General features: G+C 38.0%; 106 protein-coding genes, 2 tRNA genes, 2 rRNA genes and 1 pseudogene. 75 read left to right on the forward strand and 36 right to left on the reverse strand.

Features of this window, described 5'->3' with window-relative positions; genetic code table 11:
- Positions 1-22: 22 nt before the first annotated feature.
- The 7 genes from AC5YDM_RS10725 (at position 23) to AC5YDM_RS10755 (ending at position 9,194) form a co-directional block, all read left to right on the forward strand.
- Positions 23-2,919, forward strand: a 23S ribosomal RNA gene (locus AC5YDM_RS10725).
- Positions 2,920-3,095: 176 nt separating this feature from the next.
- Positions 3,096-3,210, forward strand: a 5S ribosomal RNA gene (gene rrf, locus AC5YDM_RS10730).
- A gap of 230 nt (positions 3,211-3,440) precedes the next feature.
- Positions 3,441-4,676: an esterase-like activity of phytase family protein gene (locus tag AC5YDM_RS10735; protein ID WP_496152105.1), complete on the forward strand. Its 1,236-nt coding sequence runs from the start codon at positions 3,441-3,443 to the stop codon at positions 4,674-4,676.
- A 452-nt stretch (positions 4,677-5,128) separates the two neighbouring features.
- Entirely contained in the window at positions 5,129-6,577 is a 1,449-nt protein-coding gene (locus tag AC5YDM_RS10740; RefSeq protein ID WP_496152106.1) for an aldehyde dehydrogenase family protein, read from the forward strand.
- A 117-nt stretch (positions 6,578-6,694) separates the two neighbouring features.
- Entirely contained in the window at positions 6,695-7,237 is a 543-nt protein-coding gene (locus AC5YDM_RS10745; RefSeq protein WP_496152107.1) for a DUF1287 domain-containing protein, read from the forward strand.
- A gap of 324 nt (positions 7,238-7,561) precedes the next feature.
- Positions 7,562-9,049 (forward strand): sodium-dependent transporter, encoded by a 1,488-nt coding sequence (locus tag AC5YDM_RS10750; RefSeq protein ID WP_496152108.1) that lies wholly within the window; start codon positions 7,562-7,564, stop codon positions 9,047-9,049.
- Between the two features lies 1 nt (position 9,050).
- Positions 9,051-9,194: a methionine/alanine import family NSS transporter small subunit gene (locus AC5YDM_RS10755; protein ID WP_496152109.1), complete on the forward strand. Its 144-nt coding sequence runs from the start codon at positions 9,051-9,053 to the stop codon at positions 9,192-9,194.
- A gap of 53 nt (positions 9,195-9,247) precedes the next feature.
- Here the strand turns inward: AC5YDM_RS10755 and rsmB are convergent, their stop codons facing one another.
- Positions 9,248-10,555, reverse strand: coding sequence for a 16S rRNA (cytosine(967)-C(5))-methyltransferase RsmB (gene rsmB / locus AC5YDM_RS10760; protein ID WP_496152110.1), 1,308 nt, complete (start codon positions 10,553-10,555; stop codon positions 9,248-9,250).
- Positions 10,552-11,514, reverse strand: coding sequence for a methionyl-tRNA formyltransferase (gene fmt, locus AC5YDM_RS10765; protein WP_496152111.1), 963 nt, complete (start codon positions 11,512-11,514; stop codon positions 10,552-10,554). The genes rsmB and fmt overlap by 4 nt, the downstream gene beginning before the upstream one ends.
- A 407-nt stretch (positions 11,515-11,921) precedes the next feature.
- Between fmt and ilvD the strand changes: the two genes are divergently transcribed.
- The 4 genes from ilvD (at position 11,922) to AC5YDM_RS10785 (ending at position 16,574) form a co-directional block, all read left to right on the forward strand.
- Positions 11,922-13,751: a dihydroxy-acid dehydratase gene (gene ilvD, locus AC5YDM_RS10770; RefSeq protein WP_496152112.1), complete on the forward strand. Its 1,830-nt coding sequence runs from the start codon at positions 11,922-11,924 to the stop codon at positions 13,749-13,751.
- A gap of 245 nt (positions 13,752-13,996) precedes the next feature.
- Positions 13,997-15,331, forward strand: coding sequence for a hypothetical protein (locus AC5YDM_RS10775; RefSeq protein WP_496152113.1), 1,335 nt, complete (start codon positions 13,997-13,999; stop codon positions 15,329-15,331).
- On the forward strand, positions 15,312-15,599 hold the full coding sequence (locus AC5YDM_RS10780; protein ID WP_496152212.1) for a chorismate mutase: 288 nt from the start codon (positions 15,312-15,314) through the stop codon (positions 15,597-15,599). Before AC5YDM_RS10775 ends, AC5YDM_RS10780 begins: the two co-directional genes overlap by 20 nt.
- A 243-nt stretch (positions 15,600-15,842) precedes the next feature.
- Complete coding sequence (locus AC5YDM_RS10785; protein ID WP_496152114.1) at positions 15,843-16,574, forward strand: sulfite exporter TauE/SafE family protein; 732 nt, start codon at positions 15,843-15,845, stop codon at positions 16,572-16,574.
- A 99-nt stretch (positions 16,575-16,673) separates the two neighbouring features.
- Here AC5YDM_RS10785 and AC5YDM_RS10790 read toward each other — a convergent pair whose 3' ends face one another.
- From AC5YDM_RS10790 to AC5YDM_RS10810, 5 genes are all read right to left on the reverse strand, one after another.
- Positions 16,674-17,579 (reverse strand): LysR family transcriptional regulator, encoded by a 906-nt coding sequence (locus AC5YDM_RS10790; RefSeq protein WP_496152115.1) that lies wholly within the window; start codon positions 17,577-17,579, stop codon positions 16,674-16,676.
- 246 nt (positions 17,580-17,825) lie between these two features.
- Complete coding sequence (locus AC5YDM_RS10795; RefSeq protein ID WP_496152116.1) at positions 17,826-19,127, reverse strand: solute carrier family 23 protein; 1,302 nt, start codon at positions 19,125-19,127, stop codon at positions 17,826-17,828.
- 266 nt (positions 19,128-19,393) lie between these two features.
- Complete coding sequence (locus AC5YDM_RS10800; protein ID WP_496152117.1) at positions 19,394-20,560, reverse strand: GGDEF domain-containing protein; 1,167 nt, start codon at positions 20,558-20,560, stop codon at positions 19,394-19,396.
- Between the two features lie 138 nt (positions 20,561-20,698).
- Complete coding sequence (ppc, locus tag AC5YDM_RS10805; protein WP_496152118.1) at positions 20,699-23,389, reverse strand: phosphoenolpyruvate carboxylase; 2,691 nt, start codon at positions 23,387-23,389, stop codon at positions 20,699-20,701.
- A gap of 155 nt (positions 23,390-23,544) precedes the next feature.
- Positions 23,545-24,165, reverse strand: a complete 621-nt coding sequence (locus AC5YDM_RS10810) for a TetR/AcrR family transcriptional regulator (protein WP_496152119.1) — start codon at positions 24,163-24,165, stop codon at positions 23,545-23,547.
- Between the two features lie 154 nt (positions 24,166-24,319).
- On the opposite strand from AC5YDM_RS10810, the gene AC5YDM_RS10815 reads away from it, so the two are divergent.
- The 4 genes from AC5YDM_RS10815 (at position 24,320) to dnaJ (ending at position 30,294) form a co-directional block, all read left to right on the forward strand.
- Positions 24,320-25,423: an efflux RND transporter periplasmic adaptor subunit gene (locus AC5YDM_RS10815; RefSeq protein WP_496152120.1), complete on the forward strand. Its 1,104-nt coding sequence runs from the start codon at positions 24,320-24,322 to the stop codon at positions 25,421-25,423.
- Positions 25,424-25,434: 11 nt separating this feature from the next.
- Positions 25,435-28,578 carry an efflux RND transporter permease subunit gene (locus AC5YDM_RS10820; RefSeq protein WP_496152213.1) on the forward strand — a complete coding sequence of 1,048 codons (3,144 nt, stop codon included), beginning with the start codon at positions 25,435-25,437 and terminating at the stop codon, positions 28,576-28,578.
- Positions 28,579-28,704: 126 nt separating this feature from the next.
- A complete protein-coding gene (locus tag AC5YDM_RS10825; RefSeq protein WP_496152121.1) occupies positions 28,705-29,082 on the forward strand; it encodes a hypothetical protein in 378 nt (125 codons plus the stop codon).
- 93 nt (positions 29,083-29,175) lie between these two features.
- Entirely contained in the window at positions 29,176-30,294 is a 1,119-nt protein-coding gene (gene dnaJ, locus AC5YDM_RS10830) for a molecular chaperone DnaJ (RefSeq protein WP_496152122.1), read from the forward strand.
- Positions 30,295-30,386: 92 nt separating this feature from the next.
- Here the strand turns inward: dnaJ and AC5YDM_RS10835 are convergent, their stop codons facing one another.
- From AC5YDM_RS10835 to ubiG, 4 genes are all read right to left on the reverse strand, one after another.
- Positions 30,387-31,298: a polysaccharide deacetylase family protein gene (locus AC5YDM_RS10835; RefSeq protein WP_496152123.1), complete on the reverse strand. Its 912-nt coding sequence runs from the start codon at positions 31,296-31,298 to the stop codon at positions 30,387-30,389.
- A gap of 125 nt (positions 31,299-31,423) precedes the next feature.
- Complete coding sequence (locus AC5YDM_RS10840; protein ID WP_496152124.1) at positions 31,424-32,170, reverse strand: YciK family oxidoreductase; 747 nt, start codon at positions 32,168-32,170, stop codon at positions 31,424-31,426.
- Between the two features lie 90 nt (positions 32,171-32,260).
- The gene (locus tag AC5YDM_RS10845; protein WP_496152125.1) at positions 32,261-32,947 is read right to left on the reverse strand and encodes an HAD family hydrolase; all 687 of its coding nucleotides are present in this window, start codon (positions 32,945-32,947) and stop codon (positions 32,261-32,263) included.
- The gene (ubiG, locus tag AC5YDM_RS10850; protein WP_496152126.1) at positions 32,947-33,672 is read right to left on the reverse strand and encodes a bifunctional 2-polyprenyl-6-hydroxyphenol methylase/3-demethylubiquinol 3-O-methyltransferase UbiG; all 726 of its coding nucleotides are present in this window, start codon (positions 33,670-33,672) and stop codon (positions 32,947-32,949) included. The genes AC5YDM_RS10845 and ubiG overlap by 1 nt, the downstream gene beginning before the upstream one ends.
- Before the next feature lie 186 nt (positions 33,673-33,858).
- Between ubiG and AC5YDM_RS10855 the strand changes: the two genes are divergently transcribed.
- A complete protein-coding gene (locus AC5YDM_RS10855) occupies positions 33,859-34,476 on the forward strand; it encodes a thiol:disulfide interchange protein DsbA/DsbL (protein ID WP_496152127.1) in 618 nt (205 codons plus the stop codon).
- Positions 34,477-34,618: 142 nt separating this feature from the next.
- On the opposite strand, the gene AC5YDM_RS10860 is transcribed toward AC5YDM_RS10855, so the two are convergent.
- Entirely contained in the window at positions 34,619-35,248 is a 630-nt protein-coding gene (locus AC5YDM_RS10860; protein WP_496152128.1) for a TetR family transcriptional regulator, read from the reverse strand.
- A 172-nt stretch (positions 35,249-35,420) separates the two neighbouring features.
- Between AC5YDM_RS10860 and AC5YDM_RS10865 the strand changes: the two genes are divergently transcribed.
- From AC5YDM_RS10865 to AC5YDM_RS10895, 7 genes are all read left to right on the forward strand, one after another.
- Positions 35,421-36,443, forward strand: a complete 1,023-nt coding sequence (locus tag AC5YDM_RS10865; RefSeq protein ID WP_496152129.1) for a flavin reductase family protein — start codon at positions 35,421-35,423, stop codon at positions 36,441-36,443.
- Between the two features lie 39 nt (positions 36,444-36,482).
- A complete protein-coding gene (locus AC5YDM_RS10870) occupies positions 36,483-37,625 on the forward strand; it encodes a fatty acid desaturase family protein (protein WP_496152130.1) in 1,143 nt (380 codons plus the stop codon).
- 515 nt (positions 37,626-38,140) lie between these two features.
- The gene (locus AC5YDM_RS10875) at positions 38,141-38,521 is read left to right on the forward strand and encodes a hypothetical protein (RefSeq protein WP_496152131.1); all 381 of its coding nucleotides are present in this window, start codon (positions 38,141-38,143) and stop codon (positions 38,519-38,521) included.
- 244 nt (positions 38,522-38,765) lie between these two features.
- Positions 38,766-39,482, forward strand: a complete 717-nt coding sequence (rph, locus tag AC5YDM_RS10880; RefSeq protein ID WP_496152132.1) for a ribonuclease PH — start codon at positions 38,766-38,768, stop codon at positions 39,480-39,482.
- A gap of 148 nt (positions 39,483-39,630) precedes the next feature.
- Positions 39,631-39,765, forward strand: a complete 135-nt coding sequence (locus AC5YDM_RS10885; RefSeq protein WP_496152133.1) for a hypothetical protein — start codon at positions 39,631-39,633, stop codon at positions 39,763-39,765.
- A gap of 28 nt (positions 39,766-39,793) precedes the next feature.
- Positions 39,794-42,007, forward strand: a complete 2,214-nt coding sequence (locus tag AC5YDM_RS10890) for a phosphocholine-specific phospholipase C (protein WP_496152134.1) — start codon at positions 39,794-39,796, stop codon at positions 42,005-42,007.
- Positions 42,008-42,115: 108 nt separating this feature from the next.
- Positions 42,116-42,337: a hypothetical protein gene (locus AC5YDM_RS10895; protein ID WP_496152135.1), complete on the forward strand. Its 222-nt coding sequence runs from the start codon at positions 42,116-42,118 to the stop codon at positions 42,335-42,337.
- Positions 42,338-42,393: 56 nt separating this feature from the next.
- Here AC5YDM_RS10895 and AC5YDM_RS10900 read toward each other — a convergent pair whose 3' ends face one another.
- The gene (locus tag AC5YDM_RS10900; protein WP_496152136.1) at positions 42,394-44,292 is read right to left on the reverse strand and encodes an LTA synthase family protein; all 1,899 of its coding nucleotides are present in this window, start codon (positions 44,290-44,292) and stop codon (positions 42,394-42,396) included.
- 150 nt (positions 44,293-44,442) lie between these two features.
- Complete coding sequence (nadC, locus tag AC5YDM_RS10905; protein ID WP_496152137.1) at positions 44,443-45,291, reverse strand: carboxylating nicotinate-nucleotide diphosphorylase; 849 nt, start codon at positions 45,289-45,291, stop codon at positions 44,443-44,445.
- 139 nt (positions 45,292-45,430) lie between these two features.
- Between nadC and ampD the strand changes: the two genes are divergently transcribed.
- Both ampD and murJ read left to right on the forward strand, forming a co-directional pair.
- Positions 45,431-46,003, forward strand: a complete 573-nt coding sequence (gene ampD, locus AC5YDM_RS10910) for a 1,6-anhydro-N-acetylmuramyl-L-alanine amidase AmpD (protein WP_496152138.1) — start codon at positions 45,431-45,433, stop codon at positions 46,001-46,003.
- Between the two features lie 64 nt (positions 46,004-46,067).
- The gene (gene murJ, locus AC5YDM_RS10915) at positions 46,068-47,618 is read left to right on the forward strand and encodes a murein biosynthesis integral membrane protein MurJ (RefSeq protein WP_496152214.1); all 1,551 of its coding nucleotides are present in this window, start codon (positions 46,068-46,070) and stop codon (positions 47,616-47,618) included.
- Between the two features lie 72 nt (positions 47,619-47,690).
- Here murJ and bamJ (AC5YDM_RS10920) read toward each other — a convergent pair whose 3' ends face one another.
- From bamJ (AC5YDM_RS10920) to AC5YDM_RS10940, 5 genes are all read right to left on the reverse strand, one after another.
- On the reverse strand, positions 47,691-48,380 hold the full coding sequence (gene bamJ / locus AC5YDM_RS10920) for a BamJ family beta-barrel-assembly machinery protein (RefSeq protein WP_496152139.1): 690 nt from the start codon (positions 48,378-48,380) through the stop codon (positions 47,691-47,693).
- A gap of 43 nt (positions 48,381-48,423) precedes the next feature.
- Complete coding sequence (bamJ, locus tag AC5YDM_RS10925) at positions 48,424-49,197, reverse strand: BamJ family beta-barrel-assembly machinery protein (RefSeq protein ID WP_496152140.1); 774 nt, start codon at positions 49,195-49,197, stop codon at positions 48,424-48,426.
- Positions 49,198-49,404: 207 nt separating this feature from the next.
- On the reverse strand, positions 49,405-51,606 hold the full coding sequence (locus tag AC5YDM_RS10930; RefSeq protein WP_496152141.1) for a polysaccharide biosynthesis tyrosine autokinase: 2,202 nt from the start codon (positions 51,604-51,606) through the stop codon (positions 49,405-49,407).
- 20 nt (positions 51,607-51,626) lie between these two features.
- Entirely contained in the window at positions 51,627-52,055 is a 429-nt protein-coding gene (locus AC5YDM_RS10935) for a low molecular weight protein-tyrosine-phosphatase (RefSeq protein WP_496152142.1), read from the reverse strand.
- A gap of 5 nt (positions 52,056-52,060) precedes the next feature.
- Entirely contained in the window at positions 52,061-53,161 is a 1,101-nt protein-coding gene (locus tag AC5YDM_RS10940; protein WP_496152143.1) for a polysaccharide biosynthesis/export family protein, read from the reverse strand.
- 325 nt (positions 53,162-53,486) lie between these two features.
- Between AC5YDM_RS10940 and rfbB the strand changes: the two genes are divergently transcribed.
- From rfbB to galE, 18 genes are all read left to right on the forward strand, one after another.
- Positions 53,487-54,542: a dTDP-glucose 4,6-dehydratase gene (gene rfbB, locus AC5YDM_RS10945; protein WP_496152144.1), complete on the forward strand. Its 1,056-nt coding sequence runs from the start codon at positions 53,487-53,489 to the stop codon at positions 54,540-54,542.
- Positions 54,543-54,550: 8 nt separating this feature from the next.
- Positions 54,551-55,459 (forward strand): dTDP-4-dehydrorhamnose reductase, encoded by a 909-nt coding sequence (rfbD, locus tag AC5YDM_RS10950; protein ID WP_496152145.1) that lies wholly within the window; start codon positions 54,551-54,553, stop codon positions 55,457-55,459.
- Positions 55,456-56,352 (forward strand): glucose-1-phosphate thymidylyltransferase RfbA, encoded by an 897-nt coding sequence (gene rfbA, locus AC5YDM_RS10955; RefSeq protein WP_496152146.1) that lies wholly within the window; start codon positions 55,456-55,458, stop codon positions 56,350-56,352. The genes rfbD and rfbA overlap by 4 nt, the downstream gene beginning before the upstream one ends.
- Positions 56,353-56,457: 105 nt before the next feature.
- Positions 56,458-57,024 carry a dTDP-4-dehydrorhamnose 3,5-epimerase gene (rfbC, locus tag AC5YDM_RS10960; protein ID WP_496152147.1) on the forward strand — a complete coding sequence of 189 codons (567 nt, stop codon included), beginning with the start codon at positions 56,458-56,460 and terminating at the stop codon, positions 57,022-57,024.
- On the forward strand, positions 57,024-58,283 hold the full coding sequence (locus AC5YDM_RS10965; RefSeq protein WP_496152148.1) for an oligosaccharide flippase family protein: 1,260 nt from the start codon (positions 57,024-57,026) through the stop codon (positions 58,281-58,283). Before rfbC ends, AC5YDM_RS10965 begins: the two co-directional genes overlap by 1 nt.
- 46 nt (positions 58,284-58,329) lie before the next feature.
- Entirely contained in the window at positions 58,330-59,391 is a 1,062-nt protein-coding gene (locus AC5YDM_RS10970) for a glycosyltransferase WbsX family protein (RefSeq protein ID WP_496152149.1), read from the forward strand.
- A 38-nt stretch (positions 59,392-59,429) separates the two neighbouring features.
- Complete coding sequence (locus tag AC5YDM_RS10975) at positions 59,430-60,320, forward strand: glycosyltransferase family 2 protein (protein ID WP_496152150.1); 891 nt, start codon at positions 59,430-59,432, stop codon at positions 60,318-60,320.
- 20 nt (positions 60,321-60,340) lie between these two features.
- The gene (locus AC5YDM_RS10980) at positions 60,341-61,318 is read left to right on the forward strand and encodes an EpsG family protein (RefSeq protein WP_496152151.1); all 978 of its coding nucleotides are present in this window, start codon (positions 60,341-60,343) and stop codon (positions 61,316-61,318) included.
- Positions 61,315-62,202, forward strand: a complete 888-nt coding sequence (locus tag AC5YDM_RS10985; protein WP_496152152.1) for a glycosyltransferase family 2 protein — start codon at positions 61,315-61,317, stop codon at positions 62,200-62,202. Before AC5YDM_RS10980 ends, AC5YDM_RS10985 begins: the two co-directional genes overlap by 4 nt.
- Positions 62,203-62,599: 397 nt before the next feature.
- The gene (locus AC5YDM_RS10990) at positions 62,600-63,322 is read left to right on the forward strand and encodes a glycosyltransferase family 2 protein (RefSeq protein WP_496152153.1); all 723 of its coding nucleotides are present in this window, start codon (positions 62,600-62,602) and stop codon (positions 63,320-63,322) included.
- Positions 63,322-63,876: a DapH/DapD/GlmU-related protein gene (locus tag AC5YDM_RS10995; RefSeq protein WP_496152154.1), complete on the forward strand. Its 555-nt coding sequence runs from the start codon at positions 63,322-63,324 to the stop codon at positions 63,874-63,876. The genes AC5YDM_RS10990 and AC5YDM_RS10995 overlap by 1 nt, the downstream gene beginning before the upstream one ends.
- Positions 63,866-65,005 (forward strand): NAD-dependent epimerase/dehydratase family protein, encoded by a 1,140-nt coding sequence (locus AC5YDM_RS11000; RefSeq protein WP_496152155.1) that lies wholly within the window; start codon positions 63,866-63,868, stop codon positions 65,003-65,005. The genes AC5YDM_RS10995 and AC5YDM_RS11000 overlap by 11 nt, the downstream gene beginning before the upstream one ends.
- A gap of 1 nt (position 65,006) precedes the next feature.
- Entirely contained in the window at positions 65,007-66,008 is a 1,002-nt protein-coding gene (locus AC5YDM_RS11005) for a WaaS/CpsH family glycosyltransferase (RefSeq protein ID WP_496152156.1), read from the forward strand.
- Between the two features lie 167 nt (positions 66,009-66,175).
- A complete protein-coding gene (locus AC5YDM_RS11010; RefSeq protein ID WP_496152157.1) occupies positions 66,176-66,808 on the forward strand; it encodes a sugar transferase in 633 nt (210 codons plus the stop codon).
- Between the two features lie 24 nt (positions 66,809-66,832).
- Positions 66,833-67,708 carry a UTP--glucose-1-phosphate uridylyltransferase GalU gene (gene galU / locus AC5YDM_RS11015; protein ID WP_496152158.1) on the forward strand — a complete coding sequence of 292 codons (876 nt, stop codon included), beginning with the start codon at positions 66,833-66,835 and terminating at the stop codon, positions 67,706-67,708.
- Positions 67,709-67,740: 32 nt separating this feature from the next.
- Positions 67,741-69,018, forward strand: coding sequence for a nucleotide sugar dehydrogenase (locus tag AC5YDM_RS11020; RefSeq protein WP_496152159.1), 1,278 nt, complete (start codon positions 67,741-67,743; stop codon positions 69,016-69,018).
- Between the two features lie 38 nt (positions 69,019-69,056).
- On the forward strand, positions 69,057-70,676 hold the full coding sequence (gene pgi / locus AC5YDM_RS11025; RefSeq protein WP_496152215.1) for a glucose-6-phosphate isomerase: 1,620 nt from the start codon (positions 69,057-69,059) through the stop codon (positions 70,674-70,676).
- A gap of 26 nt (positions 70,677-70,702) precedes the next feature.
- Positions 70,703-71,719 carry a UDP-glucose 4-epimerase GalE gene (galE, locus tag AC5YDM_RS11030; RefSeq protein ID WP_496152160.1) on the forward strand — a complete coding sequence of 339 codons (1,017 nt, stop codon included), beginning with the start codon at positions 70,703-70,705 and terminating at the stop codon, positions 71,717-71,719.
- A 74-nt stretch (positions 71,720-71,793) separates the two neighbouring features.
- Here the strand turns inward: galE and AC5YDM_RS11035 are convergent, their stop codons facing one another.
- Positions 71,794-73,164 carry a phosphohexomutase domain-containing protein gene (locus AC5YDM_RS11035; RefSeq protein WP_496152161.1) on the reverse strand — a complete coding sequence of 457 codons (1,371 nt, stop codon included), beginning with the start codon at positions 73,162-73,164 and terminating at the stop codon, positions 71,794-71,796.
- A gap of 432 nt (positions 73,165-73,596) precedes the next feature.
- On the opposite strand from AC5YDM_RS11035, the gene AC5YDM_RS11040 reads away from it, so the two are divergent.
- Complete coding sequence (locus tag AC5YDM_RS11040) at positions 73,597-74,514, forward strand: LysR family transcriptional regulator (protein ID WP_496152162.1); 918 nt, start codon at positions 73,597-73,599, stop codon at positions 74,512-74,514.
- Between the two features lie 170 nt (positions 74,515-74,684).
- Here AC5YDM_RS11040 and AC5YDM_RS11045 read toward each other — a convergent pair.
- Both AC5YDM_RS11045 and AC5YDM_RS11050 read right to left on the reverse strand, forming a co-directional pair.
- Positions 74,685-74,760, reverse strand: a tRNA-Gly gene (locus tag AC5YDM_RS11045).
- Between the two features lie 48 nt (positions 74,761-74,808).
- Positions 74,809-74,881: transfer RNA gene (locus AC5YDM_RS11050), tRNA-Gly, on the reverse strand.
- A gap of 229 nt (positions 74,882-75,110) precedes the next feature.
- Between AC5YDM_RS11050 and AC5YDM_RS11055 the strand changes: the two genes are divergently transcribed.
- The 5 genes and pseudogenes from AC5YDM_RS11055 to AC5YDM_RS11075 all read left to right on the forward strand — a co-directional run bounded on the left by AC5YDM_RS11055 (position 75,111) and on the right by AC5YDM_RS11075 (position 77,981).
- Entirely contained in the window at positions 75,111-75,419 is a 309-nt protein-coding gene (locus AC5YDM_RS11055; protein WP_496152163.1) for a BolA family protein, read from the forward strand.
- A gap of 9 nt (positions 75,420-75,428) precedes the next feature.
- The gene (locus AC5YDM_RS11060) at positions 75,429-75,821 is read left to right on the forward strand and encodes a SirB2 family protein (RefSeq protein WP_496152164.1); all 393 of its coding nucleotides are present in this window, start codon (positions 75,429-75,431) and stop codon (positions 75,819-75,821) included.
- A gap of 80 nt (positions 75,822-75,901) precedes the next feature.
- Positions 75,902-76,746: pseudogene (locus tag AC5YDM_RS11065) on the forward strand (ParA family protein).
- A 13-nt stretch (positions 76,747-76,759) separates the two neighbouring features.
- Positions 76,760-77,173, forward strand: coding sequence for a hypothetical protein (locus tag AC5YDM_RS11070; protein WP_496152165.1), 414 nt, complete (start codon positions 76,760-76,762; stop codon positions 77,171-77,173).
- Positions 77,174-77,384: 211 nt separating this feature from the next.
- The gene (locus AC5YDM_RS11075) at positions 77,385-77,981 is read left to right on the forward strand and encodes a LysE family translocator (protein WP_496152166.1); all 597 of its coding nucleotides are present in this window, start codon (positions 77,385-77,387) and stop codon (positions 77,979-77,981) included.
- 39 nt (positions 77,982-78,020) lie between these two features.
- On the opposite strand, the gene AC5YDM_RS11080 is transcribed toward AC5YDM_RS11075, so the two are convergent.
- Positions 78,021-78,665: a DedA family protein gene (locus AC5YDM_RS11080; protein ID WP_496152167.1), complete on the reverse strand. Its 645-nt coding sequence runs from the start codon at positions 78,663-78,665 to the stop codon at positions 78,021-78,023.
- A 218-nt stretch (positions 78,666-78,883) separates the two neighbouring features.
- Here AC5YDM_RS11080 and AC5YDM_RS11085 point away from each other — a divergent pair, with 218 nt between their 5' ends.
- The 8 genes from AC5YDM_RS11085 to AC5YDM_RS11120 all read left to right on the forward strand — a co-directional run bounded on the left by AC5YDM_RS11085 (position 78,884) and on the right by AC5YDM_RS11120 (position 84,959).
- Positions 78,884-79,300, forward strand: a complete 417-nt coding sequence (locus AC5YDM_RS11085) for a DoxX family protein (protein ID WP_496152168.1) — start codon at positions 78,884-78,886, stop codon at positions 79,298-79,300.
- A 171-nt stretch (positions 79,301-79,471) separates the two neighbouring features.
- Positions 79,472-81,040 carry a glutamine-hydrolyzing GMP synthase gene (guaA, locus tag AC5YDM_RS11090; protein WP_496152169.1) on the forward strand — a complete coding sequence of 523 codons (1,569 nt, stop codon included), beginning with the start codon at positions 79,472-79,474 and terminating at the stop codon, positions 81,038-81,040.
- A 148-nt stretch (positions 81,041-81,188) separates the two neighbouring features.
- Positions 81,189-81,452 carry a hypothetical protein gene (locus AC5YDM_RS11095; protein WP_496152170.1) on the forward strand — a complete coding sequence of 88 codons (264 nt, stop codon included), beginning with the start codon at positions 81,189-81,191 and terminating at the stop codon, positions 81,450-81,452.
- 48 nt (positions 81,453-81,500) lie between these two features.
- Positions 81,501-81,863, forward strand: coding sequence for an HNH endonuclease (locus AC5YDM_RS11100; RefSeq protein ID WP_496152216.1), 363 nt, complete (start codon positions 81,501-81,503; stop codon positions 81,861-81,863).
- 241 nt (positions 81,864-82,104) lie between these two features.
- Positions 82,105-83,055, forward strand: coding sequence for a pirin family protein (locus AC5YDM_RS11105; protein WP_496152171.1), 951 nt, complete (start codon positions 82,105-82,107; stop codon positions 83,053-83,055).
- Positions 83,056-83,109: 54 nt separating this feature from the next.
- Positions 83,110-83,508, forward strand: a complete 399-nt coding sequence (locus tag AC5YDM_RS11110; RefSeq protein WP_496152172.1) for an OsmC family protein — start codon at positions 83,110-83,112, stop codon at positions 83,506-83,508.
- 172 nt (positions 83,509-83,680) lie between these two features.
- Positions 83,681-84,325: a glutathione S-transferase family protein gene (locus tag AC5YDM_RS11115; protein WP_496152173.1), complete on the forward strand. Its 645-nt coding sequence runs from the start codon at positions 83,681-83,683 to the stop codon at positions 84,323-84,325.
- Positions 84,315-84,959, forward strand: coding sequence for an alpha/beta fold hydrolase (locus AC5YDM_RS11120; protein ID WP_496152174.1), 645 nt, complete (start codon positions 84,315-84,317; stop codon positions 84,957-84,959). Before AC5YDM_RS11115 ends, AC5YDM_RS11120 begins: the two co-directional genes overlap by 11 nt.
- Positions 84,960-85,002: 43 nt before the next feature.
- Here AC5YDM_RS11120 and AC5YDM_RS11125 read toward each other — a convergent pair whose 3' ends face one another.
- On the reverse strand, positions 85,003-85,617 hold the full coding sequence (locus AC5YDM_RS11125) for an SPOR domain-containing protein (protein ID WP_496152175.1): 615 nt from the start codon (positions 85,615-85,617) through the stop codon (positions 85,003-85,005).
- 202 nt (positions 85,618-85,819) lie between these two features.
- Positions 85,820-87,610, reverse strand: a complete 1,791-nt coding sequence (gene argS / locus AC5YDM_RS11130; RefSeq protein WP_496152176.1) for an arginine--tRNA ligase — start codon at positions 87,608-87,610, stop codon at positions 85,820-85,822.
- A 177-nt stretch (positions 87,611-87,787) separates the two neighbouring features.
- On the opposite strand from argS, the gene AC5YDM_RS11135 reads away from it, so the two are divergent.
- Positions 87,788-88,057 (forward strand): DUF2798 domain-containing protein, encoded by a 270-nt coding sequence (locus AC5YDM_RS11135; RefSeq protein WP_496152177.1) that lies wholly within the window; start codon positions 87,788-87,790, stop codon positions 88,055-88,057.
- 119 nt (positions 88,058-88,176) lie between these two features.
- Here the strand turns inward: AC5YDM_RS11135 and AC5YDM_RS11140 are convergent, their stop codons facing one another.
- The gene (locus AC5YDM_RS11140; RefSeq protein ID WP_496152217.1) at positions 88,177-88,776 is read right to left on the reverse strand and encodes a YfjT/YkfB family phage-associated protein; all 600 of its coding nucleotides are present in this window, start codon (positions 88,774-88,776) and stop codon (positions 88,177-88,179) included.
- Positions 88,777-89,198: 422 nt separating this feature from the next.
- Here AC5YDM_RS11140 and AC5YDM_RS11145 point away from each other — a divergent pair, with 422 nt between their 5' ends.
- From AC5YDM_RS11145 to AC5YDM_RS11160, 4 genes are all read left to right on the forward strand, one after another.
- The gene (locus AC5YDM_RS11145) at positions 89,199-90,899 is read left to right on the forward strand and encodes an NAD-dependent malic enzyme (RefSeq protein WP_496152178.1); all 1,701 of its coding nucleotides are present in this window, start codon (positions 89,199-89,201) and stop codon (positions 90,897-90,899) included.
- A 157-nt stretch (positions 90,900-91,056) separates the two neighbouring features.
- The gene (locus AC5YDM_RS11150; protein ID WP_496152179.1) at positions 91,057-94,377 is read left to right on the forward strand and encodes a type VI secretion system Vgr family protein; all 3,321 of its coding nucleotides are present in this window, start codon (positions 91,057-91,059) and stop codon (positions 94,375-94,377) included.
- Complete coding sequence (locus AC5YDM_RS11155; protein WP_496152180.1) at positions 94,367-96,547, forward strand: LysM peptidoglycan-binding domain-containing protein; 2,181 nt, start codon at positions 94,367-94,369, stop codon at positions 96,545-96,547. Before AC5YDM_RS11150 ends, AC5YDM_RS11155 begins: the two co-directional genes overlap by 11 nt.
- Before the next feature lie 8 nt (positions 96,548-96,555).
- A complete protein-coding gene (locus tag AC5YDM_RS11160) occupies positions 96,556-97,452 on the forward strand; it encodes a hypothetical protein (protein ID WP_496152181.1) in 897 nt (298 codons plus the stop codon).
- A gap of 90 nt (positions 97,453-97,542) precedes the next feature.
- Here AC5YDM_RS11160 and AC5YDM_RS11165 read toward each other — a convergent pair whose 3' ends face one another.
- Positions 97,543-98,475 (reverse strand): Dyp-type peroxidase, encoded by a 933-nt coding sequence (locus tag AC5YDM_RS11165; protein WP_496152182.1) that lies wholly within the window; start codon positions 98,473-98,475, stop codon positions 97,543-97,545.
- Positions 98,476-98,636: 161 nt separating this feature from the next.
- Between AC5YDM_RS11165 and AC5YDM_RS11170 the strand changes: the two genes are divergently transcribed.
- Together AC5YDM_RS11170 and AC5YDM_RS11175 are read left to right on the forward strand one after the other, a co-directional pair.
- Entirely contained in the window at positions 98,637-99,257 is a 621-nt protein-coding gene (locus tag AC5YDM_RS11170) for a LysE family transporter (protein ID WP_496152183.1), read from the forward strand.
- Between the two features lie 60 nt (positions 99,258-99,317).
- Positions 99,318-99,932: a LysE family translocator gene (locus AC5YDM_RS11175; RefSeq protein ID WP_496152184.1), complete on the forward strand. Its 615-nt coding sequence runs from the start codon at positions 99,318-99,320 to the stop codon at positions 99,930-99,932.
- 27 nt (positions 99,933-99,959) lie between these two features.
- Here AC5YDM_RS11175 and AC5YDM_RS11180 read toward each other — a convergent pair whose 3' ends face one another.
- The 4 genes from AC5YDM_RS11180 to AC5YDM_RS11195 all read right to left on the reverse strand — a co-directional run bounded on the left by AC5YDM_RS11180 (position 99,960) and on the right by AC5YDM_RS11195 (position 102,425).
- Positions 99,960-100,301 (reverse strand): hypothetical protein, encoded by a 342-nt coding sequence (locus AC5YDM_RS11180; RefSeq protein ID WP_496152185.1) that lies wholly within the window; start codon positions 100,299-100,301, stop codon positions 99,960-99,962.
- Positions 100,302-100,362: 61 nt separating this feature from the next.
- Positions 100,363-101,163: a zinc ABC transporter permease subunit ZnuB gene (gene znuB / locus AC5YDM_RS11185; RefSeq protein ID WP_496152186.1), complete on the reverse strand. Its 801-nt coding sequence runs from the start codon at positions 101,161-101,163 to the stop codon at positions 100,363-100,365.
- A 3-nt stretch (positions 101,164-101,166) separates the two neighbouring features.
- The gene (znuC, locus tag AC5YDM_RS11190) at positions 101,167-101,955 is read right to left on the reverse strand and encodes a zinc ABC transporter ATP-binding protein ZnuC (RefSeq protein ID WP_496152187.1); all 789 of its coding nucleotides are present in this window, start codon (positions 101,953-101,955) and stop codon (positions 101,167-101,169) included.
- Positions 101,934-102,425, reverse strand: a complete 492-nt coding sequence (locus AC5YDM_RS11195; protein WP_496152188.1) for a transcriptional repressor — start codon at positions 102,423-102,425, stop codon at positions 101,934-101,936. Before AC5YDM_RS11195 ends, znuC begins: the two co-directional genes overlap by 22 nt.
- Before the next feature lie 136 nt (positions 102,426-102,561).
- On the opposite strand from AC5YDM_RS11195, the gene AC5YDM_RS11200 reads away from it, so the two are divergent.
- From AC5YDM_RS11200 to AC5YDM_RS11245, 10 genes are all read left to right on the forward strand, one after another.
- A complete protein-coding gene (locus AC5YDM_RS11200) occupies positions 102,562-103,404 on the forward strand; it encodes a metal ABC transporter solute-binding protein, Zn/Mn family (RefSeq protein WP_496152218.1) in 843 nt (280 codons plus the stop codon).
- A gap of 168 nt (positions 103,405-103,572) precedes the next feature.
- A complete protein-coding gene (locus tag AC5YDM_RS11205; protein ID WP_496152189.1) occupies positions 103,573-103,965 on the forward strand; it encodes an ATP synthase subunit I in 393 nt (130 codons plus the stop codon).
- Between the two features lie 111 nt (positions 103,966-104,076).
- Positions 104,077-104,952, forward strand: coding sequence for a F0F1 ATP synthase subunit A (atpB, locus tag AC5YDM_RS11210; RefSeq protein WP_496152190.1), 876 nt, complete (start codon positions 104,077-104,079; stop codon positions 104,950-104,952).
- Positions 104,953-105,031: 79 nt separating this feature from the next.
- Complete coding sequence (atpE, locus tag AC5YDM_RS11215) at positions 105,032-105,286, forward strand: F0F1 ATP synthase subunit C (RefSeq protein WP_107008918.1); 255 nt, start codon at positions 105,032-105,034, stop codon at positions 105,284-105,286.
- A 38-nt stretch (positions 105,287-105,324) separates the two neighbouring features.
- On the forward strand, positions 105,325-105,795 hold the full coding sequence (locus tag AC5YDM_RS11220) for a F0F1 ATP synthase subunit B (RefSeq protein WP_496152191.1): 471 nt from the start codon (positions 105,325-105,327) through the stop codon (positions 105,793-105,795).
- Positions 105,796-105,806: 11 nt separating this feature from the next.
- Positions 105,807-106,343: a F0F1 ATP synthase subunit delta gene (locus AC5YDM_RS11225; RefSeq protein ID WP_496152192.1), complete on the forward strand. Its 537-nt coding sequence runs from the start codon at positions 105,807-105,809 to the stop codon at positions 106,341-106,343.
- 63 nt (positions 106,344-106,406) lie between these two features.
- On the forward strand, positions 106,407-107,951 hold the full coding sequence (gene atpA, locus AC5YDM_RS11230; RefSeq protein WP_496152193.1) for a F0F1 ATP synthase subunit alpha: 1,545 nt from the start codon (positions 106,407-106,409) through the stop codon (positions 107,949-107,951).
- An 89-nt stretch (positions 107,952-108,040) separates the two neighbouring features.
- Positions 108,041-108,910, forward strand: a complete 870-nt coding sequence (atpG, locus tag AC5YDM_RS11235; protein ID WP_496152194.1) for a F0F1 ATP synthase subunit gamma — start codon at positions 108,041-108,043, stop codon at positions 108,908-108,910.
- Between the two features lie 26 nt (positions 108,911-108,936).
- The gene (gene atpD / locus AC5YDM_RS11240) at positions 108,937-110,331 is read left to right on the forward strand and encodes a F0F1 ATP synthase subunit beta (protein WP_496152195.1); all 1,395 of its coding nucleotides are present in this window, start codon (positions 108,937-108,939) and stop codon (positions 110,329-110,331) included.
- A 26-nt stretch (positions 110,332-110,357) separates the two neighbouring features.
- Positions 110,358-110,777 (forward strand): F0F1 ATP synthase subunit epsilon, encoded by a 420-nt coding sequence (locus tag AC5YDM_RS11245; protein ID WP_496152196.1) that lies wholly within the window; start codon positions 110,358-110,360, stop codon positions 110,775-110,777.
- 44 nt (positions 110,778-110,821) lie between these two features.
- Here the strand turns inward: AC5YDM_RS11245 and AC5YDM_RS11250 are convergent, their stop codons facing one another.
- Together AC5YDM_RS11250 and AC5YDM_RS11255 are read right to left on the reverse strand one after the other, a co-directional pair.
- Entirely contained in the window at positions 110,822-111,871 is a 1,050-nt protein-coding gene (locus AC5YDM_RS11250) for a RelA/SpoT domain-containing protein (RefSeq protein ID WP_496152197.1), read from the reverse strand.
- Positions 111,872-111,923: 52 nt separating this feature from the next.
- Entirely contained in the window at positions 111,924-112,364 is a 441-nt protein-coding gene (locus tag AC5YDM_RS11255) for an AAA family ATPase (protein ID WP_496152198.1), read from the reverse strand.
- Between the two features lie 171 nt (positions 112,365-112,535).
- Here AC5YDM_RS11255 and AC5YDM_RS11260 point away from each other — a divergent pair, with 171 nt between their 5' ends.
- On the forward strand, positions 112,536-112,970 hold the full coding sequence (locus AC5YDM_RS11260) for a hypothetical protein (RefSeq protein ID WP_496152199.1): 435 nt from the start codon (positions 112,536-112,538) through the stop codon (positions 112,968-112,970).
- Between the two features lie 31 nt (positions 112,971-113,001).
- Here the strand turns inward: AC5YDM_RS11260 and AC5YDM_RS11265 are convergent, their stop codons facing one another.
- The 3 genes from AC5YDM_RS11265 to AC5YDM_RS11275 form a co-directional block, all read right to left on the reverse strand.
- Complete coding sequence (locus AC5YDM_RS11265; RefSeq protein WP_496152200.1) at positions 113,002-113,625, reverse strand: PM1805 family lipoprotein; 624 nt, start codon at positions 113,623-113,625, stop codon at positions 113,002-113,004.
- Between the two features lie 208 nt (positions 113,626-113,833).
- Complete coding sequence (locus AC5YDM_RS11270) at positions 113,834-114,376, reverse strand: glutathione peroxidase (protein ID WP_496152201.1); 543 nt, start codon at positions 114,374-114,376, stop codon at positions 113,834-113,836.
- Positions 114,377-114,520: 144 nt separating this feature from the next.
- Positions 114,521-115,045 (reverse strand): PM1805 family lipoprotein, encoded by a 525-nt coding sequence (locus AC5YDM_RS11275; protein ID WP_496152202.1) that lies wholly within the window; start codon positions 115,043-115,045, stop codon positions 114,521-114,523.
- Positions 115,046-115,343: the final 298 nt, after the last annotated feature.

Here is a 115,343-nt window from a genome sequence, read left to right on the forward strand (position 1 = left end):
AAACGACTGTTTGGGGTTGTATAGTCAAGTAATTAAGTGCATGTGGTGGATGCCTTGGCAGTCAGAGGCGATGAAAGACGTAATAGCCTGCGATAAGCTCCGGGGAGGCGGCAAATATCCTGTGATCCGGAGATTTCTGAATGGGGAAACCCACCTGTCATAAGGCAGGTATCGTATGATGAATACATAGTCATACGAGGCGAACGAGGGGAAGTGAAACATCTCAGTACCCTTAGGAAAAGAAATCAATTGAGATTCCCTTAGTAGCGGCGAGCGAACGGGGAAAAGCCCATTAAGTCATATAAGTTCTAGTGGAATGCTCTGGGAAGTGCAACCGTAGTGGGTGATAGTCCTGTACACGAAAGGGCTTATATGATGATGTCGAGTAGGGCGGGGCACGTGAAACCTTGTCTGAATATGGGGGGACCATCCTCCAAGGCTAAATACTCCTGACTGACCGATAGTGAACCAGTACCGTGAGGGAAAGGCGAAAAGAACCCCTGTGAGGGGAGTGAAATAGATCCTGAAACCGCATGCATACAAGCAGTGGGAGCCGGCATTGAGTCCGGTGACTGCGTACCTTTTGTATAATGGGTCAGCGACTTACATTCAGTAGCAAGGTTAACCGAATAGGGGAGCCGTAGAGAAATCGAGTCTTAATAGGGCGTTTAGTTGCTGGGTGTAGACCCGAAACCAGGCGATCTATCCATGAGCAGGTTGAAGGTTGGGTAACACTAACTGGAGGACCGAACCCACTGTCGTTGAAAAGCCAGGGGATGACTTGTGGATAGGGGTGAAAGGCTAATCAAGCCTGGTGATAGCTGGTTCTCCCCGAAAGCTATTTAGGTAGCGCCTCGGACGAATACCATTGGGGGTAGAGCACTGTTTCGGCTAGGGGGTCATCCCGACTTACCAAACCGATGCAAACTCCGAATACCAATGAGTACTATCCGGGAGACAGACTGCGGGTGCTAACGTCCGTAGTCAAGAGGAAAACAATCCAGACCGCCAGCTAAGGCCCCAAAATCATAGTTAAGTGGGAAACGATGTGGGAAGGCATAGACAGCTAGGAGGTTGGCTTAGAAGCAGCCACCCTTTAAAGAAAGCGTAATAGCTCACTAGTCGAGTCGGCCTGCGCGGAAGATGTAACGGGGCTAAAACTATGTGCCGAAGCTGCGGATTTGCAATTTATTGCAAGTGGTAGGGGAGCGTTCTGTAAGCCGATGAAGGTGTATTGAGAAGTATGCTGGAGGTATCAGAAGTGCGAATGCTGACGTGAGTAACGACAAAGCGAGTGAAAAACTCGCTCGCTGAAAGACCAAGGGTTCCAGTCCAACGTTAATCGGGGCTGGGTGAGTCGACCCCTAAGGCGAGGCCGAAAGGCGTAGTCGATGGGAAATTGGTTAATATTCCAATACTTCTGTGTAATGCGATGAGAGGACGGAGAAGGTTAAGTCAGCCTGGCGTTGGTTGTCCAGGTGGAAGGTTGTAGGCATGTATCTTAGGCAAATCCGGGGTACTCTATGCTGAGAACTGATAGCAAGCTGCACTTGTGCAGTGAAGTGGCTGATACCATACTTCCAGGAAAAGTCTCTAAGCTCCAGTTACACAGGAATCGTACCCGAAACCGACACAGGTGGTCAGGTCGAGTAGACCAAAGCGCTTGAGAGAACTCTGCTGAAGGAACTAGGCAAAATGGTACCGTAACTTCGGGAGAAGGTACGCTGTCGACGGTGATGGAATTTACTTCCTGAGCGGTTGACAGCCACAGAAACCAGGCCCCTGCAACTGTTTATTAAAAACATAGCACTCTGCAAACACGAAAGTGGACGTATAGGGTGTGATGCCTGCCCGGTGCTGGAAGGTTAATTGATGGGGTTAGCGTAAGCGAAGCTCTTGATCGAAGCCCCAGTAAACGGCGGCCGTAACTATAACGGTCCTAAGGTAGCGAAATTCCTTGTCGGGTAAGTTCCGACCTGCACGAATGGCATAATGATGGGGGCGCTGTCTCCAGCAGAGACTCAGTGAAATCGAATTCGCCGTGAAGATGCGGTGTACCCGCGGCTAGACGGAAAGACCCCGTGAACCTTTACTGCAGCTTGACATTGAACTTTGATCTTACTTGTGTAGGATAGGTGGGAGGCTTTGAAACTCGGACGCTAGTTCGAGTGGAGCCAATCTTGAAATACCACCCTGGTAATATTGAGGTTCTAACTCTGCTCCATTATCTGGAGCGAGGACCATGTCTGGTGGGTAGTTTGACTGGGGCGGTCTCCTCCTAAAGAGTAACGGAGGAGTACGAAGGTGCGCTCAGCGTGGTCGGAAATCACGCGTAGAGTATAAAGGCAAAAGCGCGCTTAACTGCGAGACCCACAAGTCGAGCAGGTACGAAAGTAGGTCTTAGTGATCCGGTGGTTCTGTATGGAAGGGCCATCGCTCAACGGATAAAAGGTACTCTGGGGATAACAGGCTGATACCGCCCAAGAGTTCATATCGACGGCGGTGTTTGGCACCTCGATGTCGGCTCATCTCATCCTGGGGCTGAAGCAGGTCCCAAGGGTATGGCTGTTCGCCATTTAAAGAGGTACGCGAGCTGGGTTTAGAACGTCGTGAGACAGTTCGGTCCCTATCTACCGTGGGCGTTGGAAATTTGAGAGGATCTGCTCCTAGTACGAGAGGACCAGAGTGGACGAACCTCTGGTGTACCGGTTGTGACGCCAGTCGCATCGCCGGGTAGCTATGTTCGGAAGGGATAACCGCTGAAAGCATCTAAGCGGGAAGCCTACCTCAAGATAAGATTTCCCAAGGACTATATGTCCTCTAAAGAGCCGTTGAAGACTACAACGTTGATAGGTTGGATGTGGAAGCATAGTGATATGTGAAGCTGACCAATACTAATTACTCGTGAGGCTTGACTATACAACACCCAAACAGTTGTTGTATAAAGCTCAATTGATTCGATATTCATCAAAACAGCTTGATTCAGAAGCCCGTTAGTATGACAATATTCAACTCAGATATAATCTGTTAATAACTCATTTGGTAGAAAGCTCAGGCACTTTATAAGACCTAAGCAAGTATCCATAAACAGTTGTGCTGGCGACAATAGCAAGAGTGAACCACCTGATCCCTTCCCGAACTCAGAAGTGAAACCTCTTTGCGCTGATGGTAGTGTGGGGTTACCCATGTGAGAGTAAGTCATCGCCAGCTCATTATTCCTAAAACACCCTGTCTTAATGAGGCAGGGTGTTTTTTTATGTGCGGAAATTGAAGATTAAGTAAAGAAGAAATTTTGGAATTTTAGTTTTAAATTTACTTTATAAATGTTTGATTGATTAGAACTATTTAAAATGTCATTCAGATGAAATTGATTTGTCATCAACTCAGCATATAAATATTAAGTTCACAATAAATAGCTTTAAGAACTTATGAAATTTTTTATGACTGCTGCCTTAGCAATAACGGTTACAACATTGTTAGGATGTAATGATTCTGATGAAAGAGATGTTAGGGAATCAACTCAAATCAAAGAGCCAACCTTAGTATCATTTGCTAGGCTTGATGTTAAGACTTATGCAGATGGTCCGGAATCAGGTAAATACGTAAAAGGTGCAAATGGAATTTTCCCGATGTTTCCTGGACAGCCTGTACAAGGCTTTTCAGCAGCATTAAAAAATAAAGACGGGACTTATTTAGTGATGTCAGATAATGGATTCGGTGCTCAAGATAATTCATCAGATTATCTGCTCCGATTACATCACATTTCAGCAGATTTCAAAAAGTTGAAAACAGGGACAGGACAAGTTAAGCATCTTTCCTACATTCAACTTCTTGATCCAAATAAGCTTATTCCATTTGAAATCACTCATAATTCAACAACTGATCGATTGTTGACAGGTGCTGACTTTGATCCAGAGTCTATGCAACGTACTTCAAATGGAGATATCTGGATTGGTGATGAGTTTGGTCCTTATTTATTACATTTCAGTGCTGATGGAGTTTTATTAAGCCCTCCGATATCTCTACCAGATCCTAAGCTTCAGGGTTCAGAGCTCAGATCTCCACAAAATCAACTGAATAAGAACCCTAATTCATTTATACAACCGCTTGTGCAGCGTAGTGGTGGTTTTGAGGGTATGGCTATATCGACTGATGGAAAGTATTTATATCCTTTGTTAGAAAAACCTTTAACGACAGAATCTCAGTCCCGTTTGGTTATTTCTGAATTTGATATCGCTCAAAAGGCCTATACTGGAAATATTTATTATTTTGATTTGAATAGTAAAGCTACGGCAATTGGAGATTTCCAATTATTTAGTGATAAAGAAGGGATTATCATTGAAAGAGATGATACCGAAAATAATTTAGGTGGGTATAAAAAACTGATTAAAGTTAAATTTAATCAGTATGGTGAATCTGTTCAACGGGAAGATTTAGTCAATCTTATGGATATTGCCAATCCGAATTTACTGTTTGGTACGCCTAGAGAGGGTGATATTGCAGTTGGCCAGCGTTTTGGTTTTCCATTTCAAACCATTGAAGATATTATTATTGAAGGACCTGATTTAATCACAGTTTTAAATGATAATAATTTTCCAGGTTCGAGCGGTCGTAATAAAACCTTAGCAGATGATAATGAAGTAATTCAGATTCAGTTAGCTAAGCCTTTATATTAGTGTTCTAAATGTAACGTCGCTCTTATTAGTTATTACGTTACTTGTGGTTCTATTCACTTCTCTAAAATTATAAAGGCCCCATCCGTAGATGAGGCCTTTGTATTCGTTGCTTTTGCATGACTCCTGTTTTTCGCAATTCCTTATGCATTTTTTCTTTATTATTCTAATTTTAAACTAATTGTTATTATTTTTTCCTTAGGAAACGTCCTGTTTCACTATAACTAAATCATATTTAATTTTTAAAATGAGATCTATGCGTCAATTTATTCAATTGTTGTAAGCTATAGCTTACAAAGAAATGGTAAAGACTTTTAAAGACTGTATGATTATGAAAAATATCATTTAAAAAGAACAATATTTATAGATGTTCATATTGGCAAGTACTTTATTTAAAAATTAAACAGTCACATGCTAAAGTAAATGAAAGATTCATGAGATAGATTGAGAGTATTGTGGCTGACTTAAAGAATAAAAACATTTTAGAATTTCCATTATATGTTGCTGGAAAAGCTTCAAATACAGGGCAGTGGCTTGAGGTTCATGATAAGTTTTCTGGTGAGGTCTATGCTAAGGTTGCTTTAGCCGATGCTGTAACTATTGAAAAAGCAATTGCTTCAGCATTAAAAGCAGAGCGTGAAATGGCGACATTAAAACCATTTCAAAAACAAAAAATATTGCTACATTGTGTAGCCCGATTTAATGAACAGCGTGAAGAATTAACCAATATTTTAATTGCTGAAGGTGGTAAGCCTCGTAATGCTGCAAGTGCTGAAGTAGAGCGTTTGATTAATACCTTTCAAATTGCGGCAGATGCGGTATCGCAATTGGATGAAGGGCGTTTAATTCCATTGGCGGTGACTCAAGCGGCATCAAATTATACAGGTATGGTAAAACATGTTCCGATTGGTGCCGTGTCTTTGATTAGCCCATTTAATTTCCCACTGAATTTGACTGCACATAAGATTGCACCTGCGATAGCAGCAGGTTGTCCTTTTGTTCTCAAACCTGCCAGTTTAACGCCTATTTCAGCACTTAAAATTGCTGAAATTTTAGCTGAAACGGATTTGCCAAAAGGGGCATTTTCGGTACTTCCTTGTCAGAGAGAGCATGCAGATGTTTTAGTGACTGATGACCGGTTTAAATTACTGAGCTTTACAGGTTCTGATCAAGTGGGATGGGACATGAAAGCGCGTGCAGGTCGTAAAAAAGTCACTTTGGAGTTAGGTGGTAATGCTGCAGTATTGATTGAGCCTGATACTGAAATTTCAGATGCCTTGATTGATCGTATCATTGGAGGTGCATATGGTCATGCAGGGCAAGTTTGTATTAGTGTGCAACGAATTTTAGTACATGCTGATATCTATTCAGAACTCAAAAAGAAATTGGTTTCAAAGCTCAAGAAAATACAAGCGGCAGATCCAGCGCTGACATCCACTTTAGTTGGCCCAATGATCAAAGAGAAAGAGGCAGTACGGTTAAAGAAATGGGTCGATAAAGCAGTAAAGAAAGGCGCTAAAGTACTTTCGGGGAATGTACTTAATGGGGTGTTATTTGAGCCAACATTACTTGAAGGTGTAGATGAAAACCTTGAAGTCTATAAAGATGAAGTGTTTGGCCCTGTTGCGATTATTGAAAAATATAAAGACTTTGAAAAAGGCATCGCCAAAATTAATTCGAGTCGTTTTGGGCTTCAGGCAGGTGTTTATACCCAAAACCTTAATAAAATGATGTATGCATGGGATCAACTCCATGTTGGTGGCGTGATTATCAATGATATCCCTTCATTCCGTGTCGATAACATGCCATACGGTGGTGTTAAAGATTCAGGTTTAGGACGAGAAGGTATTCATTCAGCGATTCGGGATATGCAAGAAGAGCGTTTATTGGTGATTAAGCAGTAACTATGTTGAAACAGAACAGGGAGCAATTGCTCCCTTTTTAAATGCTATGATTTTAAAAATTAAATATAAGAATGGACAATAATGAAACTCAAATTTAGCACTTTTTTCATTTTAATAATGAGTTTAGTCATTAATATGCAGGCACTTGCGGTTAAATCTCAGCAAATTGTACTTGATGCACGTCAGCAAATTGGGAAAACGCTTTACTATGATCCAGCATATACCACTTTGAAATATCCTATGGGTGATGTACCTATGATCAAAGGTGTTTGTACCGATGTCATTATTCGTGCATTACGTCTGCAAGGAGTCGATTTACAAAAGTTAATTCATGAGGATATGAAAAAGAATTTCGCTGTCTATCCGAAAAAATGGGGTCTTAAAAGTACAGATCGGAATATTGATCATCGTCGCGTCCCGAATATCATGACCTATTTCAATCGACAAGGTTATGAAGTTAAAGATAAAAATTACAAAGCAGGGGATATTGTTACTTGGGATTTGGGTAAGGGATTGGTGCATATAGGCATCATTTCAAACCAGAAATCTTTAGTGAATTCGACGCCTTTGGTGATACACAACATTGGATCAGGAACCCAAGAAAATAATATTTTATTTGATTATAAAATTACAGGGCATTATCGAATTGCTAAAAATTAAACAGGATCAATCACATTTTTACAGTTGGCTTTAGTTTGAAAAAAGAAATTTATTAAAAATAAGAGTAAAACATCAGGGAAATTGAGTACAAATTACAGAAATAAAAGTGCAAAAGAGGTATTGTTACACCATTAAACAGTAATTTTATTGATGATCTTTAACCAAGGTTTTGAATAAAAATTTACTGGTTTGTGATAATAACGATGGTGCTCAAAAGGCATAGTTTTATTCAAACAACAATATTTTAAAATTGCTCCTTCATCTTGCTTCATTATCACAACGAAAATAAGAGGCGGTGAAGGTCTATACAATATTAGGTGTTTTATGACAGATTCTCGTGAAAACTGGACGTCACGATCAGGTTTTATTATCGCAGCTGTAGGTTCAGCTGTCGGATTAGGGAATATTTGGCGCTTCCCATATGTCGCTTATGAAAATGGCGGTGGTGCCTTTTTAATTCCTTATTTAATTGCATTAATTACCGCAGGTTTACCCCTGTTGTTTTTAGATTATGCAACAGGTCATAAAAGTAATAATTCACCCCCTAAAGCATATCGTGCCTTATTCAAAGGCGGTGAAACTTTAGGCTGGTGGCAGGTCTGTGTATGTATCATTATCGGTCTGTACTATGCCAGTGTCTTAACCTGGGCGGGAAGTTATGTGTATTTCTCGGTTGGACAAATGTGGGGAAGTGATCCTGAAAACTTCTTCTTCAATACATACTTACAGACATCAAAAGCAGCAAGCTTTGATTTTCAATTCGTAGGGCATTTATTTTGGCCGATTACTGCGATTTGGGCACTGACCTTAGTCATTCTCTATGGTGGTGTTAAAAAAGGCGTGGAATTATCTAATAAAATTTTCATGCCTTTATTATTTGTTTTATTTACGATTTTAGTAATCCAAGCGTTGCGTTTACCAGGTGCTGTAGAAGGCTTAAATGCATTCTTTACACCAAACTGGTCTGCGATGTGGGACTATAAAGTTTGGTTAGCCGCTTATGGCCATACCTTCTTCTCACTATCTGTAGGCTTCGGGATCATGGTGACTTATGCATCGTATCTTAAACCTAAAACCAATTTAACAGGCTCTGGTTTGATCGTCGGTTTTGCCAATGCATCTACTGAAATTTTGGCAGGTATTGGTATTTTTGCTGCTCTTGGTTTCATGGCCTTAATGGCAGATAAACCTGTAGATCAAGTGGTGAGTGGTGGTATTGGCTTAGCATTTATTGCATTCCCGAAAATCATTTCAAGCTTAGGTGCTGGCGCAGATTTATTCGGTTTATTGTTCTTCTCTTCTTTATTTGTTGCAGGTATTTCTTCTATGGTAAGTATCCTAGAAGTTCCAATTGCAGCAATGCAAGATAAGTTGAAATGGAGCCGTAAAAAAGCAGTGACCATCATTGGTGGTACGAGTGCAATTGTTTCAATTGTATTATTTTCAAGTGTGAACTCGATTAAACTGGTTGATATTGTCGATCACTTTATCAATAACATCGGGATCATTGGTGGTGCATTAATCTCTATTATTTCTATCGCTTGGTTTAAGCGTTCAGCTTTAATTGAACTTCGTGACCATATCAACCGTATTTCTACTGTACAGCTTGGCAAAGGTTGGGCTTTCACCCTAAGTGTAATCACATCATTGATTCTATTGGTGACGCTGTGCTTGACGATCTTTAACTTGATCAAGAATGGCTATGATACTTATAGCTCAAGTATGCTGATGATATTTGGTTGGGGTAGTGTGATTTTCTGTGCGGTTGTTGCATGCGTATTAAGTCAAATGAAAGATCGAGAGGGGAACTAATATGAATACTTCTGCAATCGTGATGATGATCATTTCAATCGTTTTTTTATGGGGTGGATTAATTTTATCCATTCTGCATTTAGTGAAAAATCCAGAAGAATTAGATGATGTTTTGGAAGATGTAAAAGATCAGCATACACTTTAATTATTTAAAATTAGACAAAAAAGCAGGCTGATATCAGCCTGCTTTTTTTATGATTATGCAGTTTTTTCGATGAGACAGTAGTAGAAACCATCGCCACGATCATTTTCTGGGAATAACTGACGACCGTGAATCTGCTCAACACCCCAATCTGCTTCAATTTTAATTTCTTTCGCATCAGCATGTTCAGCAAAGAATTGAACCATCTGTTGTTCATTTTCAGCTTTTAAAATTGAACAGGTGATATAAAGCAGCGTGCCACCAACTTTAAGCTGTTGCCACATATTGTTTAAAATTTGCTTTTGAAGCTCAACAGTTTTCACAATATCTGTTGATTGACGAAGTAAACGAATATCGGGGTGACGACGAATCACACCAATCGCAGAACAAGGTGCGTCAAGAACAATACAGTCTACTTCAGATGGTGCCTTCCATGTTGTTGCATCTGCTGTAACGATTTCTACGTCTGCATATTCATTTAAACCAAGACGCTCTAAATTTTCAGAAACACGAACGAGGCGTTTAGCATCTTGATCAATGGCATATAACTTTTTAGGGCTATATTTTTCCAAGATATGCGCAGTTTTACCGCCTGGAGCTGCACATGCATCAACGACGACTTTACCTTCTAGGTTAGGAAGTAGCGTTGCACACAGTTGTGCATGTTCGTCTTGAACAGAGAATCCGCCTTCTTCATAACCTGGAAGATTCGGAATATGTACATTTTGCTCAAGTACAATACCGACATCAGACAGTTCACAAGCACGTGCTTCAAAACCATCTTCTTCCAAAATTTCTAAATATTCAGCACGACTGACTTGGTTCACGTTGACACGAAGTGTCAAAGGAGCAATCTGCTTTAAATTGTATGAAATTTCAGGCAATTGATCCGCCCAATCTTTTTTCAAACGTTTGAACAACCAACTTGGTAAGCCATGTGCTTGCTCAAGACCCGCTGAGAACTCTTCTGTTTCACGTGAAACACGACGAAGCACAGCATTGACCAAGCCACTTAGTGGTTCAAATCCAAGTTGCTTCGCAGCAGTGACCGTTTCAGAAATCGCTGCATGGGCAGGAACGCGAGTACAAAGCAGTTGATATAAACCAAGATATAAACAGCTTTCTAAAGCTTCATTTTCTAATGGCTTAGTCAGCAGAGGCAAAGTGATGGCTTTTAGACCATGCCATTGGCGTAAACAGCCCAATGTTAACTCATGATATAAACCACGATCACGTTCTGACACAATATTGATGTGTTGATTTAACACAGATGCAAGTGATTGACCATTTTGAACAGCCAACAAAGTCTTTACAACTTGCGCACGCAAATTCAAATTTTTTGCTGATGATTGAATTTGACTCATGCGAATTTATATCCTACCGATAGTTTTTGGGTTTGGTTAATTTGAACTGCATTTAAAGCTTTGCCACCAGGCCATTGCAAGTTGGTTATGCAAATAGCTTTTTGATCACCACACATCACATGAACACCGTCATGATCGAGTGCGATCACTTCGCCTGCGACAGCCGAATTTGAAACCAGTTTAGATAAAGATGAATTCCAAACTCTGAGATTGTTGGTTTCATCTAAAGGTGTAAAAGCGACTGGCCAAGGATTGAATGCACGAATATTGAGATTAATTTGCTCGGCAGACTGCGCCCAATCAATTTGGGCTTCAGCTTTAGATAACTTATGCGCATAGACAGTGAGGCTCTCATCTTGAACTTCACGTATGTCTAAATAATGTTGTAGCGTTTCTTCGCTTTTTAAAACTTCAACTAAAGCTTCAGCACCTTGGATTGCAAGTTTGTCATGTAAGGTGGCAGAAGTATCTGATGCATCAATTGGACAGATGGTTTTGAACATCATGTCACCTGTATCGAGTCCAGCTGCCATTTTCATGATGGTCACACCTGTTTCAGCATCACCTGTTGCAATCGCACGTTGAATCGGGGCTGCACCGCGCCAGCGTGGCAACAACGAACCATGAATATTCAGACATGCATATTTTGGTGTGTCGAGTACCACTTGAGGCAAGATTAAACCATATGCTGCTACAACCATCACATCCGCATTTAAGGCAGCAAGTTCTTGTTGTGCTGCTAAACCTTCTACGGTCGATGATTTAAAATGTAAAGGTTGATACACAGGTAGACTGTGTTCTAACCCCAAGAGTTTAACTGCAGATGCTGTTAGTTTTTGACCTCGACCTGCTTTGCGGTCAGGCTGTGTATAAACACCCACAATTTCATGTTCTGTTTTGATTAATGCTTCAAGCGCAACAGCAGCAAATTCTGGTGTTCCAGCAAATACAATTTTCACTCAATTCATTCCGAAAAATCTTCGCAACATTATAAACGAAAATGAGTCAAAACCCGCATTAAGGTTGTATCAGAACTTATTTTTGATAAATTAAATTTATATAAAATTTAAATATTATTCATGAAAGTTTTGTATTTTATCGCTCATTAAGGGTTTATATTAGCTTTAGAGATCCTTTTATATCGTTTCGCTGGAGTCAATTTTCTTCAGATCATTCAAACATTCTGCAGATGCAACGGGCACATGCTTCATCTCTAAAATGTAGTATGATGTGATGAAAATAAAGCTGAAATTTAAGTTCATAGATGATCGACTCATAAAGTCATTCAGCTCACGATATGATTACGAATTAGCCAAAGGTAAGCCAGACGGTTTTACTTCAAGCTCAAATATGCTGGAAAAATACAATGCCTGATTATCGTTCAAAAACATCGACACACGGAAGAAATATGGCTGGCGCACGTGGCTTATGGCGTGCAACAGGAATGAAAGACGAAGATTTTGGTAAGCCAATTATTGCAGTCGTAAACTCATTTACCCAATTTGTACCGGGCCATGTGCATCTTAAAGATTTAGGGCAGTTGGTCGCACGTCAAATTGAACAAGCAGGCGGCGTAGCAAAAGAATTTAATACCATTGCAGTAGATGATGGAATCGCGATGGGCCATGACGGCATGCTGTATTCATTGCCTTCACGTGACTTGATTGCAGACTCAGTAGAATACATGGTGAATGCACACTGTGCAGATGCAATGGTCTGTATCTCAAACTGTGACAAAATCACACCGGGAATGCTGATGGCAGCAATGCGTCTTAACATTCCAGTCGTATTTGTTTCAGGCGGGCCAATGGAAGCGGGTAAAGTCCAAATCCGTGGTGGTGAACAAGCGATTGACCTTGTTGATGCCATGATTGTCGCTGCAGATGACAACTACACAGACGAAGAAGTAAAAGCATACGAGCGTTCTGCATGTCCAACATGTGGTTCATGTTCGGGGATGTTCACTGCAAACTCAATGAACTGCTTAACAGAAGCTTTAGGTTTGTCTTTACCGGGTAATGGTTCTACGCTTGCAACACACGCAAACCGTAAAAAATTATTCGAAAAAGCAGGTCAGTTGATTGTTGAAATCACTAAACGTCATTATGAGCAAAATGATTACAGCGTATTGCCACGTAATGTTGCCACTAAAGCATCGTATGAAAATGCCATGACTTTAGATATCGCAATGGGTGGTTCAACCAATACTGTATTGCATTTATTGGCGGCTGCGCATGAAGCGGAAGTTGATTTTACAATGGACGATATCGATCGTTTATCTCGTAAAGTACCTGTGTTGTGTAAAGTTGCACCTGCCGTTAAAAACGTACATATGGAAGACATTCACCGTGCAGGCGGTATCATGTCGATCCTTGGTGAATTAGACCGTGCAGGTTTATTGGATACATCTGTTCCAACGGTTCACGAAGCAACCTTAAAAGATGCCTTAGATAAGTGGGATATCATCCGCACTGAAGACGAAGACGTGTATAACTTCTTTAAATCTGCTCCAGGTGGCGTACCAACACAAACAGCATTCTCACAAGACCGTTATTACACACGTTTAGATGGTGACCGTGAAAATGGCGTGATTCGTAATGCAGAACATGCATTCTCTAAAGATGGTGGTTTGGCTGTGCTTTACGGCAACATCGCATTAGAAGGCTGTATTGTTAAAACTGCAGGCGTTGATGAATCTATTTTAAAATTCAACGGTACAGCACGTGTTTTTGAAAGCCAAGATTCTGCAGTAGAAGCAATTTTAGGTGGCAAAATTGTTGCAGGCGATGTGGTGGTGATTCGTTACGAAGGTCCACGTGGTGGTCCGGGTATGCAAGAAATGCTTTACCCAACAAGCTATTTAAAATCTAAAGGCTTAGGTAAAGATTGTGCATTATTAACGGATGGTCGTTTCTCTGGTGGTTCATCTGGTCTTTCAATTGGTCACGTTTCTCCAGAAGCAGCGGAAGGTGGTGCGATTGCATTGGTTGAAGATGGCGACCGTATCGAAATTGATATTCCAAACCGTACCATTCACTTGGCAGTTGATGATGCAACTATGGCGCACCGTCATACTAAACAAGAAGCAAAAGGTTGGAAGCCTGCGGAAGAGCGTCCACGTAAAGTCTCTAAAGCATTGAAAGCTTATGCAATGCATACCACAAGTGCTTCAAAAGGCGCGGTACGTGATATCTAATTTGATTTAGGCTTAATAAAAAAGCACTCAATGATGAGTGCTTTTTTTATGAGTTGAATTATGGGTTTTTCTAAAAATGAATCAAAATTGATCATGCTGTTATTTATTCTTGCACTGTAAATCATTGAACTATTGGTGTTGAATTGTTATAAGTTTTGCATCAGTATTTTATTTTTTTAAATTAGATCTAAATCTGCTGTGATGGGTAGTTTGGATATTTGGTTATTTTCATCGAGGCTTGATTCATGTCATTGTTACGCCGTTGGTTCGATCCCCTTCGATCGAGTTGGTTTTATCAAAAACCAATTCGCCAAGAGCCATTGTCGATTGAGCAAGGATTAACGATCTACTTACGCTTAGATGATGTATATAGCTATTTGGCCGTACAACAATTGGGTCAGTTGAATGAAATTTTGAGTGACGATATTAAACCGCTTAAAATAATTATTTCTGATACTGCCGCAGAACCTCCGAATGAAATGAGCGCTGATGAATGGCGTGATTATAGTTTACGTGATGCACAGATTTTGGCACATCAACATCGATTTGCTTATGACAATGAAAAACCTGAATTACCCAATGCCGAAGCCTTAAAACAAGCAGAAACAATTCTTCGTAAAACCCCGCTTAAAGATCAAAATTTCTTATATTTACTCGAAGACGTATTCCATATGTTGTGGCAACAACAATATGGCAAATTACGCACACTCTATGTTTTAGCCACGCAACATCAACATGATCAAGAATTGCCTGAACGGCAATTTAATCATAGTCCTGTTTTGGCCAGTTACTTTGCAGTCGGTGGACGTAAGTATCATGCTGTAGATGACTTATTACGTCTGACTAGGCGTCTCAAAAAACAAAAATTGCTGACGGATAATCCTATTTTTCTGATTAATCATATCGAATGGCGTGAACATTTGATGAATGATGCAGAGGAACTCAGCGAAATTCAGGCGATGAATCCTGAGTTAGATTTGTATATTGCCTTAGAAGATCCAATTTCTTGGTTATTATTGGCGTATATCAAAGAAGAACTTGCTGATTATTATGATATAGCACTCAATGTTTATCCTTTAAATTATCAAGGTCGTGATATTTTTGATTGGAGTTTAGCAACCCGTCTATCCAAGCGTACTGATGTAAAATTTACACCTTTTTGTCGTCCGAATGAAGCAAGTACATTGCAGATGGCAAAACTGTTTTACAGCGTAAATGAAGAACGCCGTACAGATGCAATGTATGAAATTTTGCAGGCGGTATGGTCAAAAGGCAAAGATCCGTCATATCGTGCGCACTTCGAGCAGTTGCAACATGATTTAGACATTGATCAGATCACCACAGAAGACATTGAAAAGAAACTGAAAGACAATGAATTGATGTGTGAAATGAAATCTCAACCTGATTTTCCCGTGATTGAGCTTAGAATTGATGGTAAAAGTTATGTATTTAATAGCTTATATCGCGTTTGGATGATTGAAAGTATTTTCAGTAATGTGTTAGAACAAAAGTATAAAAGTGATAATGAACTAGAGCACAAACAGGAAGAATCAATTGAAGATGAAGAGAGAGAAGTGTGAGTCACTGATTCAAGCCCGTGAAAAAATAAATGAGATCGATCAGCATTTAGTTGAGCTTATTGCAGAACGTCAATTCTATGCTGATCAGGCATTAAGATTTAAAAAATCAGTACAAGATATTCAATCTCCTGAGCGTGTCGAACAGGTGCTACTCAAGGTACGTGATTTGGCTACAGAACAAGACTTAGATCCAGTTTTAGTCGAAAAAATCTATCGTGAAATGATTCAACATTTTATTCAAAGAGAATTGAAAGAATTCCGCCCTTAGTTTTTTAAATGAAGCTGGTAAATCCAGAGCTCATTATTGATTCAAAAGCTATTGAACAAAATAAATCTCTAAAAAAGCATGTTTCAGTTTACTGAACCATGCTTTTTCTTTTTAAAGATTTCAGTAGATGAATGAGCCTCAATCTAAGGTTGAGGCTACTGCTGAACTTCATGATTCTTTATTCTCTTAGATTTATATAGCATAGCAAAAATTACAATTAGCTTCAGTAACTAGAGTTTGAATATGCTCGCATTTGTTATCGCTGTATTTGCCATTGCAGGCATGATCAAAGGTACGATTGGCTTAGGTTTACCGGCTGTATCCATGGCATTACTGACTTTATTGATGAGTCCATTTCAAGCGGCAACACTCTTAATCATTCCATCCTTAGTCACCAATATTTGGCAATTGTTCGCAGAAGGGCACGTACTTCGACTCATTCGCCGATTTTGGAGTTTATTGCTTGGTATTGTTGTCGGCACGATTTGGAGTATATTTCCAACTTTAGGGCAAGGGGAGTTCCAAAGTGAAATACTCTTGGGTGGCATGCTTGCTTTATATGGCGCTTATGGTTTATTTGCTAAAAACATGCCGAATCTAGCCCCTCATGAAAAATGGTTATCCCCCTTCATTGGCTATTTAGGTGGTGCACTTACTGTTGCCACGGGGGTCATTGTGATTCCGGTCGTGCCATTTTTACAGTCTTTACATTTAAAGCGGGATGATTTGGTTCAATCACTTGGATTGGCGTTTACAGTATCGACGGTGTGCTTAGCGATTTATTTATATCTAAATCCAGTCGATCAGATGAATATTGATTGGAAAATGTCCCTGATTGCGTTAATACCTGCACTCATCGGAATGTGGTTTGGCACCAAAATTCGTTATCGAATTCCTGAGCAAAAGTTTCGAAAATTGTTTTTCTTAGGGTTAGTTTTATTCGGCAGTTATATGGTTTTGCATCAGTTGGGATGATGGCGCAACGATTTAAATAAGATGCTTCCACTTTTACTCACGACTCAATGCCAGATTGGTTCAAAAATTATTCTATTGGCAAACTAGCTAATCGAGAGATTAGCTTAGGGCTAAATTGAGTCGTTGAGCAATTAAGAATTGGCTAAAATGTTGATACTGAGAAGAAAGAGCATCAAAGTTTTGTGTAGCCAAGAGTAATTTACGATTTGCCCATGCACCTTCTAACTCTCTAAAGGCAAAATCATAATGGGCTTGTAAGCGCAAAGCTGCACGTTTAGGAATGATCGCAATGCCAACATGGTTGGCAATCACATGAGCAATCGCAGAAAAATTAGGTAGTCGTAAGCGATACTGAATTTCATATCCGAGCTTTTTGGCTTGGGTTTCTACAGATTGTTGTAATGAGTGATGTGGCATTAAGCCAACAAGCGGTTCACTGAGAATCTGATCCAGTGTTAAAGAAGAATATTGAGTCAGAGCATGTTGTGGTGAGCAGATAATCACTAAAGGATCATCAGCAAAATCTAAAGTTTGAAGTTCACCAGCATCAAAAAAATTAGAAATTAAACCAAGTTGTGCCACACCTGTTTGAAGCGCATAGATAATATCGTTGCTTTCAGCTTCTTTTAAATCAATTTGAGTTTTCGGATTTTCGAGTAAATATTGTGGCAATAAAATGGGTAAATATTCACTCTGAGCAGAAGAGTTACACCATAGGGTCATGATATTTTGTTCAAGCGTTGAAAATGGCAACATGACTTGCTGAAGTTGACGAGATTGCTGAATAACCAACTGAGCTTGTTGCGCAAAAGTTTGACCTGCAAAGGTTAAAGTGACGCCTGAGGCATGTCGTGTAAACAGTTGAACCATAAATTGCTGTTCAAGTTTTTTGATACGTTCACTCGAGGCTTGTAGAGAAATCGCAGAGCGTTCAGCACCTTTAGTTAGGCTGCCTGTTTCAACAATATTTAAGAATAGCTCTAAGTCAAAAAGATCGAGGCGCATCCGCGTGGTCATATTATCCAGTTAATGACCATCATACTGAATTTAATCAGCGGTAGGGTTGTTTTAATTGAATAGCAAGATGGGTTAAAGCGTTTTTAAAATACACATTGATCCGTTTCAATTGAATAAGAGAAAAGGAAAAACTGCGATAAAAAAAGCAGCCTTGCGGCTGCTATAAACTTTTAAAAAACTTCAACATAAACGTTTAAATAAAGCCCTACATAAATCATCAAAGAAAACTAAAATTTACTTTTCAGATTTATCTGCGAGGCTAAAGAACCAATTCAACAACAATGCAGCAAAAGTAGCGGTACCGATACCACCTAAATTAAAGCTACCCAATTGCAGAGCAAAGTCACCTGTACCCAAAATAATCGTAACAGCAGCGACCATTAAATTTTTGTTTTGAGAGAAATCAACTTTGTTCTCAATCCAAATTTTTGCACCAGCAATGGTAATTAAACCAAACACCACGATTGAGGCACCTGTCAAAATCGCCGTTGGAATGGTGTGAATAATTGCACCAAACTTAGGAGAAAGACCAAGGAAAATTGCAAAGACACCTGCGATAGCAAAAATAATAGTTGAGTACACTCGAGTCACAGCCATGACCCCAATGTTTTCACCATAAGTCGTCATACCCGGAGCACCTACACCACCTGCTAAAGTCGTTGCAACACCATCGGCAACAAAGGCTTTACCAATATGTGGGTCAAGGTTTTCACCTGTCATAGCACTGACTGCTTTGATATGACCTAAGTTTTCAGCAACCAAAATAAATGCCACAGGTGCTATGATGAGCATCGCATTGGTTGAAAACACAGGGGCATGAAAGTCAGGTAAACCAAACCATGCCGCTTGTTGAATCGGGGTAAAGTTAATCGCTGTACCATAACCCATGACATTTGAAACAATGTAATAGATGAAGTAAGCAGCCAATAAACCAATCAATAATAATAAACGCTGTAGTAAGCCTTTGGTGAAAACGGCGATCGTACCCATACACAGTACAGTTAATAGTGCCATCCACATATTAAAAGGATTGCCTGCGACTGCTTTTACGGTAACAGGAGCAAGGTTTAAACCAATGATCATCACCACTGAACCTGTCACGACAGGCGGCATGAGTTTCTCAATCCATTTCGTTCCTGTTGCCATCACCAAGAAACCGATCAAGGCATAAAGCACACCACAGGCAATAATACCGCCTGCAGCGACTGCAATATTAGGATTGGCACCGCCCGCAGCGGTATAGCCTGTGGCAGCAATGACAACACCAATGAAAGCAAAACTTGACCCTAAATAACTTGGAACACGACCACCTGTCATGATGAAAAACAGAATGGTACAAATCCCTGACATTAGAATCGCAAGGTTCGGATCAAAACCCATCAGGAATGGTGCGAGAACGGTCGCACCAAACATTGCAAAAGCATGTTGAACCCCGAGTACTGCACTTTGTGCAGGGGGAAGATACTCATTGGTACCTACAGGTCGTGCATCAATGCTGCCTTCATAAGGACGCCATTTAGGAAACCAGTTGGACATAAAATGAGCACTCTAATAATAAATTGTGCACATGATACGCTTGTTTAAGGTATAAATATCTATTGTAAATTAAAAAAAAATTAAAACTAATTATATGACTTTTATTAATTATTTACCGATTGGTAAAAATAAAATTGATATAAAACAACGCATGACTGTGATTTATTTTCGATCTATCATTAAAATTTATAAGGTTTATTTCATTATTTTTGATTGATTTTATGTGCAATTAAAAAACAAAAAATGTGAAACAATTCACCATTGATTTAATCTGAGATACAGATTTTGTTCCGTCCTGTTTCTTTTGCACGATAAAGTGCTTGATCTGTAGCCAAAATCAAACGCTGTTGATCACTATTTTCTAATGTGGCATATGCCAATCCAAAACTTGCGGTAAAACGAATAATTTGTCCGTCATAAGCCAGTTCATGTTGTTCAATTGCTTTACGACATCGTTCTAAAATGCTTTGGGCTGTCGTTAGATTTGTATTTTCAAACACAACAATAAACTCTTCGCCGCCATATCGTCCCAAATAATCATTTTCACGAATATTTAAGCGCAGTAACTTTGCTATATGAACCAGCACTTGATCACCACAATCATGCCCATATTGATCATTAATTTTTTTAAAGAAATCGATGTCGATTAAGCTGATACTGATGGATTGATCTAAGTCTGAATCCGTTGTGTAAATACGCTCCAATTGGGTGGCGATACCGCGACGGTTTAAAATTTGAGTTAAGGGATCTATGGTCATTAAATGTCGTTGTTTTCGTTCACGATCCATCCAACGATCTAAAAAGGAATTAAATAACACCACCAAAATCGTACCAATAAAAGTCGTGGCAAAAAGATTTACAAGAAGAAAATAACTTTGAGTCTCCTCCACGATCATACTGTACGGGAGATAGAGCGGCGCGTAGGGAAGGACATGCATTACAGTGAGTATACTGGTGACATACAATACGATTAAACATGGCAAAGTCGAATAAAACATGATTCGCCGTTCAAACAATAACAATCCTGCCAAAATCGAACCGATGGTGAATACGCCAGTGAGGATCGTCATCATGCCTGCGATATAACCCACCATCATCAATGACCCTGCATAAAATCCAACACATACAATGGGGAAATAGAATTCGCTACGTCTATTGGCTTGAATAAAATAGCTAGCGATGAACAGGCTAATGGAAATGACGATAAAAATTTGAAAGCACAATAAAATGTTCGGAATGAGTTTTTGATTAAAGAGTTCAAATTCAGTATTGGCTAAGATCGAAACATAAAAAAATGCATGGAAAAAAATCAGTACGCCACTGACTACTTTGGATTTTTGAATATTATCCACTTCCAATAACTGGATGTAGCCCAGTTTGAATTGTTCAATTTGTTTTTTAAAGCAAAGAGATATCGACTGAAAATATTTCATGCTTGCGTAAATGTTGTTGACTTATTAAATCATCATAGAACGCATTTTAGAATTTGAATAGTAAAATCAATGAATTATTCAATATAAAAAATAGGGAGTTAAACTCCCTATCTCTGAATGGATCAATGAGATACTTAATTAGCCTGTGTTACGAAGCCCTGCTGCAATCCCTGCAATACTTACCATTAGCGCATGATCGACAGGTGTATGTTCAGTGTCTTGAGCAGCCAAATACCCACGGCGACGCTTCATCAGTTCCGCCTGTAACAGATGCAATGGCAGCAAATACGGTTTACGGACTTTCATGGATTGATCAAGGACATCATTGGAACTTAAAAGTTTGGATTCGCCTTTCATTGCCAATAAGGTCTGAACTGCATCGTGTAGTCGTTGACGGAGTTCTGCACCTAAAACTTTTAGATTTTCATCTTCAGTCAAATGAGATTCGTAGTACAACGCAATATTGCCATCTGCTTTTGAAAGGACCATTTCCAACATATCAATCAAGGTTTGGAAGTAAGGCCACTGTTGTAGCATCTCATCCAATTGGTGTTTTTGACCCTGTTGAATCACTTGATTAATCGCAGCACCTGTCCCAAGCCATGCAGGGAGCATTAACCGAATCTGAGTCCATGCAAATACCCAAGGAATGGCACGGAGTGACTCAATCCCACCGCTGACTTTGCGTTTTGCAGGACGGGAACCAAGCGGTAGCATTTGCAGCTCAAGCTCAGGTGTCACTGTTCTGAGATATTGCACAAAATGCGGATTTTCTCTTACGGTTTGACGATAGACCTTAACCGAAAGCTCCGTCATTTCATGCATCAATTGACGCCATTCTGCTTTAGGCTCTGGAGGTGGCAAAAGGGTAGCTTCAAGCGTTGCCGCGGTATAAATTTCTAAATTCTGAAGTGCAATTTCCTCTAATCCAAATTTAAAGCGGATCATTTCACCTTGTTCAGTGACACGGATCGCACCTGAAATTGAACCTGGTGGTTGTGAGAATAAAGCCTGTTGAGTGGGAGCACCACCACGGCTAATAGAACCACCACGACCATGAAATAGCGTGAGTTGTACGCCATGATTTTTAGAAACGGCTGTTAATTCCTCTTGAGCACGATATTGCGCCCAATTGGCAGACATGAAACCTGCATCTTTGGCTGAGTCCGAATAGCCAATCATGACTTCATGCTTAGACTGAATATGCTGTTTATACCAATGCATATTGAACAGCGTATTCATCGTCTCCGCAGCGCCGTCCAAATCTTTCAATGTTTCAAAGAGAGGAACGATACGAAGCGAATGCTCAATGCCTGCTTCTTTTTGCAGCAATAACACTGCTAAAACATCACTTGGATATTCCGCCATAGAAATAATGTATGCACCTAAGCTTTCGGTAGGTTGTTCAGCCAAAGTGCGCATGGTGGCAAAAATTTCTTGAACATCTGGATGTTCAATCAAACTTTGAGCAGGTACATTCAGATGCTTAGGCAACAATGGACGCTTGCTTTGTAATTCTTGTAATAAGAAGTTTTGGCGCGCTTGTTCCGTCCACGTTTCAAAATTACCTAAGCCTAAATATTCGGTAATGGCAGAGATGGCTTGACGATGACGACCTGACTCTTGGCGAATATCAAGTTTAAGTAATTCGATACCAAAACAGTTCACACGGTGAATAAAATCGAGCAGCTTACCTTGTGCGATTTCAGGTAAATTACAGTCGATCAAAGAGCGATAGCAGAGTAATAAAGGCTGTAATAGCTCATCTTTATGACGAATGATCTGACTGCGATCTACATCTGAATGTTGCCCTGTAAGTTTTGCAGCAAGCCATTCACGTGTGATACGTAAACGTTCTCGCGTATTACGTAAATATTCACGGTAGGGTTCAGGATGTTCTGCACCTATGGCTTGTTTTAATTCATCACTGGCATGTTGTATTGAAAGTTCCCAGCGTAGATTTTCAATATCTCTTAGATAAAGATCAGCTGCTTTCCAACGTGAAAGCCACAACACTTCTTGGGTTACGCTATGGGTTACATTCGGATTGCCATCACGATCACCGCCCATCCACGAGGCAAATCGTACAGGTGCAATATTGAGCGGGAGTTCTTTTTCGCAATGCGTTTGTACCAAATCATTTAAACCACGAACAAACTTTGGAATCGCATCCCACAGGGTTTGTTCAATGGTGGTAAAGCCCCATTTTGCTTCATCGACAGGGGTTGGACGATGTTGACGAATTTCATCGGTTTGCCAAGCAGAGCAGACCAGTTGTTTTAAATTATCAAGAACTTGCTGACGCTGTTTCGGTGTCAATTTCTGCTGATCAAATGTGGATAGGCAATCATTAATCCCATCATATTTTTGAATCAGGGTACGACGGCTGACTTCCGTTGGGTGTGCTGTGAGAACAAGTTCGATACTGAGCTGACAAATTTGTTGATACAACGCATCGGCTGAAATATTTTGATTTTTAAACTTTTCAAATAAATGATCGAGAACATTGGGAGACGGCGCTTGTTCATCAAATTCACTTTGACGACGGTTGCGAACCACATTGTATTGTTCTGCGATATTGGCAAAATTCAGAAAGTGAGAAAAGGCACGGGTTAAAGGAAGAATTTCATTATCTTCTAAACTTAAAAAAAGCTGTTCGAGTTGTTTTTCTGCTTCAACGTGTCCATCACGAGCGCCTTTGGCTAAAGCACGAATTTGTTCAATTTGATTAAACAAATCTTGCCCGGCTTGTTCTTTCAGGGTTTCACCCAAGAGATTACCGAGTAGTCGTACGTCTTCACGTAGGGGAGCATCAATTTGTTGAATCATTATTTTCTCCTTTCTTCTTGTTTAGACTATACCTCGATTAGATGACAAACCAAGAGAATTCAAACAAAAAATCAGAGACAATGGTCTAATTTTCAAGTGATCAAATAAACGAATCTAATCTTCAAAATTTAAGTTATCAAATAGGCATGTGATTATTAATTTTTTTGATATCTCATCAAAAATAATTCAATTGCATCTGCAATAATTTGATTCGATTCTTCTGTAGTTGGAACATCTCGTACGCCCAATAATATCTCGTGATGACGATGACCCAATAATAGAGAAAGCAACAAATGAACCTGTTTTTCAACAGCTACATTTTCAACAAAGCCTAAGGCGATCGCTTGTTCGAAAAAATCAGCCCAAACGGTATAGAGGCGTTTATGCGAAGCATTGTAAAAAGGTTCCGCCAAGGGATTTTGTTCAGCAGCCAATTCCAATAATAAATGCTCAAGTTTTAAGGCTTCAGGGAGATAAATAATATTTAAAGCCAAATGACAAATTTGAGCTAAGACGTCTTTGAAATTCGAATCGTGCTGTAGATGAATTGGACGGGTACGAATAGATTCTTCGCAGGTTTGCTCAATTGCACAGGTAAATAAATTGGCTTTATCCTGAAAATGATTGTACACGGTCAGTTTGGTGACACCTGCTTCTTGTGCAATTTGATTCATGGTCGAGCCATGAAATCCTTGTTTTAAAAACAAGGATTTAGCTACCTCTAAAATCATTTGGCGTTTGGCTAGGTCTTTCGGGCGTCCAACTTGCATTTGCAAAATCTTTCCAAAATAAAATAAATCAAGTCATATACTTGATGATTGTTTTTTAATTAGTGTACCTTACGGTATATTAATTAAAAAATAAACAAATTAATATATACAAAACTAAATCTGAAATGACGCCCAAACAATTACATAAGAGCGATCCCCCATGAGCGATATGAAATTCCCCTTAATCAGTTTATTGATTGCATGTGCAGTGATGTTGACGGGCTGTGGTAAAAAAGAGCCCGCAGTAGAACAAGTGCCGTTTGTGATGGTGACTCAGCCTTTGACCACCCATGATGAACTTAAAAGCTACGCAGGTGATGTGCAAGCACGTCAACAAACCGCATTGGCATTTCGAGTGGGCGGGCAAATCACTGAGCGTCTGGCTGATGTTGGGGATCGCGTTAAAGTGGGGCAAGTTCTAGCCAAACTGGATGTCAAAGATGCGCAGTTAGAATTGAATTCTGCGCAGGCTCAACTTGAAAGTGCACAATCGGCTGCCAAGATCGCTGAAGAAGAATTCAAACGTTTTAAACAATTGCTACCGATTAATGCAGTCAGTCGTTCTCAATATGATGCTGTCGAAAACCAATACAAATCGGCAATGTCAGCCTTAAAACAAGCTCAAGCCAATTTATCTGTTAGTCGTAACCAAACAGGATATAACCAGTTGGTGGCGAATCGAAATGGGGTGATTACAGAGCGAAATATTGAAGTGGGGCAAGTGATTGCAGCTGGGCAAGCTGCGTACCAAGTTGCGATTGATGGGGATCGTGAAGTGGTGATTGGTGTACCAGAACAAGCTATTTCAGATATTAAAGTCGGTCAAAATGCAGTGATCACACTGTGGTCTAAACCTGAGGACCGATTTGCAGCTTATGTCCGTGAAATTTCACCTGCTGCGGATCAGTCACGAACTTTTAGTGTCAAAGTTGCATTAAAAGAAGGGCAGTCTGCAATTCAACTGGGACAAAGTGCACGAGTTTTCTTTTCGAGCAATATTCAAAATGTGATGAGTGTGCCTTTATCGAGTATCTCAGCCAATGAAAACCAAGCCTATGCATGGGTTGTTAATCCAGACCATTCGATTCGTAAAGTCCTCGTCACGATTGGGGCTTATGGTCGTGATAGCGTTCCTGTATTGACGGGTTTGAAAGCAACGGATTGGGTCGTGGTTGGAGGGGTACATCTACTGCGTGAGAAACAAAAAATTCATCCGATTGACCGTCAAAATCGAGCAGTGAAAATTCAATCAGGAGCAAAATAATGAGTTCCAAAATAAATTTTAACTTGTCCGAGTGGGCACTCAATAATAAAGGTCTGATCCTTTATTTTATGATTTTGATGGGCATCATCGGTATTTATTCTTATTCGAAACTTTCTCAAAGTGAAGACCCACCTTTTAGCTTTAAAGTAATGGTGGTGCAAACCTATTGGCCAGGTGCAACCGCTGAAGAGGTGTCACTACAAGTCACAGATCGTATTGAAAAAGAATTGATGAGTACAGGGCTCTATGAGCGTGTTGCCGCCTATTCACGTCCTGGCGAGTCGATGGTGACTTTTATCGCTAAGGATTCTTTACGATCTGCGGAACTGCCGAATGTTTGGTACCAAGTCCGTAAAAAAGTTGGAGACATTAAGCATCAGCTTCCAAGTGGTGTACAAGGACCATTTTTTAATGATGAGTTCGGCGACACTTTCGGAAATATTTATGTTCTGACGGGTAAAGATTTCGATTATGCGGTTTTAAAAGAATATGCGGATCGTTTACAACTGCAACTACAGCGGGTGAAAGACGTTGGTAAAGTTGATTTGGTTGGATTACAAGATCAAAAAATTTGGATTGAAATATCGAATACCAAATCAGCTCAAATGGGCATTCCTGTCACTGCAATTCAAGAAGCTTTGCAAAAACAAAATAGTATTGCGAGTGCGGGATTTTTTGAAACTCACTCAGATCGCATTCAAGTCAGAGTGAGTGGCCAACTTAAAGACGTTGATCAGCTCAAAAATATGCCGTTATTGGTAGGCGATAAAACGATTCAATTGGGAGATGTTGCTGAGGTTTATCGTGGATTTAGCGAGCCTGCGCAACCCCGTATGAGATTCATGGGTGAAAATGGTATTGGCATCGCGGTGTCTATGCGTAAGGGCGGTGACATTATCGCATTAGGAAAAAGCCTAGAAACCAGTTTTACAGAGCTACAGAAATCTTTGCCATTAGGAATGACTTTAGAAAAAGTCTCTGATCAACCTGTAGCGGTACAACGGAGTATTCACGAATTTATTAAAGTTTTAGCTGAGGCAGTGATTATCGTACTGTTGGTCAGCTTTTTTTCATTGGGCTTCCGTACAGGTCTAGTGGTCGCATTTTCGATTCCATTGGTTTTGGCCATGACTTTTGCAGGGATGAATTTATTCGATGTTGGACTGCACAAGATTTCATTGGGTGCGTTGATTCTAGCACTTGGGCTGTTGGTGGATGATGCCATTATCGCCGTCGAAATGATGGCGATTAAAATGGAGCAGGGTTATAGCCGTTTACAAGCCGCAGGGTTTGCATGGAAATCGACCGCATTTCCCATGCTCACAGGAACATTGATTACCGCAGCAGGTTTTCTACCGATTGCTACGGCAGCGTCCAGTACGGGTGAATATACCCGCTCTATATTCCAAGTAGTGACCATTGCTTTAGTGGTGTCATGGTTTGCAGCAGTGCTTTTTGTGCCCTATTTAGGCGATAAATTACTGCCAGATTTTAATAGCCAAACTTTACACAAATCACCTTGGTATGTGCGTCTGTGGGCTCGTTTACGCAAACAACCTGAACCGCAATCTGTGATTCAGCAACATGGTGATCAGCATGATCCCTATCAAACCAAGGCTTATCAAAAATTTCGTTCGTGGGTTAATACTTGTATTACCTATCGTAAGACTGTAATTGCAGCAACAGTTGGGATATTTGTGCTGTCGATCCTGATGTTCAAATTGGTTCCACAGCAGTTCTTTCCACCGTCGAACCGAGCAGAAATCTTAGTTGATCTCAAGTTAGAAGAAGGTGCTTCACTCACTGCGACTGAAAATGCAGTGAAAAAAGTGGAAAAGTTCCTCTCAACTCAGAAAGGCATTGATAATTATGTGGCCTATGTAGGAACAGGCTCGCCCCGTTTTTACTTGCCACTTGATCAACAACTCCCTCAGGCGAGTTTTGCACAATTTGTAGTGCTTGCATCATCACTGGATGATCGTGATGAAATCCGAAAAAGTTTAAGTCAGGAAATTAGTAAGCTTTTACCAGAAGTACGAACTCGTGTATCGCTTTTGGAAAATGGACCACCAGTAGGTTATCCAATTCAATTCCGTGTGTCAGGTGAAGATTTAAATACAGTGCGTCAACGTGCGCAATTGGTATCTAAAGTTGTCAGTGAAAATTCAAATACCAGTAATGTCCATCTAGATTGGGGGGAGCCGAGTAAGATTATTTCACTGGAAATTGATCAAGATCGTGCACGTCAATTGGGTGTGTCCAGTTTAGATTTGGCCAATTTCTTAAATAGTTCAATTACAGGCGCGGTGATTAATCAATACCGTGAAAAACGTGAGTTGATTGATATTCGTTTACGAGGCGACAAGGCTGAACGGGTAGATGTCGGTTCTTTATCGAGTCTTGCTGTGCCGACCTCAAAGGGTGGTACAGTCCCTTTGGCTCAGATTGCCAATATCCAATACAAATTTGAAGATGGTCTCATTTGGCATCGTAATCGTTTACCAACCATTACAGTACGTGCAGATATTCGTACCAATTTACAGCCTGCGACAGTCGTTGGTGAACTCAAAGAAAGTATCCAAAAAATCAGAGATGATTTGCCGAGTGGTTACTTGGTCGAAGTTGGCGGTACAGTAGAAGAGTCTGCTCGTGGTCAAAGTTCTGTCAATGCAGGTATGCCATTGTTCTTGGTCGTGGTGTTTACCTTGTTGATGATTCAGCTGAAAAGTATTTCACGTTCATTTATTGTGTTCTTGACTGCACCTTTGGGACTGATCGGCGTGGTGTTATTCCTGTTGTTATTCAATAAACCCTTCGGTTTTGTAGCGATGCTCGGCACGATTGCACTATCAGGTATGATTATGCGGAACTCATTGATTTTGATTGATCAGATCGAACAGGATATTCGAGCAGGGCATCAACCTTGGGATGCGATTTTGGATGCGACGGTGCGACGCTCACGGCCGATTATTTTGACGGCACTTGCTGCTGTATTGGCGATGATTCCATTATCACGCAGTATTTTCTTTGGTCCAATGGCGGTTGCGATTATGGGCGGATTGATCATTGCGACATTACTGACACTATTTTTCCTTCCGGCATTATATGCAGCTTGGTTTAAAGTGAAAAAAGATACAAAAAATGCGTATAAATGATGAATTCTAGGTGCGTTGCTATGAAAAATTTAATATAGTAGTTGGTGAATTTTACATAAAATAACATAGGGTACCGATTGCATATATAACAACTGAATTTGCAATCGGTTGAGGTCAAAAGTATCCATGGGGCAAGACTTTTTAGAGAGAAATCGTCGTTATATGACGTTGTCTTATGTGTTCATGTTTCTTGCACTCTTCACTGTAGTGACAGCTGCGATCGCTTATTTTTTAGCACGTAAAGTTGTTAATACTGATGCGACAGAAGTATGGTTACACGCTCAAGCACTTTGGGTGATGCGAAGTGTGGTGTTATTTATGCTGTTGGCTTTGTTTGCAGCACTTTGGTTTATTCCCGCTTGTTTTATCTATTGGGACAGTGTCCTTTGGGTAAAAGCCTGTACTGTCATTGGTGTGATTTTTAGTGCTATTGCTTGGCTTTATTTGTTAAATACATGGCTAAAAGGCTTTGTAAAATATACGCAAAAAAAAGCAGCCTTCTAAAAAATATTTCAATATCGACTTGTAATCTCGACGTATGATCCCAACATATTTCGCAGTGAAGTAATCTCAAATTTTTGTGGAGCATCGCCAGACATGGCTAAACGTGATTATTATGAGGTTTTAGGTGTTTCTAAAACCGCTAGTGATGATGAAATTAAAAAAGCCTACCGTAAGTTGGCGATGAAATATCATCCAGATCGTAACCCTGACAACGCCGAAGCTGAAGAAAAATTTAAAGAAGCTGCTGAAGCTTATGAAGTACTTTCTGATGGCGAAAAACGCAGCATGTATGACCGTATGGGGCATAATGCATTTGAAGGCGGTATGGGCGGTGGTGGTGGCTTCGGCGGTGGATTCAGCGCAGAAGACATTTTCAGTCAGTTTGGTGATATTTTTGGTGGTGCTTTTGGTGGTGGAGGCCGTGGAGGTCAACAACGTCAAAAACGCGGCTCAGACTTACGCTATGTGATGGAACTTACCCTTGAAGAAGCGGTAAAAGGCATTAAAAAAACCATTACTTTCACAGCGCCAGCGCCATGTGAAACCTGTGATGGTAAAGGCTCTAAAAATCCAAACGATGTTGAAACATGTAAAACCTGTCATGGTGCAGGTCAAGTCCGTATGCAACAAGGTTTCTTCTCTGTACAGCAAACCTGTAGCACTTGTCGTGGACAAGGTAAAATCATTAAGAACCCGTGTGGCACATGCCATGGTTCTGGTGTGAAAGACCGTCAGCAAACACTTGAAGTCACGATTCCAGCGGGTGTGGACAATGGTGATCGCGTACGTTTGACTGGTAAAGGTGAAGCGATTCGTGATGGTCAATCAGGTGACTTGTATGTTGAAGTGACTGTGCGTGAACACGAAATCTTCCAACGTGATGGCGCTGACTTGTATATGGATGTGCCGATTAGCATTGCTGATGCAGCTTTGGGTAAAGAAATTGAAATCCCAACACTTGACGGTCGTGTGAACTTGAAAGTGCCTGAAGGAACTCAAACAGGTAAGATGTTCCGTCTACGTGGCAAAGGTGTAAAACCTGTACGTACCAGTATGGTGGGTGATTTACTTTGTCGTGTAGTGGTTGAGACACCAGTGAACTTAACGTCACGTCAACGTGAGTTGTTGAAAGAGCTTCAAGAATCGATGGATGGTGAAGACAGTAAGTCTTCTCCAAAGAAAAAATCGTTCTTTGACCGTCTTTTCGACTAATTCAGTATTTAAAAAAACCCGACTATGTGTCGGGTTTTTTATTTTCTAGATTTTAATATTCTAATTCTATGCTGTGGATCATTTCATTGATGCTAAGGCATAGGAAGTTTGAGTCCAAAGTTTTTCAAATTAGAGTATTCATACGGTGCATCTTCAGCGGGATAACGTAAATTTGGAATGCCATAAATTTTTGCAATCGTCCATACAATACTCTCACCAGCTGGGAGTAATTGGGGTTCAATGTTATACATCGGATCTTGGTAGGCAGTATCGCTGTCGATGAATATCCAACCCTGATGATGAAATGCATCAATAATGTCTTGTAGCCAAGCAGCATTGATCGCGCGAACATGAAGTAATAAGACATGCTTAGGTGAACGACCTAATGTTTGTTGGGCTAAATCATCGTAATATTTTGCTCGATCCAATAAATGGAAAATATACGCTTGTTTAAGTTTAACGAGGCTCTGTTGGTCATTCTCTTGCTGATATTTTAGAAAGAGTTGATTGTAAAACCAGTCACTTGCATCGATGCTTACAGCACCTGATTGGTAATGATGGTCTTTGATCCATTGTCTAACGCCATCTCTTTTTTCTAATGTGTTGCCTTCTTTTAGAAATGGAAAGCGATAACGTGGCACAAAGCCTTCTAGTGTGGAAAATGCTTGATGACCTTGTTGCATATCGGCTAGATAAGTAGACAAGTTGACTTCATCTTTATTCAAATTGAGATGTAAATTTCCATGATTACCAATGCGATGACCTTGTTCTCCCCACTGTTTGATCATACCTAATCCATCATTAGCTCCAATTTTACTCAGGCTTGGATAGATGATGGCACGTACCATATTGCGTTGAAGCGTGTTTAGAATAGTATCGTTAATATGTCGTGCTTGGGGATCAGTATGGGGATCTAAACCATCATCGAAACTGAGTGCTAAACTTTTCGCAAATGTAAAATTGGAAACCAATATAAGACAACTCAGCAAGATTTTTTTTAACATCGTATGTCTCTATGCTTTTTTAATGAAAGTTCTTAATTTGATGATTTAGATTTTTTTGTTTACCGATCATATAAAAAAGGATCGTAGAGATCCTTTTTTTATTTCGCAATTTTTATAACTTCATATTAAGCCTGTGCATCAATGCTTTGACCATTAAGCCCAATACTGTCTTCACCCATTAAATATAAATAAGCAGGCATAATCTGTTCAGGCGTTTGAAGAATTTTTGGATCTTCATCAGGATAGGCTTTAGCACGCATAGCGGTACGAGTTGCACCCGGATTAATACAGTTAAACCGAATATTAGGGAAAGTATTTTCTTTTGCAAAAATTTGACTAACCGCTTCAATGGCAATTTTTGAAACTGAGTAAGCACCCCAAGTTGGACGTGCCTCACGTCCTACGCCCGAACTGGCAAAGACCACAGAAGCATTATTTGATTTTTCTAATAGAGGTAATAGCTCTTGAGTGAGTACGAATGGTGCTCGCAGATTAACCGCCATGACATCATCCCAATCTTCAACAGGATAGCGTGCGAGTTCAGTACGTTCACCTAGAATGCCAGCATTATGCAAAATACCATCTAAACGTCCGAATTGTTGGGCAAGTGTGTCATACAACAACTCATAATCATGCGAAGTCGCCGTTGAAAGTTGTAAGGGTAAAATCGCCGGTTGTGGTGCGCCTAAACTTTCAATTTCATCATAAATGACTTCAAGCTTGTTGATGGTTCGCCCATGCAGTACCACTGTTGCACCGTGCAGGGCATAACTCAATGCAGCTGCACGACCAATACCATCGCCAGCACCTGTGATCAGGATGATTTTGTCTTTTAACAAATCTGGACGAGGTTGATATTCTGAATAATTCATGGGCGACCTCCTATATTTTTATATTATTAAGTAAGTTGTTTTAGCATTACTGATTTCAATCATGCTATTTAAAAAGTCAGCTTCTACCGATTATGCTGACTTTTCTTGAGCATTCACCAGTTCTAGAATGACCTGATTTAATTCAGTAACGTCTTTTACTATACAGTCTGCTTTCCAAGCTGTTAAGTCATCTTTGTGCGCTAAAGGTAAATATCCGTAGGCAGCTAGAATGGTATACATCCCTGCATGACGACCTGCATCAATATCACGTGGGTGGTCACCCACATAGATACACTCTTTAGCATCAATGTTGATTTGAGAGGCTGCCAAATACATCGGTTCTGGATCTGGTTTGGTCTGTTTTACATCTTCAGGGCAGACTAAAACAGCACAACGCTCAGTGAGATTTAAGGCGTCTAATAAAGCCTCACTGAGCCAACGTGGTTTATTGGTGACAATACCCCAAGGAATTTGTTTGGCTTCTAATGCTTCAAGTAGTGAATACATGCCTTCAAATAGGTCAGTATCCACAGCAATATCAGCACCATAAATATCGAGAAAACGCTGACGATGTGCAAGGAAAATCGGGTCTTCGACATCTAAGTGCGGATAAACCAATTTCACCATTGCACGCGCGCCTTCAGACACCTGAGTTCGGATCAGTGCAGCATCTACAATGTCACGATTTTCTTCACGACACATGTCTTGAATGATACGGATGAAATCTGCTGCCGTATCAATCAAAGTTCCGTCTAGATCAAAAAGAACAGCTTGCATTACGCTTGCTCATTTTTGATTTCATTTTGGGTATACACCATGTAATTCACATCAACATTCGGTGCTAACCAATAGTTTTTCGTCAGTGGGTTGTAGTGTAAACCTGTCATGTCTTTTAGTTTTAAGTTCGCACTACGAATATCATGAGCTAACTCAGAAGGTTTAATGAATTTATGATAATCATGCGTGCCTTTTTTCAACATGCGTAATACATATTCAGCACCGATAATCGCGAATAAATAAGATTTTGGATTACGGTTAATGGTTGAGAAAAACACATGACCATTTGGTTTTACTAACTTTTGACACGCTTGAATAATCGAAGCTGGATCTGGAACGTGTTCTAACATTTCCATGCAGGTTACAACGTCGTATTGTCCTGCTTGTTCGTCAGCAAGTTGCTCAACAGGAATCTGACGATACTCAATATTGGTCACATTTTCTTGTTCTGCATGTAGGCGAGCAACATTCAGAGGCGCCGCACCCATATCAATACCCAGTACATCTGCACCACGACGTGCCATGCTTTCAGCCAAAATACCGCCACCACAGCCGACATCCAGTACTTTTTTACCTGATAAGCCACCTGAATGCTCATCAATCCAATTTAAACGTAAAGGGTTGATTTGATGAAGCGGACGGAACTCAGAGTGCTGATCCCACCATATTGCAGCCAGTGCTTCAAATTTAGCAATTTCTTGTGGATCGACATTGAGTTGCGTCATTGGGTACGTCCTCAGTAAATTATTGGAATAAATAAAAGATTAAGTATAGCGAGCTTAGTGTAGCGCTTGTTTGAAAAAAAGCGATAAATCATCAAAAAAAGTTCACAGAAGGAAAACGAAATTCTCATAATTGATTTATAGTGGATGTATAAGCTAATCATAATGATTTTTAGGACGATAATCCGAATGAATAAATTCCTTTTAAGTGCTGTTGCTGCATCTGTTATGGCTTTTTCAGGCTCTGCGATGGCGAACTTTGTGGCAGGTAAAGATTACCAAGTCGTACCAAATCCAATCAAGGTTGAAAAACCAGGGAAAATCGAAGTACGTGAATTCTTTTGGTATGGCTGTGGTCATTGCTTCACATTAGAACCACACATGCAGTCTTGGTTAAAAAAATTACCAAAAGATATTCGTTTTGTTCGAACTCCAGCGGCGATGAACCCAGTTTGGGAACAAGGCGCGCGCGCATACTACGTGTCTGAAGCATTAGGCGTACGTCAAAAAGCACATTTACAATTATTCCATGAGATTCATGTCAATCAAAAACCAATTTTAGATCAAGCTTCTTTAGCGAAGTTCTATACGCGTTATGGTATTCCAGAAGCGAAATTTAACAGTACTTATAAATCATTCCCGATAACCTCTAAAATTGCACAAGCTAAAAACTTAGCTGCTCAATATCAGTTGTCAGGTGTACCTGCTGTGACTGTGAATGGTAAATACATTGTGCAAGGTGACAATGGTCGCGTGATTGAAGTCGTGAATTACTTGGTTGATAAAGAGCGTAAAGCTGCAAAATAATCAAAAGTACATCGAACGTATCTTATTAAAAAACCCGCTGATCTGCGGGTTTTTTTATGTGTTTAAAATTAGGTCAACTTCATGATTTAGGGATGTTTTATAGATTTTTATACAGTTAGTTTGAACTATGCATGGCACTGTTTTACCAGTTTGAAATACCTTTGAATATAAGTTTGATTTGAGTAATGGACTGCTTTTTGAGCATCAATTTGTGTAATTCGAGTTCCATACCTGAATATTGACGACTGAGGCTAATCCATGACATTGCCCAAGTAAAACAGAGGTTAATCAGAATATTGGCTAAAACTTTTAAATCATCACCGTGATCAAAATTTTGCACAATTTCAAATTTGCGTAAGTCTTCAGCTAGATCAATATTTAAAAAATCAATTTCACGTGCAATAGCACGACGTACCATTTCTGAACCACCCCAACGTTCTGCGATCATAAAAATCCACGGGGTAGGGCTTTGATCAATCGCATCGAAGAAGAGTTCAATGCTCATTTCAGGATTTGCTTCTGCTTGAGCAAGTCCCTGACCAAGTTGATGCATGACATTTTTTAAATACAAGGCAACCTGATCGACCAGTTCCTGCCCCAATTCATCCATATCTTGAAAATGACGATAAAAAGCAGTGGGTACCAGTCCAACTTCACGTGCAACTTCACGCAGGCTAATGCTACTAAATGAACGACCAGACGTGCTTAAGCTTAAGGCAGCATCTAGTAAAGCCTGACGGCTTTGTTGTTTGCGTTCATCGCGTATAGACATTGTTGAACCTAATGATTTTAGTCGAGATGAGTCTACCAAAAAAATTACAAAATTAAATGATGAATGTCAGTGTACAAGTGTTGACTCATTTCTAAAATAAACTATAGTGTACGAGTGTTCACTATGAAAACACATGTTCACTCAATTAAATTGAAATACAAAGAGGAACGGAATGAGTAGCCAAATGCAGTATCAACCTGAATGGGTTCGTGAAGATTTTGTTGATTTTGTGGTCGAAAAAATTAACCCTGTTTGGGCGTGGAAACGTGTTAAAGCGACTATTGTTGCGAAGCAATGGTTAAGTGATGATTTTTTACAGATCACGCTTAGACCCAATCGGAATTTTAAACGTCAAAGCTTTAAAGCGGGTCAAAGCGTGTTGTGTACACTTGTGATTGCAGGTGTTCGTCAACAACGTAGTTATTCGATTGTCGATGTTTTAGCAAATGGTGATGTAGTTTTAGCAATACGTGTACAAGGCTTGGTTTCAAAAAAAATTGCGCAAAGTGCTCGTGGTGAGGTGATTGAAATTTCTCAGCCTCAAGGCGAATTTATATTAGAGCCTCATTTTCAGTCAGTTGTACTGATTGCCTCAGGCAGTGGGATCACTGCGATATATGCTTTATTGAAGCAGGCATTAGCATCACAGGTAACATCGGTTACTTTGTTGTACTTCACGCGAGATGATGCGTTTCACGTGGAACTGGAAGCATTGAATCAACAGCATACCCATTTTAATTATCATCACAAGAATACTAATCAGATACAACAACATTTAGATCAAGATTTGTTAGATCAACTTGTCCCACAGCTTAGTCAAAGTATGACCTATGCATGTGGTGCGATTGCCATGATGCAAAGTATTAATCGAATCTTCGCTGAACGTGATTTGCAGAGTCAACTTAAGCAAGAGTTTTTCCAGCTTCCAGTAGATGAACATCAAGCTAGTCAACCGATCATATTTGCACGCGCACAACAGCAGTTTGAATCAAAAACTAATCTACTTGATGACGCTGAACTCGCAGGCTTAAGACCTGCGCATGGTTGTCGTATGGGAATTTGTAATAGCTGTACGTGTACCAAAGTGAGTGGTTCAACCAAAAATATTCTAACGGGTGAGATAGATCACCAGTCGAATACACAAATCAAACTGTGTATAAGCCAAGCTGTTAGCCCAGTCGTTATTAACTTATAAGTATTGCTAAACCAATGCTCAAGTGAAGTGAGTACAACAATGAATATGTCAGTTACATTTCCTGAAAATAGTAAAACCAAGCATTTAAGTCCTGAGCAGATCGAAGCATTTGGACGTAGAGTTGAAGAAATTCGTCAAAATATAATGTCAGATATTGGCGAAAAAGACGCGAAATACATTTATAAAATCCGTAACTTTGTTCGTTATAGCGAAATCAGTTCACGTGCTTTATTGATGTTTGGTGGATGGCTTCCACCTGTGTGGTTGGTTGGTACAGGGCTTTTGGGCATTTCCAAAATTGTGGAAAATATGGAGCTCGGTCATAACGTGATGCATGGTCAGTTCGATTGGCTCAATGATCCGTCACTCAATGGTGCCAATTATGATTGGGATACGATGGCGACAGGGGATGACTGGAAATATACCCATAATTATATTCATCACACCTATACCAATATCGTCGGCAAAGATCATGATGTCGGTTATGGCCTATTACGTGTCAGTGAGTCGCAAAAATGGGAACCACGTTTTCTATTCAATATTCCTTTAGCAATTCAGCTCATGGTGTTTTTTGAATGGTATGTGGGTGTTCAAAATTTACATTTGGAAGATGCATTGATTTATAAAACCAAAACGTGGAAACAGGTGTGGGCAGATGCGACTAAATTTCGTAAAAAAGCACGCCGTCAGATTTTAAAGGACTATGTATTTTTTCCTGTGATTGCTGGACCCAATGCTTTACCTGTTTTAGCAGGGAATGCTGTAGCGAATATCATCCGAAGTCTATGGTCATCAGCAGTGATTTTTAATGGTCACTTCACCGAAGATGCTGAAACCTTTGAAGCGGACAATACTGAAAATGAAACACGTGCAGAATGGTATTTGAGACAAATCCGTGGTTCGAGTAATTTTACAGGGACTGATTGGTTACACATCTTAAGTGGGAATTTGAGCCATCAAATTGAGCATCATTTATTCCCTGATATGCCAGCAAACCGTTATGCAGAAGCTGCACCAAAAATTCGAGCACTCTGTGCAGAATATGGTGTGAACTATAACGAAGCAAACTTCTTTAAACAGTTTGGAAGTGTATGGGTACGTTTGGCGAAGTGTTCTTTGCCGAATGATATGACAGCTAAAGTTTCTGGAACTTTGCAGAAGTTGAAGGGGATCTTTGTTTAAAAAGATAAGCATGATCTCTGAGTTTAACGTATGAATTTTTATGAAAGTTGCATAAATATTCTGTGTGGAAAATGGACACTTATAAAAAAAGCCCAAACAGTGATGTTTGGGCTGTAAACTTTGAAATAAGTATTTGAATTTCAATTAAAATTATAGCACGTTTCGGATGGCATGTATCATGTTAATTTCAGGGAAGCTAAACGATTCAGTTCTTTTCACAGTCGAAATGTAAGCATTTTCAATAATTATAAAAATATGTTAGAAAACAAATTATTAATCATTCATAAATGCAAATGAATACCTTAGATGAATCTCCTTTATTTACATGTCGCTATCAACCGATTTCGTTTATTTTAATTATATTTTTGATCACGGCAATCTTTTCGTTATCAATGAATTCCAATATGGAGTTCAACTCTGTTTATAACTTAAATGATCTTATTGAATTTCTTATAAATCAAAATACTTATGGATGGTTCTTTATCATTTTTATATTGATAGCTTCGATTATATTTATGAATGCTAAATTGATCATTACGACCAATCAAATCTATGTCATCAGTTTTGGATTTTGCATTCGTCATATTGCGAATAAAGAACTTGTTGAACATATTCGGCTGTATGCTTCTTTCGCCTCACGTATCAATATATTACGTCCAATGGCCAAGAACCGTTTAGATTTTAATGAAAAGTTGAAACTAAGCAGTTTAGGATTTTGTTTATTGCCAGAATATCGAGATTTTCATTTAATGAAACATTTAGATTTAAAACAATTTAATGAAATAGACAGAATAAAAATCATCCAAGTCTTAGAGGAACATTGGGATCTAAATCCTAAGAAATTTGTCGGGCGTGAAGAATTAGTAAGAATGAAGATGCAACATAAACTAAAGTAGGAATAACTTCTATTTCACATCATAGGTATTTAGTGAAGTATTGCGATCAAGCGCGTTTTTGATATTTGATTAAGATAAAATATCACTTATAAAATTTAAACAATGGATGTTTTAACAGGTACTACATGATTAAGTATTGTGAATAAAGATACGTCAGTCCGAAACACCAACGAGTAACAAAACCATTCCTCTTGTATCTGCTATAATCTGCGCAATTAATTTTTAGTAAAATTTAGGACAAATCATGCGTATTGACCAACGTACATTAGACCAATTACGTGAAGTAAAAATCACCCGTAACTACACACGTTATGCAGAAGGTTCTGTATTGGTTGAATTCGGTCATACCAAAGTGCTTTGTACTGCAAGTATCGACAATTCAGTGCCACGTTTCCTTAAAGGTAAGGGACAAGGTTGGGTAACAGCAGAATACGGTATGTTACCACGCTCAACGCATACCCGTAGTGACCGTGAAGCAGCACGTGGTAAACAAAGTGGTCGTACACAAGAGATTCAACGTTTGATTGGACGTAGCCTACGTGCAATGGTTGATTTGAAGAAATTGGGTGAAAACACGATCACGATTGACTGTGATGTGATCCAAGCAGATGGTGGTACACGTACAGCAGCAATTACAGGTGCGGCAGTAGCATTGATTGATGCAATGAACGTATTGCTTGAGAAAAAGAAAATCAAACAAGATCCATTAAAAGGTCTAGTTGCTGCGATTTCAGTAGGTATTTATCAAGATGAAGTACTTCTTGATCTTTGCTATGAAGAAGATTCAAGTTGCCAAACTGATTTGAACGTTGTGATGACACAAGCTGGTGAGTTCATTGAGATTCAAGGTACTGCTGAAGAAAAACCATTTACACGTGCACAATCAAATGCAATGTTGGAAATGGCTGAGAAAGGTATTGCGGAACTCGTAAAGAAACAACAAGAAGCATTGGGTTGGTAAGTCTTTGACTTCATAATAGTTTAAGAACTATTAAAAAGCGTACTGAAAAGTGCGCTTTTTTTATGTCATTAATTTGACATTTTAATATCACGGCAATGTCATGAATGCTGTGTATTTCTAAGATCGCATAATAATAAAGGCAAAACCCATGTCCAAAATTTTATTGATTTTAACCTTAGTCATGAGCGTGTTCATCAGTGCGTGTAATAGCGATGATGATGCTGAAAAAGAATCGTCACAACCCAATCCTCAACCGAATTGCACAATGCATTGCGCACCATAATAAAAATAGTGAGTAAAAGGAAATAACCATGAATCGTCGTGATTTTATTTTAAATTCAGGAAAAACATTATTCGGTGCAACTGCTTTGGCGAGCTTTCCTCTGAGTATTCAAAAAGCACTCGCGATTGATGCTAAAGTTGAAACAGGGACGATCCAAGACGTAAAGCATGTGGTGATACTGACCCAAGAAAACCGTTCTTTTGATAATTACTTTGGCACATTTAAGGGGGTACGCGGTTTTGGTGATCGTTTTACCATTCCCTTAGCAGATGGTCGAAAAGTATGGGAACAATACGATAAATCTAAAAATAAAGTATTGCCCTATCACCTAGACAGTAGTCTTGGAAATGCTCAGCGTGTCTCTGGTACACCTCACTCATGGAAAGATGGTCAAGCGGCATGGGATTGTGGTCGTATGGATAATTGGGTTGAACATAAACAACCGCAGTCGATGGGTTATTATAAAAAAGTAGAAGTCGATTTTCAGTTCGCTTTAGCCGATGCCTTTACGCTATGCGATGCATATCACTGTGGTATGCATGCTGGGACCAACCCAAACCGAAAATTTATTTGGACAGGAACTAATGGACCTACTGGGGCAGGGGTGGCAAGTGTCGTGAATGAGTTTGATGGCATTGGTGCATCAACAGTAGGCTATGAATGGAAGACCTATCCTGAGCGTTTGCAAGAAGCAGGGGTAAGTTGGAAAGTTTATCAAAACATGCCAGATAATTTTACTGACAACCCCTTAGCAGGATTCAAACAATATCGCCGTGCCAATGAGCTATCAGGAAAGCCTGTAAGCCATTCAAATCCATTGTGTCCGCCTTATGATGAAACGATAGATACACAACAGCCCTTGTATAAAGGGATTGCCAATACCATGCCAAATGATGGCGGTTTATTGGGACAATTCAAACAAGATATCGTAGATGGGAAATTACCACAGGTCAGTTGGATCGTCGCACCTGCAACCTATAGTGAACACCCTGGGCCATCCAGCCCTGTGCAAGGGGCTTGGTATATCCAAGAGTTACTAAATACTTTAACAGCAAATCCTGAATTGTGGAGTCAAACGGTTCTATTGGTAAACTTTGATGAAAATGATGGTTTCTTTGACCATGTACCATCACCATCGGCGCCATCACGTGAAATTAATGAACAAGGGGAAATCCTCAAAGTTCACGGTAAAACGACTTTAAGTGATGAGCAAATTTCCTATGAATATTTTAACCATCCTCGGGTGAGTGGTTCGACGGCACAACCTTTACTGAAGTATGTGAATGGTAAAAATGAAAACTTCTGGCATGGGGTCTACGGACCTGGCGTTCGTGTGCCGCTGTATGTGATTTCACCATGGAGTCGCGGTGGTTGGGTCAATTCGCAAGTATTTGACCATACCTCGATTATCCAATTTTTGGAACAGCGCTTCGGCGTCAAAGAGCCAAATATCAGCGCATATCGTCGTGCGGTATGTGGTGATTTAAGCTCAGCCTTTAATTTTAAAACGCCAAATATCGACGTATTGCCAACATTGGCAGGACAGAAAACCAAACAGCAAGCAGACTCCATTCGATTAGCACAACAAGGTTTGGCTCAAGTCCAAGTTCCTACATTGCAAAATCTACCTGTACAGGAATCAGGTATTCGCTATTCGAGAGCCTTACCTTATATCTTGCATACCAGTGCTAAAGTATTGCCATCACAGCATCAAGTGCAATTATTATTTTCCAATACTGGTCAACAAGGTGCTGTTTTTCATGTGTATGACAAACTGAATTTAACGGCTATTCCAAAGCGTTATATGGTGGAAGCAGGGAAGCAGTTGGATGACGTCTGGAGTTTAGTTTCAGGTCAGTATGATTTATGGGTACTGGGTCCGAATGGCTTTCATCGAGCCTTCAAAGGTGATATGAAACAAAAAGATCAAGTTGAAAGTTTGCCTGAGATACGTATTTGTGTGGAAGAATGTGATCCGAAAATATATTTAAAGCTTCGCAATGATGGAGCGGAAAAGCTTGATTTAGTGGTCAATGCCAATGCATATCTAAAAAATAAAACTTGGAATATCACGCCTACTCAAACAGAGGTAGAGATAGTTTTGGATATGGCTGTAGTGTATGGCTGGTATGACTTTAGTGTGAAAATTCAGGGACAAGAACATTTTGAACGCCGTTTTGCTGGCCGAATCGAAATCGGCAAAGACTCATATTCCGATCCATTCATGGGTAATACCACTTAAAACGGTTTAGGTGAAAAGCGTACATATTTGTGCGCTTTTTCATTAAAAAATTACAGAGCTAAGTTTTATAATTGAATAGCATGGAAATGAAAATTTTAGGAGTTAAAAATGAAATTAATCATCATTTTCTTCACTATGTGTACTTTTTTGCTTGTAGCATGTGATTCGAGATCAGATCAAAATCAAGGTGATCAAGATTCTGTATTGAAGCATAATTCTGACAACGACAACGACAACGACAACGACAACGACAACGACAACGACAACGACAACGACAACGACAACGACAACGACAACGACCGTAAGAAAAATGATCGTGATGATGATTAATCTAGTGGTTCATCAAGTAAAAAAAGGAGGCTATGCCTCCTTTTTATATATAAAAATTATGAAATACGATGAGATTTCAGTTGTTCATAACTGAAATTTTTACCATTGATCACATCCATATTAAGATCTTTATATTGCTGTAAAATTTCTATTTTTTGTTGATCACATGCTTGATTACTTGGCGAACCTGTTTGGTGAATTTGTGAGTAGCATTCTTGAACAGAATTCATAAAATCATAATAAGGCGAAGAAGGTAAATGTGCCGCACGAAGTACTTTTTGAGCAAGGAAATGGGCAGGAATTATTGAATTGGGAGCTGAGTTTGAAAACTCACTACGATTTATTTCAAAATTACTCCATACAGCCAAAGGTGTACTAAAGAATTTCGCATTATTTTTTTGTGCTTTCTCTTCAGCATTGGCGTAGAAACCAAACTGATCAAAGACCTGACCTAAGTTCGGTAAGTGATCACCGAAGAAAATAATCATTGTTGGACGTTCAATTTTTTTAGCTTCATCAATCAGTGTTTTAAAATGTTGATCTGCACGTTGCATACCTGATAAATAAGTATTTAATTGGCGCTTATTTACATCTGAAATGCTATCTTTAGTGATTTTAAAATTGTCTTTTCCAAAGCGATCATCATTGTAGTTAAAGTGATTTTCCACCGTAATCGCATAAATAAATTGAGGTTGATCTTTAGATTGCTGTAATTGAGCATGAATACTTTGATAAATTAAATCATCATTCGCCCAACCACCTTTATTGGTATATTTTTTACGATCTACGGCACTTACCATATTTTCAATCGAGGTAAAACGGTTAAACCCTAAGTTCTGATAAACCGTACTTCGATTATAAAAATATTTGCCATTGTTATGCATCACAGTGCTGTCATATCCCAAACGATTCATATGCTGTGCTAGAGAGTACGTTGGTCGTTTCAATTTAGAGACATAAGCCAATTCATTGTGATTGAGCATGACATTCAGACTGGTTAGGACTTCAAACTCAACATTAGCAGTACCACCACCAAAAGAAGGTGATAAGAAATGATTAACCTGATATCGATCAATGGTAGGTGTAATATTTTTAGGGATACTTTTATCCAGCTGACGGGCATCCCAATGCGCTTCACTCATCACAAAAATAATATTCGGCAATATTGACTCATTAACGCCATTTTTCTTAGGCACATTGCCAATAGAGTCAGGATTCAGATCTTGAGAAGGAGGAGTGACATTAAGTATCTGTTGAACACGACTTTCATCAATATCTTCAGTTTTAAAAATTTTAGTATTTACACCATCTAAGGACTTAGAAACAAAAAAGCTCACATAGCCCATATTTTTAATGGTGAGATGATCACCGACCCAATCGCCACTTGTATTTGGCAGTGCATGAACATAAGGGCAAATCAATTGTTTTTTATTGTCCGCGCAAAATTCACTAAAGTTATTACTAAAATTTGCAGTAACAAAAAAACTGATTAATGCCACAGAAAAAAGAGCGTTGGGAATAAGCCATTTTAATGGCTCAATGCGCTCTTTTTTATACATGAAATAACAGATAACCATCACTAAAATAGTGACGATAACAACAGAGAGCTTCAATAAAAAAGGTGCAGCGGTAAAGGTTTCAGGCAGCAATAAAAAGTCACTGGGTACTAAACTGGCAGAAAGATACTGTTCTTTTTTAATATTAATAAACGTGAGGCTAAAAAAAATGAACTGACTGACAAAGAGTGTCATCCATGTCTTTCTAAGGACTAAATAGACGAGAGAAATGAGCGCATAATTAATAAGAACAGAAAAACCATACTTATATAATCTAAGCTTAAACTGGTAATCAGAAAGTTTTAAAAAGCGTTGTAAGTCCTCTTGATAAAAGAAAAAAATGACGACAGAGAGAAGCGAGGCAAGGACAAATAAAGCCTGCTGTTTTAATGTGGACATTTTGATCTAGTATTAAAATAAGAAGGGGAATTATTATAAAAGTTTGGGCAATGATTTCAATGACTTTGAGTGCAGATATATCTTGTCATTTTGATCAAAAAATATACCTGCATTTTTCTATTAGCTTATTGGTTGGATTATTTCTTCAGATTATGCGGGATTAAAACGCATGGATAAATCGATAGCAGTCACGTCTTTGGTGAGCACACCCATTGAAATATAATCGACGCCTGTCGTAGCAACATGACGTAGATTTTCAATAGTAATATTTCCAGAGGCTTCCAGTTTACAACGCCCAGCAACGTGCTTAACCGCATCCATCATTTGTTGTTGGCTAAAGTTATCTAGCATGACAATATCTGCACCTGCTTCGAGTGCTTGATTGAGTTCATCCCACGTTTCAACTTCAACTTCAACAGGTTTATTTGGGGCGATTTGATGTGCCTGCTGAATGGCCTGAGTAATGCCACCTGCTGCCATGATATGATTTTCTTTAATCAAGAAAGCATCGAATAAACCCAAACGATGATTTTGACCACCACCCACTGCGACCGCGTACTTCTGTGCAATACGAAGTCCAGGAAGTGTTTTACGAGTATCCAGTAATTTTGTATTTAAACCTTCGAGTTGTTTAACATATTGAGCTGTTTTAGTCGCAACAGCAGATAAGGTTTGAATAAAGTTTAAAGCAGGACGTTCTACTGTGAGTAGACTTCTCGCAGAACCACTGAGTTGAAGAAAAACTTCATTGGCTTCGACTTGATCACCATCTTTTTTTAGCCATGTGATTTGGACATTTGCATCAAAAGCTTGAATCAGTGCATTCACCCAAGGTTGACCCGCTAAAATCATATTTTCACGGCTGAGAATGTTCGCAGTGGCTTGCTCATTTTCAGGGGTCAATAGGGCAGTGATATCACCATCGCCAATATCTTCTTGTAGTGCTTGCTCGATATTGATTTGGATGGTTTGTTCAAGCAAAGATTGCGGTATGCTCATAAATTCCCTATCGTGTATACCTGAAAAATGAACAATATATTACATCAGCTGAAGTCAAGATGCATATGTCTTTAAAAAGTGATTCAGTGCAAAAATGATTTAGTATGTATTTAGATGAGAATGCATCATTGGAGTCGAAATGTCGGAAGTAGTTAAATTTCAAGTTGTCGATGGCTTCTTACAAGGGGCAAGGTTTATTCCATCTCCAAATTTTAATCAGCGCCCTGAACTCACCGACATTCAGCTGATTGTGATTCATAACATCAGTTTACCGCCCTCTCAATTTGGAGGTGGCTATATTGAACAATTTTTTCAAAATCAACTGGATTGGAATGGACACCCATATTTTAAAACCATTGAAGGTATGCAAGTTTCGACTCACCTTTTGATTCTACGTTCAGGCGATGTTTTACAGTTTGTAAACTTTAAAGATCGGGCGTGGCATGCAGGACGTTCGACTTATTTGGCTCAAAAAGAATGTAATGATTATTCTATTGGGATTGAACTGGAAGGCAGCGATGATACAGACTTTGAAGAACAGCAATACCATATATTGGCTGAAGTTGTGAAAACATTACAATGTGCTTACCCTCAGATTAAGCAACATATAGCAGGGCACTCTGATATTGCGCCAGGGCGAAAAACAGATCCGGGGCCACATTTTAAATGGCAATACTTTCGTGAAATGTTAAAGCAAAATAAAACAACTTAACCGTTAATAATATTCCACCCAAACATTTTTCTTTTTAATTACAATAACGACATTCTTTTCAGTGGTGAATACGATGGCGCTTTGGCGATCGACTTTTATTGTCAGTGCAATGACGATGTTGTCACGTGTTTTAGGTTTAGTACGTGACATGGTTCTACTCAACGTCTTTGGTGCAGGCAAAGATTTTGATACCTTTGTGGTAGCCTTCCGTATTCCAAACTTTTTCAGGCGGCTGTTTGCAGAAGGTGCATTTTCGCAGGCTTTTATTCCTGTTCTCACTGAATATAAAACCACAAAATTACATGCTGAAGTGCAGATTCTGATTAGTCGTGTATTCGGCTGTTTATTGGTCGTAATGACCATTTTGACCTTATTTTGTATGATTATTGCACCTGCAATTATGTATATTTATGCGCCAGGTTTTCATAATGATCCTGCAAAATTTGATCTCGCTGTCGATTTATTTCGTTTAACCATTCCTTACCTTTTATTCATGTCTTTAACGGCATTTGCCAGCAGTATCTTGAACAGCTATGGCTCATTTACCACGCCTGCATTTGCACCTGTTTTATTAAATATCGCCATGATTGCAGGGGCACTTTGGTTGTCACCTTATATGGCAACGCCGATTATTGCTCTGGGTTGGGCCGTGGTGATCGCAGGTATTCTGCAATTGGCATTACAAATACCAGAATTATGGCGTAAAAAACTGCTGATACCCCCTAAGATTGATTTCAAGCATGAAGGCGTTGAACGTATTTTGAAATTGATGTTGCCTGCACTATTTGGTGTTTCAGTCACTCAGATTAACTTATTGCTTAATACGATTTGGGCATCGTTTATGCAAAATGGTTCTGTCTCTTGGTTGTATACCGCAGAGCGTATGACAGAATTACCTTTAGGATTGATTGGTGTCGCGATTGGCACCGTCATTTTACCTGCATTGTCGTCACGTAAAGCCGAACAAGATCAAACTAAATTTAAGCAAATGCTGGATTGGGCAGCGCGAGTGATTGTATTTGCAGGTATCCCTGCCAGTATTGCGCTGTTTATGTTGTCCACACCAATTATTCAGGCACTTTTCCAACATGGTGCATTTGATGTTCGTGATACGCAAATGACAGCATTGGCACTGCAATGTATGAGTGCTGGTGTATTGGCATTCATGTTGATTAAAGTCTTTGCACCTGGTTTTTATGCTATTCAAGATACCAAAACACCTGTTCGTGTCGGTCTGATGGCTGTAGCTGCCAATGCCATTTTAAATGTGATTTTCCTTGGGATATTTAAATATATTGGTTGGGACGAACAACATATGGCTTTAGCGATAGCCTCATCTGGGTCAGCTTTAGTGAATGCGGGAATGCTCTATTTCTATTTACATAAACGAAATATTTTCCGTTTTGGAGCACATTGGAAAAAGCTATTTATTCAATTTGCCATGGGTAATCTGGTGATGATTGCCGCACTTTGGTATGGATTGACATGGTATACGGGTGATGTTGCTCCATGGATTCGAGTACTTGAAGTTGTGGGCTTATGTGTGATTGGTGTCTTGGCTTATGCCATTGGATTGCTAGTGTCTGGTTTTAGACCACGCGATTTAAAACATTAATCTTTAATTCTGTAATAAAAAACATCGCGTGAGCGATGTTTTTATTTGAATGATTTGAAATGATGTAATGGCTTAAGACCCGATTTTAAGCAGTTCAATATCAAAAATCAGGGTGCTATTTGGTTCAATAGAATCACCAGATCCAATTTCACCATAAGCCAATTTTGCAGGGATAAAGAAACGGTATTTAGCACCTTCTTTCATCAGCTGTAAGCCCTCAGTCCAGCCTTGGATCACTTGGCTGGCTTGAAATTCAACAGGTTGATTACGTGCAATCGAACTATCGAAAATCGTACCATCGATTAAACGTCCTTCATAACTGACTGTAACTTTTGATTTGGCAGTAGGGCTTTGCCCTGAGCCATTTTTGAGTATCTGATACTGTAATCCACTTGGCAACGTCACTACGCCTGCTTTTTTAGCATTTTCAGCGAGAAATTGTTGTCCTGATCTTAAATTTTCAGCAGCAAGTTTCTGAAACTTAATCAATTGTTTTGCTTCATTGATTTTCTTAAATTCTAACAAAGCTTTAGCCATTTCTTCATCGGTTAAGCTAGATTTTTCAGCAGCAGAACCTTGTTTTAAACCCATGACAAAAGCATCTAAATTGATGTTGCTTAGGGTTTCAGCATTACTACGTCCCATGAGGAAACCATAGCTATAACCCATCTGTTGTTGTTGTGAACTTTTATTATTGATGGTGTCGGCATATGTTGCACAACCACAAGCGACGAATAATGTACTTAGAATTAATTTTTTCATCATTTATTCCAAAAAAGGAGAGCGATGCTCTCCTTGAAATTGATTATTTTACTTGTACCAATTCAACATCAAAAATGAGTGTACTAAAACCTGGGATAGGACCTTGGTTCTGTTCACCGTAACCTAAGTAAGCAGGAATGTATAAAGTTGCTTTAGCACCTTCTTTTAAGTGTTGGAAACCTTCTGTCCAACCCGCTACAACTTGATTCAATGGGAATTCAACAGGCTTACCTGATTCTAATGAACTGTCAAAAACAGTACCATCAATTAAAGTCCCTTTATAATGTGCAAGTACTGTTGATTCGGCTGTAGGTTGTTTACCTGTACCTTGCTTGGTAATTTTATACTGCAAACCAGAGTCAGTGGTAATCACACCTTCTTTCTTTGCATTTTCTTTAAGGAATTTTGTATTTGCATCATATGCAGCAAGTGCTTGTTCAGCTTCAGCTTTTTGTTCAGCGGGAATACTCGCTAAATTGGTACGAAGCTCATCCATGCCTTTTGCATAAAGTTCTTTATTGAGTAGTACTGTTGCAGACTTAATCTCTGCTTCTGAATACTTTGATGGCTTTTCAGACTTAGCATCAAGTAAACCCGCGACTAAAGCATTCACATTTACTTCAGCTGGAATTTGTGATGCCATTTGATAACCGTTGGCATAACTGAGCTTATTTAAAACTTCGCTATTTTGACCTTCTTTTACAGCAACTGTTATTAAGGCTTGGCTCGTAGCTGGCGTTTTTGAAGCATAATAAACAGGTGCGAGTGCAGCTCCACCTAAAAGAATTGCGACAGCGATGGGTAAGGCTTTACTCATGAGGATTCCTAATTTTTAATCTTTAATACGCTACATTATTGAGGTAGCTTGTTGTATGAAGCATATATCGTCTAGTCTATAAACGATAGAGAAATTAAACTAAATCTACCGAAAATAACAAGATACAATATTTAAAAATAAGTGGTCTATGCAATAAAAAGCCAGAATCGAAATTCTGGCTTTTAAATTTTAATAAGTTAAATGATGTTAGTCATTGTCTTTTGATGCTTTGTAGGCATAGTTATAATTATATCCATAACCGTAACTACCTCCTGCATTACGCTGAATGTCATTTAAAATGAAGCCATTGACTTTAACACCCGCTTGCTCAAAACGATTGATTGTAATATCAAGCTCTTTCATTTGTGTTTTTGAATGACGAGCGACGACTAAATTCACCCCTGCATATTGAGCAATAATAATACCATCAGTGACTGCCAATACTGGCGGTGTATCAATAATGACATAATCAAACTGAGTAGAAAGTTGCTCTAATAATGCTTTAAAACGTGGAGAACCTAATAACTCAGATGGATTATTTGGACTTTTACCACGAGTCATTACGCTCAAACCGGAGACATTGCTGTCTCGAATCACCGATTCTAGCGAAGATTGTGAGTTTAGGTAGTCTGTGAGTCCCGGTTGAGTATCTATATTAAAATATTTATGGATATAACCACGACGTAAATCCGCATCAATAATTAGTACACGGCTACCAGATTGAGTCAAAATTGTTGCTAGGTTGGTTGAAATAAATGACTTACCCACTTCTGGAGAAGGACCAGAAATCATGATGATGTTATTGGCAGCCGAATTTAATACAAAATGAATTGCAGTCCGCATACTGCGTAAGCTTTCAACCGCAATATCATCACCATGCTTTACAGCTAAAATAGGAATCGACTTTTTCTTTTTCAATAAACGAATGCGATTTTCTTGTAACGGTGAGCGAGGGACTGTAGCATAGACTGGCAGATTAAACTCGTTTTCTAATTGAGTTGCATCTTTAATGCCTGATTTCAGCATGTTTCTGATCAGTGCAATCAGTACGCCAATAAATCCACCAACAAATAATGAAAGCAATAAAATAATGAGTGAACGAGGCTTAACTGGTTTTACAGGTTCTACTGCGTGGTCAATGATGCGTACGTTCCCAATTTCACCTGCTTCTGCGATTTTGAGTTGTTGGTAGCTATTTAGTAGCGTTGTATATAATTCGGTATTTACTTTTACATCACGATATAACTGTAAATAAAGACGTTGTGTCTCAGGCAATTTTTTAATCGTCTGAGTCATTTCGGATGTTTTTTGATCAATTTCAGCAAGCTGAGCATTTACTGCTGCCATGAGTGGATGATCATTGGTATATTTTGATGATAATTCAGCTTGCTGTTGTTGTAACTCAATTTTAATTTTTGCCAATTCAACATTTTGTTTCAGCATCAATTCAGCTTCTTGAGTCACGTCAATCGTATTATATTTTTGACGGAAATCATTAAATTTGATTTCTGAAATTTCAAGTTGCTTTTTTAACTCAGGGAGCTGTTTGTCTAAAAAGCTCAATGTTTGCTTAGACTCTAAACTTTTTCTTTCAACATTTTGTGCTTGATAGACATTGAGGACATTGTTAAGAACATCGGTAATGTGCTCTTGATCTGTACCACTATATGATAAGCCGATCACACCAGATTGTTTGCCTCGTTCACCTACACCATATTGTGAGCGAACAAGGGAAACCGCAGAAGGTAACGACAGTTTTTTAAGGATGAAACTTTGCTTAAAAGGCGTTTTATTAAATAGCGCTATATTCCATTGCCCAAATTTATCAGTTTTGATATTGGCAGTATTTAAGGTACCTTCAAAAACGATATTATCTTTATAGCTGAGTGTGAATTTATCTGTATTGATAAAATTTAACTCTAGAGGCTTATCAATATAATAGGCAGGAACATCAAGTGTTTTGATGACAAATTCAGATTTTTCATTTTTAAAAATAACTAAATTATTCTTATAAATCGTTTGGTTTTTATTCGGTTCTATGATTCGGTTAAATAGAGTATCTTGATTATCATGAATACGAATATTCAGATTTAAGTCTTCAATCACTTTACCCAAGATCATACGAGAGTTTAAAATCTCAATTTCAGCATCGGCAGCAGATTTACCACCTACGCCAGGTACAGCTTTGCTTAGATCGCCTAGTAGTGCTGCAGCTCCTGCACCTTTACTATCTTCGACTTGTACCAATGCATCAGTCGAGTAAATAGGTGTAGTAACTCTTAAATATAGCAAAGCGCAAATCAAGCTTAAAATCACACAGAGTGCAATCACTTTCCACTGTGCGATCAGTGAAAAAAACAACTCTTTTAAGTCAATAGTGTCGTCAGTCGTGTTCGAATTTTGATTCATAAAAAACTACTAAATAAATTTTAAATATGTGATTTCCAATCCGCAACATAGGACTGTATGTTACGACACGTTTCTTCAAAAAAAGCTTGATCATGTTGGTAAGGATCAGGCACATTTTGTCCTTGCCAGTGACCTAGTCGAAACACTTTACCTTTAGCAAAAGGCCAAGTGTGTTCGATATGTTTTTGTTGATTGCTACTCATCACCAAAACCAGATCCGCTTTTTTGATTAATTCTGCATTGATTTGCTTGGCTATATGAGAACGCATATCAATATCTAGCGTATCCATACACGCGATTGCTTTATCATCTGCTGGATGTCCAACCATTGCAGATAGTCCCGCTGAATCAATCTGCAAATCAGGATGCTGCCTTTTGATTAGATATTCGGCCATAGGGCTGCGACAAATATTACCGACACAGACCACTAAGATATTTTGAATCTGCATCTTGATTACTTACCTAACTGATCAAATGAGTATAGTGCACTTGAGAACGGAACAATTTGGCTCACTACGCGTTGCCAGCGAGTCAACCCCGTTGCATCGATATACACGATATCATTTTTTTTCATATTGAATTGGTTGGCTAAGGCTAAGTTGCCTAAACTACTTAAATTCAAATGGTACACAGTAGATGTTTTAGCTGCTAAGTCCGTACGCATTACATAAATGCGAGCCGCACTTGCAGACAAAGGGTTAATACCTTCACTTTCACCCAATACATCACTTAAGGTCATACCTTGATCGCGTAAAGCTAGCCCCTGACTTTTATTTGACTCACCCATGACATAAACTTTTTGGTTTTGCTTTGTATTCACAAAAACGGTGTCATTGGACTGTATGAGTAAATTATGGAGTGAAAATCCATTTTTTTCCAAATCTAATGAATTTAAGTCATAAGTTTGACCGTTACGAATAAGCTGAATATTGGTGGTGTCACCAGTCTCTGGATTAATACCACCAGCCATGCTTAGTGCTGTATACAGGCTTACAGGTTGATCATTTAAAGTATATTGACCACTTTTAAGTACTTGACCATTGACAAAATAACGGCGACCTTCGTAAGACAAAACCCGAACAATGGCATCAGGATGTTTTAAGAACCGTGAAAACTGGCTTTTTAAAAGCTTATTGACTTCAACTAAAGTTTTACCAGCTACTGTTAGTTGTCCGACGAGTGGCAGGTAAATATTTCCGTTATAATCGATTGTATACCCAAGTGCACGAGCATTTCCTGAATCTGTTACTGGAGGCGTGATTTCAGGATAAGCCCATAATTGAATAGAAAGAACATCCCCAGAAGACAAACGATAGGTACTTTGATGGTTTTGAAATAGATGTGAAATTTGGGAAAGTGATGTAGATGTAGATGTAGATTGTGTTATTGCTGGCAGTGATTGTTGACTGATCTGAACAACATTCAGTTCAGCACCTTGATCTGTTTTGTATTCACCTTCGTTGGGAATATCATAAGTTTGAAGTCCAGAGGTGATGGCACACCCTGAAAATAAGAAAGAAATTGCGAGAAAAAGTGATGTGCTTTTGTAATTCACATTCAAAACCCTTAATTTGTAATATATTGTTGCTTGAAGTGTTTCTATATGCAGCAAATTCTATTCTAAATTTAAGTTCTTGCCTATTGTTTAATGTTAAGGGATGAAATGATTGTTTTACAGCATTGCAGCGTATGTGCAATACACGCGGTATTCGGTATAATTATATGGAATCGATTTAAAAAATGCGCGTTGATTAAATTTTATAATAACTGTGATATGAACCACTATGAATTTGTGATTTAAATCACATTTTTGGTGATGAGCGATGATCAGTATTGATGGTTTTAATTCGAAAATGTAAATAAAGGGTTTATACGTAAAAATGAAAATATTAGTGACAGGTGGTGCAGGCTTCATCGGTTCTGCCGTGATTCGACATATTATTAAAAATACCGAAAATGAAGTTATTAATATCGATAAACTTACCTATGCAGGCAATTTAGAGTCTCTGGCTGAGGTGGATCAAAATGAGCGCTACCAATTTGCTCAAGTCGATATTTGTGATGCGACTGCTTTAACTCAAGTTTTTGCTACGTTTACACCTGATTTGATTATGCACCTTGCTGCTGAGTCTCATGTTGACCGTTCGATTGATGGTCCTTCTGAGTTTATTCAAACCAATATTGTGGGGACCTATACACTTCTTGAAGTGGCACGTCAGTATTGGCAAAACTTAGATGAAAGCAAACAACAAACATTCCGTTTTCATCATATTTCAACAGACGAAGTCTATGGCGATTTAGAAGGCACTACAGATCTGTTTACTGAAACTACATCTTATGCGCCAAGTTCTCCTTATTCAGCCAGTAAAGCCAGTTCGGATCATTTGGTGCGGGCGTGGCATAGAACCTATGGCTTACCTGTAATCGTGACCAATTGTTCAAATAATTATGGCCCTTATCATTTTCCAGAGAAGTTGATTCCGCTGGTCATCTTAAATGCACTTGAGGCCAAGCCACTGCCTATTTACGGAAAAGGCGATCAAATTCGTGATTGGCTTTATGTTGAAGATCATGCCAGAGCGCTCTATAAAGTCGTGACAGAAGGTGTGGTCGGCGAGACGTATAACATTGGTGGTCACAATGAGAAGCAAAATATAGAGGTGGTGAAAACCATTTGTTCTATTTTGGATGAATTACGCCCTCAAGCGAATAACACACGTTATGCGTCATTAATCACATTTGTGAAAGACCGTCCAGGTCACGATTTGCGTTATGCGATTGATGCGTCGAAAATGGCCAAAGAATTAGGCTGGAAACCAGAAGAAAGCTTTGAAACGGGCATTCGTAAAACGGTTGAATGGTATTTGCATAATACCCAGTGGGTGGACCATGTAAAAAGTGGCGAATATCAAAACTGGTTGACGAAACAATACTAGGATTGATGATGAAAATACTATTATTGGGTAAGCATGGTCAAGTGGGATGGGAGCTTCAACGTGCATTACAGCCCTTAGGTGAGATCATCGCTTTAGATCGCAGTGTAAATGATCTGGGTTTATGTGGCGATGTGGGTGATTTTTTAGCGATTTCTAAAGCAATGGATGTCATCAAGCCAAATATTGTGGTCAATGCGACCGCCTATACGGCTGTAGATAAGGCTGAGTCTGAGGTCGATCAAGCCAATCATATCAATCATCTGGCAGTCAAAAACTTAGCTGAGTTATCTAAACAACATAATGCGTTGTTGATCCATTTCTCTACCGATTATGTTTTTAATGGTGAGGGTGTAGAGGCTTGGCGTGAAGGTGATCAGTGTGCTCCTATAAACGTATATGGCAAAACCAAACGCGATGGTGAAATTGCTTTAGAGCAGAGCCATGTTGATTTTATTAATTTTCGTACTTCTTGGGTATATGCAGCGCAAGGCAATAATTTCATTAAAACCATGCTTAAATTGGGTCAAATCAAAGATGAGCTCAATATTATCCATGATCAAGTCGGTGCACCTACAGGTGCTGCTTTAATTGCAGATGTGACGGCGCAAGTAATCCGTTTCTATAGCTTATCTACTGATGAGCAAAAAATAAGTTTAACTGGACATTATCATCTTGCTTCAACAGGTACATGTTCTTGGTTTGAGTACGCACAATATATTTTTAAGACAGCCAAAATTCTGGGTCAGGACCTTAAAGTGAATCAGGTCAACCCAATTAATACTGTGGAATATCTGACGCCGGCTAAACGACCATTAAATTCACGATTAAATACCCAGAAATTACAACAAACATTCAAAATACATCTGCCGCATTGGGAACAAGGTGTAGAGCAAGTGTTACAGGAAATCATCAAATGACTCAAAAAAATAGAAAAGGCATTATATTGGCAGGCGGGTCAGGTACGCGTTTGTACCCGATCACCATGGGAACATCAAAGCAGCTGTTACCTATTTATGACAAGCCCATGATTTACTATCCTTTGTCAGTCCTGATGTTAGCAGGAATAAAGGAAATCTTAATTATTTCAACACCAGAAGACTTACCTAATTTTGAAAAATTATTAGGCACAGGCGAAGAAATCGGTTTAAAGCTGTCTTATAAAGTTCAACCTTCACCAGATGGATTGGCGCAAGCCTTTATTTTGGGTGAAGAATTTATTGGTGAAGATAATGTCTGTCTGGTTCTAGGCGATAACATATTTTATGGTCAAAGTTTTAGTACTCAGTTGAAACGTGCTGCAGAGCAAGAAAAAGGTGCTACAGTTTTTGGATATTATGTGAATGATCCTGAGCGCTTTGGCGTAGTAGATTTTGATGGGACAGGTAAGGCACTCAGTATAGAGGAAAAACCGGAACAGCCTAAGTCTAATTATGCTGTAACAGGTTTGTATTTTTATGACAATAGCGTCGTTAACATTGCAAAAAGTATTCAGCCTTCGCACCGCGGTGAACTTGAAATCACTGATGTGAATAATGTGTATTTGCAGCAACAACAACTGAATGTCGAACTGCTTGGGCGTGGTTTTGCTTGGCTGGATACTGGAACACATGACTCTTTACTTGAGGCGAGTCAATTTGTGCAAACAGTAGAGCATCGCCAAGGTTTAAAAATTGCTTGTCTTGAGGAAATCGCATTTAACAATGGTTGGATTAATGATCAGCAATTATTAGAGCGTGCTAATTTCTTTAAGAAAACTGGGTATGGTCAATATTTGTTGAAATTGCATAAAGAGCATCAACCCAAAATTTAAGCTTAACGTCAATGGATATGAAAATTTAAGTGGTTTTAATTCAAAACGATTTAAAATCACTTAAATAAATCACATACGTGATTAAATATAAAATGAGTGAATTAAATGAATATTATTGAAACGAAAATTAAAGGTTTATTGATTTTAGAACCAAGGGTATTTGGAGATGACCGTGGTTGGTTTATGGAAAGCTTTAATCAGCAAAATTTTGAAAAAGCATTGGCTGAGCGTGGTTTAGATATTCCGCATTTTGTTCAAGATAATCATTCATGTTCGCAAAAAGGGACACTGCGGGGTCTACACTTTCAGAAATCACCTCACGCACAAGGTAAACTGGTTCGTGTAGTGCAGGGCAAAGCGTGGGATGTTGCAGTTGACATTCGACCACACTCTAAGACATATGGAGAGTGGGTAGGTATAGAGCTCACAGGTGAAAATAATAAGCAGTTCTGGATTCCAGAAGGTTTTGCGCACGGGTTCGTAGCACTCGAAGATAATACCCATTTTTTATATAAAACAACAAATTATTATAATAAGGAAAGTGAAGGTTCGATTATTTGGAATGATCCTGATTTAGCGATTGAATGGCCTTCCAGTACCATGGAGTTAATTATTTCCGATAAAGATGAAGCTGCACAAAAAATTTCTGAGCTTGGGAAATTTGATACTTAATGATTAGTGATATTCGTAAAGAGTCAATATATCTTTATGTTATACAGTTCGCAAATTACGTCGTTCCAATAATCTCATTGCCTTATTTAACTAAAGTATTGACTTTAGATGGGGTGGGGAGATTGGGACTTGCACAAGCGGTATTTGTTTTAGCTCAAGCATTCATTGATTTTGGATTTACATATACAGCTGGTAGGGATGTTAGTCTAAACTTAAATGATAAAAAAGAATTGAGTAAAATCTATACAAATGTTCAGTTTTTAAGATTTTTAATTTTTTTATTTTTAGTGGTTGTTTCAACTTTAATACTTTATTTCATTGAACTTAATTCAGAAGACAAAATCTTATATTTCTTGGCTATTGTTTCCTCAGGCGCAGTTGTTCTAATGCCTCTATGGATTTTTAATGGATTATCAAAAAATTCTATTTTTTCTAGATATCTGATTTTTTTTAAAATTATAACTTTATTTCTTTTATTCATATTCGTTAAAGATATTGGCGATTATCTTGTAGCTTTTTTAATTTTAAACTCTTCGATGATTTTTTTAGGAATCCCTATATATATATATTTAAAGAGAAATAATATTGAATATGATTTCGGTGTGATAAGTTTAAAATCAGTTAAAGGATATTTTAATAAAGGGTTAAACGTTTTTATAGGTACCTTTCTAAGTATGACCTATACAAACTTTATTCCTTTTTTTATTAAATTTTTTACGAATGATTATTGGGTAGGTGTTTATATTGTTGTTGAAAGATTAATGTCAGTATTGAAGCAGATGTATATGCCTGTAATACAAGCAAGTTATGGTAAAATTTGTCAGTATGTCGAGCAAGATAATCGGTTGGGCTATAATGCTATTATAAAGAAAATATCATTTATTTTCCTAGGAATATCAGTGGTAGCATTTCTTGGAAATGTTTTTCTCGGTAAATATGTAATTTACTATCTATTAAATAATGAGCAAATAGCTTATAGATATACATTTATGTCAATGTTTATCAGTTTTTTAGTTGCAATTTCCATAATACTTACATATTGCTATTTTTTGGCGAAAGGATTAGATCGTGTTTTAAAATGGATCTATATCTTAGCATCTTTGTTTTTCTGTTCAATATTATATCTTGTGGGACAAAGTACATTAGTAAGTCTGGAAAATATTTATATAGCTATATTTTCTGTTGAAGCTTCGGTGGTTATTATGCAATTATTTTTTCTGTTGTTTTATCATAGATATTTAACTAATAGGAAAAATTGAAAATATATTTAATGTGTATTTTAAAATTTTAAAAGAGTTTAAACTTATGAAGCCAATGTTGTTAGCTTATTATTTACCCCAATTTCATGAAGTTGAAGAAAATAACTTGTGGTGGGGGAAGGGTTTTACTGAATGGACAAATATAAGAAAATCAAAAAAATATTTTCTTCATCATGAAATTCGTAAACCAATCCAGCCACTGGGAGAGTATGATTTGATGCTTGGTGATAAGGTTATGGAGCAACAATTTCGATTAGCTAATAATTATGGTATCGATGGATTCTTAATATGGAATTATTGGTTTGGTAATGATGAAAAAATTTTAGAAAAACCAGTTGAAAAAGCTTTAAAAGAAAATATGGATGTTAAATATGCATTTACATGGGCAAATCATAGTTGGTTAAATAAGACCAAAGGAATATTGCTTAAAGAACAAAAGTACTTGGGGCGAGAAGATTATGAAAAATATTTCAACTATTTAACGCCATACTTTATATCTGAACAATATATTAAAAAAAATAATAAGCCTGTATTTGGTATTTTTATGCCGAAAGACATTCCTGACATGAGCGAGTTTACTAATATATTTAATGAAAGAGCAAAAGCACTGGGATTTGATGGAATATTTTGGATTGGTGAAAATACGAACATAAATGATGATCATCAAAAATATTTAGATAGATATGTAGATTCAGGACTTTTTTTAAAAGGTAGAAACTATAATCATATTCAATACTTCCTTGAAAGACTAAATACACGGACAAAAGGAAAAATTAACTTTGGTCCTTTTATTTATGATTTTAATAAGCTTTCTTGTATTCATGAAAATTATAAGCTTAATGATAATGAATTGAGTGTAATATTTTCAGGTTGGGATACAGGTATAAGACATGCTAAAAATGGAATTATTCTTAAAAATCTAACAGAGCAGACTTTTAGGCAACATGTGTTGGATATTTTTAACAAATCACGAAAAAATAAGTCTGATGTAGTTATTTTAAAATCTTGGAACGAATGGGCTGAGGGTAATTTATTAGAGCCTGATTCAAAATTTGAATATAATCTTTTAGAGATATTGAAAAATTGTACTGAAACATCTAATTTTTAAAGTTTTAGCTTTATTAATTATTATAGAAGTTGGATCTTATGAATAAAATCGGTGTTGGAATAGTAACATTTAATCGAGAAAATGAATTAAAAAGGTTGTACGAAAGTTTACCTTTAGATTTAATTGATTGTTTGGTTATTGTTAATGATGGTGAGCAGCTTAGAAATAGCTTTGATTCGGCAAATATTTTAAATAATCAAATAAATCTTGGCGTAGGTCGTTCTAAGAATAGAGCAATAAAATTTCTTTTATCTAATGAAGTTGATTATCTTTTTTTAATTGAAGATGATCTATTTATTAAAGATAAAAATGTTTTTGAAGAGTATATATCTGTACATAAAAAAACAGGTATTCATCATTTTAATTATGCTTTGCATGGAATGCTTAATGTAAGCCTGATTGGAAATGAAAATCAAAAAATAGATGTATTGTATGATGATGAGTGTTTGATCAGTTTGTATGAGAACTGCGTAGGTGCATTCTCTTTTTTTACAAGAGAATGTTTAGATAAAGTTTCTTATTTTGATGATGAGTATTATAATGCCTTGGAGCATGTTGATCACACTTATCAATTAATAAAGAATGGTTTTCATCCTCCATTTTGGTTCTTCGCTGACATTTATCAATCCTCTCGATATATAGGTGATGATGGATGGACTTTAAAAAAATCAGTAATATCTAGTAATCCTGATTCTAGTGATAATCAGGATGTTGCGAGGGGGTATTTCTTTTACAAAAATGAAATAGATTTTCTTTCAATTGATAAAAGCTCCAATCTGCTAGTTTTATCTTGTTTAAAGTATATTAATTTAAAATATGGTGTCAAATCCATAATAAAATTTAGAAACTATAGGTTTATTTTTATAATAAATAAATTATTATTTAAGTTTAAAAGTAAATTTATTATATTTTTTAATAAATGTAGTTAAATTTATTTGAGAGTTAATTTATGAGTTATAAGATTAAAAAAACAGGTATTTTAGCTGCTTGTTTTTTTACAGTTTCATTAATTTTATCTTATATTGTTTCTAATCGAGGACCTTATGTAGATTCAGATTACCAAGCTTACGAATACATGTTTGAAGAGTATAAAAACTTTAGTGTAGAACCTGTATATAAATTTATTTCTATGTTGGTTCATAGCTTAAATTTTGAATTTGAATTTTTGTTGTTTATTTTTTGTTTTCTCTCTATTCTTTTAAAAATATATTCATTAATTCTTGCTAAAAGTGAAAGAAAAATTGAAAATGAAGGTCTAATTTATTTTTTATTATTCTATTTTTTTTGCTTTTTTGCATTGTGGGATCTTACCCAGATAAGAGCATCTTTATCAATATCATTCCTAATGATATCTTTTTTTGTGTTTTCTCGTAATATTAAATTATGTTTAAAACTATTAGCATTATTATCTCACTATTCAATTTCATTTGTTTTGGTTTTTGAGTTTATATATCATATCGTTAAGAGAAATATCTTACTTCATATTGCTTTTACTATAATTTTTTGTGTGTGTTTATATTTCTTAATAGGTTTTACACCATATGTGATTTACGACTCATCTAGTTACACTGAAAGTTTTAATCCACTTTCATCTAAAAATTTTGTCATTATATTTAGTTTTTTTATGATAATTTATTTTTACAAAAATAAAGATGAAAATTTTTATTTTGTAAAAAAACTAAGTGCTTTATCTATTAGTTTATTAATTATGTATTATATTTTTGGTTTTAGATACCCTAGTATAGCTATTCGTATTGCAGATTTAAGTCTCTTTTTTAGTCTGCTTAGTTTGACATTTATTAGAAATAATAGTGTTCTCATGTTATATAAATACATATCATTAATTATTTTAGCAGTATACTTTACTTATATATTTTATGTAGCCGACAATCCTGTAATTAGTCTAGATGAGTGGGGTGTCAATTGAAAGTTTTCACAATTATTATTACATTTAATCCAAGTAATAATGTTATCAATTTAATTAATGCTTTAAAAGCTCAAAATGTAACACCAGTCATTGTGGACAATGGTTCTACAAATTTTGATTTTACTTCAATTGAAAAAGATCCAGATTGCTATTTATTAAAACTAACAGACAATCTAGGTATTGCAACTGCTCAGAATAAAGGAATTGAAAAGGTATTGGAACTTGGAGCAAAATATATTCTTTTTTTCGATCAAGATAGTACAATTCCTGAAAATTTTGTTGAAAATATGATGGATGATTACCAACTCATATCTGATCAAAACATCAAAATTGGGGCATTAGGACCAAGATTTATTGATGAAAGATACGGGTTTTACTATAAAACCATCAGTATTACAAAACATGGCTTACGAACTAAGCATGACGTTTCCGATATTCAACAGCCAGTTAATTCAACATTACTGATATCTTCAGGATCACTTGTGAGTGCTGAGACACTTCAAAAAGTGGGTTTAATGCGCGATGAATACTTTATTGACTATGTAGACACAGAGTGGTGTCTGCGTGCCGAATCACTCGGATTCAAAAACTACATTTCAGCTAAAGCTGTGATGAAGCATACGATTGGTGATAACGTTTTAAATTTCAAATTTATTAATGTGCCTGTACATTCTGCTTTTAGACGTTACTTTCGCGTACGTAATGCATTTTATATGCTACGCGAACCTCACGTGCCTTTCTTACTTTTTGTTCGTGAAATAACGTTCAATTTCATACATCAAGGTATTTTAATCTGTTTTGAAAAAAATCGTCTTGCTTATATAAAGTCATATTTTAAAGGCTTAAAAGACGGTGTGTTTACAAAAGGAAAAGAAATTGATTAAGGTTTTTGCTTTATAACGCCCATTTGTCAAAGGCGGAGCAAGTCGTTTAAAAATGTATCGTTCGAAAAAGTCTTTCTCTGCATACCATATGCCTTGGTATAAAGATTCGGCAAATTTGTCAGAGGAAGAAAAGTTTTATATTGAAAATGCAAAGACAAGTACACATTGGACTAAAAATAGATGAATACATTATTTATTATCTTCACTTCCTTTATTGTGTTTACATTTAAAATGAAGTGAATGGGTGCGATTTTGGGTGTTTTCCTAAATGCATACCCTTTTTTGTTGGAATTTCCTAGCACGGTGGCCTATTATCCATATCAGAACTACCTTTTATATAAAATATTTGATTTAAATAGTGATGGTTACTCTCGATTACAGGAACATAAAGCAAATCATGAATAATATTAGAATTTCAGTTTGTATAGCCACTTACAACGGTGGCAAGTATATTAAAGAACAATTAGAATCAATTCTTTCTCAAATTGGAAAGGATGATGAAGTTATTATTTCTGATGATGGATCAACAGATAAAACATTAGAAATTGTAAAAGAATTAAATGATGCACGTATAAAAATTCTTTATAACAATAATAAAAAGGGTGTAACATACAATTTTGAAAATGCATTAACACATGCTAAAGGAGAATATATTTTTTTGGCAGATCAAGATGATATATGGTTGCCAAATAAAGTAACTTTATCGTTAAGGGGTTTGGAAAATAATGATGTTGTTGTAACAAATTGTATATTAACGGATGATGATTTAAATACAATCAATAATTCTTATTTTAAATTGAATAACTCCAAAAAGGGATTTGTTAAAAATTTGTATAGAAGCTCTTATTTGGGGTGTTGTACGGCTTTTAAAAGGGTGTTACTTTCGGATGTGCTTCCCTTCCCACCAAACTTATATTTATATCATGACTGGTGGATTGGTTATATAGCTGATATTAAATATAATGTTGAATTTATAGAAACTCCTTGTTTATTATATAGGAGACATAATAATAATATGTCTTTTACGGGGGGGAAATCAAAACAAAGCTTATTTAAAAGAGTTAGAGATAGGTTACAACTACTTTATTTGGCTAACTTAAGACTTTTGAAGTTGAACTAATGATAAAATTAATTTGGATTTTACGAGCTATTATTTACAAGCTATTCTTTGGAAGATTTGGATTTATTTCTTATTTAGGAAAGCCTGTTTATATTAAGGGAAGCAAGAGAATTTTTATCGGAAAAAAAGTTAGAATTTTTCCAAATGTTCGTATAGAAGTTCATGGTGAAGAATCAAAATTATTAATCGGTGATAATGTTGGTATAGCTCAAAATGTGCACATTACTTGTGGTTCTACATTAATTATAGGCAAGAATTCAACTATTCTTGCGAATGTGTTTATAACAAATATAGACCATGATTACACAGAGTTAGATATTCCAATTTTGGAACAAAAAAATATTATTAAAGAGACTATTATTGGTGAAAATTGTTTCATAGGAATTGGTGCTGCCATTCAAGCCGGAACAATTTTAGGCAAGCAGTGTATTGTCGGTACTAACTCTGTTGTTAGGGGAACATTTCCTGATTATTGTGTTATTGCTGGTAATCCTGCAAAAATCATTAAACAATTCAACTTTGATACTCAGAAATGGGAAAAATATGCCAATTAAAAATGTATTAATCACTGGTGGCGCTGGATTTATCGGTTCAAATTTAGCTCTAAAGCTTATCGAAAAAGGTTATATAGTTACAGTATTAGATAATCTATCTCCCCAAATTCATGGTGAAAACCCAACCGAGACATCTCCACTCTATTTAAGCATTAAAGATAAAGTAAAATTTATTCATGGTACTGTGACAAATAAAGCGGATTGGGAAAATGCATTAAAAGGACAAGATGCTATTGTTCATTATGCTGCTGAAACCGGTACTGGCCAGTCCATGTACGAAGTCGAAAAATATGTAGATGTGAATATTAACGGTACTGCCTTAATGTTAAATCTTCTGGTTAACGGCTCATACAATGTAAAAAAAGTAGTTGTTGCATCATCTCGCTCAATCTACGGTGAAGGTAAATACATTAGCAAAGAGTTAGGTGCTGTATATCCTACGCAACGCGATTCCATCTATATGGATCAAGGTGATTTTGAAGTCAAATATCCAAATTCTTCAGCATTGACCTTGGTAGGTACAGATGAAGAATCAAAAATTCATCCTTCGTCAGTTTACGGTATTACTAAACAAAACCAAGAGCAAATGGTCTTGACCGTGTGTCCAACAGTTGGAATTGCAGGGGTTGCATTTAGATACCAAAATGTCTACGGTCCAGGACAATCTTTAAAAAATCCGTATACAGGAATTTTATCGATCTTCTCGACTCAAATTAAAAATGGGAATGATATTAATATATTTGAAGATGGCCTTGAGAGTCGTGACTTTGTTTATATTGATGATGTTGTAGATGCGACAATTTTAGGTTTAGAGAAAGAAGAAGCAAATAATCAAGTTTTTAATGTTGGTACTGGTGTAGCAACGAATGTACTCACTGTGGCAAATGAACTTGTAAAAAACTACGGCGTTGACGTTTCAATAAAGGTATCTGGTAATTATCGTTTAGGTGATATTCGTCATAATTATGCAGACTTAACCAAGATTAGTAAATTGCTTGGTTTTAGTCCAAAGGTATCTTTCGAACAAGGTTTGAAAAATTTCGCCAACTGGGTTAATACTCAAGAAGTTCAAGAAGATAAATACCAAAAATCAATTGATGAAATGAAGAAAAAAGGTCTGTATAAATAATATGACCAAGCTAGAGCATCTAAACGGCAAAAAAATCCTATTCTTTTGTGTGCAGTCTTTTAACTTGGAAAAAGATATTGTTAATCAATTGCAGAAACACGGTGCTCTAGTTACCTATTATGACGAACGTCCTGCAAATAATAACTTTACAAAAGGAATGATTCGTTTAAATCGGAATTTTTTAAAATCTCAGATCGTAAAGTATTACAAAAGAATTCTGAAAAATCTGAAGGATCAACAATTTGATTACTTATTTGTAAATCGAGGTGAGGTAGTACCAGAATTCTTCTTAAAAGAATTTATGCAAACTCAAAATAATTGTAAAAATATTTTTTATACTTGGGATAGCTTTCAGAATAATGGACATTGTTTATCTATACTTAAATATTTTGATAAAAAAATGACTTTTGATCATGCAGATGCTGAAAAATATGAATTAGAACATAGACCTTTGTACTTTACAGATAAATATAGAAAGATTTACGATAGTAACCAAAAGAAAGTTTATAATTTACTCTTTTTGGGAACAGCTCATTCGGATCGATATTTGATTAGTACACAAATTTCAGATTGGTGTAATGCACAGAATCTTACAAGCTATTGTTACTACTATATGCAAGGACGTTTAGTTTACTTTTTTAAAAAGTATTTTGATAAAAGTTTTCAAATGTTTGACTATAGTAAGCTAAGTTTTAATAGCTTGAATCTAGATGAAATCATTGATTTTTATGATAAAAGTGAAGTTATTCTTGATATTAGCCATCCGTATCAATCTGGATTAACGATGCGTACTTTTGAAGCGATTGGTGCGGGCAAGAAGCTTATCACTACAAATGTAAACATAAAAAAATACCCTTTTTACAATGAAAATAATATTTATTTGATCGATAGAAATAATATTCAGTTAGATATAAATTTCTTTAAAAATAAATATTTACCTTTAAGCTCTGAACTCTATGAGAGCTATTCAATTGATGGTTGGCTTTATGATATTTTTAAATAGTTAAGATTATGTGTCCATATTATTTGCAATAAATTTCAAATAAAAGTATTTAAGCTATGGTTACATTATATCCTGTATAAAAATTGAATAATCAATGAATTATTTCTTTATACGTGTTGATGCTACAATTTATATGTTAAGAGTGTTATAAAACTAAGGGCTTGCTAATGAAAAGATTTTTTGATGTGCTTATTTCAGGTCTTGCACTTTTGCTCCTTTCACCAGTGTTCTTACTTGTTGCGATGAAAGTTCGCCAAAACCTAGGTTCTCCGATCTTCTTTTTCCAAGAAAGACCGGGGCAGAATGGCAAAAATTTTAAAATGATCAAGTTTAGGTCGATGAAAGATGCTTTTGATAAAAATGGGCATCCTTTGCCTGATGAAGAGCGAATTACACCGTTTGGTCAAAAGTTACGTTCCACCACTTTGGATGAAATGCCTCAACTCATCAATGTTTTAAAAGGCGATATGAGTATTGTTGGGCCGCGTCCTCAACTTTGTGAGTTTATGGAGCATTACACACCTGAACAAATGCGTCGTCATGAGGTGAAACCAGGTATGACTGGACTTGCTCAAGTGAGTGGGCGTAATAACCTGTCATGGGAAGAAAAATTTGCGCTTGATGTTGAGTATGTCGACTCAAGAACCGTCTTGCTTGATTTTAAAATTATGTTTAAAACAGTTCAGGTTATGCTGAACAAAGAAGGCATTAATGCTCCAGATCAGACTGTGGGGGCTACACGTTTTTCAGCTCGTGATAATGTAAAAAATCTGGATTCTAATTCTTCCTCAAATTCTTAAAGTATGTAATACAGTAGTTATATTATGATCAAAAAAGCAATTCTCCCTGTTGCAGGCCTAGGTACACGTTTTTTACCTGCAAGCAAATCTATTCCTAAGGAAATGGTGACTGTAGTAGACCGTCCCGCTATTGAATATGTGGTGAAAGAAGCGGTTGCTGCAGGGATTGAGCAAATTATCTTGGTCACTCATTCTTCCAAAGGCGCAATTGAAAATTACTTTGATCATAATTCTGAATTGGACAGTGTACTTAGAAATAAAAAGAGTTTTGACTTATTGGATGAAATTAATAATATTATTCCAAGTCATATTTCTGTAATTAGTATTCGTCAGCCTCAGCCTCTGGGACTTGGGCATGCGGTGCTGTGTGCAAAAGATATTGTGGGTGATGATGCCTTTGCGGTACTACTGCCCGATGTATTGGTGAAAGATGACAGTCATCAAAATGACCTGAGTTTAATGATCAATCGATTTAATCAGGTACAGGCCTCACAAATTATGGTGGAGGCTGTTCCAGATCATCTGGTCGATCAATATGGAATTGTGGATGTTGCAACAATGCCAGATGAGTGTCAAAGTATCTTGATGCGGGGTATTGTCGAAAAACCAAGTGTAGGCACAGCACCGTCTAATTTATCTGTAGTGGGTCGCTATATTTTGCCTGCAAAAATTATGCAGCTTCTTGAGCAAACCCCACGTGGTGCAGGCAATGAAATTCAACTCACTGATGCGATTGCCATGCTACAAAAAATCGAGCAGGTTGAAGCCTATCGTATGAAAGGTCAGACTTTTGACTGTGGTAGTAAAATTGGCTACCTCAAAGCCGTATTACATTATGGTTTGGCACATCCAAAATTAGGGGCTGAATTTAAAGCCATGATTCAAGCGCTGGATGTGTAATTGCTTTATATAAGAAATAAATTTGGTGACATATGAAAATTAATATTTTCGGTTCAACCCTTCAAGCGGCAGTGTTTGCCGGCTTGTTTGCCGAATCAGGGCACCATGTAGATTGGTGTCTTTATCCTTCAAATAGTGATGAGACCCAAACACCAGAATATCAAGATCATCATGTCAATCAGTTGATTGAACAACAGCAAAAAACCGGTTTTTTAAAGCGCATAATCCAGCAGCAGTGTGATTTCAAACATGATGTTTTACTACTGAGTTATGCAAATACGGAGTATCTACTTGCTGAACAGGTCATTCAACGGCTTGCTCAGCACGATTTATCTCAGCATAATTCCTCTCAGCCAAAGCTCATCATGAATGGTTCGACCTTTGGCCTGCATGAAACAGAAAAATTATCTCATTTATGTCCAGAGCATTTATGGGCATATTTGCCGGATAATATTCAAGAAGGCAATGCTTTAAACAGTGTGCTTCAAATGCAGAAAATCATGGTGGGGGTGTCAAATCACCCAACTGCCAAAATGATTACCGAACTATTTAGACCTTTATTTCCGGCCAAACAGCAGTATCTGTTTATGCCGATCCTAGATGCTGAATTTACCAAACTGAGTATTTCGGGCATGTTGGCGACTCGCATCAGTTATATGAATGATCTTGCCAATGTCTCTGAAAAACTGGGCATTGACATCCAGAATGTGCAGCAAGGGCTTGCAGCGGATAATCGGATTGGTGGCTCCTATCTCTCGCCTGGTGCAGGGTTTGGAGGGGAGAATTTCTCACATGATATTTTAACCCTATCCAATACTGTCTCTGCTACCGGTGTCAAAAGCAGATTGTTGGATCAAGTGTGGTCGATCAATGAACAACAAAAAGAAATCTTGTTTAGAAAACTATGGAATTATTTTCAAGGTGACTTAAAAGGTCGCAAAGTGGCGATTTGGGGAGCTTCTTTTAAAGAAAATACCAACAGCATTCAAAATTCATCGATTCATCCTTTGTTAAAAGCACTGTGGGCACAAGGTGTGGTGGTCTATTTACATGACCCTGAAGCACTGAGTGCAATTGAAAATATGTACGGTCAGCGTGAAGACTTGGTTTTATGCCAAGATCAGTATCAAGCCACTCAAAATGCGGATGCACTATGTTTATTGACGGCTTGGAAGCAATATTGGAGTCCTGATTTTGCCTATTTGGCGCAGCATATGGCGCACCCTTTGATTTTAGATGGTCGTAATATTTATGATCCTGATTATGTGAAAGCGCAAGGCTTTAGCTACCAAGGAGTGGGGCGTGCATGAATATAACGATGAATACACAACTTGCAGATGATCAAATAATGCTTGAGACTTTGACACAACATGCCAATGAAAAAAAACAGCAACATTTAACCACATTATTTGCTGAAAACCCTCAGCGTTTTAAGCAACATTCAGTTCAGTTTGATCAATTAACCTTTGATTATAGTAAGCATCGAATTGATCAAAATATTATGCAAAATTTATATAATTTTGCTAATCAAAAAAAATTAAATGAATGGATTACTCGGTTATTTTCTCCAGAAGCGATTAACTATACTGAGCAACGTTCAGCCATGCATTGGGCTTTGCGTCTCCCGAAAGATGATTTAAAGCATGCTGAACTGAGCGAACAGGTGCATGAGCAACTTGATCGAATGTATCAATTGGTTGATCACATTCATGCAGGACAGTATCGTGGTTGCACAGGTGAAGTGATCCAAGATGTGGTGAACATTGGCGTGGGTGGCTCAGATTTAGGGCCACTCATGGCTACTCATGCTTTATCCGACTTTAAAGTTGCGACGGCTAAACCCCTGAATGTACATTTTGTCTCTACTATGGATGGCAGTCAGCTGTCTGAGTTGTTGCACCAACTGCGACCAGAAACCACTTTATTTATTATCTCTTCTAAGTCATTTGGCACGATTGATACGCTATCCAATGCGCAAACCGTTCGTCAGTGGTTGGATAAATCATTAGGAAATGACGCTTGTGCGGTGAAACATCACTTCATTGGGGTATCGACTAAACCTGAGAAAATGACCGAATGGGGAATCGCACCGCAAAATCAATTCCTGCTTTGGGATTGGGTTGGGGGGCGTTATTCGCTTTGGTCGTGCATTGGCTTACCCATTGCTCTCAGCATTGGTGTAGAGGGCTTTAAACAGCTTTTAGCAGGTGCATATGCAGTCGATGAGCATGTAAAAAATGCACCGCTACCTGAAAATATCCCAGTTTTAATGGGATTGCTGGGTGTTTGGAATAATAATTTTTTAGATATTCAAACCCATGCAGTTTTACCCTATGACGGACGGTTAAAGTATTTTGCATCCTATTTGCAACAGCTTGAAATGGAATCCAATGGTAAGTCAATTCAACGTAATGATCAAAAAGTTGACCTAGATACTTGTCCGATTTTATGGGGTGAAGTTGGACCAAATGCTCAGCATGCGTTTTACCAACTGTTACATCAAGGGACACATGCGGTCAGTTGTGATTTTATTGCACCTGTACAACGTTACAATGCCAAGCAATTTACTTATGTTGAAAATGCAGAGGCTTTGATTGCACAACATTATTTAGCATTGTCCAACTGTTTGGCACAATCCAGATTATTGGCATTTGGTAATCAAGCACTCGATCAAAATGAACTAGCGCATTTACCCGAATATAAACAGTATGCAGGTAATCAGCCAAGTACTACGATGTTGCTGAATGAGTTGAATCCATATTCCTTGGGTATGCTGATTGCTCTTTATGAGCATAAGGTTTTTGTTCAGTCTGTGATTTGGAATATCAATCCATTTGACCAATGGGGTGTTGAAAAAGGTAAAGAAATTGCCAATCAAATTTTACCTGTCTTAAATGGAGATCAATCTGACTTGTCTCATTTAGATGCATCAACACAGGGCTTATTAAAAGTACTGCTCAATAAATAAAGACTGTAAGAGTGCAGGGTGGGATTATGGCTCAAATATTAGTCACAGGTGGTGCAGGTTATATTGGATCTCATACATGTGTTGAGTTGTTAAATGCAGGTTATGATGTTGTTGTTTTAGATAATTTATCTAACAGTTCGGTTGAATCTTTAACACGAGTTCAAGAATTAACGCAGAAAAGTCTGAATTTTGTGGAGGGGGATATTCGTCATTCTGAAACTTTAGATCAGCTGTTCAAGCAATTTAAGATTGATGCTGTGATTCATTTTGCAGGATTAAAAGCAGTCGGTGAAAGCCAGCAGATTCCATTAATTTACTTTGATCATAATGTTGCAGGTTCAATTAGCTTGGTTCAAGCAATGGAACGTGCGCAAGTCTTTAATTTGGTGTTTAGTTCATCAGCAACTGTCTATGGTGATAAAAACCCTTCTCCTTATCATGAAGATATGATTTTAGGAATGCCAAATAATAATTATGGATATACAAAACTGGTTGTTGAACAAATATTACAAAAAATAGCTCTAGCAAATGATGCTTGGTCTATTGCATTGTTACGCTATTTTAATCCTGTAGGTGCTCATAAAAGTGGTCGAATTGGTGAGGATCCACAAGGGATTCCTAACAATCTACTGCCTTTTCTGACACAAGTAGCAGTCGGCCGACGAGATAAACTTTCAATTTTTGGTAATAATTATGCTACTGAAGATGGTACTTGCGAGCGAGATTTTATTCATGTTGTCGATTTAGCAAAAGCTCATGTGTTAGCAATTCAAAATAGATTGTTAACAAATGGTTGTAGAGCTTGGAATATAGGCACAGGAGTTCCTATATCTGTGCTAAAAATTAAAAATACATTTGAATCGGTAAACAATATATTAATTCCTTTTGAATTTTCATCGGCAAGAAAAGGCGATTTAGCAAGTTTTTATGCAGATAGTTCAAGAGCTCAAATAGAACTGGGTTGGATACCTCAATATGGTTTAGAGGATATGTTGGCTGATAGCTGGAACTGGCAAAAACAGAATCCAAAGGGTTACAACTAATTTCAATTAATATATAAAAGGGAGCATGAAGCTCCCTTTTATGATTTATTAGATTCTTAGAAGTACAACTCAATTTAACCTTCAATCAAGGCTGTTAGTTCATGAACATAATCTTGCATTGGTTTGGGATTTTTATCTAAACGACTTTCAATATTTAAGCGAAGTAAAGGTTCAGTGTTGGATGCACGAACATTGAAACGCCATGCGCCGAAATCTAAACTGACGCCATCAGTTTCATCAATACTTGGATGTTGATGTGCATAATGGTCAAACAGTTTCTGGATCGTGACTTGAGTATCCGCAACTTTGAAGTTAATTTCACCGCTACAAGGGAATTTAGTGATCATATCTTCAACCAAGCTCGATAATGATTGTTTGGTATCTGAAAGTACAGAAATTGCCAATAACCATGGAATCATGCCACTATCACAATAGGCAAAATCACGGAAATAGTGATGAGCACTCATCTCACCGCCGTAAACTGCATTGTGTTCACGCATTTTATCTTTAATGAATGAATGCCCAGATTTAGATTGAACCGTGATGCCTTTATATTGTTCAACGATGTCCAGCGTATTCCACACTAAACGCGGATCATGAACAATTTTTTCGCCTGACTGTTTGAGTAAAAATGCTTGGGCGAGTAGGCCAACAATATAATAGCCTTCAATAAACTGACCTTTTTCATCAAACAAGAAGCAACGATCGAAGTCGCCATCCCATGCAATACCTATATCTGCTTGATGTTGAATCACAGCTTCGCTGGTACTTGAACGGTTTTCAACTAAGATTGGGTTGGGAATCCCATTTGGGAAATTGCCATCTGCTTCATTGTTGATTTTAATGAATTCAACAGGAATTTGTAGCTCTTTAAATTTAGCTTCAATCGCATCAACAATATGACCTGCAGCACCATTCCCTGCATTCATGACTAATTTGAGTGGACGAATGTTTTGTGGCTGAATATAACCCATCAAGTGTTCAATAAACTCAGGCACGATATTGTAGCTTTGTGTCGTACCTTTCACTGCAATTTGAGTGAAGTTTTCAGATTCAGCCAAAGCTTGAATCTCATTCAGACCTGAGTCAGCTCCGATTGGACGCGCATTTTCACGCACCAATTTCATGCCGTTATAATCCATAGGATTGTGGCTTGCAGTGATTTCAATACCACCTTGTACATCTAAGTGAAATGCACCGAAATAGACTTCTTCTGTGCCTGTCATACCTAAATCTAGAACATTGACCCCTGCGTCGTTTAGACCTTTGATCGTCGCTTGTTTAAGACCTTCGCTACTTAAACGAATATCACAGCCAACAACGATGGATTTGGGTTGATAAATTTGTCCATAAGCACGTCCAACTTTATAAGCAATGTCCTCATTTAACTCAGTTCCGAGTTTTCCACGGATATCATAGGCTTTAAAACAAGTCAGTTTAGTCATAGTGTTCATATTTTAATGGTTGATTTATATATCTTGATTATAACGGATTGAACTAACAAAAGTGACCGAAGAAAATCAAATCCCGTAAATCAGTTATGAGCTGAAAATAGGGGTAATTTTGTTTACTACAAGCTTAGTTTTTCAATTTTCTATATATTTAAACTAGGTCGTTAATAGAGTTATCTTTAGCTAAAATAATTCAAACCCTTTCATCTGGTCGCAACGAATTGAATGACTTGATCTACAAATTGGTTTGATCAACAAGCTGTATTTATAAATATTGAACTTCAAAATGTAAAGAAAGTGCTTATAAGGATAATTTAATTTAAAAATATTCATTAAAAATTAATTAAAGTGAATTAATTTAATTATATGTTGTGAAAATACCTTACTATGACAGGGCTAAATTTTTTGTTGTAGTGGTAAGTAGACGTGATAGAACTGAGACATTTGAAAACCTTAACCGCACTGAGAGAGCATGGCTCTTTGGTCGCAGCGGCAGGGGATTTATGCTTAACCCCTTCAGCCATTTCTCATCAATTAAAAGAGTTAGATCAATGGTTTGGGGTTGAGATTGTCAATCGCCGTAATAGACCTGTGAGTTTTTCGAATGTTGGATTACGATTGCTAAAACTTGCTGATGATATTTTGCCTCAGGTGCAAATTGCGCAAAGTGATATTTCTCGCATCGTTCATGGGCAGACTGGGCGTATTATTTTTTCATCTGAATGTCATAGTTGCTTTGATTGGCTTATGCCTTTGCTGAACCAATATCGGATGCAATATCCAGATGTAGATTTAGATTTTGCATCGGGTTTTGAGGCGAATCCGCATGAGTTATTACAAAATGCCGAGTTCGATCTTCTCATCACGGCTGACCCAATTGCATTGAAAGGAATTGAGTATTTTCCTATTTTTGAATATGAGTCGCGGTTGGTGCTATCAAATACACATCCTTTGGTGCGTTCTGAGCAGATCACGGTTCAAGAATTAGCTGAAGAGACGTTGATAACCTATCCTGTGGATAAACATCGTTTAGATATTATGTCGAAGCTTTTTATCCCTGCAAATATTTTACCGAAGCAAATCCGCACTACGGATTTAACTCAAATGTTAATTCAGTTGGTTGCAAGTGGGCGTGGCATTGGTGCATTGCCGGATTGGGTGGTGAATGAATATGAGCAAAAAGGTTGGGTGACTTCGAGACGTTTAAATTGTGTTGCACCAGAAGGCTTGCGTCGTACTTTATATGCAGGTTATCGCATAGAAGAAAAACAAAAAAGTTATTTTGAGGGTTTTCTAACCCAGCTGGATAAGTTTTCTAAAAGACGTACACACTATTATGATTAGTATTTAATTAGAGATACTTTGGGCTAATCATGTGAGTAAAGTGCAGTGCTAGACTTTACTCATCATTTATCAGAATCAAGACTTTGCAAAGATTCTTGAATTTAATTGTGCTTACAAAATTTTAGGCAATAAAAAAACCCTCATCAAATGATGAGGGTTTTTTTAGAATCTGGAGCGGGAAAGGAGACTCGAACTCCCGACCCCAACCTTGGCAAGGTTATGCTCTACCAACTGAGCTATTCCCGCGGAGTCTGTACTGTTTTTTAAATGAAAAAACTATACTAAAAAATTTTGAGCGGGAAAGGAGACTCGAACTCCCGACCCCAACCTTGGCAAGGTTATGCTCTACCAACTGAGCTATTCCCGCATGCCGTGTATAATACAGGATGAAAAAATACGGTCAATCACTTTATGTGAAATTTGAGTTTGTTTGAATAAAATAAAAGCATTTTTAATAAAAAATAAGATGAATTGATCAATTTTTCATACCTTTATGTTCAAATGTCACTTCAAAATAGGGCAAAGCTTGAAGCGCCACTGCAATACAGAACAAGGTATACTGCCTGTAATAATGGTTTTAGATCTGGAGAAGTGTTGTGACTTTAGAACAACAGCTCATTGAACGCTTACAAAGTTTAGTCCCAATTCATTTGGACGTGATTAACGAGTCAGCAGGGCATGGCGGTTATTTCCCTGGTAAAGAGTCTCATTTTAAAGTGTCTATCGTGAGTGATGCATTTGCCGGACTACGCTTAGTTCAGCGTCATCAAAAAATTTACGCTGCTGCAGGTGATTTACTTTCTCCAGGTAAAATTCATGCCTTGGCAATACATGCTTATTTGCCGACTGAGTGGACAGGTACAGCGCCAGCAAGCCCTGAATGTGCACACGCACCAAAACAATAAGAGTCATCTATGGAATTACATCTCATTATTAAAATCGTGCACATGTCGAGTGTGGCATTATTGATCGTGGCTTTTCTGTTACGAGCGTCTAAGCTTCTTTTGACTCAAGAAAACGATGCCCCTATAGCAAAAGGATCGAAAGCCTTAATTGGATTGCAACATTTGTCATTGACCTTGATTGTCCTGACAGGTGTGACTTTACTCATCATGAATGATTTACAAGTTCAACCTTGGTTTTATGCAAAAATTATTCTGTTTTTAGTCATGATTTCATCATTGATCAAAGCCTATAAAACCGATGAGCGTATTCTGTTGGTGCAACGAAAAGCAGGTTTAGTGATTAGTGGCGTAGCGTTGGCAGCAATTATTGCTTTGGTGATGATCAAACCTGTATTTGGTTGATTGTTAGACATAAATTCACAACTCGAGCATACTCTCAGTTAAACTAAAATAGACTAAAAATTAAATAGTTTGAGGGGCTTATGTTAATTCGAGTTGTGTTCAATGCACGAAAAAGAAAGGTGGTGTTGGTAAATCGAGTATTGCAGTGAATTTGGCTGCAATCAGTGCTCATCAAGGCTTAAAAACACTGGTTATTGATTTAGACCCTCAAGCCAATTCGAGCCAATACTTATTGGGTGATGACGCCACTTATTCAGCAGATAAAACAGCACTTGAGCCTAATATTCAAAACTATTTTGAAGAGGTATTGGGAGCAACTCAAGCCAAAGGGTTAATCGGCAATGCGATAGGCACATTACTTAAAACGAAATCTAAAGGTTTTGAGGCTTATATTCATCGTTCGCCTTTTGAAAATTTAGATGTACTGTCTGCAAGCCCTTCTTTAGGTTCACTTGAACATGCATTAGAATCAAAACATAAGATTTATAAATTAAGAGATGCAATTCAAAGCCTTTCAGAAAAATATGATCGGATTTTTATTGATACACCACCGGCATTTAACTTTTTCACATTATCAGCACTGATTGCGTCTAATCGTGTACTGATTCCATTTGACTGTGATGTATTTTCAAAACGTGCCTTACAAGGCTTAATTGAAAATGTCATTGAGACTCAGGACGACCATAATCAAGGTCTTGAGATTGAAGGTATTGTGGTGAATCAATATCAAGCTCAAGCTAAATTACCTAAAGAAGTGGTTCAGCAGCTTAAAGATGAAGGCTTACCTGTGCTTGAAAATATGTTACCGCCATCGGTGATGATGAAAGAATCGCATCATCAAAATAAGCCACTCATTTATTTAGCAACAGATCATAAATTGACGAAAGCCTATCAGGCGTTGTTCAATGAGATAGAAAAGAAATAAGATCGAGAATGAAATGAAATTTACATTATTAAAAATGGTTCAATTGACTGTCGTTGGGCTCAGTATTGGTTTAATCAGTGCATGTGCGACGACGGTGAAACCAAGCTATGTTTCTCCGACTCAATACCAAGGTTTGAACTGTGCACAGCTCAGTTCCGAATTTGACCGCATTCAGCATTATATTGAAACAGGGGTTCAAACGCCAAAACGTACTGGCATGGGTGTAGGTATTGGTTTAGGTGGTGGTTGGGGGAGTCGAGGTGGTTGGGGAATCGGTCCATCTGTTTCAGTGAATATGGGACAGTCCTCAAATACCAAAAATACTGAAATTTCACGTCTCTATGGTGAGCAAGATGCCCTGAGTCAAGCCGCCCAATTTAAAAATTGCCCTTATGTGCCAAAACGCCAAGTTGAAGTGAAAAAATAACACATCGAGCTGTTTGTATGGTTGTGTATGGTCATGCAGACAGCTTTTTTATGGCAAAATGTTTCAAAAATAATTTCTTATAAAACATCAGACTAGAATTTTTAAATTACATATTCTGACTTCAAATTCACATTTTCTTCATAATTAAAACTTGTTATCTTTTCCTTAGATCGTTTAATGTGTGCCCCATTCAACGTGGTTTAGATGTTACATGATAGAAAGTTGGCTCTTTATTTTTGCAGTGATTGCAGTACTTTTAGTACCTGGACCAACCAATGCATTATTGGCAAGCGCTACACATCATCAAGGCATTTTTAAGACATTTTTACTGGTTCCCATGCAACTATTGGGCTATGTCTATGCCATCAGTATTTGGGCATTGGTGATTCATTTAACTATGCCAATTTGGCCCAATCTGATTCATGTCTTACATACTGTGAGTATGTTTTATGTACTTTGGTTAGCATTTAAATTGTGGAAAACGGTAAATTTAGAACAGCACAGTAAAAAAAATACCAGTTTGAGCAAATCGCAACTCTTTAAAGAAACGCTGAAAAATCCAAAGTCGCTCTTGTTTGCTGCGGGTATATTTCCAGTGTGGACATGGGATTCATTTCAAAACTACTTTTTTGTCCTAGGCATTTTTATTGTTTGTCTTTTGCCGTGCGCATTTTTTTGGATGTATTTGGGGAAACGAATTTTATCTGGGGGCATGAAAGTGATTACTGCCGATCGATTATACAAAGGATCGGCACTGCTACTTATGCTCAGTATGTTACCTGTCTTTGTTGGATTTTTTCGCTACTAATCTTTGAAGGTGCTTTTGAGCACGATCACTCAATCAATATTAAACATTTACATCTTTTTTCGGGAAAAATTTATGGCGAATAAAGCCAATCACACCCGGTAACACGCTTAAAATGATGATGCCGAAAATCAAATAAGTGAAGTTATCTTTCACGATTGGCATGTTGCCAAATAAATAGCCTAGCGTAATAAAAGAACCAATCCAACAGAAAGCGCCAATGACGTTATAGGTCAGGAAAAACTTATAATTCATGCTACTTGCGCCCGCAACGAAAGGTGCGAAAGTGCGTGCAAAGGGAATGAAGCGCGCAAAAATAATGGTTTTACCCCCATGTTTATCAAAGAATTTTTGTGTTGCGATTAAATGCTTTTTATTGATAAATCTTGATTCTATTTCAAAAACACGTGGTCCAATATATTTACCAATGTGATAATTGAGGGTGTCACCTAACACTGCAGCAATAAATAATAATAATACTAAAACCCATGGGTTCATTGCCCCTGTTGACGCTGCTAAAGCACCCGCAGCAAACAATAGGCTATCACCTGGTAAAAATGGCATGACCACTAGACCCGTTTCTACAAAAATAATCAGGAATAGAATGCCGTAAATCCAAACGCCGTAATTTGTTATAAATTCAAGTAGATGATCATCTACATGCAAAATAAAATCAATTAAATCCATGAGCTAAAAACTGCACAAAAGTGTGCAGAAATCCTAGCAGTCCTCTTCTATAAAGTCAGTATTAAATTGATTTAAATTCTCAATGTAAAAGGGAATATTTGAGTTTTTTTTCATCCTAAATTTGCAACACAGGGTTTGATTGCTAGTATTTATCCTAAAAATAAAACTGATTATTCTGAGTTCATATTGTTAATACCATCAAAATTTAGGAAAAGAAAATGTTTAATCCCAATATTGTTGTTAAAAATGCGGTGAGCCAAAATCTGATGAATAACGCATTAAGTTTAATTGCTCGTGTATTAATGGCGTATATCTTCATCATTGCAGGCTGGGGCAAAGTTGTGGGCTATGAGGCAACCGTTGGTTATATGGAAGCTATGGGTGTTCCGGGCGCGATGTTGCCATTGACCATTTTGGTGGAGTTGGGTGGTGGTTTGGCTTTACTTTTTGGTTTTCAAACACGCTTTGCGGCATTGGGCTTGGCAGTATTTAGTTTGATTACAGGTTTTATCTTTCATTCAGGCGCAGATGATGCCATTAATTTAATGAAGAACTTGGCAATGGCGGGTGGTTTATTCTTCTTGGTGATGCATGGTGCGGGCAAATTGAGCTTAGATCATCTTATTGAAAAATAAGATGATAGCATTCATCCAACAGCGAAAAAGCTGGTTATTCAAAGCCAGTTTTTTTACGTCTTAACGGATAGAAATATGCTGAAAAAAACAACTCAGCTGAATCATGTGCGTAATGGTTGGAAAAATGTTAGAATATGGCGCTTATATTCGTTGCCTACATAGTTGTATACCATGACGACCAATACCCAAATTACTGAAGATCGCATCCTAATTTTGGATTTCGGTTCTCAATATAGTCAGCTTATTGCACGTCGTGTACGTGAAGCTGGTGTTTATTCAGAAATGTACGCATTTGATATGTCTGAAGAAGACATTCGTGCATTTAACCCAAACGGGATCATCCTTTCAGGTGGTCCAGAAAGTGTTTATGAAGCGGGTAGTCCTCGTGCCCCTGAAGTTGTGTTCAACTTAGGCGTACCTGTTCTTGGTATTTGCTATGGTCTACAAACCATGTCGGAGCAACTTGGCGGTAAAGTAGAGCCAGGTGATGTACATGAATTTGGTTATGCAGAAGTCGATATCCAAGTACGCGATAAATTGATTGGCGATCTGGAAGATACAGCAAACCAACTTAAAGTCTGGATGAGCCACGGCGATAAAGTGACTGCGTTGCCTGAAGGCTTTAAAGTGACTGCAAGCACACCAAGTTGCCCATTTGCGATGGTTTCGGATGAAGCTCGTCGTTTCTACGGTATCCAGTTTCACCCAGAAGTAACACACACTGCTAAAGGTGCTGAATTACTTTCTAACTTCGTTCATGGAATCTGTGGTTGCCGTAACTTATGGAACTCTGAAAACATTATCGATTTACGTGTTGAACAACTTCGCGCGCAAATTGGCGATCAAAAAGTTCTTTTAGGTCTTTCAGGTGGTGTTGACTCATCTGTTGTGGCTGCACTTTTACACCGTGCGATTGGCGATCAATTGACGTGTGTATTTGTAGATAATGGTTTACTTCGTTTGAACGAAGGCGAGCAAGTGATGGACATGTTCGCGAAAAACATGGGGATCCGTGTGATTCGTGCCGATGCTGAAGATCGTTTCTTGTCTGCACTTGCAGGTGAAGTTGATCCTGAAGCTAAACGTAAAATTATTGGTCGTGAATTCATCAACGTATTTGCTGAAGAAGCGCGTAAGCTTGATGGCGTAAACTTCCTTGCTCAAGGTACGATTTACCCTGACGTAATCGAATCTGCTGCGACTAAAAATGGTAAAGCACACGTGATTAAATCGCACCACAACGTGGGCGGTTTACCAGAAGATTTAGCATTTGAATTGGTTGAGCCAATCCGTGATTTATTCAAAGACGAAGTGCGCCGTTTAGGTACAACTTTAGGTCTTCCATTCGAAATGCTTTACCGTCATCCATTCCCAGGTCCAGGTTTGGGCGTGCGTATTTTGGGTGAAGTGAAGAAAGAGTATGCTGACATTCTTCGTTTAGCTGATGACATCTTCATGCAAGAGCTTCGTGCAAGCGGTTGGTATGACAAGACTGCTCAAGCGTTTGCTGTATTCCAACCTGTTAAATCGGTTGGTGTGGTAGGTGATGGTCGTCGTTATGCATGGGTAATTGCACTTCGTGCGGTTGAAACAGTTGACTTTATGACGGCGCGTTTCGCGCACCTTCCATACGATTTAGTAGATAAGATTTCTACACGTATCATGAACGAAATTGCTGACGTTTCTCGTGTTGTTTATGACGTATCGTCTAAACCACCTGCAACGATTGAATGGGAATAAAACTGGGATTTCACCAAGCGTTGCTTCGTGCCAGTTTTACGCCAAGAACTATGTTCGAGGCTATTTAGGGTGACCTAGATATTTCAATAAAAAGAGCGCTTCGGCGCTCTTTTTATGTATATTAATTAAAAGAAAATTAGGGCTTTACATGGATTTTTATAATTGGCTTTTATCAGAAAAAGGATTATCCAAAGCAACTGCTTCTAAATATAACCTAGTCATTCAAAATAGAATTTCTGAATGGTTGCCAAGTTATGAGCGTCCAATAAATAGTATTGAATATGAGGCTTTAAAACTTACGATTTTTGATTTGGATATTTATAAAGAGCGGAATAAAATTGGCAACAATATGTATTCATCTGCACTTAATCATTATGGTCATTATTTAAAAAAATTAGATATACATGATTAGACCATTTTTAATGAGCTTGAAAGTTTCACATCTGAAGCAGAAAGAAAAATTAAGGTAAGATTAGTTCAAAATAAATTTCGAAAAGTATTATTCGACTTACATACATGTTGTGCTGTTTCAGGACTTCAAAACGCTCAATTTTTAATTGCATCTCATATTAAGCCATGGTCGGTGAGTAATGATCAGGAGCGATTAGATCATTTTAATGGTTTATTACTAACGCCAAATTTTGATCGTTTATTTGATCGCGGATTCATATCTTTTAAGTTAAATGGTGAAATTGTTATTTCAAAAAGCTTGGATCAAAATGAAAGAGTTTTTTTCCAAATACCCAAGAAACTTGTAGTTGATCTTAAGAAAGAACATAAAGTTTATTTGGAATATCATATGGATGAAATTTTCAGAAATTAAATTGCATCGTTGATAGAACTAGCTGATATATAGAGGTGATCAGCTTTTTGTTTTGGTTTTAAGAATAAAGACGATTTCACGACTATTACATCTTTTTCCTTTAGAATTGTCCTATTTCTGGTATACAGCTTATCGACCTAAAGCTAGGCTTAAACATGCCAAAAAGATAGAATGAAAAGAATCACAAACGATAAAACGCTGAAAATGAGTTTTGTAAGAAAGCAATTGAAAGGATGATGTTATGACCAATACTAACTATACAGAGATTTCACATTCAGATGATTGCGAAAAATACGTCAATCAATTTATCCAAGATTTTCAAATCCGATCAGCAGAAATAGGCAAGGGCACAGTCATTAAGCGTGCTTTACCGAGTCGTCAAAAACGTCTGATCGGCGCATGGTGCTTTCTAGATCATGCTGGTCCTGTGAGCTTTCCACAAGGCGATGGACTTGATGTTGGTCCACATCCCCATATCGGTTTGCAAACCTTTACATGGATGATCGAAGGCACAATGCTACATAGCGATAGCTTAGGGACAACCAATCAGTTAATCCGTCCAAAACAAGTGAATTTGATGACGGCTGGACGTGGTATTTCACATACCGAAGTTGCGCCAGATACTGAAACTAAAATGCATGCAGCACAGTTATGGATTGCATTGCCAGATGACAAACTCAATATTGATCCACGCTTTGATCATTATCCAGAGCTTCCTGTCGTACAAAAAGACGGTATTGAATACACCGTTTTAGTCGGTGAGTTCCTTGATACCACTTCACCAGTACAAGTGTATACCCCACTTTTAGGGGTAGATTTGACTGCAACAGAACAAGTCACCACACGTTTGAAACTGAATCCTGCATTTGAATATGGTTTCATGGCACTTGAAGGCACAGCGGTAATTAATGGTCATCATTTAGATGCAGATAATTTGGTTGTTCTAGAGCCAGGTTTAACTGAAATTGAAGTGACCATTCATGCCAATAGTCGTGTGCTCTTACTCGGCGGTGAACCCTTTGAATCCCCGATTCTACTGTGGTGGAACTTTGTCGGTCGTACCCAAGAAGAATTGAAACTTGCGCTTGATGATTGGAACAATGCAGACGAACGTTTTGGCTCAATTCCATCGTATACAGGTAAGCGTCTAGAAGCCCCTGCATTCCCAGACAGTATGCGTGCCTCTAAATAGTTAAAAAGTTAGACTATACATATTCAACAACAAACAGCCTATAAGGACAACAACATGGCAATTATTGCAAATGCAAAAGTACAAACTCGTGAAGAACATTGGTTGGGTGAAGTGACCAGTGGTAAGCACCAGTTACTGACAGATAAGCCAGAGTCATTTGGTGGTCAAGACTTAGGTTTAGCGCCGTATGATTTTATTTGCTCAGGTTTAATTTCATGCACCATGATTACTTTACGTATGTATGCACAGCATAAAGGTTTGGAATTGGGTGAGTTTGTTGTTGAAGCTGACTTTAATGCCAATAAAGAAGGTAAAGAATGGATTGAACGTCGTTTATCTTTCGTTAATCCATTGTCAGATGAATTAAAACAAAAAGTACTTGATATTTGCCAAAAAACGCCCGTGACCAAGACCTTGTTACGTAGTGTTGAGATCAATACTTCAGTGGTTTAATTGAGATTTAGCCCTCGATGGGTTGGCTCAATAACAGCTTGTTAAACTTTCATGTTTTAAAACGACTGTAATTAAAAAATGACATTTTGTGTAAAGCAGGATGTCATTTTTTTATGTCGATAGGCTATAGTCAAAGCACAATAAATCCTTTGAAAATGATAAGGCGAGAACAATGATTACACTGCATCACCTAGAACAATCACGTTCAATGCGAATTATTTGGGCCTTAGAAGAATTGGGTATTGAATATCAAATCAAATATTATAAAAGACTGCCAAATTTTGCAGCACCGCCAGAATTATTAGCAATACATCCTTTAGGTAAATCACCCGTATTGACCGATGGAGATCTGACGATTGCTGAATCTGCTGTCATCTTAGAATATTTACAAGAACAGTATGATCCAGAAAATAAGTTTATACCGACTCAAGACGCTGAAAAACGTCAATATCGTTATTGGATGCACTATGCAGAAGGTTCTCTGATGCCTTTATTGGTGATGACCTTAGTCATGTCAAAAGTTCCGAAACAAGCCCCAATATTAGTTCGCCCAATTGCCAATAAAATTGTTGAGGGAGTGAAAGCAGGATTCATTACGCCACGCTTGGCGGAACATATTCCTTATTTAGAAAAACATCTCAAAACTCACACATATTTTGCTGGCGAGTTTTCTTTTGCGGATATTCAAATGAGTTTTCCTCTCATTGCTATTCAAGACCGAGTAAAAGGGCAATATCCTGAAATTCAAAAGTATGTAGAGCGATTAAAACAGCGACCTGCTTTCAAGCGTGCTCAAGCAAAAAATGATGAGAGCTAATAGAGGTGAATCACTGTTGGAAAATTTAATTTTCTTACCAGGTGCATCCGGCAATATTGAGTTTTGGCAGCCGGTTATTTCTTTATTGTCGTCTGACTACACAAAACATATTATCGCGTACCCAGAGTTTGGTGGTGTGCCAGCCCAAGCTGATATTCAAAATTTTGATGATTTACAGCGCTATGTGGTTCATTCAATTGATCGTTTTAGTGAACAACAGCCGAGTATTGTGGTTGCTCAGTCTATGGGTGGAATATTCGCAGTACAAATGGCATTAAAACATCCTGAGCAGGTCAAGGCTTTGGTGCTAGTTGCCACTTCAGGTGGTATTGATTTATCACGTTTTGATGTTGCCGATTGGCGTGAAGACTATCAATTGAATTTCTCAGTACCTGACTGGTTTGTGAATCATCGTTCAGCTTTGGATCATGAATTAAATAAAATTCAGTGTCCTGTTTTATTGATTTGGGGTGATCAAGATCAAATCAGCCCTGTAAGTGTTGGACGATATTTAGAAAAGCAATTTAAACAGGCACGTTTAGAAATCATTGAGGGAGGGCAACATGATTTGGCATGTGAATACGCTGAACAGGTTGCAGATTTGATCGAGGGTTTTATTCAATCTATTCAATAAAAAAGGATGCTTGAGCATCCTTTTTAAAATTGAAATATTGGTATTAACGCTTCACAACAATAGAGTCGATACCACTATGTTGTAAGGTTTGCTGTGCAATGACAGCTGCTTCTTGTGACTCATAAGGACCCGATACAACACGATACCAAGTCTGTCCACCTTCAGTGGTTTTCATCACATCGGCAGAAAGACCATTGAGAATAATTTCTGCACGGCGTGCATCAGCACTATCCGGATCAGGGAAACTTCTCACCTGCAAAATGAAGCTCGCTTTAGCCGGTGTAGTCTCAGTGGGTTCAATCACACTACCATCTTCAGCAGTTTCAACAGGTGCTCTAGGTACAGGCGCTTCTACAATAACAGGTGCTGTATCCACAGTTTGGTTCTCAGGAACTGCTTTATCTGGAATCGGCGTGACTTGCTGTTGTGGTAAGAGGTCATAAAAACGGTAGTCTTTATTGGTTTCTTCTTGATAATGCGTTGAAGTCACTTCATTACTACGTGGTTTGACAGGTTCCCATGGTTTCCAGAGCATGAGTGCTACTGCAAAACTTAACACGATTAAAATAAGCACAAGCATTCCAAGCCATTTTGGAATCAATGGTTTTTTAGGCTTATTGGGTTTTTCAGAAACACCGCGTTGCGTTTTTCCAAACACGAGGAAACCTCTCAGATTGTTGATTGATAAATGGCTATTTGCATAGCTATTTTGAATCATTTTTGGTTTTAATGTTTTATATGCCAACTGCATATAAATCAGAAAATCTTAAATTATTGCTTTCATTCAGCTGTGCTTTGAACAAATGGAAAATTTAACATCCGTTCAGCACAGCCGTATTTATAGTCTTCGTGTTTTAGCTTTACATACTTTCAGGTGCAGATACACCTAATAAGTTTAAGCCATTGTTTAATACTTGGCGAACATTTACAGAAAGTAATAAGCGTGCTTGAGTCAGATCAGCATCATCACCCAATACTTTATTTTCGTTATACCAACCGTGGAATAACGCTGCAAGTTCTTTTAAGTAGTTACCTACTTGGTGCGGTTCATGGCTATTTGCCGCACGAACAATAATCTCAGGGTAGGCAGCAAGTTTAGCTAGAATTTCAGTTTCTGCTTCTAGGTCTAAACGAGACGCTAAGCTACGTGCTTGAACTGCATCAAATTTAACATCAGTCGCTGCTGCTTTTTCTAACATACGGCAAATACGTGCATGCGCATACTGGATGTAATACACAGCATTGTCTTTGCTTTGAGAAACAGCAAGGTCAAGGTCGAAATCAATGTGTTGTTCTGATTTACGCATCACGTAATAGAAACGCGCAGCATCATTACCGACTTCTTTACGAAGGTCACGTAATGTCACGAATTGACCTGAACGAGATGACATTTGAACCATCTCACCGCCACGCCATAAACTCACGAACTGAACCAAAAGCACAGTGAGTTTCTTAGAGTCATAGCCTAAAGCATCAATGGCAGCTTTTACACGTGCGATATAGCCGTGGTGATCTGAACCCCAAATATCAATGATATCGGTATAACCACGTTGTAACTTATTCAAGTGATAAGCGATATCTGATGCGAAATAAGTGGTTTGACCATTACGGCGTTTCACTACGCGGTCTTTTTCATCGCCAAAATCAGTCGATTTGAACCAGATGTTGCCATCTTTTTCGTACAAGAAACCACGTTGATCAAGCGTTTGTAATGCTTCTTCAATTTTATCTGTCAATGATTCTTCACTGAACCATTGGTTGAAAGTCACACCAAACTCGCCAAGGTCATCTTTAATATCATCAAGAATCGCTTTTAACGCGGCTTGAAGGAATACACGGTAACCTGTGCCAATCAATGCTTGCGAGTTGAAAATTAAACCATCAATATGTTTTTCTTTGTCACCAGACAAAATAACTTTATTACCTTCTGCATCCAATTCTTCAGCGAACTGAACATCTTCAGGCACGTCTTTATACACATCAGCAACTGGGCGTACATAAGCATCACCATCTTGATCGATAATGCTTTGCGCAATTTCTTTTACATAGTCACCTTGGTAAGCATTTTTTGGAAATACTAAAGTTTGACCTGTAAGTTCTAAATAGCGAAGGTATGTTGATGTTGCCAGGATGTCCATTTGACGACCTGCATCATTGACATAATATTCACGGTCAACTGTTGCACCTGTTGCTTCAAGCAAGTTTGCAACTGTCATACCGTAAGCTGCACCACGACCATGACCTACGTGAAGGCTAGACGTCGGGTTAGCAGAAACAAATTCAACTTGGATTTTTTTGGCAGCGTTTGCTTGTGTGCGACCGTACTGATCAAGCTGGCTTTGAATTTGATCTAAAACTGCAAAGCGTTGATCTGCATTTAAGAAGAAATTGATAAAGCCGGGGCCTGCAATTTCAGCCTTGGTGATATCAACAACTTCGGGAAGCGCAGCCAAGATTTTTTCCGCTAAATCACGTGGCTTCATACCCGCAGCTTTAGAGGCGATCATCGCAATATTTGATGCAAAATCACCGTGGCTTCGGTCTTTGGTACGAGTAAGGTTTCCGCTGTTTTTAAAGTCGGATGGAAGTACCCCTTCAGCTTGAAGAGATTGCACTGCATGATCGAGAGCTGCTTGTATTGCCGTATTCATAATTTATCGAAAAATTAGTGTCGCAGAAAAACGATAAATATAGCAAATTTCGCTCAGATTAGCTAAATGCATTTGTACTGAATAAAACTTATCCGTTGTTGTTTATCGTTACAGCTCAACATTTCACCCAATAAACTGTAAAATGGTTGCTTAAACTCGAGCTTGAGCTCCTTAAAAATGTCAGAACAACAACCTAAAATCGTAGGAAATATTCCTAAACTTGCCCCTAAAAATATTGCATGGGTGTTGCCACTGTTTTTGTCATGTTTTATGAGCGCAGTGATTTCATTGGTCAATTTATTTTTGAACATCGGTTTTATTGAAGATTTTTTTTCTAAGTGGCTATCAGCGTGGCTACTTTCTTGGGTCATTGCTTATCCTGTGGTCTTGGTTGCCTTACCGCTTATGCGCCGTTTAACCGCTATTTTTGTGAATATGCCAAAATAAATTTATTTTCGATCTGGTTATATGAGTCAGGTTAAATTTATAAAGAAAGATATTAAAAACAAAAAAGTGCTTAAAACCCATCGCTGAGTACATAAGCACTTTTTACATAGAAGCCTAATTTATTCTTTACAGGTGACTTGTTTATCCAGTTGATCTGCTTGACCATTTTCAAAGGTATAAAGCTTAGAAGCATTAAAAATTTTGATTGTTTTGGCTTTTTTGAGCGCAGTTTTGAAGTTTGGATAATTTTTCAAATTCACCAATTCAAAAGGATTGCCATAATTCTTGTTGTCCAATAAAAACTGAACTGATCCAGCTTGAGGATCGTGCGCTTTTAAGATTTCTTGACCTTCTTTATTGTGAAGTATAAAGCCCGGACGTTGTGCTGGATTTTTACAATTTAAACGTAAAAATAGCATGTTGCCATCTTTAGATTTGTTTTGTAGGTCATAAATCCCTTGTAAATCGTTTTCGATATAAACCCATTGACCTGTTGGCATATTTTGAGTGAGTTTTTCGATTTGTTCTAAAGTGGTTTTACTAATATCTACCACACCTTTTTTATCAATTTCAGGTGCTTTGAGCTCTTTGTCGCCCAAACCAATCATTGACAAAGCCTTGTTACTGACTTTAGATGATGCTTCTGAGATCGTTTGACAGCCTGCTAATGTGATCGTTGAACCGAGTGCTAAAATGATGCTGATTTGTTTAAGGGTCATATTCATTGTTCAATCATCTTATAAAAAATATTTAATTAAGGTCTTTGTTTAAATTTAACAATTAAATAAAAAGGGTGAGTGAGCTGATCATCGATGTGATCTGGTTTTATTTTAAATGGTTGTAAATTTTTAAATAGTTGAAAATGGTTAAGAATTGCATAAAAAACAAAATTCTAAACCTGAATTGAACAGAAGAATATTCAAGGCAATCCAAGTATGCGTTGTTGCACAATCTATCGCACAATCTCAACCAAGTTGCATATCAATATAACTTATCATTTATGAAAATACTGTGAGAATCACTATCAATTTTATAAATGATAAATTCAGTATAAATAGGTTTAAGCTCTTAGATTAATAAATTCCTGAGGTCTTATTCTAGGCTGAAGTGGTGGCGATTCGCCAAATAATTGAGATTGGAAATGACATCTACACATTCAAAGATTAAGCACCCACTATATACACCATATGCTGGTTTTACCTTATTAGAGCTACCTTTACTTAATAAAGGCTCAGCATTTACCGAAGCAGAGCGCTCAAATTTTAATTTGCATGGTTTGCTTCCGCATGTGATCGAAACCATTGAAGAACAGCACCAACGCTCTTATAAACAATATACAGATTTTAATGACGATATTAATAAGCACATTTATTTAAGAAATATCCAAGACACCAATGAAACATTGTTTTATCACCTGATTGAAAATCACTTGTCAGAAATGTTGCCGATTATTTATACACCAACAGTCGGTGAGGCATGTCAGCGTTTTTCTGATATTTATCGTCGTCATCGCGGTGTATTTATTTCATACCCAGATCGTGATCATATTGATGATATTTTGCAGAACGTGAATAAAAATAATGTCAAAGTGATTGTGATCACAGATGGTGAACGTATTTTGGGCTTAGGCGACCAAGGCATTGGTGGTATGGGTATTCCGATTGGTAAATTGTCGCTGTATACCGCTTGTGGTGGTATTAGTCCTGCCTATACATTACCGATCACCATTGACGTGGGAACCAATAACCCGCAATTACTCAATGATCCAATTTATTTAGGTTGGAATCAGCCACGAATCAGTGGTGACGAATACTACGAATTTGTAGATGCTGTGTTGACGGGCATTAAGCGTCGCTGGCCAAAAGCTTTGATTCAATTTGAGGATTTTGCACAGAAAAATGCAATGCCACTGCTGCAAAAGTACCGTGATCAATATTGCTGTTTTAATGATGATATTCAGGGGACGGCAGCAGTTTCAGTGGGGAGCTTAATTGCTGCCAGTCGTGCGGCAGGTAAACAGCTGAAAGATCAAAAAGTTGCATTTTTGGGTGCAGGTTCTGCGGGTTGTGGGATTGCAGAACAAATTATTGCCCAAATGGTGGCGGAAGGTTTAACGGATATACAAGCGCGTGCTCGTATATATATGGTTGATCGGTTTGGTTTGCTCACAGACAATCAACCAAACTTGCTTGATTTCCAAAGTAAATTGGTACAACGCACTGAGGCTGTCGAAGCTTGGGCGATTACAGACGGCATCATTTCCTTATTGGATGTGGTTCAGAATGCTCATCCTACTGTGCTGATTGGTGTTTCAGGTCAACCGGGCTTATTTACTGAAGAGATTATGCGCACAATGGCAGCTCATTGTGAGCATCCAATTGTACTGCCATTATCGAATCCAACTTCAAGAGTAGAAGCTGTTCCAGCGGATATTATTCAGTGGACAGATGGACGTGCCTTAATCGCAACAGGTAGTCCATTTTTGCCTGTGAACTATCAAGGCAAAATCTTTAATATTTCACAGTGTAATAACTCTTATATTTTCCCTGGTGTGGGCTTAGGGGTTATCGCTGTAGAGGCTAAGCGTGTAACTGAAAACATGCTCATGGCATCTAGCTTAGCTTTGGCAGATTGTTCACCTAAGCTTCATGATATTAATGCTGATTTGTTGCCAGATTTGGATGATCTTCAAAAAGTTTCTAAGATTATCGCATTCAAAGTGGCGAAAGCTGCGATCGCAGATGGTGTTGCTTTACCCTTGAGTGATGAATTGATTGCAAAGAGTATTGAAGATAATTTTTGGAAACCAGAATATCGGAATTACAAACGTATTCCTTTTTAAGTAATGCTGGAATTTTCCATTTTTTAAAATTTTTTGTATATAGGAATCAATGCTTTGGTTCCTATTTTTTTAGTATAAAAAAATAACAAATTATATTGATCTACTTGAACGTTGCAGGAGTAAAATTCGACAAAATCTAAAAAAATAGTATAAAAATATGCTCAATAATATTCATTCCATGCTGGAACATTTGGGGCTGAGCTTACAAAAGCGCGCACTTCACATTCAATTTTCAAATGAAGCTTTGAATTCACAAGTTTTTGTGCAACGTATCCAAGGGCAACACTTTATCAATCAAGGCTTAAAAGCTGAAGTACTCTGTTTATCGACCAATGCTCATATTCAATTAAAACAATTCATTGGTTGCCAGGTAGCGATTGATCAAGTCACCGATATGGGAAAACTAGCACGCACTACAGGCATTGTGACGGGTGTTAGCCAAGGTCAAAGTGATGGTGCATTGACCTTGTATAAACTCACCGTTGAAGATGCGACATCCCTGTGGCATAAGCGCCGTAATAGCCGTGTATTTATGTCTAAAAGCGTGGTTGATATTACTGAAATTATTTTTCAGGAATGGCAGTCGAAAAGTGCGTTATTTAGTGCAGGCTTAAGCCTATCTACACAAGGTTTAAAAGGAAGCTATGACACACGTCCTTTTACCATGCAAGCCAATGAGTCGGACTATGATTTTTTAACTCGCCTATGGCGTAGTGAGGGCATTAATTGGTTGGTGGATGAGGCAGAACGTACCGTTCCATTTTCAGCTAAAGAAATACAAGCTCAGATATTAAAACTGATCGATGATAATAGTCAGTATGAGCCATTGGATCGTCGAACAGTTCGTTTTCATCGCAATAATGCAACGGAGCGATTTGATACTATTTCAAGTTTTATCGCTCAAAGATCTATTCAATCTACTGCAATTCAAGTGCAACGCTGGCAAGGAGATTTACTCTCTCAAGATCAAGGTGATCTTCAATTAAGCAATCATCAGCATAGCGATCAACAAGACAACGAAACTTTGAGTCTAGAGCAAGCTTGGACGATTAGTCCTGCATGGGTTAGTGACCTCAAAGGGGAAGATCAAGCGACCGCATCGAGTAATGCGCAGCTGCAAAAACTCAATACCCAGCTCAATCAATATCAAGATTTACAAGCTAAGTATTTCACTGCGATTAGTAGTGTACGTGATGTCAATGTCGGTTATTGGTTTGATTTTATCGATCATCCTGAAATTGATCAGCATCAAGGTTCTGATCGCCAATTTATTATTTTAGGTAAGCACTTTTTTAATCAAAACAATTTACCTAAAGATATCAATGCGCAAATTGAAGCATTGATCGATATGAGTCGTTGGAGCAGAACTAAATTTGATGAGCGCTTGTCGAACGAATTGAGTTTGGTTCGTCGTGCGATTCCCGTTGTTCCTGATTATGATCCTTTAAAGCATCGACCGGTAGCTTATCCGCAACGTGCTAAAGTCGTTGGCCCTGAAGGGGAAACTATTTATGTTGATCAATGGGGGCGGATTAAAGTCCGCTTTGTATTCACACGCACGGATGATCATGGACATGATGGTGGAGCTGGATCGAATGATAATGATACAGACTCGGCATGGGTGGATGTGCTCACCTCTTGGGCAGGCGAAGGTTATGGTTCGCGTTTTCATCCGCGTGTTAATGAAATCGTGGTCATCGACTTCTTTGACGGTAATGTGGATCGACCATTTGTAGTGGGACGTTTACATGAAGCTGAGCGTCACCAAACGATGTTCGATGTGAAAGGTCAGCTTCCTGACACGAAAAAGCTCAGTGGCATACGATCCGCCGAAGTAAGCGGTCAGGGGTTTAACCAATTACGTTTCGATGATACGACAGGGCAGATTAGTACCCAATTGCAAAGTAGCCATGCAGCGTCACAGTTGAATTTAGGAAATTTAAGCCACCCGAAAGACAAAGAACAAAGTGATGGGCGTGGAGAAGGATTTGAGTTGAGGACAGATGCTTATGGTGCTGTTCGTGCAGGCAAAGGGATGCTGATTACCACCTATGCTCAAGAAAATGCAATCTCTGATCATTTAGAAGCGACTCAAGCTCAATCTCTGCTGGGTCAGGGTGAGCAAAGCATGAAAATGCTCAGTGAAATCGCTGTAAAACAACAAACAGATGCCTTAAATGTCATTAGCCGTTTACCTAAGTTCATTCAGTCTTTAGAAATAAAAGATACAGCGCAAGCCTTACAATCTACGGTTAATCTTTTTAAAGAGGGCTTGGCGAATGACCCATTGAATGCGATCAAAGATTGTGGTGGGTTTATTAAAGATATTGGTTCATTGGGTGGTAATGCATTAGGCGTTATTGATGAATTTAATAGCTACTTTGAAGATGCAATAGAAGCTGTTGATAACTTAAAGGAATTTATTGATAACGTTCAAGAGCATGGCTCTGATCTGATCAAAGGTAAATTTGAAAGCATTAAAAACGGTATAAAGGACAATCCTTTTCAAGCGATTCAAGACGTCTGTAAAGCTATTTCCAGTGTCGACGTGAATGCAGAAGATTTTCTCATTTCATGCACAGGATTTGGTGGTGGTAATAAAGGTGTAGATCTTACACCTGCCAAGGCATTAAGTACTTTGCAAGGTTTTATGGAAGGATATACGGAAGGACTTGAAAGTAGTTCAGATAGTAAAAAGCAAGAACAGGGTCGATTATTCCGTCAGGCTTTGATGCTGTTAGCCTCTCCGAATGGGATTGCGCTAACCACACCTGAGGACATTATTCTTCAAGCTTCACAAGATATTGCAGAGAGTGCACAAGGCTCAATTAATTTGAGTGCCCAAAAAAATATTGTGGGTCATGCGCAGGATAAGATTAGTCTGTTTGCGGCTCAAAAAGGTTTGAGGGCTTTTGCAGCCAAGGGCAAAGTAGAACTACAAGCTCAAGATGATGCGATAGAAGCCATTGCTCGTAAAGTGATTAAGCTAATTTCAACCGAAGACAAGATTGAAATTACCAGTCCTAAAGAAATTGTGCTCACTGCGGGTGGCTCACAACTCAAGATTAATGGGAGTGGTGTTTTTAGTACGACTGGTGGAAAGTTTGAGAGTAAGGCAGGGCAGCATTTGTTTACTGGGGGAGCTAAAACTCCATATGAAATTCCACAATTACCAAATACACCATTATTTAGCAATAAGTTAGATATTTATGATTTATTTTGGGAAAGTGATTTTAGCCAGCTTACTTATAAAGCTTTCCTGCCTGATTCAAATTCATTTGTAGCTGGTTCAATTGATGAACATGGTCGAACTGGAAAAATTAATACCTCAGACCCATCTAAAGTTCAGATATTGGTAGGATCAGAGGATGATTGGGGTATTAGTATAGAAGGCTTCGATGAAGAGGACTATTATCTAGAGTCTCAATCCTCACAAAGTATTGAAAATAAGAATGAAGGTTTGAAAAATGACGAATAATAAAAAATCGTTAGTAACGATAAAAATTGTAGACGTGTTCAGTAATCCTATATCTAAAGCTCAATATCAGGTTAAAAATCAAAAAACAGGTCAATTAATAGCAGCTGGATCTACCAATTCAGCAGGATGTATTGTAGAAATTAGCCGAGATAAGGGTACTGTTTTAGATGTATATATTAAGAGTATGTTCAATGGAATGATGTTGAATATTAAAAGCTTTGTGATGTCTAAAGATCGGATGTTAGTGACTATAGCGAGTCCTAAAATATTATTGGATTTTAAAACATTAAATAATCAAGGTTCTGCGGGGGCATATAAAAGAAAAACTCATACAGTAAAAAAAGGTGAAACACTAACATCAATAGCCAAAAGTAATGGCACTACAGTTAGAGCATTGGAAGGACTAAATCAGTTAAAGGATCCAGATAAGCTTGGTATCGGACAGGTTTTAAAATTACCAGTTAATATTTCAGCCACAGGCAATAAAAGTATTCAAGACAAACCTAAGCCAACCACTTCACCAAAGCCCAGTTCTACAAGTAAGCCACATCCTAGCAATACAAATAAAACCGCAGATGTGGTTAATGATTATACAATTAAGGCGAAAGAATGGTTAAATGAGGTTTATGAAGATGGAAAGAAAGCTATTACTGAAACTGTAGATTCAGCGGCAAAAATTCTAACAGTAGAAGATCGAAGCTCAGAAGTAGGAACTCCTAAAGCATCCGCTTCTAATTTATGTAAGACTAACCCTCAATGCATTTCAAGTGGGAAAAGTGAGTTAATTCGAGAGGTAAATATTCGCTTAGCCGGTTTTGGTGGCGCGCTCCCCACTGATGAATTCACAGACTTGACTTCTAAATGTATTAAGCAGTTTCAGCGAGATTATATGGGGGTCTCTGAAACTGGAAAAATTTGTGGTTCATTTTTATCAGCGCTTGATAAATTCTATACAGAGTACCCAGTTTCAGGGTTTATGGCGAAAGCTTCATGTCCGTGTGGTCGGTGTACTGGTTATGGTAATAATAGAAGAGGAGTTTCATCTGGAATTAGTATGGCTAATGAATATCCAGGTATACATAGATCATTAATTTGGATTCTTAAGGCTTTAAATTTTTATTTAAAGAATGAGTTTAAATCAAGAAAACTAGAAGTAGCTTATATTGAATCTGGATATAGATGCATAGCAAATAATAAGCAAAAAAATCGTACAAGTGTAAATCATATGGGATTAGCTTTAGACTTGCATATCAATAAAAATGGCTCAAGAACTAGAGAGCTATCGGATATGGAGTTTATTAGAAAAAATGTCATGACTGTAAAAATGGGAGCAACTGAACAAAGGGCAACGAATAAAATATATTTAGAGCCAAAAGTATTTAATAATGGTAATTCTGGTGCTACGACATGGGTTCATTTTGATATAACACGGTTACAAACTTCATATTTTTCAGATATTTTTTTTAAAAAAAGTGTTACAGAGCTGAATGGGCGTTCTTTAGTTGAGATAGTAGGTAGTCTGAATTTAAACCGAATTTTAGGATGTTCTGGTATTGCTACAACTTCAAATAATGTTGCAAGAGTTTCAGATAAAACTATTGATGAATTGGTTATTGAATTAGGTGATGCTATTGCAAGTGGTGAGGGAAGTTATGAAGCGTGGAATTCAGGGGCTCCAGAAGGTAAAAGAGTTAAATTTGGTAATATGAATGATACCCCAGGTACAATTACTGGTAAAACAATAAATCAGCTTTTAGATGCAGCAAAAAATTATACCTGGAAAGATAATAGGAGAAGATTTGCTACTGGGAAGTATCAAACAATACCTTCCACATTAGCTGCAGCAAAAACAAGAATGAATTTATCAGGTAGTGAGTTTTACGATGAAAATATGCAAGAAAGAGTATTTAAAGAGCATTTATTAAAAGGGCGGTCAGCAATTTATAATCTTATACATAAAGGAACTGGAACTGTTGACCAAGCGATGATAGATGCTTCAAAAGAGTGGGCTTCAATAGCATTGCCTCGGGGGAGAAAAAATAAGTTTGGCGTTATTTCAGATGGATCTATTGGTTATCATCAATCAGGAACAAATAGAGCTAATTCACACTCAACGGCCAAAGTTAGGCAAATTTTTGAAAAAATTAAACAACATCATTCAGTAAAATAGGTTATGAAATGAAACTTAAAAAATGTTTTTTGGTAATCAGTATTGGTATGTTGGCATCAAGTTGCTCATATTCAAAAGAACAGTCAACTGATGCGGTAGCTAAAAATTCAATTTTGACACAAAAGAATGTTACAGTTTGCGATATAAAAAAAATTCAAATCAATTTTTGCAAAGATGAAAAAATATCGATTTATAATCAGTATTTACAAGAAAAGCCAAATTTTTCAAAAAATCTAACTCTTGTTGTGATGGATCAGAATAGGAATACAGGAAAAGGGGTGGGAAGAAATGTAAAATCTATCGTAGTAGTAGATCCTATTAAGAAACAAGTAATACCTTTTCCACAAGTAGTAGGTAATTTTGTAGATGATAGATTGCAGATTTTAGAAAATGAACCTGCTATTATTAAGTTTTCTAAAAAAAATAATGAAGTGTGTATCTCAGGAACAACATATGCTTCAGATGATAATAATATTAATGTAGAAGATGAGTGTTATAAATTTGAAAATAGTAAATTTATAAAAAAAACTAATTCACAAGCTAGTATAGAAAGTTTTCCAAAAAAACAAGTGATTTATAATTCAAAAACTCATTTCAACTGTTTAAATAATATTGCTTTAAAAGAGTGTTCAAGTTTAAATTTAGTCAGTTCAAATGAAATGTTAAAAGATTTTGATTTTATCAATCCTAGCGATGGAGCCACAGTTATTATTAAGCGGAATGATTATAATTTGCTTATTTCACCATTTCAGGATGAAAGTGGTCCTAATTTAAGAATAATGAAAGTAAAAAATAATAAGTTAATAGAAGAAAAGTTTATTTATGCAGAAAAACAAGTTGAATTTAATAGTAATTTTCAAATGACTTATTATGATGGGAGTAAGAAACAGATTATTCAATATTAAAGATATAAATGAATATTAATTTGTCAGAGTAAATTTAATAATTTCAACTTCGGAAGCTATATATTCATAGCTTCCAAATTATAAAATGAGTTACTCTTCTAATACCTCTTCCAAAACTTCTTCCAACAAATCTTCACTCGGTGCAAAGTAATATGCACCATCCACGGCAGTAACAAAGTGAAGTAAGCGGTCGTGAATGCCATCACCACTTGTACCAAACATACGTAACAGCATCTGATCAATACGGCTTAAATCCTTTGTATATGCGATAAAGAATAAACCTTGTTCACCTTTACCATCACCATAAGGAAGAGAGTGGCGTAGGATTTCTAACTCCTCACCTTCTTCATCTTCAACCACTGTACGTGCAACGTGAGCATTTTCAGGTTTAACATCGTCATCCAGTTCAATACTTTCAAGTTTAGTACGTCCGATCACTTGTTCTTGAGTATCAACTTTTAACTTTTTCCAATTCTCTAAATTATGTACATAGCGTTGTGCAAATACAAAAGAACCATCTGCAAAAATACCTGCATTTTCACTTAGTAGAGCGGTTTCGCCACGATCATCTGGGAATTGAGGGTTTTCAGTACCATCAATAAAGCCCGTCAAATCACGACCATCCAAATAACGGAAACAAACACGTTCATCGAGAACGTCAACCTGATCTTGAATGCCATCAAAAAAAGCTTGGCTGAGTGCAAAACAAATATCACTACGTGCAGAAGCGATATGAATCAGCACATCTGCAGGAACAACAGGCATTTCAAACGAGCCATGAATTGGATCTAATTGTTTAAATCCTTTAGGTGTTTGATGGTATAGACAAGACCAAAGTTCAGGACCAAATGCCACTGATGTTTTAATTTCAGCATCAGGATGCTGAGTGATTAAACGGTCACGTGTCGTGAATAAATATTCGAGTTTTTGTTTTAAACCATCAATAGACAGATCTTTTAAACGTATAACAATGAAACGTGCATGATTAGAAGGTAATGGCAAAATTACAGATTGGGCTGTCATTGAACGATGGCTCCTCGATTATTTTCTTTCCTATGACTTATTGTGCATCAAGCACCTTATGCTTACATAGGAAAATCTACAAATTTTAAAAATTAAATGGATAAGGTAACTGAGTCAAATGGGTTTATAATTTGAAGCTCTGCTCAAAACTGATTTAAAAAATGTCTTACCAAATGTGGTTTGCCTACATGCTTGCATGTTGGGTGATTAGTATTTCTCCAGGTGCGGGTGCGATTGCATCGATGTCTAGCGGTCTAAACTATGGTTTTAAACGTGGCTATTGGAATGCCATCGGTTTACAACTGGCGCTGGTTGTTCAAATTGGTATTGTGGCGGCAGGGGCGGGGGTGTTACTTGCGACTTCACCTTGGGCATTTTTAGTCATTAAATGGTTTGGTGTTGGATATTTATTATATTTGGCTTATTTACAGTGGAAAGCACCTGTTCAATCGATCGAAATAGCGGTGGATGCTAAACAAAAATCTATTCCTAAACTGATCATGTACGGCTTTTTAGTGAATATGAGTAATCCAAAAGCAATTGTTTTTCTTTTAGCTGTACTGCCGCAATTTTTAGATTTATCCCAACCGCAATGGCCTCAGTACCTGATTATGGGTATCACCATGATTACGATTGATTTGATCGTGATGGCAGGCTACACAGGTTTAGCGGCTAAAGTTCTAAAGTTGTTAAAATCTCCGAAACAGCAAAAATATCTTAATCGTACCTTTGCGGTTTTATTTGCAGGTGCAGCGAGTCTGTTGAGTTTGGTACATCAATAATTTTAGATTTTTCAATTTAAGATACAGACAACAAACCACACACAAAGAAGGTGGATCAATATGAATTATTTAGAATTTTATCTTTATGTGATTAGCGTCGTGATTATGATTGCGACACCAGGTCCAGTCATGATTTTGGTGGCGAGTGCTGGACTCAAAGGTGGATATCGTAAAGCTTTAGAAACAATATTAGGTACAAATTTAGCCTCATTGATACTTATTGCTTTATCAATTTTGATTTTAAAAGGGATGTTCAGTGTTAATGAAAACCTATTCCTGATCATTAAAATTTTAGGCTGTGCTTATATTGCCTATTTAGGCTTTGAAATTTTAAAAGAAGTCCGTCATTCAAAAGAGCAAAGTATAGAAGCATTAAAGCCGATTGATGGTGGCCTTCAAAAAGGGTTCTTGGTTGGTATTTCTAATCCCAAAGATATCATTTTCTTTTCTTCATTCTTCCCACAATTTGTAGGCATTCACCCAGACCTCAATGTCAGCCTGCTCATTCTGGTAGTAGCTTGGATTATTCTTGATTTTTTAACACTGTCAGTGGTTTATCTGGGGTTTAATCAGCTTTCTAGAAGTCAACACTATACAAAGGTTTTGGCATTGTGTGGTTTGGTTCTAATACTCATTGCTTTATATGGTTTATTTTATGTATTCATAAAATACTAATTTTAGATTTTCAATATAGAGATTGAGCTATCTTTGATAGAGCTGTTTTATATCTTTTATCAAATCTTGAAGGTCAGGTTCGTTATTTAGACTATATAAATTGTCGAAAGTATTGGGATTAGACACTAAAAATATTGGAATTTGAGTTGTATCTGACTGTCGGTGTAAAGCTTGGAGGATCATCAATAACTCGTAAATAGCGTGTTTTTCTGTAGAAAACATATTGAGTACTACAGAAGCGCCGTTAAATGCATCTTCCGCAGATAATGTAGCAATATTATTTGCTATGAAGTCTGCTAGATACCATTCATCTGGATAATTTCTACTGCGAAGAGTAGAAATCAACGCCTTAAGGTTGTAAACGAACATATCGAATTTCGTCAAAAATAATGATCAGATTATATGTGAGTATTATTTAAGTAGTACTCTATTAGTTTGTTTTCTTGATTCTTTGCACGACAAAAATTACAGCAAATAGAATCGACATGGTGAGTACGATGCTCAAGCCAGTTGCGATATTGAGTCCTGCACTTGACCATAAACCGATGCTGATACCCAGTTGGGCGATGATAAAAGCCATCAAGACCATTTGTTTTGGGGAGTGAGCAAGTAAACGTGCGGTCAAAGCAGGAATGACCAATAAAGCCCCCATTAATAAAGAACCGACAGCGCGTAAAGCCAATACAGTAAATAACGCAAGCAGGATCATGAAGATCAAGCGTTGCCATTTTGCATTTACACCTTCACTGATCGCGATATCTGGGTCAATCGCAATTTGAATCTGTGCTTTCCAATTTTTATAGAGAACAGCTAGAGCTGTGATAATGACCAAGGCAAAAATGGGTAAGTCTGACCAAGAGATGGTCAGTAAGTCACCAAATAAATAACTCAGTAATTCAGGTCTTAACGCAGGTAAATGCTGAATAAGCAATAAACCTGAGCAGAGTAATGTCGCTGAACATAAAGCCAATAAAGCATCATTTGGCAAACGAGGATCATGTAAAACCCAGAGTACACCCACCAAAAGTAGAGCTGTAAAGGTAACACCAACCCAGAGGGGGAGGGTGAGAATCCCTGCAATTGCCACACCTAACAAAGTACCGTGTGCCATAGTATCTGCAAAAAAAGACATACGACGCCATAGCATCAAACAACCTAATGGTGCAGTCAGAAAAACCAAAAGCGTGCCCATGATCCATGCAGGTAATAGCAGTTGTAACCATTCCATCATGATCTAGGCTTCCGGTTCAGGGTGAATATGTGGACGAGGATCATGCTGGCAAGGCGTAGCAGAATCGCCATGACCACAGTGATCATGATGATGTTGGTAAAATGCTCGGTTAGTACCAAAAATCGCCTGATATTCAGGATGGTTTTGTACAGAGTCTGGTAAACCGCTACAGCAAATGTGTTTATTTAAACAAATGACACGTTGCGTACCTTGCATGACCCATTGCAAATCATGAGACACAATTAGAATCGAGCAACCATAACGATCAGGTAAACTGCGCACATAGTCATAAAGTTCAGCTTCAGACTGAATGTCCAGACCTTGCATCGGTTCATCTAGAACCAATAAATCAGGTTGACGAAGTAAGGCACGTGCTAAAAGCACACGTTGACGCTCACCACCAGAAAGTTGTTGAACTTTTGAATTTTCAAGTTTCGCAATACCAGTATCACGAATGATTTCAGCTTTAGTTGTCGCATCACAATGTTCTAAATCGAGCAAATCTTTTACACGTAATGGTAGGCTATGTGATGGATTGAACTTCTGCGGGACGTAAGCCAGTTTCAACTGTTTTTTGCTTTTAATTTTTCCAGAGTTTGGCTCAACGATACCCAAAATTATTTTGATGAGGGTTGATTTACCTGCACCATTCGGACCAATCAGCGTAATAATTTCTTTCTCACCAATAGAGAAATCAATATTTTTTAAAATATCACGCTCATCAATTCGAACATTAATTTGATCGAGTTGAATCAATGCATTGGCATGTGTTACTTCGAGCACTGTTGGCAAATTCCTGAAATTTCAATAATGCTATGATGCGCTTTAAATTGGTCAGAATCTGCCAATAGATTTAACTGTTGAATTAAACCAGATGCAGAGGCTTCTGTGACTGCATGACATTCATTACAAATCAAAAATGCAGCCTGATGTCCCTCGCGAGGATGACAGCAGGGAATGTAGGCATTGATCGAAGTTAAACGATGAATAAAGCCTTTTTCTAATAAGAAATCTAATGTGCGATATACCGTAGGAGGTGCTGCTGGACGTTCAGTAGAGCCTTTGAGTTTCGCCAAAAGATCATAAGCACCGACAGGGCCAGATGCATTGAGAATGAGTTCGAGCACTTCCTTACGTAAAGGGGTAAGGCGAGCGCCTGAAGTTGCACAAATTGACTCAGCTTCAGCGAGGCGAGCTTGAACATTTGGGTGATCATGGACACCGTGTAACGTATCGTGATGCTCGTGTGAACATAAGCTCATTGCTGACCTCAAGACATTTTATAATAAGGAAATATAAATAAATCATACCATGAAGCATGATCTACTTACGAACGGCATAGGCAATTGTTGCATTTTGTTATAATATAACATGAAATCTGAGTCGGTATATCTTCCAATGCTACGCATTCTTGCTTTCTGTTTATTTTCTATTGTTGCTATGACCAGTTGGGCGCAAGCACCTATGGTGGTTTCTACACATCCTATTTATTTGATTGCCAAAGAAATTACGCAAGGTGTGGAAGAGCCAAAACTGCTATTAGAAAATCAAACTGGGCACGATATTCATATGACACCTGCACATCGTAAGATGATTCAGGATGCTTCATTGGTGATTTGGTTGGGAAAAGCACATGAAGCACCTCTAGCAAATGTACTCTCTACAAATAAAAGTTCAATTGCTTTGTTAGATTCAGGCATTGTTCAAACTTTACCCATGCGAAATGCACGTGGAGTGGCATTAAAAAACACAATAGATACGCATGTATGGCTTGATCCAAATAATGCAGTTCGTATTGGTTTCTTCATGGCGGCTCTCAGATCACAACAATTACCAGAAAATAAAGCAGTCTATTGGTCGAATGCGCGTCAATTTGCACAAAAAATGCTTGTTACATCGCAACAGATTAAAACCACAGCACGATCACAACCGTATTGGGCACTACATGATGCTTATCAATATTTAGAACGTCCTTTGAATTTGAAATTCGCAGGTTCGTTGACTGAAGATACACACATGGCGCCGACTGTAGCACAGATCAAATATTTAAATGACTCTCGTCCACAGCCAAAAATGTGCTTATTGGCTGAAGCCGGTGCGAGCTCAAGTCAGTACAAAAAGCTAGGCAATGTCACTTTTGAAGCAGTTGATGAGAGCTTTACTGCTCAGCAGGATTTTGTGAAAGCATGGCAAGCTTTGGCTAAAAAAGCGCAACTTTGCATTAAAAATAGCCAAAATTGATTCAGATTTAAGCGAAAATTGTATATATCAACAGCAATCTATATTTTCTAATACGAGACTTAGGTCGGGAAAAGATTGCATGTTCAGGGGTGTAACTCTATAATGCCTGCGATTAAAAATAATCATCAGCTAAACTTGTCAAGCATGAATGCTGTGAGTGAGTAAAAAATGAGCCGAACTAGTCGCTTGATTGACCGACGATTAGCGAAAGCTTTAGTCATCTTGCAAGCATGTATGATACCTGTTTCAGCCTTGGTAGCGTGGGTCTTGAAAGACTCAACTGCGGCTTTGAGTGCAGCATTAGGTGCACTCGTATGTTGGCTAGCCAGTTGTTATTTTTCATGGCAGTCGTTCAGAGCTGCAGGTGCAAGAGCTTCGAAACAGGTTCTATCGAACATGTATCGAGGGTTGCTCGGTAAGTTTGCAATAGTGATTGTTGGATTCACTTTGATTTTGATCAATGTTAAACCGTTGTCAGCGGGAGCATTGTTTTGTGGTTTTATACTCGTTCAGACCATGACGTGGGTCGCTCCATTCTGGGCGTCACGACTAGCAAAATGAGTGAAGTCACAACAAAAATTGAAAAGTTTTTTAGAAGATTAACGAGATATCAAGCAGCACGCGATGTTCGTTAACTCTAATTTAGTATTTGACATTAACCAGGTGTGATTTATGGCTGCTGAAGAACATACCCTTACCTCGTCTGAGTATATTCAGCATCACTTAACGAACATGACCTATGGTAAATCACCAGACGGTACGTGGAAGTTAGCTGAGACTGCTGAAGAAGCGAAAGAGATGGGGTTCACTGCTATTCACTTGGATTCAATGGGTTGGTCAATCGGCCTTGGTATCGTTTTTTGCCTATTATTTTGGATGGTAGCGAAAGCTGCAAATGCTGGTATCCCTAGCAAATTCCAAGCGGCAATCGAAATGATTATCGAGTTTGTTGACTCTAGTGTCCGCGACACTTTCCATGGCAAATCACGTTTAATTGCTCCTCTTGCATTAACCATTTTCGTGTGGATTTTCCTCATGAACACAATGGACTTAATCCCAGTTGACTTTATCCCGTATACAGCTCAATTGATCGGTGCACACGTATTTGGTATGGACCCTCACCATGTCTACTTCAAAATCGTTCCAACTACTGACCCTAACGTAACATTAGGTATGGCGTTATCAGTATTTGCGTTGACTATTTTTTATAGTATTCGTGAGAAAGGGCTTGTCGGTTTTGGTGCTGAATTTGCACTCAATCCATTCAATCCAAGTAACCCATTCTTAAAAGCACTTCTAATTCCAGTAAACATTCTTCTTGAATTAGTAACTTTTATTGCGCGTCCAATTTCATTGGCTCTACGACTGTTCGGTAACATGTATGCGGGTGAGTTAATCTTCATTCTTATCGCGTTATTACCTTTCTGGATCCAATGGGCGTTGTCTGTGCCATGGGCAATCTTCCATATTCTTGTTATCACGTTACAAGCTTTCATCTTCATGATGTTAACGATCGTGTATATGAGTATGGCTAGCGAAAAGCATTAATTAATATTTGCTCGACTGCATAAGGCAGTTGGGCTAAAGTTTTTTTGTTTGATTTAAACTCAACCTTGAGGATATTTTCATGGATTTAGTAGTTGGCTTATCTGCTGTTGCAGCTGCTCTTTTAATCGCGTTTGGTGCTTTAGGTACTGCAATTGGTTTTGGTCTTTTAGGCGGTCGTTTCCTTGAAGCTGTTGCTCGTCAACCAGAATTAGCTCCACAACTTCAAACTCGTATGTTCTTAATCGCGGGTCTTCTTGATGCTGTGCCTATGATCGGTGTTGGTATTGGCTTGTTCATTATCTTTGCTAATCCGTTCATCGGCTTGTTGGGTTAATTCGCTAAATTCCGAAATCAACTATTTGAGGAATTGCAATGAATATTAACCTCACATTGTTTGGCCAAGCGATTGCGTTTGCGATGTTTGTCGCATTCTGCATGAAGTTTGTATGGCCACCGCTAATCAATGCGATTAGTGAGCGTCAGCGCAAAATTGCTGATGGCTTAAATGCTGCTGAAAAAGCGAAAGCAGATCTTGCTGATGCGCAAGCACAAGTTAAGCAAGAAATTGATGCAGCAAAAGCACAAGCGGCTCAATTGATTGAACAAGCGAACCGTCGTGGGGCGCAATTGGTTGAAGAAGCTCGTACTCAAGCATCTGCTGAAGGTGAGCGTATTCGTCAACAAGCTAAAGAAGCTGTTGATACAGAAATCAATGCTGCTCGCGAAGAATTACGTCAACAAGTAGCTGCTCTTGCAGTAACTGGTGCAGAGAAAATTCTGAACCAACAAGTTGATCAAGCAGCTCATAATGCCATGCTAACTCAGCTGGCTGCTAAACTTTAAGCGAGGCGATTATGGCTGAATTCTTGACGTTAGCACGCCCATATGCAAAAGCAGCATTTGCTTTCGCTTCTGAGCAAGGTGCAACTGACAATTGGTCAAATGTGTTACAAGTGCTTAGTGCTGCTGTGCAAGATGAAGCATTTTCCGCTTACTTGAGTCGCCCTGAGCTTACTCCTGTAGAGCAGGTGAGTCTTTTTGCAAAAGTTTTAGGTGAAGACCAAACTGCACCAGTGTCAAACTTTTTGACATTGCTTGCTGAAAACAATCGTTTGGCGCTTCTTCCTGAGATTGAAACAGAGTACGAACTGCTTAAATCACAGAATAACAACGTTGTTGATGTAGTGATTGAATCTGCATTACCAATGAATGCTGAACAAGAGCAACTACTTAAAGCTGCATTAGAAAAACGTTTCAATGCACAAGTAGAAGTGAAAGTTGAAGTAAACCCAGCGTTAATCGCAGGTGTTGTTATTCGTGCAGGCGACCAAGTGATAGATGATTCTGCGCTTAACAAGCTTGAAAAAATGCGGACTCGTCTTCTTGCGTAATATTGCTTGAAAATAGCAGCGTAATAGAAGACTGAACTTAATTAAAGATTGAGGTATAGCGCAATGCAACAACTGAATCCATCCGAGATCAGTGCGCTCATTAAACAGCGTATCGGCGATCTGGACACCAGCGCGACCGCTAAGAACGAAGGGACCATTGTTATGGTTTCCGACGGTATTGTGCGTATTCACGGCCTTGCTGATGCAATGTACGGTGAAATGATCGAATTCGACGGCGGCTTATACGGTATGGCACTGAACCTAGAACAGGATTCAGTGGGCGTCGTTGTTTTAGGTAACTACTTAAGCCTTCAAGAAGGTCAAAAAGCTCGTTGCACAGGTCGTGTATTAGAAGTTCCGGTTGGTCCAGAACTTTTAGGCCGTGTAGTAGATGCTTTGGGTAACCCAATTGATGGTAAAGGCCCAATTGATGCAAAATTAACTGATGCTGTTGAAAAAGTAGCACCAGGCGTAATTTGGCGTCAATCAGTGGATCAACCTGTACAAACTGGTTATAAATCAGTAGATACAATGATCCCTGTAGGCCGTGGTCAGCGTGAGTTGATCATTGGTGACCGTCAAACTGGTAAAACAGCAATGGCGATCGATGCGATCATCGCTCAGAAAAACTCTGGCATTAAATGTGTATACGTAGCAATTGGTCAAAAACAATCGACTATCGCTAACGTTGTGCGCAAGCTAGAAGAAACTGGCGCTATGGCGTATACAACTGTTGTAGCAGCAGCTGCAGCCGATCCAGCAGCGATGTTGTATTTGGCTCCATACTCTGGCTGTACAATGGGCGAATACTTCCGTGACCGTGGTGAAGATGCGTTAATCATTTATGATGACTTATCTAAACAAGCTGTTGCGTATCGTCAAATTTCATTGCTTTTACGCCGTCCACCAGGTCGTGAAGCGTACCCAGGTGACGTATTCTATCTTCATAGTCGTCTACTTGAACGTGCTTCTCGTGTATCTGCTGACTACGTTGAGAAATTCACTAACGGTGAAGTTAAAGGCCAAACTGGTTCATTAACTGCATTGCCGATTATTGAAACTCAAGCGGGTGACGTATCTGCATTCGTACCAACGAACGTAATTTCTATTACTGATGGTCAGATCTTCCTTGAAACATCATTATTCAACGCAGGTATTCGTCCTGCTGTGAACGCGGGTATCTCTGTATCTCGTGTTGGTGGTTCTGCGCAAACTAAGATCATCAAAAAATTGTCTGGTGGTATCCGTACTGCTTTAGCACAATACCGTGAATTGGCAGCGTTTGCTCAGTTCGCTTCTGATCTTGACGAAGCAACTCGTAAGCAATTAGAACATGGTCAACGTGTAACTGAATTAATGAAGCAAAAACAATATGCTCCATATTCAATTGCTGACCAAGCTGTATCTGTATATGCATCTAACGAAGGCTACATGGCTGACGTAGAAGTGAAGAAAATCGTAGACTTTGATGCTGCGTTAATTTCTTACTTCCGTTCAGAAAATGCTGCGTTAATGCAACAAATCGATGAGTCTGGTGATTACAACAAAGACATCGAAGCAGCATTCAAAGCAGGTATTGAAAGCTTTAAAGCGACTCAAACTTACTAATTTTCAAACTGTTGAAATTTAGTGTCGGTTTGGTTCACGGAATCAACCTTCGGAGGCTCGAAAGGGCCTTCGAATACTAGGTTAAGCGTATGGCAAATTTAAAAGAAATTCGCGCCAAAGTAGCTAGTATCAAAAGCACGCAGAAAATTACTCGCGCGATGCAGATGGTAGCAGCTTCTAAGATGCGTCGTGCGCAAGAGCGCATGGCTCAGGGCCGTCCGTATGCCGAAAATATGCACCGTGTAATTGCTCATTTAGTACAAGCGAATCCTGAATACAAACACCGTTATATGGTTGAACGTCCTGTGAAGCGCGTTGGCTATATCATTGTTTCTTCAGATCGTGGTTTGGCAGGTGGTTTGAACATTAACTTGTTCAAAAAAGTTGTTAAACATGTACAACAGCAACAAGAGCAGTCAATTGAAGTTCAATTTGCTTTAATTGGTCAAAAAGCGGTTTCGTTTTTTAAAAACTACGGCGGTAAAGTACTGGGTGCTACGACAAATGTCGGCGATACACCGAGTCTTGAACAGTTATCTGGTTCTGTACAAATTATGTTAGACGCTTACGATAAAGGCGAGTTAGATCGCATTTATTTAGTGTCAAACGGCTTTGTGAATGCCATGACTCAAGATCAAAAGATCGAACAACTTGTTCCTTTAGCTGCGTCTGAAGAAGACAAGGGTCTAAACCGTCAATACGGTTGGGACTATATCTATGAACCAGAAGCTGAAGAGCTATTAAATGGTTTATTGGTTCGTTATATCGAGTCTGTGGTATACCAAGGTGTGATTGAAAACATCGCGTGTGAGCAGTCTGCTCGTATGGTTGCAATGAAAGCTGCAACTGATAACGCTGGTGATTTGATCAAGAACCTACAACTTATTTATAACAAGCTGCGTCAAGCCGCGATTACTCAGGAAATTTCTGAGATCGTTGGTGGTGCCGCTGCCGTTTAACATTATTTTGAATTGAGGAGACAGCAATGAGTAGCGGTCGTATCATTCAGATCATCGGCGCGGTTATCGACGTCGAGTTTGAACGCAATAGCGTTCCTAAGATCTATGACGCTCTCCACGTTGACGGTACTGAAACTACATTAGAAGTTCAGCAACAACTTGGTGATGGCGTAGTTCGTACAATTGCAATGGGTTCTACTGAAGGCCTTAAGCGTGGCTTGAACGTAACTAATACTGGCGCTCCGATCTCTGTACCTGTAGGTACAGCGACTCTTGGTCGTATTATGGACGTTTTGGGTCGCCCTATCGATGAAGCTGGTGATGTTGCTACTGAAGCACGTTTACCAATTCACCGCCAAGCGCCTTCTTATGCTGAACAAGCTGCTTCTACTGACCTTTTAGAAACTGGTATTAAAGTCATCGACTTACTTTGCCCGTTTGCTAAAGGTGGTAAAGTTGGTCTGTTCGGTGGTGCGGGTGTTGGTAAAACCGTTAACATGATGGAGTTGATCAACAACATCGCTAAAGCTCACTCAGGTTTATCTGTGTTTGCTGGTGTTGGTGAGCGTACTCGTGAAGGTAACGATTTCTACCACGAGATGAAAGACTCTAACGTTCTTGATAAAGTAGCAATGGTTTACGGTCAGATGAACGAGCCACCAGGTAACCGTTTACGCGTTGCGTTGACTGGTTTGACTATGGCTGAGTATTTCCGTGACGAGAAAGACGAAAACGGTAAAGGCCGTGACGTTCTATTGTTCGTAGATAACATCTATCGTTACACACTTGCGGGTACTGAAGTATCAGCACTTTTAGGTCGTATGCCTTCAGCTGTAGGTTACCAGCCAACTCTTGCAGAAGAGATGGGTGTTCTACAAGAACGTATTACTTCTACTAAGTCTGGTTCTATTACGTCAATCCAAGCGGTATACGTACCTGCCGATGACTTAACAGATCCATCGCCTGCTACAACGTTTGCTCACTTAGATGCAACTGTTGTATTGAGCCGTGACATCGCATCTTCTGGTATTTACCCAGCGATCGATCCACTAGACTCAACTTCACGCCAATTAGATCCGTTAGTTGTTGGTCAAGAGCATTATGAAATTGCACGTTCTGTACAGAACATTTTGCAACGTTATAAAGAGCTTAAAGACATCATCGCGATTCTTGGTATGGACGAATTGGCTGAAGAAGACAAACTTACTGTATACCGTGCACGTAAGATCCAACGTTTCTTCTCTCAACCGTTCCACGTAGCTGAAGTATTTACTGGCGCGCCTGGTAAATTAGTATCTCTTAAAGAAACGATTCGTGGCTTTAAAGGTCTTCTAGCTGGTGAATACGACCACATTCCAGAACAAGCGTTCTATATGGTTGGTGGTATTGACGAAGTGATTGCTAAAGCTGAGAAACTTTAATTAGTTCCCTAATTTAGGAGATTCTCATGTCGACTATGCAATGTGACGTTGTAAGTGTTAAAGAGTCTTTGTACTCAGGCACTGTAACTATGCTAATTGCTAAAGGTGCTGGCGGTGAGTTAGGTATTATGCCTGGCCATGCTCCGCTAGTAACTTTGCTTCAACCTGGCGCGATCCGCGTTGTGTTGGAAAACGGTACAGAAGAATTAATCTATGTATCTGGTGGTGTTCTAGAAGTTCAACCGCATGTCGTTACGATTCTTGCAGATACTGCAGTTCGTGCACACGATTTAGATGAAGCTGCAATTATTGAAGCGCGTAAAAACGCTGAAGCATTGCTTGCAAATCAAAAGAGCGAGTTGGACACTGCTGCTGCACTTGCTGTCTTGGCAGAAACTGTTGCACAGTTGGAAACGATCCGCAAAATCAAAAACCGCGCTCAATAAGAGACGGTTTGAGATTGAAAAAACCACCCGAAAGGGTGGTTTTTTTATTTCTTATAAAATTCGTGCAAATGGTAGGCTGGTAGCATATCAGGAATACATGCCTGACTTTTTATAATACTAGTGATTGCTTCATTTTTAGTTGCTAGCTCTTCTATAAGGAGGTGTGCTCGTTGTGCTAAGAAGGGGGACATTATTTTTGCTTGATGCATCTGTTGCTTTATAGCTTCATGTTCCTTATTTTTTGCAATTTGCAATTCAGAATGAACTTTTTTAATTTCCTCTAAATTTTCTGCATGTTCAATTTGCTTTGCAAGCTTAATCTCTAACTTATTTATTTCTTCTTTATGAGTTTCTACGATTTTATTAGCTATTGATAAGCTATTAATTAATTCTGTTAATGAAATTACGTAGCTACCCATTTCATCAGCACTACCTGCAAGTCTATTAAAAATATTTAAGAATTGCTTTAAATGTGGGTTATCTGAAAAGTTTGGATATCTTACTTTATGATCAATTTCACTCCAAGCTTCTTCAAAAATTGTTCGAGTTTGAACTTCACATGTAAGTTTTTCTGTTGCAGGTACAATGTAGTGAATCGATCTATAACTGTCGTGATGCTTTTTAGTTTCACAGTCGGGTTGTAAGTATTGTTCTAAATCATCTCCTTCACGATAGTAGACAACTACATTTTCTTTAGGCGTCCATCGAGATAAAATGTGCTGATGTACAGGTAACCAATCATGTTTAAATAGATATATGGCTCTTACACCAATTAAATCATCCAGTTTTGATTTGTAATTGGTAACGTTGATATCTATATATTTTTCGTTATTACTTTCTTTTTTTCTAATGATTTTTTCAATCAAATGACTAGTATCTTTAACACGCCAGCGAACAGAATGAACTTGTTTACAACGTTGAATTTTCTTTGCAATCAATTCAGCAGAATCTAAAAGCTCTTCTTGTGTTTCTGTGGAATTGTAGTCTTTAGTGATATCAATTAGGATTTGAATGTCTAAATCAATAGTCTTAACTCGCTCAAGATCAATACTCATTGATTCTAAAAACTGTTGATGTTCTTTACTTATTCTCAAAATTGATATCCCCAATAATTTATTCTAAAGTTTTTACTAGAGTGATTTTATATTAAATTTGATGAGTAATCGAAAATTCACGATTCCCCACAATTTTCACCTTAAGAATCTTATCAAAGCCTTCATCCAAACTCGGGACTTCAAGCTTCTTATAGGTAGCACGTACACCCACTTCAGGAATATTGGCTTTGCCTTCACGATGGCTATTACGTTCTAAAGCATTGTTCAAATCCGTTTCAAAATAATAAGAAATCACTTCAAAACCAGCATCTTTAGCACGTTGAATATAGCGTGCTCGGTCTGCTTTGGTCGGGTTAGTATTATCAATCATCATTTTGGTTTTAGAGGTTAAACAGGCTTCAAAGATTATATTTTCACGATGCCGTGTTTTAAGCATATCTAAATTAATTCTTAGATGACTATGATATAAATTGAGTAGATAAAAACTCGATTTTCCCGAAGCTTGCACACCTGTGAAAATAATCAGTTGCATGGTGATGGTCAGAATGAAGATAATCAAACATTAAAGCATGCGTATTAATCATCGACAATGCATATGCTGAGACATTCAATCATTCAGTATTTCGTAAGTATTAAAAATAAGAAAGGTACAACATTGTCAAATTTATATTTAAAAATCATAAAAATAGGTGTGTGTAGCAGTATGCTATGGCTCACCGCTTGCCAACAACATTTTCTCCTTAGTCCAACTGAACCGACAGAAGCAGATTTGGTGGCCAATTCAGTGGCGAATGGACTGAGCCAAGAAATCAACATTGGTTATGAACAAGCATACGACAACCTTAGAGATGCTTATAGCCAATGTATGGCATTTACCAGTGAAAAAGGATTTGTCTTTACTGACAATAAATTTGAGCCTGATTTGGAAATGGCGACTCTATTTGGACGCTCTAAAGGAGGGGTCTATCTGTATAAAACTACATTGGAAAGTATTAGCCCGACAACAACAAATTTGACTCTATATTTACCCAAGGGATATCAATTTCCACGATCTAGGCTTAAACAAGATGCTATCAGAGCATTGGGGCAAGACCGCCTTTGCCGAACCAAACACAATTCAGCAAAGGAATTAGGATAGAAGGGCGCTATGCACTCCCTTAATTAAACAATTATTCTTTGTTTCCAGTAGTGTCTGCATCGCTTGATGATCCAGACTTTGGAATCAACATGGCAGCAAGTTTTAACATCTCACTTTGAACCGAACCAAGTTGCTGTTCAATTTTATTGAAATCGACCTGACTAAAATCAACTTGTCCATTTAAGAGTGGAGACTTCAATGCTTGTTCATTTGCTGTTTGAATGTTTTGACGAATATTGTCAATTTCACTACTTTTTAGATTGAGCTGATCCAAGGCCTGATTAAAACCAGTCAATTGAGATTTTAAAGCCGTAACTGTACTTTCAAGTTGTTGAATATCTTTAGTATCCAATGCTTGTTGTAAGTTTTCTTGAGATTGTTGCAACTGTGCAATGTAGTCGCCAGCTTTCAGTTGAACATCTGCAACATCACGTGCAATATAGAAGAAATTACCCGATTTCAAATCAGCCTGATTGCTTGATTCACTCTCTTGATTATCAGCCTCACCGCTCTGCTTCTCTGTTTGTGTAACTGAAGTTTGATCACTTGTTTCAGCTTCTTCTGCTTTATTTGATGAAGAGTCACATGCACTTAGAAAAAGAATTGCAGTCAATGCTGAAAGAGGGAGGAGTTTAGCTTGAAGAAAATTTTTCATGGCCTAAAAGTCCAAATATTCAATTGTTTAGAATATATCGAATAATCATGAAGACAATATAGATTGTTGCAAAGTCATAACAAAATCATCAGATTTATTTGAAATTATTATTTTTAAAGTGGTATTTAATTGAGATGGATATTGAAGATTTTTAGAAAAACAGCCAGAAATATGTCGTTTCTAGCTGTAACTTTAAAAATTATTAACTTTATTTGGCCAGTTCAGCATTAATCGCATCAACTAAGCGAACATCATCTGCTGTGATATCTGGAGCAAAACGGGCAACGACTTCGCCTTTCTTATTGACAAGGAATTTTTCAAAGTTCCAAAGTACTTCAGGTTTAGGATTTGGTGTTAAACCATAATCAACTAAATCTTTCCACCAAGGACCTTCGCCAACACGCTCTGGAATGGCTTGAGTCAAAGTTTGATACAGTGGATGCTTATCATCACCAGCGACTGAAATTTTAGAGAAAAGTGGGAATTTCACATCATAAGTGAGTGAACAAAATTCTTGAATTTCAGCATCTGTACCGGGTTCTTGTGCCAAGAAGTTATTCGCAGGAAAGCCTAAAATTTCTAGACCATTTTCTTTTTGTGCTTCGTAGAGTTTTTCAAGCCCTTCGTATTGTGGTGTAAGACCACATTTTGAAGCGACGTTTACAACCAATAGCACTTTGCCTTGATATTGACTTAGATCAACTTCATTGCCTTGAATGGTTTTAACAGGAATTTGATAAACAGAAGCCATTTTTTGTTCCTTAAAAGTATGTGTGCATAACCGTGTTGTATCGTGTTCGCTGTTTCAATTCAAGTAAAGATTTATAATGAGATGATGATTTTAAATGCAAAAAAAACAGGCATTGAGCCTGTTTTTAGTTTTGAAATTTATAAATTATTTTGCAGTCACTTTGGTTTGAAGTGTTTGCATTTCTTGAAGTAAAGATTGTTGAAGTTCAGTTGCTTTCTTCTGAAGTTCAGTGATTTTTTCCATATTAGGTGGAGTTTCTACACCAGCTTCTGCTAGGTCTAAACCAAGATCATTTGATTCTTTCATTTTGTCACGAATTGAATCTGCTTCAGCACTTTTCAAATCAAGTGCTTCAAGTTCGTCATTGAAACTATCGACATATTTGTCCATTGAATCTACCACAGCATCTAAAGCTGCTTTATCGCCTTTTTGAGCCGCTTGCATCACGTCATTTTGAAATTTTAATGCTTCCTGTGCTTTTGCATTAGATAAGGTTTGAATCTTATCAAGATCGGCACGTATATCTGCATCAACACCGTTGGTTAAAGCTGTGACTGTTGTAGCAGCAGTTGTTGTTGAAGTAGTTGTTTCTGCATCATTTGGTTTTTTTTCACAAGCCGTTAGACCCAAAGCGACAGCGCATAAAGATGCAAGAATTAATTTTTTCATCATTTTTCCTTTTAGTGTGCAGATTTGATTTGCACTATTTTTAATTAAAAACTGTGGAATCAAATGTTAATCATTGAATCTGATACCCGTAGATTCTATGATTCAATCTGTATTTATATTTAAAGTCACTGCATGTATAGCATGATGAGTGACTGATAATTTGAAAATAAAGGTGAGTATTTAATCTGAAGTTTGTGTTATCTATACAATCACTACCAGATCAAACGCTTCATTTGTAAGCATAATTTCTCATGCATTTGAAAATAGATATATAGTATTTTTGTAGATAAACTAATCA

Source organism: Acinetobacter sp. CY81 (assembly GCF_059515925.1).

Excerpts from the sequence above, each read along its gene's own strand:
- AC5YDM_RS10735 (WP_496152105.1), top strand. The coding sequence starts at position 3,441 with ATGACTGCTGCCTTAGCAATAACGGTTACAACATTGTTAGGATGTAAT.
- AC5YDM_RS10745 (WP_496152107.1), top strand. The coding sequence starts at position 6,695 with ATGAGTTTAGTCATTAATATGCAGGCACTTGCGGTTAAATCTCAGCAA.
- AC5YDM_RS10750 (WP_496152108.1), top strand. The coding sequence starts at position 7,562 with ATGACAGATTCTCGTGAAAACTGGACGTCACGATCAGGTTTTATTATC.
- AC5YDM_RS10755 (WP_496152109.1), top strand. The coding sequence starts at position 9,051 with ATGAATACTTCTGCAATCGTGATGATGATCATTTCAATCGTTTTTTTA.
- rsmB (WP_496152110.1), bottom strand. The coding sequence starts at position 10,555 with ATGAGTCAAATTCAATCATCAGCAAAAAATTTGAATTTGCGTGCGCAA.
- ilvD (WP_496152112.1), top strand. The coding sequence starts at position 11,922 with ATGCCTGATTATCGTTCAAAAACATCGACACACGGAAGAAATATGGCT.
- AC5YDM_RS10775 (WP_496152113.1), top strand. The coding sequence starts at position 13,997 with ATGTCATTGTTACGCCGTTGGTTCGATCCCCTTCGATCGAGTTGGTTT.
- AC5YDM_RS10780 (WP_496152212.1), top strand. The coding sequence starts at position 15,312 with ATGAAGAGAGAGAAGTGTGAGTCACTGATTCAAGCCCGTGAAAAAATA.
- AC5YDM_RS10785 (WP_496152114.1), top strand. The coding sequence starts at position 15,843 with ATGCTCGCATTTGTTATCGCTGTATTTGCCATTGCAGGCATGATCAAA.
- AC5YDM_RS10790 (WP_496152115.1), bottom strand. The coding sequence starts at position 17,579 with ATGCGCCTCGATCTTTTTGACTTAGAGCTATTCTTAAATATTGTTGAA.
- AC5YDM_RS10795 (WP_496152116.1), bottom strand. The coding sequence starts at position 19,127 with ATGTCCAACTGGTTTCCTAAATGGCGTCCTTATGAAGGCAGCATTGAT.
- AC5YDM_RS10800 (WP_496152117.1), bottom strand. The coding sequence starts at position 20,560 with ATGAAATATTTTCAGTCGATATCTCTTTGCTTTAAAAAACAAATTGAA.
- ppc (WP_496152118.1), bottom strand. The coding sequence starts at position 23,389 with ATGATTCAACAAATTGATGCTCCCCTACGTGAAGACGTACGACTACTC.
- AC5YDM_RS10815 (WP_496152120.1), top strand. The coding sequence starts at position 24,320 with ATGAGCGATATGAAATTCCCCTTAATCAGTTTATTGATTGCATGTGCA.
- AC5YDM_RS10825 (WP_496152121.1), top strand. The coding sequence starts at position 28,705 with ATGGGGCAAGACTTTTTAGAGAGAAATCGTCGTTATATGACGTTGTCT.
- dnaJ (WP_496152122.1), top strand. The coding sequence starts at position 29,176 with ATGGCTAAACGTGATTATTATGAGGTTTTAGGTGTTTCTAAAACCGCT.
- AC5YDM_RS10835 (WP_496152123.1), bottom strand. The coding sequence starts at position 31,298 with ATGTTAAAAAAAATCTTGCTGAGTTGTCTTATATTGGTTTCCAATTTT.
- AC5YDM_RS10840 (WP_496152124.1), bottom strand. The coding sequence starts at position 32,170 with ATGAATTATTCAGAATATCAACCTCGTCCAGATTTGTTAAAAGACAAA.
- AC5YDM_RS10845 (WP_496152125.1), bottom strand. The coding sequence starts at position 32,947 with ATGCAAGCTGTTCTTTTTGATCTAGACGGAACTTTGATTGATACGGCA.
- ubiG (WP_496152126.1), bottom strand. The coding sequence starts at position 33,672 with ATGACGCAACTCAATGTCGATCCACAAGAAATTGCTAAATTTGAAGCA.
- AC5YDM_RS10855 (WP_496152127.1), top strand. The coding sequence starts at position 33,859 with ATGAATAAATTCCTTTTAAGTGCTGTTGCTGCATCTGTTATGGCTTTT.
- AC5YDM_RS10860 (WP_496152128.1), bottom strand. The coding sequence starts at position 35,248 with ATGTCTATACGCGATGAACGCAAACAACAAAGCCGTCAGGCTTTACTA.
- AC5YDM_RS10865 (WP_496152129.1), top strand. The coding sequence starts at position 35,421 with ATGAGTAGCCAAATGCAGTATCAACCTGAATGGGTTCGTGAAGATTTT.
- AC5YDM_RS10870 (WP_496152130.1), top strand. The coding sequence starts at position 36,483 with ATGAATATGTCAGTTACATTTCCTGAAAATAGTAAAACCAAGCATTTA.
- AC5YDM_RS10875 (WP_496152131.1), top strand. The coding sequence starts at position 38,141 with ATGAATGCTAAATTGATCATTACGACCAATCAAATCTATGTCATCAGT.
- rph (WP_496152132.1), top strand. The coding sequence starts at position 38,766 with ATGCGTATTGACCAACGTACATTAGACCAATTACGTGAAGTAAAAATC.
- AC5YDM_RS10885 (WP_496152133.1), top strand. The coding sequence starts at position 39,631 with ATGTCCAAAATTTTATTGATTTTAACCTTAGTCATGAGCGTGTTCATC.
- AC5YDM_RS10890 (WP_496152134.1), top strand. The coding sequence starts at position 39,794 with ATGAATCGTCGTGATTTTATTTTAAATTCAGGAAAAACATTATTCGGT.
- AC5YDM_RS10895 (WP_496152135.1), top strand. The coding sequence starts at position 42,116 with ATGAAATTAATCATCATTTTCTTCACTATGTGTACTTTTTTGCTTGTA.
- AC5YDM_RS10900 (WP_496152136.1), bottom strand. The coding sequence starts at position 44,292 with ATGTCCACATTAAAACAGCAGGCTTTATTTGTCCTTGCCTCGCTTCTC.
- nadC (WP_496152137.1), bottom strand. The coding sequence starts at position 45,291 with ATGAGCATACCGCAATCTTTGCTTGAACAAACCATCCAAATCAATATC.
- ampD (WP_496152138.1), top strand. The coding sequence starts at position 45,431 with ATGTCGGAAGTAGTTAAATTTCAAGTTGTCGATGGCTTCTTACAAGGG.
- bamJ (WP_496152139.1), bottom strand. The coding sequence starts at position 48,380 with ATGAAAAAATTAATTCTAAGTACATTATTCGTCGCTTGTGGTTGTGCA.
- bamJ (WP_496152140.1), bottom strand. The coding sequence starts at position 49,197 with ATGAGTAAAGCCTTACCCATCGCTGTCGCAATTCTTTTAGGTGGAGCT.
- AC5YDM_RS10930 (WP_496152141.1), bottom strand. The coding sequence starts at position 51,606 with ATGAATCAAAATTCGAACACGACTGACGACACTATTGACTTAAAAGAG.
- AC5YDM_RS10935 (WP_496152142.1), bottom strand. The coding sequence starts at position 52,055 with ATGCAGATTCAAAATATCTTAGTGGTCTGTGTCGGTAATATTTGTCGC.
- rfbB (WP_496152144.1), top strand. The coding sequence starts at position 53,487 with ATGAAAATATTAGTGACAGGTGGTGCAGGCTTCATCGGTTCTGCCGTG.
- rfbD (WP_496152145.1), top strand. The coding sequence starts at position 54,551 with ATGAAAATACTATTATTGGGTAAGCATGGTCAAGTGGGATGGGAGCTT.
- rfbA (WP_496152146.1), top strand. The coding sequence starts at position 55,456 with ATGACTCAAAAAAATAGAAAAGGCATTATATTGGCAGGCGGGTCAGGT.
- rfbC (WP_496152147.1), top strand. The coding sequence starts at position 56,458 with ATGAATATTATTGAAACGAAAATTAAAGGTTTATTGATTTTAGAACCA.
- AC5YDM_RS10965 (WP_496152148.1), top strand. The coding sequence starts at position 57,024 with ATGATTAGTGATATTCGTAAAGAGTCAATATATCTTTATGTTATACAG.
- AC5YDM_RS10970 (WP_496152149.1), top strand. The coding sequence starts at position 58,330 with ATGAAGCCAATGTTGTTAGCTTATTATTTACCCCAATTTCATGAAGTT.
- AC5YDM_RS10975 (WP_496152150.1), top strand. The coding sequence starts at position 59,430 with ATGAATAAAATCGGTGTTGGAATAGTAACATTTAATCGAGAAAATGAA.
- AC5YDM_RS10980 (WP_496152151.1), top strand. The coding sequence starts at position 60,341 with ATGAGTTATAAGATTAAAAAAACAGGTATTTTAGCTGCTTGTTTTTTT.
- AC5YDM_RS10990 (WP_496152153.1), top strand. The coding sequence starts at position 62,600 with ATGAATAATATTAGAATTTCAGTTTGTATAGCCACTTACAACGGTGGC.
- AC5YDM_RS10995 (WP_496152154.1), top strand. The coding sequence starts at position 63,322 with ATGATAAAATTAATTTGGATTTTACGAGCTATTATTTACAAGCTATTC.
- AC5YDM_RS11000 (WP_496152155.1), top strand. The coding sequence starts at position 63,866 with ATGCCAATTAAAAATGTATTAATCACTGGTGGCGCTGGATTTATCGGT.
- AC5YDM_RS11005 (WP_496152156.1), top strand. The coding sequence starts at position 65,007 with ATGACCAAGCTAGAGCATCTAAACGGCAAAAAAATCCTATTCTTTTGT.
- AC5YDM_RS11010 (WP_496152157.1), top strand. The coding sequence starts at position 66,176 with ATGAAAAGATTTTTTGATGTGCTTATTTCAGGTCTTGCACTTTTGCTC.
- galU (WP_496152158.1), top strand. The coding sequence starts at position 66,833 with ATGATCAAAAAAGCAATTCTCCCTGTTGCAGGCCTAGGTACACGTTTT.
- AC5YDM_RS11020 (WP_496152159.1), top strand. The coding sequence starts at position 67,741 with ATGAAAATTAATATTTTCGGTTCAACCCTTCAAGCGGCAGTGTTTGCC.
- pgi (WP_496152215.1), top strand. The coding sequence starts at position 69,057 with ATGCTTGAGACTTTGACACAACATGCCAATGAAAAAAAACAGCAACAT.
- galE (WP_496152160.1), top strand. The coding sequence starts at position 70,703 with ATGGCTCAAATATTAGTCACAGGTGGTGCAGGTTATATTGGATCTCAT.
- AC5YDM_RS11035 (WP_496152161.1), bottom strand. The coding sequence starts at position 73,164 with ATGACTAAACTGACTTGTTTTAAAGCCTATGATATCCGTGGAAAACTC.
- AC5YDM_RS11060 (WP_496152164.1), top strand. The coding sequence starts at position 75,429 with ATGGAATTACATCTCATTATTAAAATCGTGCACATGTCGAGTGTGGCA.
- AC5YDM_RS11070 (WP_496152165.1), top strand. The coding sequence starts at position 76,760 with ATGAAATTTACATTATTAAAAATGGTTCAATTGACTGTCGTTGGGCTC.
- AC5YDM_RS11075 (WP_496152166.1), top strand. The coding sequence starts at position 77,385 with ATGATAGAAAGTTGGCTCTTTATTTTTGCAGTGATTGCAGTACTTTTA.
- AC5YDM_RS11080 (WP_496152167.1), bottom strand. The coding sequence starts at position 78,665 with ATGGATTTAATTGATTTTATTTTGCATGTAGATGATCATCTACTTGAA.
- AC5YDM_RS11085 (WP_496152168.1), top strand. The coding sequence starts at position 78,884 with ATGTTTAATCCCAATATTGTTGTTAAAAATGCGGTGAGCCAAAATCTG.
- guaA (WP_496152169.1), top strand. The coding sequence starts at position 79,472 with ATGACGACCAATACCCAAATTACTGAAGATCGCATCCTAATTTTGGAT.
- AC5YDM_RS11095 (WP_496152170.1), top strand. The coding sequence starts at position 81,189 with ATGGATTTTTATAATTGGCTTTTATCAGAAAAAGGATTATCCAAAGCA.
- AC5YDM_RS11105 (WP_496152171.1), top strand. The coding sequence starts at position 82,105 with ATGACCAATACTAACTATACAGAGATTTCACATTCAGATGATTGCGAA.
- AC5YDM_RS11110 (WP_496152172.1), top strand. The coding sequence starts at position 83,110 with ATGGCAATTATTGCAAATGCAAAAGTACAAACTCGTGAAGAACATTGG.
- AC5YDM_RS11115 (WP_496152173.1), top strand. The coding sequence starts at position 83,681 with ATGATTACACTGCATCACCTAGAACAATCACGTTCAATGCGAATTATT.
- AC5YDM_RS11120 (WP_496152174.1), top strand. The coding sequence starts at position 84,315 with ATGAGAGCTAATAGAGGTGAATCACTGTTGGAAAATTTAATTTTCTTA.
- argS (WP_496152176.1), bottom strand. The coding sequence starts at position 87,610 with ATGAATACGGCAATACAAGCAGCTCTCGATCATGCAGTGCAATCTCTT.
- AC5YDM_RS11135 (WP_496152177.1), top strand. The coding sequence starts at position 87,788 with ATGTCAGAACAACAACCTAAAATCGTAGGAAATATTCCTAAACTTGCC.
- AC5YDM_RS11140 (WP_496152217.1), bottom strand. The coding sequence starts at position 88,776 with ATGACCCTTAAACAAATCAGCATCATTTTAGCACTCGGTTCAACGATC.
- AC5YDM_RS11145 (WP_496152178.1), top strand. The coding sequence starts at position 89,199 with ATGACATCTACACATTCAAAGATTAAGCACCCACTATATACACCATAT.
- AC5YDM_RS11150 (WP_496152179.1), top strand. The coding sequence starts at position 91,057 with ATGCTCAATAATATTCATTCCATGCTGGAACATTTGGGGCTGAGCTTA.
- AC5YDM_RS11155 (WP_496152180.1), top strand. The coding sequence starts at position 94,367 with ATGACGAATAATAAAAAATCGTTAGTAACGATAAAAATTGTAGACGTG.
- AC5YDM_RS11160 (WP_496152181.1), top strand. The coding sequence starts at position 96,556 with ATGAAACTTAAAAAATGTTTTTTGGTAATCAGTATTGGTATGTTGGCA.
- AC5YDM_RS11165 (WP_496152182.1), bottom strand. The coding sequence starts at position 98,475 with ATGACAGCCCAATCTGTAATTTTGCCATTACCTTCTAATCATGCACGT.
- AC5YDM_RS11170 (WP_496152183.1), top strand. The coding sequence starts at position 98,637 with ATGTCTTACCAAATGTGGTTTGCCTACATGCTTGCATGTTGGGTGATT.
- AC5YDM_RS11175 (WP_496152184.1), top strand. The coding sequence starts at position 99,318 with ATGAATTATTTAGAATTTTATCTTTATGTGATTAGCGTCGTGATTATG.
- AC5YDM_RS11180 (WP_496152185.1), bottom strand. The coding sequence starts at position 100,301 with ATGTTCGTTTACAACCTTAAGGCGTTGATTTCTACTCTTCGCAGTAGA.
- znuB (WP_496152186.1), bottom strand. The coding sequence starts at position 101,163 with ATGATGGAATGGTTACAACTGCTATTACCTGCATGGATCATGGGCACG.
- AC5YDM_RS11195 (WP_496152188.1), bottom strand. The coding sequence starts at position 102,425 with ATGAGCTTATGTTCACACGAGCATCACGATACGTTACACGGTGTCCAT.
- AC5YDM_RS11200 (WP_496152218.1), top strand. The coding sequence starts at position 102,562 with ATGCTACGCATTCTTGCTTTCTGTTTATTTTCTATTGTTGCTATGACC.
- AC5YDM_RS11205 (WP_496152189.1), top strand. The coding sequence starts at position 103,573 with ATGAGCCGAACTAGTCGCTTGATTGACCGACGATTAGCGAAAGCTTTA.
- atpB (WP_496152190.1), top strand. The coding sequence starts at position 104,077 with ATGGCTGCTGAAGAACATACCCTTACCTCGTCTGAGTATATTCAGCAT.
- atpE (WP_107008918.1), top strand. The coding sequence starts at position 105,032 with ATGGATTTAGTAGTTGGCTTATCTGCTGTTGCAGCTGCTCTTTTAATC.
- AC5YDM_RS11220 (WP_496152191.1), top strand. The coding sequence starts at position 105,325 with ATGAATATTAACCTCACATTGTTTGGCCAAGCGATTGCGTTTGCGATG.
- AC5YDM_RS11225 (WP_496152192.1), top strand. The coding sequence starts at position 105,807 with ATGGCTGAATTCTTGACGTTAGCACGCCCATATGCAAAAGCAGCATTT.
- atpA (WP_496152193.1), top strand. The coding sequence starts at position 106,407 with ATGCAACAACTGAATCCATCCGAGATCAGTGCGCTCATTAAACAGCGT.
- atpG (WP_496152194.1), top strand. The coding sequence starts at position 108,041 with ATGGCAAATTTAAAAGAAATTCGCGCCAAAGTAGCTAGTATCAAAAGC.
- atpD (WP_496152195.1), top strand. The coding sequence starts at position 108,937 with ATGAGTAGCGGTCGTATCATTCAGATCATCGGCGCGGTTATCGACGTC.
- AC5YDM_RS11245 (WP_496152196.1), top strand. The coding sequence starts at position 110,358 with ATGTCGACTATGCAATGTGACGTTGTAAGTGTTAAAGAGTCTTTGTAC.
- AC5YDM_RS11255 (WP_496152198.1), bottom strand. The coding sequence starts at position 112,364 with ATGCAACTGATTATTTTCACAGGTGTGCAAGCTTCGGGAAAATCGAGT.
- AC5YDM_RS11260 (WP_496152199.1), top strand. The coding sequence starts at position 112,536 with ATGCTATGGCTCACCGCTTGCCAACAACATTTTCTCCTTAGTCCAACT.
- AC5YDM_RS11265 (WP_496152200.1), bottom strand. The coding sequence starts at position 113,625 with ATGAAAAATTTTCTTCAAGCTAAACTCCTCCCTCTTTCAGCATTGACT.
- AC5YDM_RS11270 (WP_496152201.1), bottom strand. The coding sequence starts at position 114,376 with ATGGCTTCTGTTTATCAAATTCCTGTTAAAACCATTCAAGGCAATGAA.
- AC5YDM_RS11275 (WP_496152202.1), bottom strand. The coding sequence starts at position 115,045 with ATGAAAAAATTAATTCTTGCATCTTTATGCGCTGTCGCTTTGGGTCTA.